The sequence below is a fragment of the Cyclobacteriaceae bacterium genome, assembly GCA_030584025.1.
In the GTDB taxonomy this organism is placed as follows: Bacteria; Bacteroidota; Bacteroidia; order Cytophagales; family Cyclobacteriaceae; genus UBA2336.
Genome location: CP129487.1, coordinates 2,249,185 through 2,364,527, shown reverse-complemented (window position 1 = coordinate 2,364,527; position 115,343 = coordinate 2,249,185). Strand labels below are relative to the sequence as shown.

Genomic DNA, 115,343 nt, shown 5'->3' with positions numbered 1-115,343 from the left:
TTTTGATGAGCTTATAATTTTGGAGATAATCTTGATGCTAATAATCATACCTTAAAGCATAAGTTGATTTATTTACCGCAAAGGCGCCAAGACGCAAAGTATTTCTGATTCTTTGCGCCTCCGCGTCTCAGCGGTTAGGAAATCAACTAACTTATTTTCTTAAACTTGATAAATTTTCAAAATTTAGTAATGGTTCGTTGCTCAATTCTCTTCTCATAATTCTTCCCTTCAAAAATCCGTTGCACGTAAATGCCCGGGGTGTGAATCTGGTTGGGATCAAGTTCTCCGAGGGGCACAAGTTCTTCCACTTCTGCGATGGTAATTTTTCCGGCTGCAGCCATCATGGGGTTGAAATTTCGTGATGTGCCACGAAACACCAGGTTGCCTGCTGTATCGCCCTTCCAGGCTTTTACCAATGAAAAATCAGCGCGAAGCCAATGCTCCATTAAATACATCTTACCATGGAACTCGCGTACCTCTTTTCCTTCAGCCACTTCGGTTCCATAACCTGCCGGGGTGAAGAAGGCCGGAATGCCTGCACCACCTGCACGAATACGCTCAGCCAGAGTGCCTTGCGGAATGAGATCAACTTCCAACTCTCCCGAGAGCAACTGTCGCTCGAACTCCGCATTTTCACCCACATACGATGAAATCATTTTTTTTACCTGCCGCGTTTTAAGCAGCAAGCCAATTCCGAAATCGTCAACACCGGCATTGTTCGAAATGCAGGTAAGACCTTTCACGCCTTTTCGTAACAACGCCTGGATGCAATTTTCGGGAATGCCTGAAAGTCCGAAGCCACCCAGCATCAGGGTTACATTATCGGTAATGTCATGAAGGGCTTCATCCGCATCGGCTACAACTTTATTGATCATAGTTGGTTTGTTTTCAGTAAATCTCTGTAATCAGCTTTCAATTCACAACACTTCTTTCAGCTGTTTCAAAGCTTCTTCTTTATCGCGATGAAGTTGTTCTTTGAGTTCATCCAGGTCGTTGAATTTCATATCGCTGCGAATCATGTTGATGAATTTTATGGTAAGTGTTTCACCATAAATATCTTTATCGAAATCAAAAATATTCACTTCTATGGATTTGTGCGCACCACCAACGGTGGGTCTGTACCCGATATAAAGCATGCCTTTATAGGTTTGCCCTTCGTGCGATGCTGTTACTGAATATATTCCGTCAACAGGAATTAACTTGTAATGTGTGTCAATGTCAATGTTGGCCGTGGGGAATCCGATTAACCGACCTAACCGGTCTCCCTTGATTACGCGTCCGCTGATGCTGTAGGGCTTGCCAAGCAAATGATTGGCTGTTTCGATATCACCGCTTTCAAGCGCTTTGCGAATTTTTGTGGAGCTCACCGTAATGTTATCAACATCTTGCGGAGGAATTTCTTCTACATCAAATCCATAGCGTGGTCCGTTGACTTTTAACTCTTCAAAGCTGCCTTCACGGTTGTGGCCAAAGCGATGATCGTAGCCAATCACCAATTTTTTTGTACCGATGGTCTCAACCAGAATTCGGGTAATGAATTCTTCTGATGAAAGATTTGAAAATTCTTTGGTGAACGGGATTCTGATTAAATGCCGAATGCCCTCTTGTTTGAGTAGTTCAGCTTTTTCCTCAAAGGTGTTGAGTAATTTCAGACTGGTATCTTCCGGATATAACACTAACCGCGGATGAGGCCAGAAGGTTATCACTACCGTTTCGCCCCTTGATTTCTCGGCCACTTCTTTTAACCGCGCCAGAATTTTTTGATGGCCTACATGAACGCCATCAAATGTGCCGCTGGTTACAACAGCGTTGGTGAGTTTTACAAAATCATCCGGTGTGTGATAGATTTTCATGGTTCCACTTCTTCCAACGTCAGGCTGTCCTCCAGTTTATATGAACCTATACGGGTGCGGCAAAGTTGTGAAAGATAGGCGCCAACGCCAAGTTTTTCACCCAGGTCGCGTACGAGGCTGCGTATGTAAGTGCCTTTCGAACAAACAATCCGGAATTCAACAACCGGCTTTTCATACGATACGATTTCAAAGACGCTTACTTCCACTTCGCGAGGTTTAAGTTCCGGGTCTTTTCCTTTACGCGCCATGGCATAAGCTCGTTTCCCGCCAATTTTTATAGCCGAATGAGCCGGTGGTATTTGCTGAATTTTACCGGTTAACTCGCGGGCAACAGCGCGTATGGTATCCAGGGTGATGTGGTTTACATCAACCGGGTCCGATACTGCAGTTTCCAAATCATGCGATGGAGTTGTTTGCCCGATCACGATTTTTCCGGTGTACTCTTTTTCCAGCCCCATAAATTCTTCAATGCGCTTGGTCATTTTGCCGGTGCAGATGATGAGCAAACCTGTGGCGAGTGGATCCAGTGTTCCTGCATGACCGATCTTTTTCATTTTCAGTTTGTAGCGTAGCTTGTTCACCACATCAAAGGAAGTCCATTGAAGCGGTTTGTTAATGAGCAACACACGATCAACCGAAGGATTTTCCATTACACAACAGCGAGATCAACACCCAGGTAGTACAGGGTTAACAAAACCAAGCCGAGCACAATCCGGTAATACCCAAAAACTTTAAACCCATGCCTGGTGAGGAAACTGATGAACGATTTAATCGCTATCAAGGCCACGATAAATGCTACTATATTTCCGATAATCAGCAGGTTTACCTCCTGAGCAGAAAAACCGGGACCATCTTTATAAAAAACCAGCATCTTATAAGCTGTGGCGGCAAACATGGTGGGCACGGCCAGAAAGAAAGAAAATTCGGCAGCCGTTTTCTTGTTTAATTTTTGCGTGAGTCCGCCAATAATGGTGGCAGCGGAACGGGAAACGCCAGGGATCATGGCTATGCATTGAAAGATGCCAATCTTTAACGCAACCGGATAGGTGATGCGTTGATCCAGATTTTTTTCGTTGGCTTCGAATACTTTATCGATAAACAAAAAGATTACTCCGCCAATGATCAACATAAAGCCAACTACTTCAATGCGTTCAAGCAAGGCATCAATGTAGTCGTTGAGTAAAAGACCAACCACGGCTGCGGGTATAAACGCGACTCCCAACTTGAAATAGAACTCAAACGACTGAAGAAATTTTTTCCAGTATAAAACGATTACAGAAAGAATGGCGCCAAATTGAATGGCCACGGTAAATACTTTGGTAAATGAATCGTCAGCAATGCCCATTACAGACGAGCCGATAATGATATGACCGGTAGAAGAAACGGGAAGAAATTCAGTCAGGCCTTCTATAATGGCCAGTATAATCGATTCGAGTACCGACATGAAGTATGGTTACGGTGTTATTTCTTTTGATCAGGACGGTAGAGCACGGCCACGACTTCAATTACAAAGCCGGTTAATACAATAAGCGGGCCCAAGGTCAATCCAAGAAATCCAAAACCATAATCTTCTTTATCGAGCGACATCACGATGAAGCCAATCACTAGCGTAACCAGCCCAAGTACCATGATCTGATAATTCTTTTTTGTAAACGGGAGTTTATTTTCCATAATACTAGTAGAGTTCGTCAAGCGACATTTTTAAATAGCGGCCAATGGAGAAAAACGTGCTGATTGCCGCGACCAACATGCCAAGAATTACAAGTGCACAAGCCAGCATCAATACATGGTCTTTATTCATAAGCAGCACAAGGTCTTCAATTTCTCCGTGCGCATAATTAACCAACGCAGCAATACCAGCCGAAGCGAGCAACGCGGCTATCAATCCGTATAACAGTGACCGAACAATAAACGGTCGTTGAATAAACCAATGCTTGGCACCCACCAATTGCATGCTTCGGATGAGGAACCGTTGCGAAAATAACGCAAGCCTGATCGTATTATTGATTAACAGCACAACGGTTATGAGCAGTAAGGTGGCTAACCCAAGTAAAATGAGTGATATGCTGGTGATATTTTTATTAACCGATTCAATCAGGCCTTCTTTTGGTACCACCTGAAAGATTCCATTCATGCCTTCAATCTCTTTCTTTATTTTTTGCATCTCCTCGGCCTGATGAAAGTTGGGATCAATGCTGACCAGGTAGGCATCATGCAGCGGGTTTTCTCCCAATAATTCAGTAAAATCTTCTCCGGTTTTCTCCACAAATTCTTTGGCAGCTTGTTCTTTGGAAACAAACTGAAGGGCAGGGCCCAGGGTTTCTTTACTGATGTAGGGTAGCGCCTCCAGTTTTTTCTCAATCTGATCGCGTTGGGTTTCGGTTAGGTTGGTATTCAGGTACACTTCCATGCGAATGTTGTCACGAACCAGTTTTTCTAGCTGATTGGAGTAGATGAGGGCAATTCCGAAAAGTCCGATAACGATCAGGGCTAGCGTAATGCTGATGATAACCCCAACAGATGGGTAACTGCCCAGTTTTTTCTTGCTGTAGGACTTTTGCATAGCGGCCAAATTTAGGAAATAAAAAAGCCTCTGGAAATTTACCAGAGGCTTTTTATTGGCTCCCCCTCAATCAGTCTACACGATGCTCTTTTAACTTTTGGATCAGCTTGGGATCACGAATGGCCACCAGTTCTGTGGGTGTGTCTTTTTTTACATCCAACAGGTAATAGCTGGATTTATAATACAGGAAGACCGTGCGCTTATCCTGCGAAATGAATTCGAGTATTTCATACAGGTTCTCTTCAAACGAACCGTATAGAATCAGTTTGCCATTTCTGAATAGGTAGTGGAAATTATACTTTCTGTTGTTGGCATCTGTTTCCACTTCAATGCTTGAGGTTACAAAAGCCTCGGAAATGATGGCGAGTTGTTCGCGTTCATGCTGAAGTATGGGATCATTCGCCACTTCTTCTTCCGGAGTAAACAAATCAAGCTTTGGTTTTTGATCAGCTGAAGGAGCAACTTTCTTTTCTGATGCTTTCTTTTCTATAACCTGAGGTTCATCGGGCTCATCAACAACTGAATTTTCTTCCGGTGCATTTTCCGGTTCTGGTATGGCTACTGTTTCAGGAGTTTCTGATGGCTCACTTTGTTCTGCAATAGTAGTCGTTTCGGGGGTTTCTGCCTTATCAAAATAAAAGTAAACAGCGGTTGATATAATGCCTACCACAACCACCGATGAGATCACCTTTGTAAATAATGCCGTTTGCCCACCGGAGATGGAAGCAACCGGAATATTATTCAGCATTGTTTTTAACTCTGCAACGCGTGCCTGACGAATGCTCTCTACCAACGATTGCTGTAGCTGCATTTCTTTTTTTAATTCCGGATCAGCCTCAAGCTTTTGCTCAAAAGCCTGCCTGTCCTGCTCATTCAAGCGGTTCGACAGGTAGTCGTCCAGTAATTCTAAATCCTTTTCTAAGGCCATGTTCTTAATCTAAAAAGTCCCGCTCAGAGTACTGAGCCTTCACCAATTCATCTAATTTCTTTTTACACTTATATTTCTTTGTCTTTGCAGTATCCGTATTGGCAAATCCCAATTTTTCGGCAATGTCCTGCATCGACATTTCTTCAAAGTAGTAATACATCAAAACCTTCTTGCAGGTTTCGCCCAGTTGTTCAATACATTGGGCGATAATTCTGTTCCGCTCCTCGGTTTCAGTGTCCAATGTTACCGCAACATCCTTTTCTTCATTGGAAAGGCGCTTTTTGCGGTCCAATTCCTTTCTCCACAAATTCTGGCATATACTGTAGATATATGTGCTGATTTTGGAGGTCATTACCAGCTTTCCGGAGGTTGCTTTTTGCCAGAAAACCACCAGGGCATCCTGATAAATGTCGCGGGCCTCTTCTTCCGTTCCACTGTTGGTGATAACCAATTTGGTCATCATCCTGTAATATTTCTTGTATAGGAACTCCAGAGCCTTCTCATCGCCTCGACAGATGCGGTCAAAGATCTCCTTTTCTTCCATTACTGAGCTCGACTTGTATACCATTGGGTATGTGCGATGTAACCCGTGTACGGGATTTCTTTTAGATTTATCGATTACCTGTTTTTTTCAGTGGTTAAGATACTCTTTTCCACGTTTGGGTGCGCCATACAGGCCCCCAATACCCGCGAACTTTAAGGTCTTTGCCTTCGAGCCAGATTTTACATCGGTAAACTTTTCCAGCCTCGGGATCCAGAATATCTCCTTCAGCGTATTCATCTCCATCTTTTTTTAGCTTCCGGATGATCTCCATGCCGAGAATCTTTTTTTGAAACCGTTCATCATCCTTCGGACATTTTTCACATACGGGGTCCGTGTCCTTGCCGGGCTTGGGGAATATTTTGATCACTTTTCCGTAGATCAGCCCACCGCGCTCAAAAATCTCAACAATGGATTTGGTCTCGCCTGTATTGTCATCAATGGATTTCCATTGACCCAAAACGGAAGTTTGGCTAAAGGCGCTTAACGAAAAAAACAGAAAAATCAGGGACAAGGTGTTACGCATAGAGTTGGTCGTTTTGGTACAAAAATAAAAACCCTGACGGTTAGGTCAGGGTTTTCAAAGATTCAAAAAATATTATTTTACCTCTGCCTCATCAGCAGGGGTGGTGCTTACTACTTCAATAGTCGGTTTGGTCTGTTCTACATTTGCTTCCATTTGTGAAGATGGAGCCAAAAGCGGAGCAATAACCAAGGCCACTACCGACATCAGTTTTAACAAGATGTTCAGGGAAGGACCGGAAGTATCCTTGAACGGATCACCTACCGTGTCGCCCACAACTGCTGCTTTGTGTGGTTCAGATTTCTTATAGTACTTCTGGCCGTTGATTTCAACACCTTCTTCAAAGCTTTTCTTGGCATTATCCCAGGCGCCACCGGCATTCGATTGGAAAATAGCCATCAATACACCCGATACGGTAACACCGGCCAACATACCACCCAATGCTTCCACACCGAAGCCCGGCAGGAAAGCAATTAGTACCGGAGCAATAACGGCCATAAGGCCAGGTAACACCATTTGACGAATGGCAGCCTGTGTAGAAATCTCCACACACTTACCGTATTCGGCCTTGCCATCTGCTTCATGGAATATTTTCTTGTCTTCATCCGACCATTCTTCAATAGCCTTGTCGCCATTGCGTTTCATGGCATCCAATGCAGCTTTCAATTGCGGGATGGAAGTAAACTGGCGTCTCACTTCTTCAATCATCGACATCGCGGCACGACCAACAGCGCCCATCGCCATAGCTGAGAATACGAAAGGCAACATACCTCCGATGAATAAACCAGCCATTACGTTGGCTTTTGATACATCAATAGAGCCAAGCTTGGCGGTTGTCATGAACGCACCAAACAGAGCAAGGGCGGTAAGCGCAGCAGAAGCAATAGCAAAACCTTTACCGATAGCCGCTGTGGTATTTCCAACCGCATCCAACTTATCAGTGCGGGTACGTACATCCTTCGGTAACTCCGACATTTCAGCAATACCACCGGCATTGTCAGAAATAGGACCGTAAGCATCCACAGCTAATTGAATACCCAGGTTTGAAAGCATACCTACTGCAGCAATCGCGATACCGTACAATCCACCGAAGTAGAACGCGCCAATGATTGAAAATGCAATGATGATGATCGGAAGGGCGGTTGACATCATACCCACGCCCAGGCCCGCAATGATGTTAGTTGCCGCACCTGTTGAAGACTGACGAACAATAGAAACCACTGGCTTCTTGCCCATACCGGTATAGTATTCTGTAATCAGACCAACCATCAAACCGGCAATCAAACCGATTACGGTTGCCCAGAATACGCCCATAGCGGTCATGGTGCGAACAAATGGAGTTCCGTCATCATTGGTGTACAATGGATCAGTGAACGTCCACTGCTCAGGGAGCATATTGGTAATAATGAAATAAGAAGCGGCAATCATTAAACCTGATGAAATGAATTCACCCATGTTCAAAGCTCTTTGCGGATCACCGCCTTCTTTTACGCGAACAAAGAATGTTCCGAGGAACGACATTACAATTCCTACTCCAGCTAAAACAAGCGGAAGTAATACCGCAGAAAGTCCGTTGAAATTATCTACAAAACCAGGCACCATAAACGCGGCACCCAATACCATGGTACCAACAATGGAACCTACGTATGATTCGAATAAGTCGGCACCCATACCGGCAACGTCACCTACGTTGTCACCAACGTTATCTGCGATCGTTGCAGGGTTCAAAGGGTGATCTTCAGGAATACCGGCTTCAACTTTACCTACCAGGTCAGCGCCTACGTCAGCAGCTTTGGTATAAATACCACCACCAACACGAGCAAAAAGTGCAATAGAAGAAGCACCAAATGAAAATCCAGTGATGATAGTAATTACCTGGGTCAGGTTTGCCTGGTTATCAATACCAAACATGTTAGAGTAAATGATGAACAAGGTGCTTAACCCTAACACACCAAGACCAACAACGCCCATACCCATAACTGAACCACCGGCAAAAGCAACCTCAAGGGCGCGGCCTAAGCTGGTACGTGCAGCCTGAGTAGTGCGCACGTTTGCTTTGGTTGCCACCTTCATACCGATAAAACCGGCTAACGCTGAACAGAAGGCACCCAAAATGAATGAGACAGCCACCAGCGGTGAAGAGGTTTCAGCATTTGCCGTTACACCAAGCAATATGGCAACGCATAAAACGAAAATTGCCAATATTTTATACTCGGCTTTCAGGAAGGCCATGGCGCCTTCGGCAATGTGGCCGGCAATTTTTTTCATTTTGTCTGAGCCTGCATCCTGCTTGTTTACCCAGGCGCTTTTCCATAAGACGAAAATGATTCCCAATACACCGAATATCGGGAGATAATAGAGTAAGTTTTCCATGATAGTTATTAAGGTTATCGATTCAGTTAGTGTTTCTTAAGGTCGTCCGCTGCCAACAGGTTTAAGCCTTGAATTAGGCTGAAATTTTAACGCATTCGACAATAGGCCTTAAAAAGCAGCGCAAAGATAGAATAACTCGTAAATCCTGCAAAAATCATCGGAATTTGCAGGTTGAGGTATTTTTATGATCCCAAAAAGGTCGTTTTGAGAACACCCCAAAGCTGTTTTTTCTTTTGATCATCCAGGGCCGAAAGATTGTCGGCCAATACCACCCGGATTCCTTCCCAGGTGATGGACGTATAGGAAGTGGTCGCTTGCTTCAGGGTAACGCCAAATGACAGAATGGAAACGGGATTGAATATTCGGAGCGTTTCCAGGTCAGCTTCTGTTTTAACCAGAAGTTGAATGCCTTCAAACCTGAGTTTAACCGAATTGAGAATTTTGATGAGCAGTTCCTGTTCGTCCGGTTTATAGGTCGACCAGTCTTGCGGGACTAAAACAATAGTGTTGCCACGAATTGCGTAGAGTTCTTCCTGAAAGGTTTGTTCCACAAGATCGCGCGGCAGCGTCATTCCTCCAGGTTAAAAATGGATTTCAGTTCATGCGCATCGTGTGGCTTCATACGACCAGCAAGTATCAGGCGAAGTTGTCTTCTGCGTAAAGCACCGTTGTAAAATTCCTTGTCTTCATCCGTTTCCGGTTCAATTTCCGGTACATCAATCGGCCGACCGCTTTGGTCAACAGCCACGAAGGTGAAGAAGGCACTGTTGCTTTCCATTTTCTTTCCGGATGGGATGTCTTCGGCATCCACATCAATGCGTACTTCCATGGAGGAGTTGAATGCACGCGTAACCTTGGCTTTCAGGGTTACTACGTTGCCTAACAGTATCGGGTGCTTAAAAGAAATATTATCAACAGATGCCGTTACTACGATGCGATTGGAATGTTTCTGTGCGGCAATGGCTGAAACAATATCCATCCAATGCATCAACCGGCCACCCATTAGGTTGTTGAGTGTATTGGTATCATTGGGCAGCACAAGTTCAGTCATGCTAACAAATGATTCGCGCGGAAATTTTTTCTTTCTTGGCATTCTGTTTTTTGATTATGGCTATTTACCCCAACCTTGTTCGCCCAATAGCGGCACAAAGCTAAAATAATCGAATTCTTCTTTAGTCAGCTTTCCGTTCTTTTTGGTGATCTTCAGCATCACCTGTTTGTTTCGGTCCCCAACGGGTATAACCAATATACCTCCCTCAGCAAGTTGATCAATCAATGCATCCGGAACGATGGGTGCACCTGCAGTTACAATGATTTTGTTGTAGGGAGCTTTTGCTGGAATTCCCTTTGATCCATCACCAAAAAAGAAAAATGGTTTGTACCCGAGTTTAGGAAGAAAGGCTTTCGCGGTTTCGTAGAGTTTCTTGTTGTATTCGATGGTGAACACCTTGGCGCCCATTTCCAACAGCACGCAAGCCTGGTACCCTGACCCTGTGCCGATTTCCAGCACTTTGTCGCCCGGCTTTACTTCCAGTTTTTCGGTTTGAAAGGCCACCGTATAGGGTTGGGAGATGGTTTGCCCTTCGCCAATGGGAAAAGCCTTATCCTGATAGGCGTGCTCCAGGAAGGCATTTTCAAAGAAAACATGGCGCGGAACCTTGCCAATAGCGGCCAGTACACGCTCATCTTTTATGCCCTTATTTTGCAGCACTTTAACCAGCTTATTTCGGAGCCCCCGCTGCCTGTAATTATCCTCTAACATTTCAATTTGGCGCAAAAAAGGGCATTTTTTCGCCATGAACAAAGTTTCTGAAAATCTTTAGGAAAATTGAAACCAACCCGCGTACTTTAGGGTTCTCTCATGCACAGTGAATAAGCTTTTTGCCATAGCGTTCACGTGTATTTACCTGCTCCTGACAGTAGGCGTGGTGAAAACCACACACTACTGCATGGGGCGGGCAAAATCCGCGGAATTCTTCACTTTTGAGGCGAAAAAATGCGCCTGTGGTCAATTTATCCCCGAAAATAGCGGTTGTTGCCACGATGAGCTCGAAATCATTAAAATCGTTGATGATCAGTCGTCTACCTCATTTTCGTTAGTTACTGTACCCGTTTTAGTAGAATTAGGGGAAATTTTCGTTTTAGAAACTGATAAAATCGGATTAACGAGTTCAACTTATTTAAATAATCGTAATACCGATTATTTAATCCCTCCAAAACCCATCTTTAAGCTCAATTGTAGCTATGTGCTTTACGATGATCAGGCTTGATTGACATGGCCCGGATTACCGGTGCAGATTTAGTTTTAATCAATTAAGCATTTTTAAACTGTATCATTTAAGCATTATGAAAACCAATTCATTTTTAATTCTCCTACTGATTTTAGCTCTGCCTGTTTTTGTTCAGGCTCAGGATAAAGTTGTGACTGCCAACATCAAGGTTTATGGAAATTGTGGCATGTGTAAAAGCCGAATAGAAAAAGCCCTTGATCACAAGGGTATAAAAAAGGCAACCTGGAATACGAAGACGAAAAACCTTGAAGTGATTTATGTTTCTACACGAATCACTGAGAAGCAAATTCATGAACTGGTTGCTTCTGTTGGGCATGATACGGATCAGGTAAAGGCGAAGGACACCGTGTATGGCAAACTGCCTTACTGCTGCCTCTATCGCGATCATGATCACTCCGGTATCACCGATAACTAATTCACTCTATGTTGAAGTTAATTCGTGTGTTGCTGTGCGCAACAACACTCACCATAACTATGGGAGTTGTGCACGCGCAGAAAATAATGGGACTGGTGGTGGAGAAAAATGCGAAAGGTGTTGAGGAACCACTGGCTGGTGCCAATGTGGTGTGGCTGGGTACAACTCAAGGCACCTCAACAGAAGCAAATGGTGTGTTTATGATTGACCCATTGGAAGGCGCAACCCATCTGGTGATTAGTTATGTCGGGTACCAAAGTGATACGATAAAATATAACCCGCAAACCCGGATTAAAGTTATACTCGTTCCCGATGAGCTGTTGGATGAAGTAACGGTTGTCGGTTGGAAGCCGTCTTCCGGAATTGATCATACCCGCGGTATCAATACCACAGTGATGACGGAGAAAGAATTATTCAAGGCAGCATGCTGCAATTTGTCTGAGAGTTTTGAGACTAATCCATCGGTTGATGTGGCCTTCACCGATGCTATTACCGGCACGCGCCAGATTCAAATGTTGGGGTTGGCCGGTCCGAATACCATGATCTCAATTGAAAATATGCCTGGTGTTCGTGGATTAGCTTCCAGTCAAGGGATACAGTTTATACCGGGTACCTGGATAAACTCCATTCAGGTAACAAAGGGAACGGGCTCGGTGATCAATGGCTATGAAAGCATAGCCGGACAAATTAACGTAGAGTTGAAAAAACCTGAAGAGAGTGAGCGCCTGTATGTGAATGGCTATGTGAACAATGCCGCCCGTTCAGAGCTCAATCTCAACTATACTGCACATGTTGGCGAAAAATGGGCTACTACCTTTTTGCTTCATGGCAGTACCCGCCCGTTTGAAATGGATAGTAACGATGATTCCTTTCTGGATTTCCCAACAGGAAGTCAGTTTAATGCCATTAACCGTTGGGTGTATAACAATGGTAAAGGTTTGCTTACGCAATTTGGAGTGAAACTATTGAGCGATGTAAAGCAAGGTGGTCAAACCGATTTTGGCGCAGAAGATAGATTCACGACTAACCGGTATGGTTTTGAAATTGATACGAAACGTTATGAAGCTTGGGGAAAAGTAGGGTATCAATTTAACGGAAAGCCCTACAAGAGCATCGGCTTTCAGTGGTCAGTGATGCAACATGACCATACCAGTTTTTATGGGTTCAATGAACACGATGCGAATGAAAAATCAGTTTATGCGAACCTGATCTATCAATCGATTATCGGTTCTACCAATCATAAATTTAAAGCTGGTGCCAGCTTTTTGTATGATCGGGTAGATGAGACTTTCGCCAATCAGGAATTGGATATCATTTACAGAGATACTCCTGTGAATTCAATTCTTTTTGATCGAAGAGAATTTGTTCCCGGTGTTTTCATGGAGTACAACTATGATGCAGGCGGCAAGTTCTCTGCAATTGCAGGTTTACGCCTAGACCATCATAATTTATTTGGGCCACTTTATACACCTCGATTACACCTGCGTTACAACGCTACTGAAACCACAACATTTCGGGTATCGGGTGGAAGGGGAATACGATTGGCTAATCTCCTTACTGAAAGTACAGGTGTGTTGGCATCAGCCAGGCAGTTTGTATTCACTGGTTTGCAAACGAATTATGCGTACGGTTATAAACCCGATATGGCCTGGAATTATGGGGTAAACCTGTCGCAGGATTTTACACTGGATTACCGCCCGGGTTCCATCACGGTTGATTACTTCTATACGGATTTTGAAAACCAGGTGGTGCTGGATATGGATTACAGCACTCGGGAAGCACGATTTTTTGGACTGACCGGTAGGTCATTTTCACAAAGCTTTCAATTTCAGGTCGATTATGAGTTGATGCGCAGATTTGATTTGCGCATGGCCTATCGTTGGCTTGATGTGCAAACCGATTACACGAATGGTCGTTTAACCCGACCATTGATTCCGCAACATCGGGCTTTTGTAAACCTGGCGTATGAAACCAAAAACCGTTGGAAGTTCGACTACACGGTTCAGGTGTTAGGTAAGCAACGTATTCCTAATACGTCAGCGAATTTGCCGCAGTATCAGCGTGAAACCTATTCCACTTCGTATATGCTCATGAATGCACAGGTTACCAAGGATATTAAGGATAAATGGAGTGTTTACCTGGGTGTTGAAAACATCAACAACTTCACCTTAGACAATCCGATTGTAGCTGCTGACGATCCGTTTGGTGGGCACAATAATTTTGATTCTTCATTGGTGTGGGGGCCCATCTTTGGTAGGATGGTGTATGCCGGTTTCCGGTTTAGAATGAATTGATGCAGCAGTGTTGATGCAGATAGAAGCGAAGAATGAGTCGGTAAATACGACTCAATTCTTTTTTAGTATTAGTCCTGGTCTATTAGGTTTTGTCAGGTTAGAAAGGTTTCACGCAAAACCCGCAAAGCTAGATTCACGCAAAGTCCGCCAAGTAGAACCTGTTAACTTTATTGCTATGCACAATTTCTGGGAACTCAGAAACCAATCAGAATAAAAGGTGCCCAATAATAGGGTGCTGCAAACTTTGAGTTGATCATATTGAGTTTAGCAGCGCGCAAATTTTCACTGTAATTAATGGCGGGCTTCTCCAATAATAATTTGTAGAAATCTGTCATCAGTACAGCGGTTGACTCATCAGCTACACTCCAGAAGGACACCATAATGTTTTTAGCGCCAGCATACACCAAAGCACGCGAGAGCCCAATCACCCCTTCACCTTTAGAAATTTTTCCAAGCCCGGTTTGGCAGGCGGAGAGCGTAACCAGATCGGCATTGAGGTGGAGGTTATAGATTTCGCCTGAGAACAAATTTCCATCTTCTGCTTCCGAATCCGTTTGAAGAAAGATGCGTGATAGCTCCGGGTTATTTTCATCAACAATACCATGCGTAGCCAGGTGGATTAAAGTATGGCTTTTAAGTTTATCCGACTTGATGGCTGTTTCGTTGGCTTTTCCCTGAAGCAATACCTCAGTTGAAATGTTTTTACTGGCGAGTAGATTTTGAATGGTATTTATTTCTTGTTCTGTTCCGGGCAAAGCATTCAGGTTGTCGCGCGATGGAAAGTTTACCGGTGCACACAACAGGGCAGAGGCGATGGAAGATGAGCCGGTGTCCTTCTTTTGCAGCAATAATCCCGCGGAGAACTCATACCGTACGGCATACTTCTTTAAAAGATACGGAAGCGAGGGGTAGGGTGTTGCGAAATCTTTAACCGGTTTGGTGAGTAGGGCTTCGAACGGAATAACACTCATTCGGCCGGTGGGTAAAACCACCAGGTCTTTTATTGACCTGGAAATTTTCGGTATCAATAAATTGTGAAGCTTAACGGCTGAAGCAATGTAGGCATCTTCGCCCATGTAGAATAGCCCGTTACGCAAACCGGTGATGCTCCGATCATAATCGTCCGGTAATTTTTGATCTGTGATTTTGAAAGACTTATGCGTGATGATGTAGGTGTATAATCGGGTGGGGGAATCTCGTTTACTGTCATCAATGAAGTAACTGATTACCGCGGTTTTAGAATTCAAACGCTTTTGAATATCTGCAATTGAGGGAGAGGCAACATTGTACTTTAAGTTAAAGTACTCCGGGTATTGCTTTTCCAGGTTTTGAATGAAGCTTTGATAGCTTTGATTAAGATGAAAGGCTGTTTCTCTTAAATACTTCTCTTCTTCTTCCGTAGGCTTTTGCGCAAGTTTTTGCGCCACTAATGCAAGGGCAGCCTTTAAGCTATTTTCTTCCTGCAACAGATCTTCAGGCACACCGGCAAATGATTTCGCGTTGGTATCCGAAATAGCCCCCAGCAGCACAGCCGATTTACTTTTTTCTGCAAAATAGAAGCATTGCTCCCGATAATATTTTCGGTTTTTGAATGCCACATCGCTCAGTAAAAAGGCAATCCGAACACCATCAGCGTACACTTCATTGGCGATTGAGCCAAGCGTAATTTTATCGGCTTCGTTTGTGGCTTGTTGCCTGAGGCGGTCAATGAGTGCATCACAGTCCTTTAGAAATTTCAAGCCAAGGTCAAGATCACTTTGTTTTAGTGTTTTTCCAAGATGCCGAGCTTCCACTACCTGGGCCTTGTACATCATGGAGTAAAGCAATTGATTGCCGTTGTAGAAGTTTGTGCCTGCTGGATTGGTTTCAATATTTTCTGAATTGAAATCGTTTACATTGGCAATCAATGCCGCCTGATAACTTTTTAACGCCTCATCATAGTTATCGCTGCTTTGATGAATATTTCCGATTCGGTTGTGAAGCGCGGCAATATCCGGATGTTTTTTTCCGTACGAGGCCTCGTACATAGCCATGGCTTTGTTGTAAAACTCAAGTGCCGTTTTGTTGTCGTTTAACCGGGTGTAGGTGTAGCCTAAACTGGAGAGCACAAATGCTTTGGAAGGTGTGGGCTGCGGATTTACTTTTTCCCAAATCGCTAATGCGGTTTCGTAATAGTTGATGGCATCGCCATATAATTCAATTTGTGCGTACGCAAAACCCAGGTTGGTGTTGGCGATGGCCATTTTAGAATGATCTTTACCATACAGCTTTTCATAAATAGCGGTAGCTTTTTCAAAATATTCAATCGCTTTATCTGGATCTATCGCATTGTTCACAAAACCAAGGTTGTTGTATGAGTTGGCGATTAGTTCGTGTGTATCGGGTAATTCACTTTGCCGCAGACTTAAGGCCATTTGAAACTGTTCCTCGGCTTGCAGGTATTTGCCCGTACTGTTATAGGTAGAGCCAAGATTGGTTAATGCTTGCGCTGTTTCCAAAGGACTGCCACGTTCTTGTAGCGTTGCTGATGCAACAGTAAGCTGCTCCAGCGCCTGGTCAAATTTTCCCTGGTTAAGATAAAGATAGCCTAGCGATGATTGCGTAATCGCCTGAAGTACCTTGTTGTTTTTTGAATCTTTACATTTGGTTATTGCCTCTTGCAGTAGTTTATCGGCATCTTCATACTTACCTAAACCGATTAGTGCTTCTGCCTTTTTATTCATCAGGCGAATCTGCGTATCAACGTTGCCATTCGTTTGTTGATCAATTTTTTGAATGGCCTCTGTGTATCTGGAGTCAAAAAGTAATGCGTCAATCTGGCTGATAATATCGTTCTTAACCTGGCCTGCTACTAACAGGCTTATAAGCATTAGCGAAAAGGAAAGAAAAGATCTTTTCATAATCAGAACCGGTAAAAGTAGCTGACAGTCATTACATCGTTTCGGGTTAATCCATCCGGATTAACATCGCGTTGGGTTATTTTTTTACCCACCAGCAATCGAACACCCGACTTTACATTGAAACTGTATCCGGCTGTAACAATACCCGAAAGTGCCATGCCAAGTGTTCCGTCAAGCTTAACACGTTCATTAAGGTTGGTGTTAAATATCTCGTCTTTTGTAATTCTCCAGATGGGGAGTAATCCTACTGAAAAATTAAATCGTGCATACCGGAAATTCCGTTCAGCCCTGAACATAATATCTGTTCCGCGCTTCAACTCGTAGCAGAGATGGTTTTTTCGAACGTAATCCGGTCCGCCTTCATAAACAGGTATCCATTCACCCCACCGAAACTGATTGCCATTCGCATTGAACGGATGTTGAATGCCTGTAGCAAAGAGCCACTTTCGATTCACCAAAGAGATGCCTGCGATGGCATCATACGTTCCCAGACTGGTTTGGTAATACATCGGTAAGGAAAGACCAAATTCATCATCCTTAAGATTGGAGTCGTTAGTAGGGATTTTTCCGCCAACCGTTAGGCCGATATCGAACTTTTCAGATGAATACAGGTTTCGGGTGATGCAAAACGATATATCGCTTAAGCCGCTGGTGTTCCCGAAGTTACCATTAACCGCCTGGTACGGCAGTTTTACTTGCACAAAAGTTTTATTATCGATTACGTTAAAACTCATATCGAGTGTAGCAACATAGATAACCGGAGATATGGTTGAGCTTCCACGGTAAAAACTCAACTCCATTGACCTCAGTTTGATCGGTACTTTTTTGTTAAAGGGCTGATCGGGTTTCATCGCCCCCATGGTGCAGAAGCCTGCATCGCTGCAGCCTTGTGCAATAACTAAATTAGCAGCTGAAAGCAGCAGAAGTGAAAGAAGAATTGATTTATTCATCTTCATATTGTTATTTTTCTCTTTGTCCACCAATGGCCACGGCATCAATTTCATTCCATCCGCGAACGGCAGGACTGTTAAGTGCCAATCGGATGGCATCTACAAGGAAGGTTGTTTCCTGAAAATAGATAGCGAATATTCGGGACTCGGGAGGCAAGTCTGTTCGCGCTGGTTTTGAATAGACTTTCCGCCATTGTCCGGTTGCTTCATTCCGAATAAATACGGTATCGATAGCTCCCGGATTGTAGGTTTCAAAGATTTCAATGGTGTGTATGGTTTGTGGAGTTTCAAAACCCAATACAATGAATTCGCGCTGTTCATCCGTTGTGTAGGAAGCCCATGCATTTGTGTTATCTCCATAACCAGGATAAACATTCTCCTCTCCGAGAGCTTTGTTTGCCGCCCAACTATTTGATGAGTATTGTGAACTAAAATCAATTACAGTATTGGCATATTGCCGGCTAGGCACCCCATTGATAAATTCAACTTCGGAGCAGGTGGAGAATAATAATGCGATGAAAAAAAAGAGTATAATCCTTTTCATCCGGGTGAGGGTTTTTGGAATGAATGGTGAAGGTACATAACCGGCTAGAAAAATCCTATAAAGCAAAAAGCCCGAATTATGCTTCGGGCTTTCTTAAATAGAATCTTTATATGAGGCTTACATTCCCAACGATTGGTTTTCAATAGAAGCAAGTTCAATAACCTTTTCGTACTCGGCCGGAGAAAGATCGTTATAGAAATAGTGTACAGGGTTAATCATTACGCCATTCAGCAGTACTTCATAGTGCAGGTGGGGGGCGGTCGATAATCCGGTGTTTCCAACGTAACCTATCAAGTCGCCACGCTTTACTTTCTGTCCCTGACGCACGGCAAATTCATGCATGTGTGCGTAGCGGGTTTTATATCCAAAGCCATGATCAATAATGATCATCTTTCCGTATCCACTAAAACGAACACTTACATCTTCAATGGTACCATCTGCGGTAGCATATATAGGAGTACCGATGGGTGCAGCGAAGTCAATACCCGAGTGCATTTTCTTTACCTTGTAAACGGGATGTACGCGCATACCAAAACCTGATGCCAGCGCAATCAGTTGCTTATTGGCTATCGGTTGAATGGCCGGAATGGCTGCAAAAAGTTTTTCTTTGTTTTCAGCAAGCTGCACGACTTCATCCTGCGACTTGGATTCAATGTAGATTTTGCGCTTTAGCTTATCAATTTTTTCGTGGAGTTCGACAATGGCATCTCTGTGTAGAAAGTTCTTTTCCTTAATATCCGCATAGCGTTCTGCACCACCCACACCGGCATTCCGAACAGATTTGTCGATTGGCTCAGCGCCCAACACCACACGATAAATATTATCATCGCGGTGTTCGAGGTTATTCATGGCCTGATTTAGCTGGGTAACTTCTTCATTGAGTTGCTCATAATAATACTCGAGTTCCTTTACCTCATTTTTAAGTACCAACTCTTTCGGAGATTCAAAGTAGGTACTGAACATCAGGTAAATTCCAGCCGCCATTGCAAGGGTTAAAAAGAATAACCCCAATGCATTTAGAATAATGTCGCTGGTGCGCGTTCTTACGCGTTCGTACTTACAGGTTTCGGTGTCGTAGTAGTACTTGATTTTCATAAAAACTTGCAATTATAGTGAATGCGGCCTGAATGGTTTCATGACTGTTTCATTGCATTCGATGAACGGTCCTTCCAGCAGATCAATGCAATATGGAATCGCTGGGAAAATAGCATTCAAGCACTGCCGGATGGCCTTAGGCTTCCCCGGAAGGTTCAAAATTAAGCATTTTCCCCGAATTCCGGCTGTCTGCCTCGAAAGGATGGCCGTAGGCACGTATTTCAGGCTTTCTTGCCGCATAAGCTCGCCAAAGCCGGGCATCATTTTGTCGCATACGGCTTCGGTGGCTTCTGGAGTTACATCGCGTTTGGCAGGCCCCGTTCCGCCACTGGTAACGATCAGGCTACAGCCTTTTTCATCGGCCATTTCAATAAGCGTTTGTTCGATCAGTGATTGCTCATCGGGGATTACTGCATATTCTTTTTCCCACGGACTTTTTATGTATTCATTCAGCACGGTTACAATCTCCTTTCCGGGTATGTCTTCATAAATACCCTGACTGGCGCGATCACTCACGTTTATAATTCCAATACGAATGATCTGATCGCTCATCAGGCAGATACGGTTTTGACTTTCAAGCCCAGTTTTTCGGAGCGGCCTTTTTTGAATACCTGGCGACCTTTGTTAATTCCTTTGCGTATTGCTTTCTGTTCCTCTTCGGGTAGCATCATAATGTCAGCACAATCCGTTGAGCAACAGCCGTTGTATTTTTCTGCGCACGCTTTGCATTGGATGAAAAGCAAGTGGCAACCATCGTTTTTACAATTGGTGTGGTCATCGCAAGGAGCTCCGCATTGATGACAGGTGCTGATGATGTCATCAGAGATTCGCTCACCCAGTCGCTCATCAAACACAAAGTTCTTTCCGAGGAATTTATTCTCAAGCCCTTGTTCATTTACCTGGCGTGCATATTCGATAATCCCACCATTCAATTGAAATACATTTTTGAATCCACGGTGCTTCATCCATGCGCTTGCTTTTTCGCAACGAATGCCGCCTGTGCAGTACATGATCACGTTCTTGTCTTTTTTGTCCTCCAGCATTTTTTCCACTACAGGCAATGCTTCACGAAACGTGTCTACATCAGGACAAATGGCATGCTTAAAATGCCCAACTTCACTTTCGTAGTGATTGCGCATATCGACTACGATGGTATCAGGGTCTTCGGTAAGTTTATTAAACTCGGGCGCATTCAAATGAACGCCACTATTGGTTACATCAAAGGTGCTGTCATCCAATCCATCGGCTACGATTTTGTTGCGCACCAAAATCTTCAGTTTGAAGAATGATTTACCGTTATCTTCTACCGCTATATTCAAACGTATTCCCTTTAGCCAATCTATGGCATACAGAATATCTTTAAACTCATTGAATTTTTGCGTGGGTACACTGATTTGTCCGTTAATGCCTTCATGCGCCACATAAATTCTTCCCCATACGTCAACGGAAGCAAAATCTAGGTACAGCTTATCACGGAAACCTTTAGGATCAGCAATCTGGTGGTATTTGTAAAAAGAGAGCGTGGTGCGCTCAGGATTGGGAGTCAGGTAAAGTCGCTCCTTGAGCAACTTGCCCTCAATTCGATTAAATAATTGCATGGTTATTACCGTCTTTCGCAGGAAAACGTAATATGACCGCAAATATACGGCTTTTTAAGTATACGTAGAAGGTGCGTTGGTTACTGCCGGGGTTTGAGTTCTCCGCGAATCAACTGGTTGTATTGTTCGCAGGTGAGCAGTCCGTGCTTGTCGCAGTAATTGCAGGTTTTGTATTCGTTTCCAAAGGCACCCTTTTTCACGATTACGGTTGTGCCTTTACAAACCGGACACATCACTTTTCCGGTGGGGCCGCAGTCGATGTCGTAGTTTTGTGATAACACTTCCTGCGCTTTGGCAGCCTCGCGGGCGCGTTCGTTTAGTACTTCAACTTCTGCTTTCTTCAACAGGTTAACGGCTTCTGCATAATGCTGCCCGGTGGTTCCTTTCAGTTGAATATACTTATTCAACCAATCAACACTTTGTTTGAATTTATTCAGGTAGAAAGAATTTTTACCGAAGTAAAAGGTAAGATCAGAAGGTACACCGCGAATGTTGTTCAGTACGTAAACAAATTTCTCATCCGCATCTGCATAGAGACCCTCATTCATTTGACTAACCGCTTCATCCATCGTGCGCAGCAACGCAGCACGTTTGGCTTGTTCCTGCTCGGCACGCAATTGTTGTGCTGCTGCGCGATCATCTTGCGCAATTGCAGATACAGTGATTGTATACAAAAGGAAAAAGAGAAATTGTTTCATACGTTACTTAAATCGATCCTCGGATACTCCTAACCATTCGAGCGGGGCTTTATAAAAAATATCTTCTTTAACGGAAGTTTCCAGATTCATGTCTACAATAAACTTGCCAATTTCCAAATCTCCAAGTGGAAAAGGATAATCGGAGCCCAGCACCACTTTTTTTGAACCAATCATTTTAAGTACATATTCCAACATGATCGGGTCATGGGTTATGCTATCAACCCAAAACTTACCCAAATAGTTACGGGGATTTACGGGGTTATCCATGGCCACCAGGTCGGGCCGGCAATTAAAACCATGCTCAATGCGACCAAGTGTGGCCAGAAACGATCCGCCCGCATGCGAAAACATGACCCGAATGTTGGGAAGCTTTTCAAAGATGCCACTGAAGATCATGGAACAAATGGCACGGGTAGTTTCGGCAGGCATGCCTACCAACCAGGGCAACCAATAGCGTTGCATATTTTTTTGTCCCATCATATTCCACGGGTGCACCATTACCGCCATGCCCAATTTTTCGCACGCTTCAAAAATGGGGAAGAAGCGGTCTTCATTCAGGTTCAGGTCGTTGATGTTTGAGCCAATTTGAATGCCTTGCAACCCGATTTTTTTACAGCGTTCAAGTTCCTGCACGGCCAACTCGGTATCCTGCATGGGCAATGTGCCCAATCCCAGGTAGTGTTTGGGATGTTTTTCAATCAGTTCGGCAATGTGATCGTTTAGAAACTGGGAAAGATCTAGGCAATCCAACGGTTTGGCCCAGTAAGAAAACATAACGGGTATGGTGCATACCACCTGAACCTGCGTGTTGAAGTGTGCGTATTCGTCAATTCGGAGTTTCGGATTCCATGCGTTTTCCTTGATTTCGCGAAAGAATTGATTGCCCCGCATCATTTTGGCTGAGCCTTTCTTGTGATGCTGTAAATAAATAAAATCGCCATACCCGAATTTCTCGCTCCAGTTGGGCAGCTTTTTCGGAATGATGTGCGTATGGGTATCTATTTTAAGCATGGATTGTTTTTGCAATCCTGCAATATCGGAGTTTTTGGAAAGAGTTCAACAAGGTGGTAATATTCATGGATGTTTAAAGAATACTTTAAAAGTAATTTTCCCTAGTACTGTCTTGGTTACGAATATTTAATTTCTATACATCAGCGGAACTTAAAATTCAGCACCTTATGCCACGTTAGGTTAAACTTCAAATACAAATTATTGAGATTTCCTTAAAACAATTTGCTCTGATTGTTTTGCAACTACCCTAGAAAAAAATTCGCGTAATGCGGGGTATTCAGGCACATTGTAGATTACTTTATTAAATTTCAACCTACTAGTAACAAAAATATTGTCAGCTAGATTAGTAGTGGATATAGTAAATGTTGCTGTTTTGTTTGGAAGCTCAATAATGCCAGAAGCGGGCAGTTCATCCACTTCATATCCTTTTGGCATAGTGAGTACAGTTGTTATAACTCTTTCAATTCTTGCGCCTAAATCGACTGGATAATTTCTGCGTTCTAGTTTGAAGGGATTGTTTTCCTCTTTTATTCCTAAGTATGGATTAATATAAATTAGACTATCGGTTACAATTGAATGGTTAGGAATGAATAACTCATACTTTGCTACTAAGCTAAGATTTTTGTCAGCTACGTTTTGCAGTGTTTGATTCTTCACCGTCCACACTTTATCACCTAACTCTTCTTTTAGAAACCTATCTTGTCCTAGCTCTTCAATCTTTTTTCGTGCTAAGGTTGCTTCATATCCTGAGAGGTCAACGATAATAGTTCCGTCTAAATTTCCTTTTGGATCAATTTTAAAATTTGATTGAACAGCCATTCGGGTGTCCATTTTTGCGCTGTCACGCGTTATCCCATGTTTTAGCAGATAATCTTTAGTGTATTCTTCTGAAAACCCTTGTTTGAATCTAGGGGGAAATATAATTGACGACCTGTATAGCTTTGGGTTAGGCATAAAGGGTTCTTCCTTGAAGGCCGGTACATTAGTTAAAGTATATTTTCTAAGCTTTCCTTCTTGCTTTACCGAAACATCTAAATCATAAAGGCCATTTATGATTGCTGCTACACCAAATATGCTGCCTGGAAAGAAAACTTCATACTCGCTCTGTTGTACAGGTATTGAGTGCTGAAAGTGCCATTCGAAAATTGCATAGCTACTTGTTTTAATAGTGTATGTAAACTCAATAATTGAGCCTTCTTTTATGTTTGGGAAAAATATCTTTGTGTCTAAGTTTCCTTTACGTTTTTCATTGAATACGTCCTTTAAATTGAGGCGTGTTTTAGTAATATTTCGGTTTTGATCAAGATTGTATACGGTACCGGAAAAGTCTAACAATTTTGAGTCCTCTGCTTTTATTGTATAGTTGCCCCAATCGTCAAAAGCTTCTTTTTTAAAAATTTTTATTCGTCTTTGAACTGTTAATGTTGTTCCCCAATATGGGTCAGCTGTGCATTTTCCATAATCAAATAGAATTACCGCCAGGGCTGTGGAGTCTGCCTCAAAGTTTTTCATCGTCAACCATGTGGTATCTATGATCCCAATATTGCTGGGCCGAAGTAATTTTTGAGCGGTTAATGCGCTGGAGTAAAGACCGAGTAAAAGAATACCATATAGTCGCAGAACTGACATCTTGTTATAGCGGCTTTAAGTCTAGATTGATTCCTAATAACTTTCTCAACCACCATTTACTCTTCATCCCATCTTACACTTTCTCTCAAAGTTTTTTCATCATAACTCACCCCATACTGCTCCAACACTTCTTGCGGCACACCATCCCACTGATTTGGTTTATTACCGGCATAACCAAGATCTTTTAATCCGATTTCGCTTGTGAAGAAGCCGGTTGCGGTTAAATCGCGAAGTAAGTTGAAAAAGGTAACGCCCTGTTTCATTTCGGGTTTTGCTTTTTCGGGATAAGCGATTTCATCCACAAGGGCAACTTGTTGTTCCGATGAACAATTAACAAACGTTTTGTTATGTCGTTTCAGGCATTGAACATCCAGCCATTTGAGTCCACCACGTAAAGGGAGTTGATGCCGTGGCATATCTTTTACAATAAATTCGATAAAATCGTGTACACCCGCATCGGTTGCGCTTCCACTGGTTTCATCTTTCGGAATAATAATGTCAATCAATACTTTGATGGTATTCATTTCATGCTCATCAAAGAATTTTTCCGACAATAATTTCTCATCGCGAACTTGTTCGAATGGGTGCCGGTCGATGCCCGAAGTTTTTACCGGTGTTGCTGCGACTTCCTTTTTGTCCGTTTCGCACGACTGCAACAGAATGCCTGATGATACGGCAGTTAAGGCTATTGCTTTTATTGAATCCCTTCTCTTCATACATTCTGTTGTTTAAACTGTTCAATAATATAATCCGATGCTCTCCATGATAAGGCAAGAATTGTCCATGTAGGATTTTTATCTGCCTGTGAAACAAATGGCCCGCCATCTACCACAAAAAGATTTTTGCAATCGTGGGCTTGGTTGAATTTGTTTACTACTGAACGCTTAGGGTCATTACCCATGCGCGTTGTTCCTACTTCGTGAATAATTCTTCCGGGAGCCTCCAGTCCGTAGTTGGTTTCCGGTCCGGCAATTCCCCAGGTAATTACAGCGCCCATGTTGTGCATCATCTCCTGAAAGGTTTCCTGCATGTGTTTGGCTTGTTGAACTTCATGGTCGCTCCACTTATAGTTGAAACGCAGGACTGGGATACCAAACTTATCCACCGTACCGTTCGGGTCAATTTCACAATAGTTGGTTTCCAAAGCAATAGCTTCACCACGACCGGCCATGCCCACATTGGCGCCCCAATAATATCGGTAGTCATCTTTAAGCGCTGCCCCATAACCACCACCGGTTTTCTGATTTCCATTGCGATCAGGAAAGCGACCATTCAATCCCTGAATTCCAAAGCCAAATCCATAGCCGGGCATACCCATGCCGCCCCAATATTCTATGTGATAGCCTCGAGGGAAATTGAGTTTCTTGTTGTCCAACCACCAAGGCGTGTACACATGCATGCCGCCCACACCATCTTCATTGTAGCGCTTACGACCAAAAAGTTTTGGAAGTACCCCGCCAATGGCCGCACCGGTGGAGTCGTGTAAATATTTTCCCACCACGTTGCTGGAGTTTGCCAACCCATTCGGGTGCGTTTTTGATTTCGAGTTCAATAACAACCGGGCCGACTCGCATGCACTGGCCGCCAATACAACTACTTTGGCTTTTATCTGGTACTCCTGCATGTCGTCCTTGGCCACGTATGATACTCCTGTTGCTTTTCCGCTTTCATCGGTGAGCACTTCGCGTACCATGGCATTCACGATCACATCAAGGTTGTTGGTTTTTGTGGCCGGTTTAATCAAGCAAGATGAAGAAGAGAAATCGCCATACACAGTGCATCCGCGATTACATTGAGCGCAGTAAAAACAAGCCCCCCTGTCTTCATTTATTTTTTTTGTTAGAATAGATAGACGAGACGGAATAACCGGAATGTTTTGTTTTCCAGCAGCTTCTTTAATGATGAGTTCATGAAGCCTCGGTTTTGGCGGAGGAAGGAATTTTCCATCCGGTTCGTTAGGTATGCCTTCTTTGCTACCGAATACACCGATCAGGTCATCTACTTTATCATAGTAAGGTGCAACATCATCATAACCAATGGGCCAATCATCACCTAAACCATCATGACTTTTGCCTTTAAAATCTTTTGGACCAAAGCGAAGCGAAATCCGTCCCCAGTGGTTTGTCCTTCCACCCAACATGCGTGAGCGAAACCAATCGAATTGTGTTCCGGGTACGCGTGTATACGGCTCGCCTTCCATTTCCCATCCACCATAGGCTGCATCAAAATCGCCAAAGGGTCTGAGGGTTGTGCCAGCACCCCTGCGTAACGATTCATAGGGCCACTTGAGTTGGGTTACATTCTTGGCAGGATCGTACCAGGGGCCAGCCTCCAGTACAACCACTTTTAAACCAGCTTGCGTAAGTACGTAAGCAGCCATACCGCCACCGGCACCTGATCCTACAATACACACATCATATTGATTACTGTTCTCTTTGATTTGAAAAGGCATGAAGCAATGAGATTAAGTTCGTTAAATGTAAAATTTTCTTTTAAGTTTAAAAACGAAATATCGTGTACATGATCAGGTATTTTTCTTTAGTGGTTGTATTCATTCTTCTGGCAAACTGTTCTGATAAGAAACTTTCGCCTTTTGGTGCCACTCCTTCTGAAAGTCAGTTGCAGTGGCATGAGCTTGAATACTACATGTTCATTCATTTTGGTCCTAATACATTTACCAATGTGGAGTGGGGAGAAGGGAATGAGGATCCGAAAGTTTTTAATCCGATACAACTGGATTGCAGGCAATGGGCAGCTACTGCGAAGCAAGCAGGTATGAAGGGTATAATCATTACTGCAAAGCATCACGATGGTTTTTGTTTGTGGCCAAGTAGATTCAGTACGCATACGGTTCGCGAAAGCGCATGGAAAGATGGAGAGGGCGATGTGCTGCGTGAACTTTCAGATGCTTGTCGCGAGTACGGTTTGAAGTTTGGGGTATATCTTTCTCCGTGGGATCGCAATCATCCCGATTACGGAACGCCTGAATACAACCTGGTCTTTGTAAACATGTTGGGCGAAGTACTTACCAATTATGGTGATGTATTTGAACAATGGTTTGATGGCGCAAATGGGGAAGGACCGAATGGCAAGAAGCAGGAGTATGATTGGCCGTTGTTTAACAGTACTGTTTATAAACATCAACCAGAGGCAATTATTTTCAGTGATGCAGGCCCGGGTTGTCGCTGGGTGGGAAATGAAAAAGGTTTTGCCGGATTAACCAATTGGAACACGCTTAATGTTGAAAAGGTATATCCGGGTTATCCCGATTACCATGAACTTACACCTGGTCATGAAGATGGAACCCATTGGGTGCCTGCCGAGTGTGATGTGTCAATCCGACCCGGTTGGTTTTACAGTCCGGATACGGATGATCAAGTAAAATCATTGGATGAACTGGTTGAAATTTATTATGGATCAGTAGGGCGCGGTTCGAATTTACTGCTGAACGTGCCGGTTGATCGAAGAGGGTTAATTCCGTACGCGGATTCGGTTAGGTTGATGGAACTGGCAGAGGTTACCCGAAATTCCTTTGACGAGAATTTGGCTGTGATGGCTGAAATCAGCGCGTCATCATCTCGTAATAATTTTAAACCAGAAAATCTTGTTGATGATAATGCCCGCACCTATTGGGCTTCAGCTGATTCATTAGCTGAAATTGAACTGACATTTAAGGAACCTGTGACGTTTAACCGGATTGTATTGCAGGAGGGAATTGAATTCGGCCAGCGGGTAAAAGCATTTGCGGTTGATGTTTGGAAGAATGGTCGTTATGAAGAACTGGATCAGCAGACCACTATCGGATATAAACGAATCCTTAGCTTCAACGAAGTAACCACAACGAAAGTCAGGGTTCGCATCCTTGAAGCTAAGGCACCACCGGTGTTAGGTGAGATAAAACTATTTCGTGTTGAGGAGTAATTAATTTCCCCTTCTGCGATTCACCCGCCTGTCTGTTCGCTTTTGTTTTCTGTCAATTCGGTTCCCCCGTCTTTCCACGCGATCATCAACCCGTCCGATACCATTCGGGTTTCGCTTGTCGATTCTTTCCTGTCGGTTGGAGTTTACATTTTCACGTGTTTGTAAACGCTTCTGACGGATGTTCTGGTTGTCTTGTGCCTGTACGGATACTGTAGTAACTAAAAACAGCGCTATAGCGCCTATCAAAATTCTTGTTTTCATTTTTAAATTTTGGTTTTATGTAGCTTGGATTGATTATCCGGGAGAAGGTTTAATCAGTCTTCTGATTTTTTTTTGGAACCGGGTCATACCCGCTGGTTCCCCACGGATGGCAGCGTGCTATTCGCTTCATGCCCAGCCATGTACCCTTGAGCGCACCCCATTCCTGTATGGCCTCAATCGTATATTGGGAACATGAAGGTGTATGCCGGCAATGTGCCCCCAGCAACGGGGAAATACTGAGTTGGTAAAAGCGGATGGGGAGGATGAGGATTTTCTTAAGCATCTTTTTTAGTTGCTAGCTACGAACTGCGAGTTTCGAGTTTCACTGTGGTTAACCAAAAAGTTCACAGCTCGCAGCTTGAAACTCAAAGCTATTCGATAGTATACGATATCTCCCCATCTTTCCCGTCCATCAACTGCACACCCAACGCCTTCAAGTCATCTCGAATCTTGTCGGAGAGGGCATAGTTCCTGTCGGTGCGGGCTTTTTTGCGGAGATCGATCATAACCCGGATAACACCATCCAGTACATCATGGTTCTGACTGCCTTCTTCCTGGAGGCCCAATACATCTTCCATGAAGGTAATGTAAGCTGATTTGAATTTGTTGAACCTTTCCGCATCAAGATCAGCCAGTTTAACGTTTCCGGATTTCATGTCATTAATCCGGGCCGACATCTCAAACAATACAGCCAGTGTTTTTGCTGTATTGAAATCATCGCTCATGTTGCGGTAGGCTTCATCAACCAGTTTTAATAATTCCTGATCCTGTTTTCCCTGACCACCCGGATGCTCCAGTTTCTTCACAGCACTCAACGCGTTGATTAGTTTCTTGTATCCTTTCTCAGCAGCCTGCAACGCTTCGTTTGAAAAATCAAGTGTGCTGGAATAATGCGATTGCAGCATGAAGAAGCGTACGGCCATCGGACTGTAAGCTTTTGCCAGCAACGGATGTGTGCCCATGAAAAGTTCTCGTGGTAAAAATGAGTTGCCTTTCGACTTACTCATTTTTTCACCGTTTACGGTAAGCATGTTGGCGTGCATCCAATAGCGTACCGGTGCTTTGCCGTAAGCACCAACGCTTTGTGCAATTTCACATTCGTGGTGTGGAAATTTTAAGTCCATACCGCCACCGTGAATATCAAATTGCTCACCGAGATACTTTGTTCCCATCGCTGAACACTCCAAATGCCAGCCGGGTATGCCTTCGCCCCAGGGTGATGGCCAGCGTTGAATGTGGTTAGGTGAAACAGCTTTCCAAATAGCAAAGTCAACGGAGTGGCGCTTTTCATCCTGACGATCCAACTCGCGTGTACCCTCCAGCAGTTCGTCAATGTTGCGTCCGCTTAACTCGCCATATTTATATTTCTCCATGAACTTCCGAACATCGAAATACACAGAGCCGTTTACTTCATAGGCATACCCATTGGCCAGAATTTTCTTCACCATTTCAATCTGCTCTACAATGTGGCCGGTTGCTGTGGGTTCAATAGTAGGAGGAAGGATGTTGAAAATCCGGCATACTTCATGGAAACTGAAAGTATACTTCTGCACAATTTCCATCGGCTCCAGTTGTTCCAATCGGGCGCTTTCTTCAATGCGGTCGACACCTTCACCGGCATCGTTGGTCAGGTGGCCGGCATCGGTAATGTTGCGGACATAACGAACTTTGTAACCAAGATGAGTCAGATAGCGATAGACAACATCAAAAGCGGTGAACGTTCTGAGATTACCCAGATGCACCTCATTATATACCGTAGGTCCGCAGGAGTACAGCCCTACGAAAGGTGATTTCAACGGTGTGAATAGTTCTTTTTTGCCCGAAAGGGAATTGGTAATGGAAACCGGGTATTTTTCAAATAAACTCATAATGCAAAAGTCGGGAGCGAAACTACTAAAAAGTCGATAGTCGGCAGCCTGAGGGCCGGTAGTTTTTGCTATTCAACAAACTGAGGCACATGTATGTTCGTTCCCAGTTGCGCATTGATTTTCGGGATGAGGTACCGGCAGAGCTCAGGAGAATGCAACTCTTCGTGCTGATGCATAAAAAAGTACATGGTTTCAATTCCCTGATCGGCCCAGCTTTTCATTCGTTGAATCCAATCTTCGCACCGGGAATAATCAGTTGGATGTAAGCCGTTACCGACAAAGCGAATGAAAGCAGAGGGCGTTGTCAGGCGCATGTGCACACAATCTCTTCGGCCGGAAGCATCTGTAATAATGGAACCTGAATGGTTTCGTTCCAACATGGCGAAGACCGCCTCGAATGCTTCCGGATTGGCGAACCAGTCTTTTTGTCTTAATTCGGTATAGAGTTCAATGTCTTTGGGAAGCGATTGAATAAAAGCTTCCAGCGTCTCCAGCGTTTTAGGGCCCATACCCGGATGAGGCATAAGAAATACGGGCCCGAGATTTTTTTCGAAACCGGAAATGCCTTCCAAAAAGCGATCAGTGAGTTCATCAACTTCTTTGAGCCGTTTGATGTGGGTAATCTGGTCGACAAACTTCGGACAGAACTTGAAATCATCACCTACTTTACTTTTCCAACCGCTGGTTTGCTTGCGTGTTGGCATGCGGTAGAACGTAGCATTCAGTTCTATGCAGTTGAATTGTCGCGCGTAGTGTTCCAGAAAATCTCCGGCTTTGGTTTTTTTTGGATAGATTTTTCCCACCCAATCGGGGCGGCCCCATTTGGCACACCCTACAAAAATTTTTGTGTCAACTTTTTTCTTATGCTTTTTCAATAACGCAGTAGTTCCCGGATGATCGGGGGGGAGGGTGAAATCGATTTGATTTAAATCTTCCGGACTTACTTTGCCAAACTCCATTATTGATTCAATGATTCGTTGATGTGCTAATTTGCTAATAATTCATCAACGAATCATCAAATCAGTGAATTAAGTCATTGTCTTTTCATCTTCTCCATTTCCTCTTTGATTTTACGTTCCTCCCAGTCATCACTGAAAATGATGTTTTGTTTGTAGAGTCCAATGCCATGGAAAAAGATACCAATGCCCCAACCGATCCATACCCATTGTACCCACCACCGGCCCGGACTGCTAAACCAATTGATAAAAGTCAGAAAAGATGCAATGGCCAGATACGTGAGCACATGGCTGTAGAATTTCCGCTTACGCCTTACGCGCTTGCGCGCCTCTTTATATAATTTCTCTTCTTCGGGTGTCATACTGTGTTGATTTTAGTTATTGAGTTTGTAGGAAATGAAGTTAATCCAATTTTGTCAACTTCATATCGATGAATGGATACCACATGTTTCCATCCGGGGAGTATTCGCCTTTCTCAATCCAGGATTTATCAGCCGGATTCAGTTTGATGTCATAGCGGATTTTGGCATTGTTGGCCACTTCAAATCCCCATTCAAAATGATTTTCTTCCAGAACTTTGAAATAGGCATCGGTTTGATTTCCATTCATTACGTGCGATTTTAATTTGAATTCCTTTTTCTGTTGATCGAACGAAACAATAGCATACGCATTGAATGAAACTTTTCCATCCTGTGGGTTACGACCGGTGCCTTCAATAACCAGAATGGTACCATCCAATTTGAACTGAATATCTTCCTCCTGGTTTACCTGTATCATGGATCCGTTTTGCTGACGCATGGAGGCTTCGCCTTTCCACTTGCCAGCCATGTACGCCAGTTTTTGCATTTCCTGTTTTAAACTTTCGGGTGCGGTTCCTTGTGCTTGCGCAAACACTAATCCTAGAAAAGTGATGGCGGTGATGAGTATGGATTTCATAATGATTGGGTTTGAGTTATTTGACATGTTGATCAAGAAATTTGTCCATGTTTTGGAAAAACCACTCAGGGTCATCATACATGATGAAGTGTTTCGCGGTATCCGTCAGGTGGATGCTCACATTTTTTACATGTTGATACTGATCAGAGAAATTTTTTAGTGTGCTTTCATGGGTTACACCGTAATTTTTGTACGCGATCCACGCACCCAATACCGTTACCGGAACTTTTATGGTGGCCAGCTCCTGACGCAAGTCGGTGGTTTGCATTTCGTACATGGCTTGTGCCACTGTAGGTGAGTGCGATTCAATTCCCCATTTGCCAATGATTTCAAGTTTATCGGGTGCAGTGGCCATCGTACTCAGGTAATACTGCTGACTTTGTTTTACCTGTTCGGGCGTAGCGTCCTTCATCATGTTGCGCATGGAGATAGCCATCGGCTTCATGCTCTCCACGGTGGCTGATGGATCTTGAATGGCCGGAAAGAAGGGGAGGGCATCGACTATAAAATTCGGACCAACCAAATCGGGTTCAACAGCACTGATCCATAAGCTTAAAAAGCCACCTAAACTATGCCCAACTAAAATGGGCTTCTTTAGTTTGTTGTTTTTGATGTACGCGATCAGTTCATCGCGCATGGTTTTCAGGTATTCATTTGTTTCAATGGCCGGTGTTCCTGCAAAACCCGGTAACGAAATCACGTGCAATGTGTATTTGTTTTGATAGCGCGCCACCGTTTCAGTCCACACTTCTCCAGGACAGGTAAGGCCAGGAATTAGAATCATATGCTGCTTTCCTTTTCCAATTTTATCAACTTTAAAAGAAGGAGTAGCATTAACTTTTTCAGTCATCGCCAACAGCGCTGCGAAGCAAACAATCAGGCCGATGATCAGGTGGATTTTTTTGTTTGATGTTAACATGTTATAAACTGGTTTATATTGTAAACTAAACGAATAAAAAATTTTAGGGTTTGATGTATTGTTTCAATGCATTCACATATTCTTCAAATGCCTTGATTCCTTTTTTGGTGATCTTACAGGTAGTAAGCGGTTTTTTTCCTTTAAATGATTTTTCAATGTGGATGTATCCTGCTTCTGAAAGCTTATCCAATTGCACGCTTAAGTTTCCAGCGGTGGAGTTTGTTTTCTCTTTCAGAAACGTAAACTCAGCCGACTCCACACTCATGAGTATCGACATAATACCCAGCCGAAGTTGTGAATGCAACAAGGGATCAAGTTCCGCGAGCATCTGTTACTGATTTGATTTCTTCAACAAATATCCCGGAACCAGGTAGCCGAACACCATCGCAATTGCACCTACCAGATATTGCTCAATAGGACCAACGATATAACACAGTGTACCGGCAATCCAGAATGTAATTCCTCCAAGTATGAGCGGACGAAAGCGAATGATAATGCCTGAAAGAAAAGTTGCCATGCCTATCGGCATCAGAACGATGGCATTTACCATCCAATTGATCTTTTCTCCGAAAATCCATGACGGAAAAATGGTGATGGCCATTCCGATCCACAACCACATCGAAATCCGGTCGAGGTGCGTAACCACACCGGCTTTCTTTTCTTGCCGACTTGCATAGATCATGGTAATAATCCATGCAGGAATACAAAGTGTCCACACTAACGGAGCCTGACGTTGATATTCCGTGTACTTAAAGAAATAATACATGCCTACATTGCAGAAGGTGATCACCCATCCCCAAAGCAAAAAGTAGAAGCTGCTGCTCCGGATGTTACCCTTCACCTGGTTAATCATGGTAGATATGATTTCCAGGCTTTGTTCCGGGTTCAGATTATCGTGTTTGGTTTCCATATACTGGCTTTAACGGTACAAATATAAATTAGTTTATAAAATAAACCAAAAATTTTATGCTGAAACGAGCTAATTTCGGGCATGTTCACCGGCATAATCGAATCCTTAGGAAAAATTGATCGGATTGTAACCGACCAGACCAACAAGCATTTCTGTATCAACAGCCCTATTTCACATGAGTTAAAAGTCGATCAAAGCGTTTCGTACAATGGTGTGTGCCTTACTGTAACAAAAGTAGAAGGGGATAAGCACTGGGTAACGGCTGTTGATGAAACCCTTAAAAAGACAACCTTGGGAAATTGGAGCGATGGCAGCCTGGTGAATCTGGAGCGATGCATGATCGCCAATGGCCGGTTTGACGGACATATCGTTCAGGGACATGTTGATCAGGTCGGTATTTGTAAAAATGTGCAGGAAGTGGGGGGTAGCTGGTTGTTTGATTTTGAATATGACTCCGCTTCAGGGAATGTAACCGTAGAAAAAGGATCAATTTGCATTGATGGGGTAAGCCTTACGTGCTTCAATTCTTCTGATCGGGGTTTTCGGGTAACCATTATACCCTACACCTTTGAGCATACCAATTTTAAAAACCTCAAATCTGGCGATTCTGTAAATCTTGAGTTCGACATCATCGGAAAGTATGTAAAGCGATTACTCGGGAAATAGAACAAAATTCTTTCCCTTTCATGCAACGTTTTGCCAGCATGCCGCGTCTGTGGACTAAATACGTTATTATGAAAAACGCTCTATTAATATCCCTTATATTATTGGCATTTGGTTCATTTGCTCAAGAAGCGCAAAAAGCTGTAGACTCATTTACCCGAATTGATGTTTTTGGACCATTTGAAGTGGAATTGGTTAAGGCTGAAGCGTATTCCATTGAAATTGATTACCGTGGTATTGATACAGATGATGTGTTGATGGATGTGACTGGGGATGAATTAAAACTGAAACTTCGCAATAAGCACTACATGGATGAGTGGCGCTCGAACGATTACCCACGTTCGCGCTACATTAAAGTGAAGGTTTATTATACAGAACTCAATGATCTGCGTGCGCAGGCAGGAGCAGATATTTTTTCAGAGGAATCATTGAAATCGAAGAATCTCGCTTTAGAAGCCTCCATGGGTGCAGAAATACGTTTGCCCGTTATCTCAAAAAATTTGTATACCCGATTAAACATGGGTGCAGTGGTTGAATTACAGGGCCAGACAGAGAAACATGAAATAAAAGCAAACATGGGTGCTGTGCTCAAGGCATCGCGATTGGAAAGTAAAACTACCTATGTAAATGCCAGTATGGGTGCAGAGGTTAAGGTGAATGTGGTTGAGGAGATTGAAGTGAATGCCGGGTTTGGTGCGGCAGTAGACTACGTAGGTTCACCGAATGTTCGGAACACATCAACCAATTTTGGTGCTGAGGTGCGGGGAAATTAATCAACTTGTACTAGTTCGGTTGACTAACCGCATCTGAATATATTCGTTGAGCTTGAAGCAGAGCCATCCGCATAGTAGCCCAATTGACAAGCCCACAATAATATCACCTGGATAATGTACGCCCAGGTAAATGCGGGTATAGGTTACAGCCCCCGACCATAAAAACATAAAACCAACAAACCGGTAATGTTTTCTTAGCAACAGAAAGATAAACATCGCTACACCAAAGGTATTGGCAGCATGTCCTGAGGCAAATCCAAACTTACCGCCTTTGTAACCATTCACCGTATGCACCTTTTCAGCAATTAGCGGTTCGTGGGTGGGGCGCAAACGCGCAAAGCCCGGTTTCATAATGCCGCTCGTAATCCGGTCGGTAAGGGCAATACAAATACCGATGCACAGCAGTGGTATCCATATTTTTTTTCCAAACGTTTTGGCCAGTAAGTAAATCAAAAAAATAAAAAGAGGAATGGAGGTTAACGTGTTCGATAAATAAAACATGATCTGATCGAGCCAGGGTGCATGCAACCCATTAAGAAAGAAAAAAACCTCAGTATCCAGTTGTCCGATATAGTCCATAATTTCAGAAGTCGCGCAAAAATAACTAATTATGCTGTGAATAATGAGTATGGCTACGCAGGCACCTTCCAGTATTTTCATGGTTCGTCCGGCAGCATTTGGTTTTAATACCCAAACAGCTGAATCAAATGCTTTTCAGGTGGATGACACAGATGACTCGACATCAGTTCAACAAAAGGCTTTGCAGGAATTTGATCGCATGGTGGATCTGTTGCGTTCGCATGATATTGATGTTCACGTTGTTGATGATACGCCTGTTCCGGTTAAACCGGATGCTGTATTTCCGAACAATTGGGTTTCATTTCATGAAGATGGCCGGGTGATATTGTATCCCATGCTTGCCGAAAACAGACGCCTTGAGCGCAGGGCCACCGTTGTGGAAACGTTGACTGAATCATTTGAAGTTTCAGAAGTCGTGGATTGGTCTGGAGAAGAGCTAAACAACCATTTTTTGGAAGGCACCGGAAGTGTGGTGTTTGATTATGTGAATAAGATAGTTTATGCAAATCGTTCACCACGCACAAACGAAAATCTCGTTATCAGGCTTTGTGATTTGTTTGGTTTTAAACCGATAGTTTTTGATGCCTTGGATGCCGCGGGAAGACCAATCTATCACACCAATGTGTTGATGTGCATCGGATCAAAGTTTGCTGTGATTTGCCTGGATGCCATTCCAGGCGATGACGATCAGGAAAAAATTCTATCAGCTTTTGCGCAGACTCAACATAAAGTAGTAGCGATCAGTTATGCACAAATGAATGCATTTGCCGGTAACATGATTGAAGTAGCCAGTAAAAATGGGGAGTCTTTCGTGTTACTTTCGGAACAAGCATTTCATTCCCTTCTTCCCGGTCAGGTGGATGCGATTTCTCGTTTTGCCGAGATGATTCCGATTTCCATACCTACAATTGAAAAATTTGGTGGTGGCAGCGTTCGCTGTATGGTAGCGGGAATTTTCAATCCTAAGCGTTAGGCATCTGGTGCTTCATGAATATGTTCTTCAATCCAGGCTTCTGCTTCTTTGGTAGACGTACAGAATTGAACCTTGCTCCCCGCTCTTTCAATGGCTGCCTGAATGCGTTCCAGATAATCAAGGTTGTGTTGTATGGGATCGTACACCACAACAATGCGTATTAATCCATGGCGCACGGCATCGGGTATTATGCTGGTTACCATCCAGATTTGATCATCCGGTGAAATATTTCCCTGTTTGCGTAAATCGGAAATCCAATACGGTGTATTGTATATGCGCAATACATCCATACACTTGCCAAACAAATCGCGATACGCCTCGCTGGTAACTTGTTTTTTCCAGCTGATACCGGCTGTGTTTGAACGTGCGTTGTAATAAATCTGACCATAGTCACTCTCAAAGCAGATCTGACCATCAACCGCATCTGTTTGTTTAAAAAATAAGGTAAACCGTGTGCCCCCATTGAGTTCACTGGTTACGCCTATCGTTCCTCCCAATGTTTCTACCTGTGATTTTACCAGGTACAAGCCTAGCCCTTTTCCATCAGTATGGGTGTGAAACCTTTTGTACATGCCAAAAAGATCTTTCCCGAACTGATCGAGGTTCATACCCAGTCCGTTATCAGCAAATGTTAAGATGATTCCCTCATCTGTTCTTTTGGTTGCAACTGAAATAATCAGTGTGCGGTTGTGTGAACGGTACTTGATGGCATTGCTCAATAAGTTAAACAAAATACTATTCAACAACGGCCGAATGGTGTACATGAATGGGGCTTCCGTGAAATCGATCAGAAACTCCGCACTCTCTGGAAGCTGATGTTCCAGGTTTTGATGTACCCGGTCAAATTCCTGTTGAAAAATTACTTTTTCCTTAATCCGGTAGATATCATTTCTAATATCAATGATTTTATTCAGGTCCCGAATGATAGCATCCAGTTCGTGTGCCGATTGTTTAAGCAGGCCCATCAATTGTAGCTGATTTTCGGAAAGGCCCTCAGTCTCCATAGAGAGTAAATTCTCTAACCCGATAAGCCTGGCCACAGGTGCGCGCAGGTTATGTGAAATGGTGTGGGAGAATTGACGTAATTCACTGTTGTATTTGGAAAGCTCTTCGTTGGCGTCAATCAGAGCCTTATTCTTTTGTGCTACCAGATCTTCCAGGTGTTCATTGTGTACATGAAGTTGTTCTTTTTGCTTTTGTATCACTTCGTATGCATCGCCCAGTTTTTCCTGGTTGGCCCGTAATTCCTCTGCTTGCGAAATCATCTCTTCGTTTTGCATTTCTTTTTCCTGGTTCACAAGTGCCAGCTGGTAATTTTGTTGTATGAGTTCGCGGTTGGTTGTTTCAAGAGTTTTAAACAGTTCAAGGTTTTTGTTGTCAGATTGATCAACCATTCTTTTCAGCATAAAGGCAGCCGACACCAAGGCCATAAACTCAATAAAGAATACCAGGTTGTAATAAATGAACGTATTTCTGTTTTGGTAGAAATCCACCTCTCTTCCAAATAGGGCCAGAATAAAATCATAACCAACAATACAAACAAAGCAGACAAAAAGGGTGAGAAAGATCCAGCGCTTTTCCCGAAAGGTATCGAATACAATTACAGGAATGATGCAGGTTGCCATGGTGAGTATGCGCGGTGGAAAATAAGAAGCGCTGTAGATGAGTGGAGAGGAGCTTTGAGTGCCCACGGCAATTAACCAAATGATTAAAACGGGAATAACAACTGATATAAGCGTTCGGCTAAAAAGATTATATCCATAATAATTTAGGATCGGAACTAAAGCATAGAAGATTAAACCAGTTGAAGCGCGCATAATTCCCGGTGTTACACTGGTAAGTATCACCAGAACCCCCAAAAGAATAATAGTCAGAAAGAAAATTATTGCGGCAATTCGGTTTGATAGGATGATACTTCTGAATAAGTAGGGCTGCGTACTATCTGAAATACCAAGTGTTGAATACCGCTGCCAAATTTCCATGCACAGAGTTTTAACGCAGTTAATATAAGTCCTTTTCTTTAATAGATTATGTGTATTTTCACCCTTATTTGTCTGTAGTATGGAAAAGTATGATCTTGTTGTAATTGGTGCCGGTCCATCCGGATATGCAGCCGCCATGCGGGCTATTGATTTCAAAAAAAAGGTTTTGTTGATTGAAAAAAATAAGGTAGGGGGAGCAGGTGTTACGAACGGTGCGCTGTCTTCCAAAACCTGGTGGGAGCTTTCCCGAGAAACGGCTTCCTTCCGAAAAAATTTGAAGCGATATAATATAAAGGCGCCCAGTGTCGACTATAAAGAAATTCAGGCAGAGGTACAACGTGCCGTTGTGGAAAGAAAAACCATGTTGCTGGAGCATATGGAGTTGCTCAAAAATTCCGGATACTTTACCTTTTATCGTGGAACAGCAAAATTGCTAAGTCAGCACGAAGTTGAGATTACAGGAGAATTTGGTAAGACAACCGTAGCCGCAGATTACATCATACTGGCCACAGGAAGCCGCCCACGCTATTTGCCTGAACTACCCATTGACGAGAAGGTAGTGATGACCAGCGAAGGCATTGAAGGGATGCAAGATTTTCCGGAGAGCATGGTGATTGTTGGGGCAGGGGTTATCGGGTGTGAATATGCCACTATTTTTTCCGGTTTCGGTAAAACAAAAGTGCACCTGATTGATAAGGGTGATCGCATATTACCCTTTGAAGATGAGGATGTGGTACGCGTGATTGAGCGTAACATGGAGAACAACGGTGTTCTCATTCATAGAAAGTCGCAGTTGGTGCGCATGGAAATCAAAAATGGCAGGGTGGAGTATGAATTGGAATATACCGATGGGAGCAAGGAAGTTTTTAACGTAGAGAAGGCATTGGTTTCGGTTGGGCGAGTGCCCAATTATGAATCGCTATGGGATCCTGATGAAGTGGATATTCATATATCCAAACGGGGTATCGAAGACAACGACACGCAAACCAACGTATCGAATATTTATGCGGTAGGTGATATTACGGCAGATATCTCGTTGGTTAATGTAGGTGAGTTGGAAGGCCGCTATGCGGTTGAAAAGATTTTTGGTCATCCACAACGCAAGTTGGTATACGAAAACATCAGCACGATTATGTTTCTGAGTCCGGAAGTAGCCGGAGTAGGATTAAATGAAACACAGGCTCGGGAGAAAGGTATTGATTATCGGGTGGTGACGCTTGATTATAGTTGCATTCCTCGCGCCATTGCCAAACGCAATACACAAGGTTTTATTAAATTATTGGTCACAAACGATGACCAAATGAAAATTCTCGGCATGAAAGTGGTAGGGCTTCATGCATCTAGTGCCATACAGGCAGTGGCATTGTTAATTAGTATGGATAAAGGAATTGATGAGCTGGCCGAGTGTGTGCACCCGCATCCTTCTATTACGGAGGGTATTCAGGAGTGCGTGCGCATGTTGTTGGGTAAGTCCATGTTTAAACCTAGCGTACTTCGTTCCAGACTTTCATGTCGAACGTGTACAAAGGGTGCGTATCAGGATATGATTTTTTAGTAATGATTACAAGACTAATACTTATTGTTGTTTTGTTTGCCACAACCTCATGTTTATACATGATGAAGCCGGTAAAACCTGTTGCACCTAAAAAGTCAGTGTATGAGGAAGTTGATCTGGAGGGCATGATCAGGCGGTATATCGCCAAGACGCATGGCGATGAGCCATCAATAGAAGGTATTTACACTGTTTCTGGCGAAGTGATTCGAAAAGGTAAAACGTTGCTCTCGTCTGTTGAGCGTGAAAGGACCATTGAGCGTAAGGATAATTATGCCCGTATAGCCATTTTAAAAGACTGGCCGGAATCAAATACGGAGTATGTGGAAATTTCATTGGAAGAAAAAAATGCGCCCCGGTATCCAATTGTTGCCGAGTTGAATGAGTTGGCTGAGGGTGGAGGTTTCATTTACAAGCATTTTGAACCAAAAGGAAAGGTGCTCACGTTTACGTTTCTCTACGACAAAAACAAACCCGATATTCTGGAAGGTGTGTATACAGAAACTAAAAATGACGTTGTGATTAAGTACAAACTTACTTACGTTAAAGTCTATCCGAAGAATAATAATTATAGATAGATTAGTTTATCGAACTAATAATAAACAGCAACATCCTGAAGCGCCTTTCGCTCCAGTTTCGGAACAAATGTTTCTGTAGCAGGATAGCCCACCGGGATCAACAAAAAGGGTCGCTCATTTTCCGGGCGGTTTAAAATTTTGGTTAAGAAATTCATCGGACTGGGGGTATGCGTAAGGGCAACCAAACCCGCAAGATGTATGGCGGCCAATAAAAATCCACAGGCCAATCCGACTGATTCATTTACGTAATAATTTGTTCCTTTTGTTCCGTCTTCTTTTAGATCATAGGCTTTTTTAAAGACCACAATCAGGTAAGGTGCAATTTCCAGAAAGGGTTTGTGCCAATCGGTTTGCAAGGCTTTAATGTCATCCAGCCACTCTTCACTCATGCGGCCGGTGTAGCTTTCATATTCTTCCTGTTCGGCTGCTTCTCTTATTTTTCTTTTCATTTCAGGATTTTCAACTACACAAAATGTCCACGGCTGCTTGTGTGCCCCGCTGGGTGCGCTGGAGGCTGTTAGGATAAGATTGTCAATCACCTCTTTTGGAATAGGTTTATTAGAAAAATCGCGAACCGTTCTGCGTTGGTTCATCCACTGGTAGAAGGACTTACTTCGGTTAATGACTTCTTGTTCGGAAAAGGTTTCAGTCACATGGCGAACAAACGGAAAGCCATTGATGGTTTTGGTTTCGGATGAATTCATGCTGAAAGATAGAATTCTGCCTCTAAACTTCGAAGCGCATCAATGTAAGCCGGTTGACAAAAGCATTGATAAATGAATTTTGTGGGACCTTTGCGAACTTCGCGCCTTTGCGTGATATTATTGATGACGCTTTTTCAATACCCCCTCCACATCCGAAAGGGTCTTATTCTTAGCCGCGAGCAGCACCAGGAAGTGATACATCAGATCAGCTGCTTCCCCCAGAAACAATTCATCATTTTGATCTTTTGATTCAATCACCAACTCTACCGCCTCTTCGCCCACTTTTTGCGCTACTTTGTTAATGCCCGCCTGTAATAGTGAGGTTGTGTACGATCCTTCTTTTGGATTTGCTTTTCGTGATTGAATGGTAGTTTCGAGTTCTTTTAGTCCGAATGATTGATTGGATTCATTAAAACACGTGTCGGCACCGGTGTGGCAAACCGGACCAGTTGGTTTAGCTTTTATTAACAAGGTATCTGCATCACAATCCGCAATAATGTCAATAACCTCGAGGAAGTTTCCGGAAGTTTCACCTTTTGTCCACAATCTTCCTTTCGTGCGACTAAAAAACGTTACCCGTTTTTCGGATTGTGTTTTAGCCAACGCCTCTTCGTTCATGTATCCCAGCATCAAAACCTTTTGCGTGGTATTATCCTGAATGATGCATGGAATCAATCCGTTGTTTTTATTGAAATCAGGTTTCATAGTCGTACGGGTATCTTGTGGTTTTGTAAAAATGATTTGAGTTCCGGTATGCGAATCTCACCAAAGTGAAACACGCTGGCAGCCAACGCGGCATCGGCTTTAGCAAGCGCAAATACATCAGCAAAATGCCCCATACTACCGGCACCGCCAGAGGCAATGACAGGGATGGTTAGTAATTCATGCAGTTTGGAAAGTGGATCAATCGCAAACCCATTTTTGGTTCCGTCATGATCCATGCTGGTAAACAGAATTTCTCCAGCTCCACGATCTTGCCCTTCTTTAGCCCAGGTAAAAAGTTTTTTATCGGTTGGATTCTTTCCGCCATGCGTATGCACAATCCAGGCATTGTCGATTTTTCGGGCATCAATGGCCAACACAATGCACTGCGCACCAAATGCTTTTGAAAGTTCGCTGATCAGTTGAGGATTTCTGACAGCCGATGAATTCACGCTTACTTTATCAGCACCTGCTTCCAGCAAAGGCGCTACATCTGCTACTGAACTGATGCCACCACCAACCGTAAACGGAATATTAATGTGACGCGCAATTTCTTTTACCAATGAAGCAAATGTTTTGCGCTGCTCCTGTGTTGCTGAGATGTCGAGAAACACAAGTTCATCTGCACCTTGCGTTGCGTACGCGGATGCCAGCTCAACCGGATCACCTGCATCACGTAAGTCGACAAAGTTTACGCCTTTTACGGTGCGACCGTCTTTAATATCCAAACATGGAATAATTCGTTTCGTTAACATGGTTAAGGATTGATGCTTTGAAGTTCGGTCAGGCTAACCCTTCCTTCGTAAATGGCTTTTCCAACAATGGCGCCATACAATCCGGTAGCCTTTAATTGCTTGAGGTCATTGAGGTTACTCACACCACCACTGGCAATCAGTTTTAGCGAAGGAAACTGTGTAAGCAGCTTTGCATATAAATCCACATTAGGTCCGCCAAGCATACCATCTTTGCTGATATCAGTACAGGTAACGTAGGTGATGCCAATCTTTTGGTAATTGGAAATAAAATCCTGAATGGAGAGGGAAGAGGTTTCCGTCCATCCGCTGATGGCAATGCGTTCTTCACGCACATCGGCACTGAGAATAATTTTATCTGCACCAAATTCATCAACCCATATCGAAACTTTCTCAGGCTCCTTCACTGCCACGCTGCCCAGGTTAACTTGCTTCACACCAAGTTCTAAAAGTTGTCGTATTTCCGATTTGGTTTTGATGCCTCCTCCAAAATCTACTTTTAAGGACGTACTCGTACAGATGGATTCCACCACTTTCCAGTTTGTTACCTTGCCCTGCTTTGCGCCATCCAGGTCTACGAGGTGCAAGTACTCCAATCCCGCTTCTTCGAACGTGCGGGCCACGGCAACCGGATCGGTTTCGTAAACTTTCTTTTGTGCATAATCGCCTTGCGCCAGGCGTACACACTGTCCGTCAATAATATCAATGGCGGGTATAATCTTCATATATCCAGAAAGCTTTTTAAAATTTTTTCCCCTGCCTGTGCCGATTTTTCCGGGTGAAACTGCACGGCATAGAAATTATCTTTTTTCATGGCTGCACTGAACGGTACAATGTAATCACTGACAGCCGTTGTAAATTCATTGACCGGCACATAATAACTGTGTACAAAGTACACACTGCTATTCTCTACTGATTTTTCCGGCCAACTGTTGGTCAAGGTCAGGTTGTTCCAACCCATGTGCGGCACTTTAAATTCTTTTGTAGCCTCGAACTTCTTTACCACTTCATCAAAAATGCCCAGGCATGGCGTATTGTTTTCTTCTGAGTGTTTGCACATCAACTGCATACCTAAACAAATTCCTAGCACAGGTTGTTTCAGCCCGCGTATTACCTGGTCGAGCTTCTTATTTTTTAAATACGCCATTGTGGTACTGGCTTCACCCACTCCTGGAAATATAACCTTATCAGCGGACAGAATTTTTTCAACATCATCGGTTATTTCAAAGTCAACCGTTAATCGTTCTAATGCGTACGACACAGATTGAATATTGCCAGCGTTGTATTTTAGGATTACAGTTTTCATTTTAATCTGTGTTAAGTATTGCAAATCTGAGCCCTGAGGCTCTCGAAGGGCGGTTTACCTTACAACATTCCCTTCGTACTCGGTAACTCACTTCCATCTTTTTTTACCGCCATCTTAATTGCTTTTGCGAACGCTTTAAAAATGGCTTCTATTTTATGATGTTCGTTCGTGCCTTCTGCTTTGATGTTCAGGTTGCATTTGGCCGTATCGGAAAATGATTTAAAGAAATGCAAAAACATTTCCGTTGGCATCTCGCCAATTTTTTCCCGCTTGAATTCGGCTTCCCAAACCAACCACGGCCTGCCGCCAAAGTCGAGGGCAACTTGTGCCAGGCAATCATCCATGGGTAACGCAAATCCGTATCGTTCAATGCCCCGTTTGTTACCCAAGGCTTTCAGAAATGCTTCACCAAGTGCCAGCGCTGTATCTTCAATGGTGTGGTGTTCGTCAATGTGCAGATCGCCTTTGGTGTGAACAGTTAAATCAATATTTCCATGTCGTGCGAGTTGATCAAGCATGTGATCAAAAAAAGCTAGCTCTGTGCTGATGGATGACTTTCCATTGCCATCAAGATTGACCGTAATGGAAATATCGGTCTCTTTTGTTTTACGGTTTACTGTTCCGATCCGTGGGGTTTTCGATAGGAACTCGTAGATGGTTTTCCATTCTGTAGTGATCAGGCTGTTTGATTCTGCGTAGGCGGATGCATTCAGTTTTTCTTTAAGTGATCCGTTGTTGATCAGAATTGCTTTACAACCCAGATTTTTGGCCAGTTCAACATCGGTCAGCCTGTCGCCAATAACATAGGAGTTGGCTAAATCATAATTCCCCGAAAGAAATTCTGTAAGCATACCGATACCCGGTTTGCGTGTAGGTTTATTTTCGTGCGGAAACGACTTATCAATGCATATTTTGGAAAACCGAATGCCTTCGCCTTCAAGCGTCTTCAGCATCTTTTCTTGTGCCGGCCAGAAGGTTTCTTCCGGAAATTTCTCCGTGCCCAATCCATCCTGGTTGGTCACCATCACCAATTCGTAATCGGTTTCTGCTGTAAGCTGACTAAGCCAACGAATTACACCGGGGTAGAACTCCAGTTTTTCCAGGCTATCGATTTGCTCATCCGGAGGTTCGATAATTAAAGTGCCGTCACGGTCTATGAATAAAACACGTTTCATAAGGTCTTCAGGGTTTCAATGAGTTTTAAATTTTCTTCCGGTGTGCCAACCGTAATGCGTAAACAATCTGCACACAATACCACTGTTGAGCGGTCACGGACAATGATGCTGCGCTCAATCAATTGATCATAAATATGACGTGCGTCTTTCATTTTAACCAATACAAAGTTAGCATCGGTAGGGTAGACGCGCTGCACCATGAGTAAAGATTGTAATTGTTTAGTGAGTACTGACCGCTGGTGCAGAATCGTATCAACCTGTTTGTTTTTTTCTTCAACAGTTGAAAGTTTTTCAAGGGCAACCTGTTGGGTGAGGATGTTGATGTTGTACGGATACTTGATTTTGTTCAGCACCGAAATAATTTCTTCTGAAGCAAACGCCATCCCCAGTCGCAAGCCGGCCAAACCCCACGCTTTGGAGAAGGTTTGCAAGACAATCAGGTTCGGATACTTTTCTAGGACGGGAAGAAATCCTTCGTCATCAGCGAAATCAATATACGCTTCATCCACCACAACGATGCTGTTAATACGTGCAATCAGTTCAATTATTTTTTCTTTGGAAAGCAGGTTGCCTGAAGGATTATTGGGTGAACACAGAAAAACAACTTTTACTGATCCATCCAGCGCTTGTTTAACAGCTTCCAGGTCTAAATCGAAATTTTGATCAAGGGTAGCCCGCTTAACGGATACGTTATTTATCCCTGCACAAACGGCATACATGCCATACGTAGGCTCAGTTATTAATATAGAGTCCTTACCAGGTTCACAAAATGCGCGGATAATCAAATCGATGGGTTCATCGCTTCCGTTGCCAAGAAATATTTTCCCCGCCTCAATGCCTTTCAACTCACTGATGCGTTGCTTTACTTTTTTCTGCAGCGGATCAGGGTAACGGTTATAGGCCGATGGAAATGGATTTTCATTCGCATCCAGGTACACGTCTGCCGTTCCCTTGAATTCATCCCGCGCAGTGGAGTAGGGCTTGAGGTTTTTTATGTTTTCTCGTAAGAGTGATTGAATGTTCATGAGCGGATTTGATGTTATACGTTGTTAAGTCGAATGCTGATGGCGTTTTTGTGTGCGATTAATTCTTCAGCTTCAGCCATGACCTCCACTACCGGTCCGAGTTTTTTAATTCCTTCCTCTGAGATTTTCTGGAAGGTGATGTATTTCAAAAAGCTTTCAACGGAAACGCCTGCATAGGCTGTGGCATAACCATTGGTTGGCAAGGTGTGGTTTGTTCCAGACGCATAGTCACCCGCAGCTTCGGGCGTGTAGTTGCCGATGAACACCGAACCAGCATTGATGATTTTTTCGGCAAGCGCATCAGCATTTTTCGTATTGATGATCAGGTGCTCAGCCGCATAGAGGTTGACAAAGTTTAGTGCTTCGGTTTCATTGTCAATTATCAGTGCACGACTGTTTCTTAACGCCTGTTCTGCAATTTCTTTTCTAAGCAGTGTTGCCAACTGTTTTTGAACTTCCTCCTGAATTTTTTCTGCAAGTTCTGCACTGTTTACTACCAACATCACCTGGCTGTCGGTACCATGCTCAGCTTGCGACAACAAATCGGCAGCAACAAATGCAGGTGTTGCAGATTCATCAGCCCACACCAACACCTCGCTGGGGCCCGCTGGCATGTCAATGGCCACGCCTTGCTGATTAACCAGTTGCTTGGCTTTGGTAACGTATTGATTTCCCGGTCCGAAAATCTTATTCACTTTCGGAATGCTCTCTGTACCATAAGCCAATGCAGCAACAGCCTGTGCACCTCCTGCTTTAAAAATTTTGGTTACTCCTGTGAGGTTTGCTGCGAATAAAATAGCCGAGTGGATATGGCCTTGCTTGTCGGGCGGAGAAACCAAAACGATTTCGCGGCAACCCGCCAGCTTAGCCGGGATGGCCAGCATGAGCACGGTAGAAAACAAAGGTGCAGTTCCTCCGGGAATATAAATGCCCACCTTTTCAATTGGTACACCTTTGCGCCAGCATGAAACACCAGCCATGGTTTCCACGTTCACCACTTCGCGAAGTTGCGCCTGGTGAAATTTTTCAATATTCGCAGCCGCGACTTGTATGGCTTCTTTCAGTTTTCCATTAAGCCTATCAACAGCGCGTTGAATTTCTGTCTGGCTTACAGCAAGTTCATGTAATTCAACTTTATCAAATTGCTTCGTAAATTCTTTCAGTGTGTAATCGCCACCTTGCCTCACCCGTGCCAGAATATTCTTCACCGAACTTTCCAGAAACTCCAATTGAAGTTGCGGCCTTTCACAGAGTTGTTCCCAGGTGTTTCGTGATGGATTGTTGAATACTTTCATCGTATATGTTGATCGATTTCTTAATTAGGTTGCTTCTTTAGTCTTTCAGCTTACTACTTGTGTCTATAAAATCATCTTCTCAATCGGTATCACCAAAATGCCTTCTGCCCCCAGCTTCTTCAACTGATCAATCTTTTCCCAGAAATCATTCTCATCTACAACCGAGTGCAACGAACTCCAACCGGGTTTGCTTAGCGGCAGTATGGTCGGACTTTTCATCCCCGGAATTACATTCGTGATGGGCTCAATAGCCTCATTCGGGCAATTCAATAGAATGTATTTGTTGTTGCTTGCTTGCTGAACGGCTTCCATGCGGAAGACCAGTTTGTTGAGGATTTGTTTTTTGCTTGCATTGAGCTTTCCTGCAACCAGTACCGCTTCCGATTTCATGACCAGTTCCACTTCCTTCAATCCGTTACTGAGTAGGGTGCTGCCGGTGCTCACAATGTCGCAGATGGCATCGGCCAGACCAATACCCGGTGCAATTTCTACCGAGCCACTGATTTCGTGAATGCCGGCTTTGATGTTGTTGCGTTTCAGAAAATCGCTGACAATGTTAGGGTAGGAGGTGGCGATGTTCTTACCCTCAAACCAACTTATACCGGTGTATTGTTCCGTGCGTGGTACGGCCAATGCCAATCGGCATTTGGCAAAGTTGAGCCGCTTGATGATTTCTCCTGCTTTCTGCTTTTCTGCAAAAATGTTTTCACCAATAATGCCTGCATCGGCTACACCATCTTCAATGTATTGAGGAATGTCATCATCGCGTAGAAAAAGTACTTCCACCGGAAAATTGGAAGCCTGTGTTTTCAATTGATCCTTTCCGTTGCTGATGCTGAGTCCGCAGTCTTTTAATAACTTCAACGACCCTTCCTGCAGCCGCCCTGATTTCTGAATGGCAATTCGTAATACTTCGTTCATTTCAATTTAATTTATCTTTTGCTCTAACCCGAAGCCTGAGCCTGTCGAAGGCTGAGGTCAAAAAAAAAGGCCTGCCGTAATCGCGGCAAGCCTTTCTTCAAAGTCTTTATAGTTTAGTTAAAACATAAACCTGCCACGCATCGTGCTGTTAACATGATGATGGTGGTGATTGTTTATGTTGTTTGTGTAAATCATTTTACGGGCGTAAAGAACGCATCCGGTGGCGACTTCTCAAAATTTCTTTTCACTTTTCTTGCGGCAACACCCAAACCGATGCTCAAAATCAGGAAGAAACCACCTACTCCGCCAAAGATTACGCTGATCAGGTACCGGTCGTTAAACGAGTCGATAATGGCTTCGTTGGGGTTTTCAGGGTTGAGCAGCAAGGGTACTTGTTGGCCCACTTCGTAGTCGGGCGGACTGGAATAAAAGCTGCTTTGGTATTGGCGCAGTGTATCCTGATACGTGTACTCCACCAAAGGAGCCAATGACCCGGTTTCATTTTCAGTCAGGTTAATGACTGTGCCTTCTATTGGAATACCCTCATTGGCAAAGCGGTTTTCATAGAGGTACATGCCAATAGCCACACCGGCAAACATCAGCGTAACAAGAATGAAAAATATCATGAATCCGTTGAGCACCAGCGACAGGCAGCCCCCTGAACCGCCAATGGCGCGCCCCATCTGCTTCCCCATTTGCGGCACAATTACATTGGCCATGGGGTTTTCCCGTTCGATGGTCAAAATGAGTTGGTCCGCTTGTTCATCCGTTACCTGAAACTTTTCTTTTAACAAAGCTTTTGCTTCGGTACGTTGACCGCTTCGGATGAGGGCTGTAACTTGTTGCCGGATTTCCTGTTGTATGCTCATGAAGATTGATCAAACGAAGATAATTAAAATTTTAAGCCTGCTGTTATTTCTCTCCTCGCTGGCCTGTTCTGATAGTATTGAAACACGCAAGCAACGCTTTCTTTTAAAGGGAAATGAGTTGTTGATGAAGCAAAACTTTCCGTTGGCTGTAAAAAATTACAATGAGGCTTTGAAGTTGGACTCCTGTTATGCTGATGCACACAACAACCTGGGCACCGCCTACTTTCGGCAGAAACAATTTGCGGAAGCCTTGCAGCATTACCAAACCGCCATCGGCTGCAAGCCCGGTTTTTTGAATGCCATTTTTAATCGCGCCAACACGTATTACGAATTGGAAAAACTAGACGAAGCCCTTGCGGATATAAAAACCATTCGCGCCACTAAACCCGATACACTGCCCGTTCATTTCCTGGAAGGATTGGTGTACACCAAACAGCGTAATTATCCGGCAGCGCTTGAAGCATTTAATCGCGGGTTGAAACTTGATTCGATCAATGCCGAACTGTGGGTGAACATCGGCACCGTGCATTACTATGCACACGCTTACGCGGATGCGAAACGTGCATTGGAGCGTGCCGTTGTGTTAAACGACAAAGAAGCCAATGCCTGGAATACTCTGGCGATGGTGCTTGCAGCAGAAGGCAACTTACCAGAAGCGCATGCACAACTTAAAAAAGCACTCGACCTGAAACCACGCGATGCCTACTACCTGAACAACCGCGGCTATTTGTTTTTGCTGGAAGGTGATTTTGAAAAAGCGTTGGAAGATATCAACCAAAGCATAGCCCTCGATCCGTATAACGGTTGGGCATATCGCAACAAAGGCATCTATTATATAAAGAATGCAGATTACACTTCGGCCATTCGCCTGCTTACACAAGCCGTTTCGTTAGATCCATTTATCGAAGAAGTGTATTACTACCTGGCACAAGCTTACATCAGCAGTGGTGATGCCGTAAAAGGCTGCGAGGCCTGGGCCGAATCGGTGAAGCGCAAAGAACGTACAGACGCATCGTTTCCTATGTGTAAATAATCATAGATCCTTTAAACTCTGTGGCTCTCTGCGCATCCTCTGTGATCTCTGCGGTTAAAAAAATTAAACCGCAGAGTGCGCTGAGAAATCGCAGAGGCTTAGCGCAGAGAATACACCTTATCCATTTTCCAAACGTGTAATCAATTCCTTTTTTATCAGGTCAAAATATTTCGTAATATTGATATAATCTTAAAACAATTCGGTTATGTCAAAATCAATGGATCGTAAAAAGGAGACCAAAAAAGCTCCCAAGAAAAGTTTGAAAGAAAAGCGCGCTGAAAAACGCGCCAAGAAAGGTTAACAGTAAGCCCATCTTTCAGGTGGGCTTTTTTAATATCATCCGTTATTGCGAGACTGCCTGCGGTAGGCAGGCTGAAGTTCTGAGGGTGGGTGGGGCGAAGCAATCACACACTATATAGTTTGGACTAAACGTAATGTGCGGGATTGCTTCACGCCAGCGCTTACGCCAACCCTTCCGTTCGCAATGACGAAAAAATCCCGTCATTGCGAGGAACGCTGACCAGGCTTTTTCACTTGTATAAATCGTTCGCGTGACGAAGCAATCCCATACTATATCATTTAGACTAAACGAACTTTTGGGATTGCCTGCCTGTTCGGCAGACAGCCTTCACGCCAACCCTTCCGTTCCTGCCTGCAGCAGGCAGGCGCTATGACGAATTCTTAAAAATTCCTCGTATCTTCATCCACTCAAATCTCTATAAATGAAAAACATCTCCCTATTCATCATCCTCCTCGCAACACTTGCATCCTGTACCACCAAAAAAGAAACCGCCACCGAAGAAACGTGGATACAACTCTTCAACGGCAAAGACCTTACCGGGTGGACGCCAAAAATCTCCGGTTACGAAGCGGGCGTTAACTTCAACAACACCTTCCGGGTGGAAGATGGCATTTTAAAAGTTTCGTACAGCGAATACGATTCCTTCCGCGGGGAGTTTGGGCATTTGTTTTATAAAGATGAATTTACCCACTACCGTCTGCGCATTGAATACCGCTTTGCGGGCGCGCGTGCACCGGGCGCGGCCGACTGGGCTTTTATGAACAGTGGCGTAATGGTGCATGGCCAACGCGTGGAGACGATGGGTGTAGACCAGGATTTTCCCGTTTCGCTCGAAGCGCAGTTTTTGGGCGGTACTCCCGAGCGCCAACGGTCTACCGGTAATTTGTGCACACCCGGCATGCATATATACCTGGCCGACACGCTTAATACCGTGCATTGCATCAGCGCGCCAACCAAAACGTTTATGGAAGGCGAGTGGGTAACCGCAGAAGTAATTGCCTATGGCGACAGCCTCCTGCACCACGTAATCATGGGCGACACCGTGCTCACCTACACGAAACCAGTCATTGGTGGCGACTACCTACCCGAAAACTATGCGATACACGCAGGCACACCGGTTAAAGGCGGCACTATTTCACTGCAAAGCGAGAGTGCGCCCATTGAGTTCAGAAAGGTGGAGTTGATGGTGTTGAAGCAATAGCCCATTTTAATGTTTGTTGTTGATAAATTTTCAATTGACTGTTCTGAGAATATTACTGATGATATTTTTATTCGAATATATCTAGATACAGAAGGGGATACATATACATCAGCCTTGAACAGGTATTTCAGAAATGAACTAACAATTAAAAAGCCTTGGATTGGGTGGTTGATACGAATCATAAACAATTTGAACTCCGTAGAACAAGGTTAGGAATATTAAAAGATGGTATTTCTATGTTTGAAATCCATGGGAAGTTAAATGAAAGTAGTAGGGAGCTTCATATTGAAATAAAACCGAAAAGGTATGGCTTACTTGGATTCTTATGGTTAATAGCGTTTTTGTTTATTCCAGTGTTTACTTTTTTTAATGACTTATACGGATGGGTGATTTTTAGCTGTGTAATAATTCTTGAGATTCTTCTTGTGATTCTGGATTTTAGGAAAACTGAGGAGAGTTTTAAGGACTACCTTATGCAGGTAATGAATGTGCATTCAAAATAGTTATACTTTAAAACTTTTACTACTTTGTTGGAGAAGAACTCCAACAAAGCGATAAGAATCTTTTATTTTATGACAAGAGCATTATTTTACCTGATAATCGGACTTCTAATTTCATGTTCTCAACCAAATAAAAATACCGAGACAGCAGATACCTTAAGAACAACAGAGAAAGCAGACACCATAATACCAACGGTGACAGCAAAAGAGGAGAAAGATATAGCGACAAACACAAGTTCTGATTCAGACGAAGAAGACTGTATATTTAACAACGACTACAAGGGACTGACAACTAACTGGCTAGCGGAACTTAACATAAAGGACTTCATATGGAGAAATGACCTTAAAAAAGCACTCGTTTCAATTGGACAAGACACAGTTTTCTTTTCAAAAGGTGGTTGTACTCACTCAGGGCTTTTAGTTGAGTTGAAATTGACCGATGACAGTTATCCTATCACAGACTCGACATACTGGATAAATAAAGTGCTAGAACTTTCCATAGACTATAAAATGGATCACTACAGTAAAATGATCAGAGAAGGAAAAATAAGAAGAGCACACAGCGGACAGAAAAGCGTTTGGTACGAAATTGAGGATGATGACCCGGAAGACAATCTGATTTATAATGGAATTGAAATAGTACATGACGGACGTAACAAAAGAATAAGTATTAGCCAATATTTCAATTGAATGGAGATAAAGCTACCGAATTCATTAAAAAAATACAGAAATGATGACGATCATAAATAATGTTTGGCTGATTATCGGTGTTGTTAATTTCATCCTAATAATAGTTGCGGTTATTGTAATTGTTTACAACAAAAAGATGACAACAACTGGGAGAGTGTTGAGAATATTGGAGATTATCATTCTACCATTACTGGGACCAGTATTTACCTTGATTGAAGTTTTACATTGGAGAATGAAAGATGAAAAGAACAAAAGCAAAAATGGAGTGTAAGAACGTTCTAGCCGTTGTTGGTCTTCTTGACCAATAACGTATTAGGAGTGCATGTTTGTTTGAAAAGAACTCAAACGATGGCTAACTTGTATCTAATACAAGTAGAATAGGGATATGAGGTATATCGTTCAGGTAATAGTACTTTTCGTCACCGCCTCATTTTGTTCAGGCCAAAACCTTCATAGCTATACCAGCGATGGACTTACGCTTTACTATGAGCAACACGGCAGCGGTCCAGCGTTGTATATTTTGTCGGGCGGGCCGGGCGAGTATCCGGGGCAAAGCTACCGCCAGCTGGCCGATAGCCTGAAGAATTGGTACACCTGTGTTATCGTACATCAGCGCGGCTCGGGTAAATCGCGCAACATACTTATTAATGAAAATACCATTTCCATAGCCCGGTACACCGATGATCTTGAACGCTTGCGTCAGCACCGTGGCGATAAGCAAATTGCCCTGCTGGGTGTTTCGTGGGGCGGACTGTTGGCCATGAATTATACGGCACAGTATTCCAAATTTGTTTCGCACATCATCCTGGTGTGTTCTGCGCCACCATCCTATAAACTCTGGAATGTGTTGTATGACAATCAGTTTGCAAGACGTTCCGCAGTTGAATTGGATTCACTTAACAGGCTGCAGCAAATCTTTTCTGGTAAAACTGAACGCGAGCTTGATTCATTGAAACGGGCTGACTCGTTGAACAAAATAGTATTGGCCTACAAGGAATTTATTCTCATTCACGTTCGGGCTATGTATCACGACAGGAGTAAAATCTCCCGGAAGATGTACGAGGGGTTATTTTACGAGTTTAATTTTCAGCCTATCCCTATCATCGATAAAGAAGTACTGGAAACAAAATTCGACATCACCGATAAGCTAAAGAAATTAAAAACTCCGGCCTTGATTGTCTATGGCCGCCAGGATGATCAGGGTGAGTCGACATTTTACATGCAGCAGGAATGTTTTCGAAACAGTGAAATGCATGTTATTGAACAGTGCGGCCATGAAATTATGGAAGAACAGCAGGAGGCGTTTTATCGGATACTATTGGGGTATGTGAAAAAGATGAATTCAAAAGGAAATTAATTATACGTTTTTAAAATAATGATGGAAACTATTTTATGAAGAAAATTATATTCATCATCACTTATTTCACAGCACTTCAGCTGAATGCTCAAGTCATAACTTTAAATACAGGATTATCCGCATCCAAATTTAGTTGGAATGCAACGCCATTAGGTTATACACCACAAGATGAAGTCGCAAGAAACAGCTCAGTTTTTCTTGGCGTAACTTATTATAATAAGAGACATTTCAGTTTCTCCAGTAATATTGGATATGTGTCAAAAAAGCATAGTGGACTAGTCTATTTTCCCTGCGGAGCAAACGCTGCCTGTCAGGGTAGGTCTGTTACGGTTCTCAATTATGTGTCAATAAATACAACAATCGATTTGAAGTATCCAACCCGTTCAGGCATTGTCCCATTTATTGCAGCTGGTCCGCGAGTGGATATTTTGGTTGCAAACAAAAGCAACGCTTTTAGTTATTTCCAAACCCAGTTTGATGTAAATCAGATACAATATGGTTGCACATTGGGATTTGGTATTAGGTATGAAATATCAAATGTTCAAATTGGTTTGCGGACTGATTTTCTTTTAAACTTCAACAACACCTCTGAACTGAAATTTGAAACCATGGATGAAACTTTTATATTCTCCGAGCGTACACAGTTTTTTGGACTTACTCTTGGTTATAAACTTAAATAGAATCAGTATCATGAATATCCAGTAGATCGTTTATGAAAATAACGTTCGATAAAATCACAATGGAGAAACTTCATGAAGTTAAAGCCATCTACGACTGGTACATAAGAAACGCTACCGCCACATTTCACACCGAACCCATTACACTTGAGCAATTGCAAGAATTTATTTTCATCAATCATCCGCTGTACAAATCTTATCTGATCTATGGTGATGATAGACTTGCCGGCTACTGTTTCTTAACCTATCACAAAAAGCGACCAGTCTATGATCGCACTGCTGAAATCAGCATTTACCTCAAGCCGGAGTTCTCTGGCAAGGGAATCGGGAAAGCAGCATTGAGATACCTGGAAGACGTTGCAAAAGAAGTAGGCTTAAAAAACCTGGTAGGCGTAATTACCGGTGACAACCTTTCCAGTATCGCGTTATTTGAAAAAGCAGGTTTTGTAAAGTGTGCGCATTTTAAAAATGTAGGGGAGAAGTTTGGAAAGGTGCTGGATGTAGTGGCGTATCAGAAGGAGATTGGTCTTTGATTTTATGTAGATAGTAATGCGCGTGGTGATTCCCCCTTCGGGCCCGCATGACCTTACGGGCAGGGTTAGGGGGCGTGCGTGGGTGATGGTATTATCAAAAAACCTCGTATTTTTAATCTTCACTTAATCCCATTCAAAAATGACCATCGGAATTATTATTGCCATTGTGGCTGTCGTGCTGGTTTTCTATGTAATCGGCATCTACAACAACCTGGTAAAACTCAGAAACAGAAGAGAAAACGCGTTTGCGGATATTGATGTACAACTGAAACAGCGCCACGACCTCATTCCTCAACTGGTAAACACAGTTAAGGGTTACATGAAGCATGAAGAAGGCGTACTCACCAAAGTAACGGAAGCCCGTAGCAAAGCCATGAGCGCCAGCAGTATTGACGGTAAAATTGCAGCAGAACAGCAATTGTCAAGTGCGTTGGCTGGCTTGCGCATTCAATTGGAAGCCTATCCGGATTTAAAAGCCAATACCAACTTCATGCACCTGCAAAGTGAAATATCTGATGTGGAAAATAAATTGGCTGCCGTGCGCAGGTTCTTTAATTCGGCAACCAAAGAACTGAACACCGCCATACAGGTTTTTCCCAATGTATTGTTTGCCGGTATGTTTGGTTTCAGCACCGCGGCTATGTTCGATTTAGGTGAAGAGCGCGCAGCCGCCACTAAAGCTCCTGATATTAATTTCAATTAACCGATGGCCGGTTATGTTGGGATTCATACCCAGATAAGCCGGAACAACCGGATGTCTGTGTTATACCTGCTGGCCTTTCCGGCATTGGTGCTGGGAGGTGTTTATGCTTTCTTGTATTTCACTTCGGGAAGCGAAAATTATCCAACCGATATTAGCCGGGTAAACGAACTGTTTTTGGTTGTGGCTCCGTGGGTGGCAGGAGTTGTTGTCATCTGGTTTCTGATCGCCTTTACGCTTCACAGCAAGATGATTGATGCGGCCACCGGGGCTAAAACCCTGGAGCGCAAGGAAAACATGCGTGTGTATAACCTGGTAGAAAACCTGTGCATGACAGAAGGAATGACTATGCCCAGAATTCACATCATTGAAGATCCCGGATTGAATGCTTTCGCCAGTGGCTTGACTGAGAAAAATTTTACTGTGACCCTGACCCGTGGTATTATCGATAAACTCACCGATGATGAACTGGAAGGCGTGATTGCGCATGAGTTGATGCACATTCGTAACCGTGATGTGCGGTTGTTGGTGATCACTATCATTTTTGTAGGAATTTTTTCGTTTGTGGTGCAGATTCTGTTTCGTAGTGTATTGTACGGTCGCGGCCGGAGCAGTAACAACAAAAAGGATGGCAGGCTGATTATTATCGCGTTGATCATTGCCGCAGTCGCTTACTTTCTTGCCTTGATGTTTAAGTTTGGCTTATCGCGTAAGCGCGAGTACATGGCCGATGCGGGTGCAGCCGACATGACCAAGAATCCGCAGGCATTGGCTTCTGCCTTGCGGAAAGTTTCAGGTAATCATGAAATCAGCACTGTAAAAAATGATGAAGTAAAGGAGATGTTCATTGAAAACCGCCCGGATAAATCGTCCGGGTTCATGACTGCGCTGGAAGGATTATTTGCCACACATCCGCCCATTGAAAAGCGCATTAAGATTTTGGAGGAGTTCTGAGATGTACAGTTTTTCAGCAAAGTATTTTCTGATTTTATTTCTTGTCGTCAGTTGTGCGAAAACCTCACAGGAAGAGTCAGAGGTTTACGTTACCGGTGCCATGCGCAACGTGATGTGGAAGGGCGAGTTGCAGGGCACGATTGATCTGGATTCGCTTCGGGATAAAGAAAATCTTTATGGACTTGGACCGATTGAATTTCTGGTGGGTGAAATTTTAATACTGGATGGCAAGTCGTTTGTTTCGCGCGTGTTAACAGACAGTACCATGTCGGTTACAGAAACCTTTCAGGTGAAAGCACCTTTTTTTGTTCATGTGCAAGTGCCGCAATGGGAATCATTCGGTTTACCTGATAGCGTTACTGAACTAAAGTCGTTGGAAGGATTTATTGATAGCATAATGACAAACCAAAAACATCCTTTTGCTTTTCGGTTAACCGGAAAAATCAGCAAGGCTACTATTCATGTTGTAAACCTTCCACCGGGCTCTACAGTATCTTCACCGGATGAAGCGCACCAGGGTCAGGTTAACTATAAAGTAGTTGGTGAGGAAGTTGAAATTCTTGCCTTTTTTAGCAGGCGCCACAAAGGCATCTTCACCCACCACGATTCCAACATGCACCTGCATTTAATTACACGTGATAATTCCATGATGGGCCATGTTGATAAGTTGGAATTTGATCGTGGTGCCATGAAGTTATGGCTCTCATCACAAGAATAGTAAATCTCAAATCCGAAATCTTGAATCTTAAATCAAATTACCCCACAACCAAAAATTTAACCCCAGCCGACAGCAACACCACAAATAAAAAGGTGGTAATCAGTTTGGTGTTGAATTTCCCTGAACCCAAATGAGCTCCGGCATAGCCGCCAATGATCACAACGGGAATAAAGTATAGAATTTCTTTTGACAGATTGGGTAGGGAGGTGTAATGCCCGGCCAATCCCAGCAGCGAGTTGCACAAAATAAACAGAGCCGCAATGCCCGAGGCTGTGCGCAGGGTAGTTAATCCCATTAAAATCAAAATGGGTGAAAGAAAAATGCCACCGCCAACGCCTAACAATCCCGAAAGGAAACCAATCAGTGCACCGATACCCAGAGCCAGTACAAGGGAAATGGATTTTTTCTGATCCGTTGGTTTCAGGTATTGTCGTGCCAGCAACATGGCGGCTGATCCGATGAGAAAAAGTCCGGCCAGTTTTTTAAACCAAAACGGATCAAGCTGCAGGTATCCGCCCACAAAAGCCAATGGTATGGAGGTTAGCGCAAAAATCAAAAAGAGTTTTTTATCGAAGTATCCGGCACGAATGAATTTGTATGATGCAATGAGGGAGACTACAATATTGAGCGTGAGCGAAACCGGTTTCATGGATTCCACCGGAAAGGAGAGGAGCGCCATCACCGCCAGGTATCCGGAGGCTCCCGCATGTCCCACTGAAGAATACAGGAATGAGATCAGCAGAAACAGAAGACTGCAATATATAATCATATCTGACTCCATGAGGGCAAGATAATATTTAGATTAGTAATTAAAGTTGCTAGAATGTTGTACAGTTACTATAATTTTAGAATCGAAGCATTGTCCCCCGCTGGCGGGGGTAGGGGGTGGAAAAAATGAATGCTAACAAGAAAAATTTTTACGCATATAATAGGAATCTTCAACCGTTTGCCAACCGGCTGCGTAAGGAGATGACTAAAGCAGAAGCTTGCCTTTGGAAGTATGCCCTTCGAGCCGGCATGCGCAAGGGATATGGATTTAGAAGACAACGACCGGTACTGGAGTTCATTGCTGATTTTATGTGCTTGGAATTAAAATTGGTGATTGAGGTAGATGGCATTACACACACATCGGAGGAAACGGTGGAGAGGGATAAACGAAAGGAGGATCGGCTAAGAGAAGCCGGTTTTCATATACTCAGGTTTGACGATGATGAGATACTGAATAATATCAACTGGGTGGTTGAGGCGATTGATTTGAAGATTGAAGAGATTGAACGGAATGAGGCCTTACCTCTAAAAAAGAGGAGGCAGAGGGTGAAGACCACCCCCTTACCCCCGCCAGCGGGGGATAATCTCACCGATGAAACTTGAAGCGAAATTTCTAATACATATTTCGATGAAGACAACTAGTTATAGAAACATTAATTGTTTGAAGATTTAATCACTTTATAAAAAATAGCATGTCAATGGAACAACGCCTAACATTAATCACACTTGGAGTTGCCGATGTGAATCGGGCCACCGAATTTTATGAACAAAAGTTTGGCTGGAAGAAAGCAGCATCGAGCAATGATGACATTACCTTCTTCATGCTGAACGGAATGATGCTTTCACTTTTCAACCGTGATTCGTTGGCAGAAGATGCTGCGGTAAGTCCGGCAGGAACCGGTTTCAAAGGCTTTACATTAGCGTGGAATGCCAGAAGCGAGGCGGAAGTTGATGCTATTGTGAGTGATTTGAAAAGCAATGGCGTTACTGTGGTTAAAGAGCCGCAGCACGTTTTTTGGGGCGGGTATAGTGGTTATGTGGCGGATGTGGATGGTAATCTGTGGGAAATTGCGTTTAATCCCTTCTTGCCGATGGATGAACATGGCAATGTTGTGCCTGAGTAAGGTCTCAAATTAAACGATGCTGTTACGTTTAATTCTCATCATTTAGCCGTACCTTTGCAACGCAATTCTTCTGCGGGCGATTTGATTTTAGCCATCCTTTCATCTGCATTTGAGAAACCGGAATTCGACTATCACTAAAACACCTTTAACGTAAACTATGGCGAGATCACAGGAAACATTCAGCAAAAAAGAAGCAGAGAAAAGAAAACTTCAGAAACGCAAAGAAAAAGAACAACGCAAAGAAGAACGCAAGGCCAACGCCAAAGAAGGCAAGAGCCTGGAAGAAATGTTTGCCTATGTAGATGAAAACGGGAACCTGTCCAGCACGCCTCCCGATCCGTCAAAAAAGAAAGAAATCAAGGAAGAAAATATTTTACTGGGTGCACGAAAAGAGGAGCCTGTTAATCCTGCCGATCTGATCCGCACCGGAAAAGTAACCTTCTTCAACCAGGGAAAAGGTTTTGGTTTTATTCGCGATTTAAAAAGTCAGGAAAGTGTGTTTGTTCATGTTAATGGTTTACAAACACCAATCGCTGAAAATGATATGGTAACCTTTGAAGTGGAGCGTGGATTGAAAGGACTCAACGCGGTAAAGGTTAAGAAGAAGGCATAGCAGCTGGTGCTGTAGCAGTAAAATAAAAAAAGTCACGGTTGCCCGTGACTTTTTTGTTTTTGTAAACTGATTAAAGCTAGTTTATTACCTTTACGTTTACTGCGTTCATGCCTTTTTTACCACGTTCGGCATCGTATTCAACCTGATCGTTCTCGCGGATCTCATCAATAAGACCTGAAGAATGAACGAAGATGTCTTCACTTGAATCACTGGGTTTAATGAATCCAAAACCTTTGGTTTCATTGAAAAATTTTACTGTTCCTTGCATTGTTAAAAATTGTTAAAAAATTAATTGTTTACGTGTACGAAGCACCTAGTCTAAATAATTGCAGTACCGCTTCTGATAATTTATTCCGGAGTGGAATGAATGGGAAGGATGTTGAAACTAAAAAGGTAAACCAACAATTTCTGTTGGGTTCTAAATGTTAATACAGATCAAAGGTAGGTATTGCGCGTGCTGAAACCTATTTATTTTAGCTCATACGGGTGTTTTATTTTTATCTGCGCACAAAACATCGTTTTCAGGGTTATTACTGTGTTTATTTTTGTACTTTTATAGCTCGCTTTGCGGATATCGCTTCATTCTTTACGTTAATTTATGGAAACCGGAATTTTCTTCAGCTCAATGATTCACAACGCTTACACACCCATTTGGAATAAATACAGACCTGCACTGCTTAATTTAATGAAGGCTGCAGCCGATGGACCGCAGGAATACAAGTTCTCCAGCCATGAACTAAAAGGCATCAATCCAAAGAGCAAAACATCGTGCGCATTTGAACTCCAGGTTTACCAGGGAAAAGCAATTAACCCGATCAAAAACTCTGAAATTGCACAAGGCTTATTGAGTATGTTGCAGCAATCACGTACCGCTACGGAGTTGTTTGAAAGTGCTACCTATAGTTTTCAACTCGATAAAAATTACATGCTTCACATCGAGCGGCAAGAAGCACCAACGGAGTCTAACTAAACTGCTGTCCGCAGCGTTCAGTTTCGGGCGCTCAAAAATTCATTACAACTTTTTTACCGTTTACTACATCGGATAGGCGAGTGGTGGCATCTTGATTTTGCTTCACGGCAACAGGTTCTACCTTGCTCTTCAAACCCCTTGTAGTATGCTCAAGAATTACCTGAAAATTGCTTTTCGTGCATTGTGGCGCAGTAAGGCACACACCTTTATTAATGTAGCTGGGCTTAGCCTGGGTATCGCCTGCTGTATGCTTATTGTGTTGTTTGTAAAAGATGAATGGACATTCGATGCCTTTCATCAGAAAGCTGATCGTATCTACAGGGCTTTTGTAAAAGAAGACTATGGAAAGGATCAGCAGTTTTTCAATACCGTTACCCCATTTCCGTTAGGACCAACGTTGTTGGAAAATGTGCCTGAAGTGGAAGCACAGGTTCGCATTAATCGCATTGGCTCACAAGTAAAAGTGAACGATGACCAGTTCTCGGAACAGGTTACCATAGCAGGACAGGATTTTTTTGAGGTTTTTGATTTTGAATTGATTGAAGGTGATAAAGATGTTTTACGCCAGGCCAATCATGTGGTACTTACTGAACGTTACGTTGAAAAATATTTTGGAAAGGAAGATCCGCTAAATAAAATCATCACCATAGAATTAAACGAAACCGCGGAAGCCTTTACCGTAAAAGCAGTAGTAGAAGATATCCCAACCAACTCGAGCATTACGTTCGATCTGCTGATTTCTGATTTAAACTTTACCCGACTTTATAACGAGCGTGTGCTCACCTCCGCCTGGTTCAACGTTACACCGGAAACATACATTCTACTGAAGGAAGGAGCCGATAAAACAAATGTTGAAAATAAGTTTCCGCCAATCTTTCGAAGTGCATTGGGTGAAGAAGCGTTTAACGAGAGTAAGTATACAGTTGGCCTTCAGCCCATCACCTCCATCCACCTCGATACCAGTTTTCCCGCTGGCCTTGCTCCCGTAAGTAACCCACGCTATGCGTATATTCTTAGCGGTGTTGCCTTGCTGATTTTGTTGGTGGCGTGTATCAATTTTGTAACACTCTCTATTGGTCGTTCACTCAAGCGCGCCAAGGAAGTAGGCATTCGAAAAGTGGCTGGTGCCATGCGTAGTCAGTTGATCACCCAATTTATTGGAGAAGCGGTAATCGTAACCATCTTTTCATTGGCGTTCGGATTTCTGTTGGCTTTGTTGTTTTTGCCAACCTTCAATCAAATGGCAGCCAAGTCGCTGAGCATTGGCTTCAATGCATTTACGTTACTGGTAGCTGGAAGTCTGGTGTTAATTATTGGATTGATTGCCGGTAGTTATCCGGCTTTTGTGTTATCTAATTTTAAACCGATCACTATTTTGAAAGGCAGCGTACAGGGTGTAAGCAGCAAACAAGGGTTACGCAAAGTATTGGTTGGCGTTCAACTTGTTTTATCTGTTTTTCTTATTTCCAGTACACTCATCATGCGCAATCAGCTTGAATTTTTGCAGAACAAAAACCTGGGATACAACCGTGAACAATTGGCGGTTGTGCCGTTAAATGTTACGCGCGGTGGAGGAATGATTGAGCGGATAAAGACCGGCTTTGAAAAAGTGAATGTGTTTAAGCAGGAGTTGAGCAGAATTCCGGATATCGCGGGCATTTGTGGTTCATCGCACGATTTTGGTAATGGGGCGTGGGTCAATATCGGGTATACCGATGATAACGGATCATATCGGACATTTAATCTTAATACGGTTGAACCGGATTATTTTCCTGTGCTGAAGATGGAGTTTGTCGCTGGAAGGAGCTTTGATAAGAATAATGCTTCCGATGTACGCAGAGCTGTTGTCGTAAATGAAGCCTTTGTAAAGGAAATGGGTTGGAGCGATCCGATCGGGCAGCGTTTTCCGGGTAAAAACTTTCCCGATCATGAAGTAATCGGAGTGGTGAAGGATTTCAACTATGAATCATTATACACCCGCGTAAACCCGTTAGTGATTGTACTTGATCCAACCATTCTGGCTCAGGGTATTGAAAATATCATGGTGGATAATAGCCCGATGCCCAAACTTTTTCTAAGGCTTAAGCCTGGAAATATGATGGCTACGATTGATGAGGTAAAATCAGTATGGGATAAGTTAACGGGAGGTGAAGAGTTTGTGTTCACTTTCGTGGATGAACAACTTGCACAGCAATATGCGCGGGAGCAAAATCTGGGTAAGATCATTCGCATCGCTACGCTACTTGCTATTATTATTGGAAGTTTGGGGTTATACGGACTGGCTTCATTAGCCATGCAAGGCAGAACCAAAGAAATCGGCATTCGAAAAGTATTGGGCGCAACTGAAAAATCCTTGCTACTTTTATTAACAAAGGATTATGTATTTCTGGTATTGGCTTCTATGCTGATATCCATTCCCATTACCTGGCTAGTCATGCGCGATTGGCTTGCGGGATTTGAGTACCGGGTCGACATAGGGGTAGGGGTGTTTCTTCTTTCCGGATGTGTTGCGTTGGGTATAGCCCTGTTAACCATCAGCTACCAGGCCTTGCGCACTGCATGGACACAACCTGCCGAAACGTTGAAGTACGAGTAGCTAAGTTGACAGTTGTCAATAGCTCATTTGCCAACTGTCAATTTTTTTAACGATTTCTTTAACAAAATGTAGACTAATCACGTATATTAGATTTACAAAATATATACAAATGAGCAAGGAATACCTCGGAGAGTTTGAAGAACTGGTACTGACCATGGTGGGGATTTTAGGCGAAGAAGCTTATGGAAACGCCATTGTTCAGGAAATTAAGGAACGTTTAGGGCGCGAAGCCAACCTGAGTGCCGTGCATGTTACCCTATACCGGTTGGAGGACAAGGGACATGTAAAGTCGCGAATGGGAGGGGCCTCAAACACACGTGGGGGTCGGAGAAAGCGTATCTTCACCATTACCAATGCCGGTGTGGCCATGCTGAAAGCCATGAAAGAAGCACGCACTGATTTGTGGAAACTGGTGCCACAACTAAAAGCCGTATCGGTTTAATCATGAACAACCAACTCCATCCGCCTAAGCGAGCGCTTCGATTTTTGCAGTGGTTTTGCCCACCTGCCTTGTATGAAGGCATTGAAGGCGACCTGCTTGAAGCGTTTGAAGATGATGTAAAGGAGGTTGGTGTAAAAAAAGCACGCCAACGATTAATATGGGGTGTGCTCCGTTTCTTTCGACCCGAAATTATTTTACGAAACCGATTTTCAATTCAACTATTCAACACCATTATGTTGGGAAATTATTTTAAAGTTGCCGCGCGCAACATGGCCAAGCGTAAGCTGTATTCATTCATCAATGCCATTGGATTAAGTATTGGCATTGCCTTTTGTGTACTCATTTACCTATACATCGAAGATGAGCGAAGCTTTGATCAGTTTCACGAAAACAAAGATTACATCTATCGCTTAAACGAAGCCAGTTACGACACCTGGGCCGCACAGAGAGGTGAAAACGTAATGCGTAAAACAGCTTACCTGCCGTTACCATTAGGTACAGCAATGAAAGATGAAATTCCGGAAATAAAGTACCTGACACGTTTCAATGCTGGGGGGCAGGCCATATTCCGGTATGGAGAGAAAGTGTTTACAGAAGACATTGCCTACGTTGAGGCTGATTTTTTTAAGATGTTTACCTTTCCGGTTATAGCAGGTTCATCCGATCAGTTTTTTAAGGATAAGCACGAAGTGGTGCTTACACCGGAAATCGTTACCAAATATTTTGGCAAGGATGATCCGATTGGTAAAGGGATTACACTTGATATTCAGGGGGAAAAGGAGTTTACGGTTACAGGAGTAGTGGAAGCACCTCCATCTAATTCAAGCCTTGAGTTTAAAATACTTGTACCTCTTGAAAACAAACCGTGGTACGAGCGAAATCGAGAGCAATGGGGTAGTTACTCCTATCCAACCTTTATTCAACTACACGAGAAAGCCACTTTGGCTCAACTTCAACAAAAGTCCGATACGCTGGTTCAGCAAAAAATGGGTAAGCAACTTGAAGAATGGAGAAAAGATGCCAATATACCCGCGGAGTATCCGGTGTTTCAATTAACGTTTACCAATCTATCCGACATTCACCTGGATACCGAAGTAAGCTGGCATCGTGTGAGCGATCCGAAATACTCCTGGATTTTGGGTGGCATTGCCATGCTGATTATTCTGATCGCCTCCATCAATTACATTTCGCTTGCCCTTACTACTTCCGCCTCACGGAAAATTGAAGTGGGCATTCGCAAAGTGGTAGGGGCGCATAAGAGGCAATTGATTTCTCAATTCGGATTAGAGTCGCTGGTGCTGGCGTTTGTTTCCCTGGTATTTGGTTTAGGGTTGGCCACCTTGTTTCTTCCAGCGTTCAACGAATTTACCGGAAAGGGAATAAGTTTAGTCAATGCCAATCTCTTTCAATTGATAGGCGTTACAGTTGGTCTAACCGCAGTAGTGGGTTTGGTGGCAGGAAGCTATCCGGCTTTATTCTTATCCGGATTTTTACCGGCAACTGTTTTAAAGGGTGGATTTACCTCTAAACTGAAAGCAGGTTTCACCAGGCCATTGGTTGTTTTTCAATTTTTTCTTTCAGCATCTATGATCATCTGTTCGGTTATCATGTATCGGCAGATGGAGTTTATTGCTACCCGGGATCTTGGCTTTGACAAGGAGCAGGTATTGGTGGTGCCAACGCAAGCAGGCTGGAATGAAGAAGCAGATAAAGTAGTGGAGCAGTTCAGAATACGAGCAGAAACAGAACCAGGTATAACGCATGTAGCAGGTACAAGTTCATCTTTTAACCAGGGATGGTCTCAGTATGGCTATAAAATCAAGGATGAGAATAAAGCGGCTTTTGTTTACCGGGTTGATCCGGCCTATGCGGATTTATTAAACCTTGAATTTGTAGCCGGAAGAAATTTTGATGAACGCATAGCCTCCGATAGCACCGCGGTTGTGATCAATGAAGCCCTGGCCCGCGATATGGGCTGGGAGAATCCACTGGAAGAGCACCTGAATTGGCGAGAGGATTCTGTAGGCCTTGGCGCAAAGGTAATAGGCGTACTCAAAGACTATCATTTTCTTTCATTGGAACGAACCATAGATCCGATGTTTCTGTCCATGGATAAGAAGCACACCGGTTACCTGACTACCATGTTGGTGAAACTTTCACCGGGCGATACGCCTGAAAAACTTGATCGGGTTAAACAGGTGTGGACGGAACTGTACCCTGACAAACCTTTTGACTACACCTTTATGGATCAGGATGTTGAAAATCAATATCAAGCCTATGCGCGTTGGATGAAAATCACAGCCTTATCAACAGGCTTTGCGATTTTTATTGCGTGTCTCGGCTTGTTTGGGCTGGCCGGTATAAATGCGGTTAACCGTACAAAGGAGATCGGCATTCGTAAAGTTATGGGTGCAGAGCTTAGCAATATTTTTATGATGCTCAACAAGCAGTATGTTTGGCTGGCCATTATTGCATTTTCATTGGCTGCACCGGTTTCCTGGTATGTGATGACCAAATGGTTGGGAAGTTTTAAATACGCCATCACGATGAGTTGGGAGTTATTTGCGGTAAGTATGTTTGCCGGTCTGATATTGGCATTGTTTACCGTAAGCTATCATGCCATTAAAGCCGCACTGATCAATCCTGCAGAGACGTTGAAATACGAGTAAATAAATTGACAGTTGACAAAAGGCAATTGACAGGTCTGTTCATTGTCAATTGGGACGTTGTCAACTGTCAACTATTTTTTGCCTGTTAGCGTTTTCCTACTTTTACGTTATGAAAGCATTCGAGCAAACCGTTACGGTGCAGCAGCAGGATATTGATGACCTCAACCATGTAAACAACGTTGTGTATGTTCAATGGGTGCAGGATATTGCGTCAGCGCATTGGAATGTTTTGGCTACGCCTGATATTAAAAACAAATATTCCTGGGTGGTCCTCAAGCATGAGATCGAATACTTTTCTCCCGCTGTATTGCATGATGTATTAACGGTAAAGACCTGGGTTGAAAAATCGGAAGGTGTTCGTTCGGAACGTCACGTTGAATTTTACCAGCAAGCAAACCAAAAGCTGGTGGTGCGCGCGAAAACCACCTGGTGTTTACTGGATGCAGCTACCATGCGCCCCCGGAGAATCGAATCAGATATTCTGAATCTTTTTCACTAAGCGTTTAGCAGCGCGATCATTTTTTTGCGGTAATCTGCATCCGGCAATTTGCCAAATCCTGCCATGGCATTATCAGCCATGTGGTGTGGCTTTGAAGTGCCAGGTATTACACACGTAACGGCAGGGTGTGAGAGAATGAATTTCAAAAAGAATTGTCCCCAACTGGCGCAATCAAATTCGTTAGCCCATGCGGGTAAATTCTTTCCGCGCACCCGGTTGAAGAGTGCGCCTTCTTCAAACGGTCGGTTAATCAAAACCGATATTTTCTTTTCCTGCGCCAGGGGTAACAGGCGTTCTTCTGCCTTTCGACTGAGCAGTGAATAGTTGATCTGAAGAAAATCGATCGGTTCACGCCTCATGATCTGCTCTACCTGATCATAAGCGCTTTCAGTGTAATGCGTAATGCCGATGTAGCGAATCTTTTCTTTCGCTTTCCAATCCCGCAAGGTAGCCAGGTGTGTTCGCCAATCCACCAAGTTGTGAATCTGCATCAAGTCGAGTTGCTTACGGCCCAGCAACTGAAACGATTCATTCATTTGCTTGATGCCCTGATCTTTACCGGTGGTCCAGACTTTTGTGGCAACAAAAAGTTTATCGTTGATTTTTAATTCGGTGGAAAGATCACCAACCATTTTCTCTGAACGACCATACATGGGTGAGCTATCCACCACATTGCCGCCCTTTTTAAGTAATGTCGTTAATACTTCTTTAAGCGGATTAGTTGCTGTTGGGCTGTCACCTACGTCAAAGGTTTGCCAGGTGCCCAATCCAACTACAGGAATTTGTTCACCGGTGGATGTGTTGCGTTTGATCATGACAGAATTTTGAAGAAATGAAAAATGAGGTAGTATGGGAAGCGCAGCCAAAGCTGATAATTGTTGCAAAAGCTTTCTTCTCGTAATCTTCACGTAACGAAGATACCGCATTCTGTTATGAATTAGGAATTACTTTTGGGGCGGATAATCTCTTAATACTTTTCCAATTCCCCTACGAATGTTTTTAGGTGATAAATCAGGTGGGCTCTCCATGTATCCTTCTGCCTGACTTTGCCACACCACCTCACTGCGTTGACGGTCGACCATGTGAATAAGCAATGAACCCTTGGTTAGCGTGATGGATTCGGGTTGGAGGAATGGCGTGCGGTAGTAAGTCGGCTCATCTTCAATGCCGTGGTAGTAAATCACTTTTTCGTTTTCTATCGTGATGTGAAAATCAATTAGTAAATCCGGTGTATTGTTATTGTAATCCAACCCTTTCAACTTCATTTCAGCAATGATGGCCCCTTTAACGGTTTCCTGAACCAGGCTGTCATCCAGGTAGGCTGGTCCGGTAAATGTAAACTCACAACCTTGTAACCAGCAGAAGGTTTTATACTGCGTGAAATCGGCTTTTGGATCGTATTCAGTTTTAATGGGATCGCAACTGGCGAGCGCCATTAAGAAGATCAAAAAGAGTATCTTTTTCATGGAAGTAAGTTACCCTCAAAAAACAAAAATGGCTACGGAATTTAATCACGTAGCCATCTGATTTATGTCAGGTATGACTTACGCCAATTCGCGCAAATCAACTGGTACCACTTTCGATACACCCTTTTCCACCATGGTAATACCATAGATCACATCCGTGGAAGTCATGGTGCGCTTGTTGTGTGTTACAATCACAAACTGCGAATCCTTGCTGAAGCTTCGGATGATGTTGTTGAATTTATCGATGTTGGCATCATCCAATGGAGCATCCACTTCATCAAAAATACAGAATGGTGCAGGCTTCAACAGGTACATGGAGAAGAGCAAGGCAGTAGCGGTAAGCGTTTTCTCCCCACCCGAAAGCTGGTTGATCGTCAAAGGGCGTTTGCCCTTCGGCTTGGCAATGATGTCGATTTCTGATTCAAGTGGATTGCTTGGGTCAACCAGTTTAAGATCGCAATCATCTTCTTCATTAAACAATGAACGGAATACGCGTTTGAAGTGATCACGAATTTGATTGAATGCTTCCATGAAAGTTACGCTGGCCGCACCCTCAATTTCACTGATGGTATTCAGCAGCGATTCTTTCGCTTTTGCCAGATCTTCCTTCTGTGCGTTAATGAAGTCGTTACGCTCTTTGATTTCCGTGTACGCTTCCATCGCCATCGGGTTAATCGGCCCCATGTTGTCTAACCGTTCGCGGATGCGGGTAACTTCATTGCGTAACTTTTCCTCACTGAGTTCAGCAAGCTGCTGCATCTCTTCCGGTGTTGCCTGTTGGGTAACGGAATCCAGATCCACCTGAAACTCAACGGATAGACGTTCCTTTACTGAGTTGAGGTGTAACTTACTTTCATTTAACTGGCTTTGTAATTCCATCAACAGGTTGTCGATCGTGTTTCTGGAATGTTGAACTTCGCGCAATTCTTTTTCTACCTGATCAATGTTGCCTCTGGCTTCGTAATATTCTTTCTCGGCTTCATTTACACCACGCTCCATGTCTTCTTTCTCGGCATACATGGCAATCAGGTCAGTATCATTCGCCTGTGTGGTTTCGATGATCAGCTTTACTTCGTCTTCATTCTTCTTCAGCTCTTCAGCATTCAACTCAATACGTTGCCCGCTTTGCTGCATGGATTCCTGCTTGAAGCGAACCTCCTGTTCAATGCTCTTTACGCGGTTTTCCTGCTGATGGTAGGCAATATTCTGTTCATTAAACGCTGCCGACTTCTGACTTAATAATTCATTTTGTGTAGTCAGCTTTTCAGTGAGTTCACCCAGGCGTTCTTCCTGTTGCTGAACTTCCAGGTTTAATTGTGTTGCTTTTGGCTTGAGTTCATCAAGTTCTTTCAGCAGGGTATCAATTTTTTCTAGAATATCTTCTCTGCGCAAATCAGAATTGCTCAACATTTGAGAAAACTGCTCGCGTTTGGTGCGGAAGGAAACGTATTCTTCATTTACCTGGCGGATGCTGTCCAGCATTTCTTCAATCTGCACGCGTATTTTGTTGTTACGCAGTTTTTCCAGGTCGGTCTGGCGCTGTACCAGGCTTTCGCGCGTTTCGTTGAGTTTACCCGTAAGTTCCTTAATTTCTTTCTCCAGTTTCTCCAGGTTTTTAGCGCGACCGATTTTCTTTCCTTCAAACAACCCAACCGATCCACCAGAAAGACTGAACCTGCGCTTGGTCAGTTTACCACTCTTGGTGATGAAGGTGTTGTCATCATCTGCCGGTATGTTACGCGGGTCGCCTTCGTAAATGTAAACACGATCCAGAATGTGCGACATCAACTTGCGGTACTTCGGATCGAACTCGATGATCTGCGTAGCAGGGAAGGCATTGTCATAAATGCGGGTAGGCGTAGGCTCAAACTTCTCGAATGAATCGAGTATAAAGAAGTTTGCTTTACCTTTTGAAGCATCACTTAGTATGTTGATGGCCTCATACGCTTCCGATTCATGTTCAACAATATAATAGTTGAGGTAGCTCTCCAGGTAATTTTCAATCGGTACACGGTATTCTTCAGGGCAAGTTAAAATATCGGAAAGGAGCGGGGCGTTCTTCGCGATTTTCTTTTTGAGGAATTTGATGGCTTCAGGGAAACCTTCCAGATTCTCAACCAATGATTTGGTCAGGTTATACTCGTTTTGCCGTGCATCTAACTTTCGACTGATGGACGTCATCTCCTCCCGAATCATCTCAATGGTTTTTTCCATGGATGAAATCCGCGAAAGCGTATCTTCTTCTTCTTTTTTCAGTTCTTCCAGTGAGCCATTCCGCTTATTGATTTCTTCCTGTAACTCAACCAGTTTCTTTTCAAACTCTACCAGGCTTGCACTTTGTTTGCTGGTATCGGTGGCTGTACGGTCAAGTTCCTGCTTGAACGAAGAAACCTGTATCTCCCGGATTTCTACTGCCTTGTTGATTTGAAAACTTGCCTCCTGCTTTTCGCGTTGGGCCTGACGGAACGAATCTGCCTCGGCCTGCAATGAGGCGGTGGTTTTCTTTTGCTCTTCGTATTCTGCCTTTAATGAATCAAGCTTTTGACTTATTTCTGAAAGAATCTGAAGCGCAGCTTCTTTCTCCGTTTCTAAACTTTGAATACTGAATCGTGCGCGCTCGTTACTCTTCTTGTCTTGCTCAATTTGATCACGCAAGTTGTTAGTACGATCATTCAGATACTTCAGTCGCTCATTCTTGATTTGCTTTTCACTTTCGTACTGACGGATTTTTGCTACAAACTCATTGATGGATTTCTGTCGGGAAGAAAGCGTTTTCTCTTTTGTTAATAAATCAACCTTGGCTTGTTCAATGGAAGCTTCTTTTTCAGCGGTATCCGATGTTAGTACAATCTTTCGATCGTTTTCTTCCTGAATTTTTTGATTGATGCTGTCGAACTTCTGCTTTTGCTGGCTCACCACCACTTTTGCCAGGGTAATGCTTTTTTCTTTGTACTCGTCTTTAATGCGGTAGTAGTTCTCGGTTTGCTTGGCTTGCTTCTCCAGGCTCTTCATGTTCTTCTCAATCTCGAACAATAAGTCCTCTACACGTTCCAGATCGGCATCTGTATCTTCAAGCTTCTTGAGTGTTTCCTTTTTGCGCTTTTTGAATTTTGAGATTCCAGCTGCTTCTTCGAACAGCATCCTGCGGGAGTGATCCTTATCATTAAGCAAATCATCCACCATGCCCAACTCAATAATGGCATAACTGTTCGAAGCGATACCTGTATCCATAAACAGGTTGGTGATGTCTTTTAAGCGGCAGGTAACTCCGTTTAATAAGTACTCACTTTCACCCGAGCGGTATAACCTGCGGGTAATCGTTACCTGCGAATATTCGGTAGGTAGAATGTTTTTGGTATTGTTAATGGTAAGGGAAACCTCCGCCATTTGTAGTGGCGAGCGTCCGCTGGTTCCGTTGAAGATCACGTTCTCCATTTTTTCGGAGCGGAGTGCACTGGTTTTCTGTTCACCCAGCACCCAACGGATGGAGTCTACAACGTTGGACTTACCACAGCCATTAGGCCCTACAATACCGGTAATTCCTTCGTCAAAATTGATTACAATCTTATCGGCAAAACTTTTAAAGCCTTTGATTTCAAGCTTGGCTAATTGCATGAATAAATGTCGCTAAATAGTGGTTGTTAAAAAATGAAGGCAGCAAAGATAAACTGAAAAGTACACATGCCAAATGCACAGCAGGCAGTTATGGCGCAAAGGATTTAAACACGCTGAAAAGCGTTATTTTTCGAAAGAATTCAGTATTTTTAGATACTTTTGCTTGCTATGGACAGTCTTCAATTTTGGCTCTACGTAATTATCGGGGTGATTTACCTGATCAGTCAGGTAAGAAAGAAATCCCGTGAGGCCAAACCAGAATCACGACCTGCAGAAAAGCCGGTCGTTAAAACCGAGACTCCATCCACCCGTTGGAAGACTGAACCCACTGCTTCTCAGCCTTCAACCACACAAAAGCCCATGACTTTTGAGGAATTGCTGCGCGAGATCACGGAAGGCAAAACTGCCAAAGAGCCTACGTATGAACCCTACAAGCAACCGGAATATGTGGATTATGATGATGAGGTTGTAGATGAGGAAGAGGTATTGCAGGAAGAGGCTCAAGAGGAGGTTTTGGTAGATTATCGCAAGACGGATTCTATCTATAAGCAATTTGAAGACGCCAAGAACTACGATTATGCTGCCAATGCGCTGGAGAATACCTGGAAACTGGAAAATGTGGACATGAAGTTCGGTAAGTTCAAGGAGTTCGAGGGTGAGCGTCAGCGCAATTTATTGGATGAATATACGCGTGATTTACGCGACCCGGATGGCTTTAAAAAGGCCGTAATCCTTTCAGAAATCCTGAACAGGAGGCATTTTTAACGCCAGAAAATTGATTTTTTAACTAAAATATTACACAGCTTGGAGATGGGTTTCATTCGTGCTGTGAACTTTTTGTAGGGGAGATGAATAAACCTGATCTTTACATGAGCTGTAAAGGCATTTTTTTAGGGTTACAATAATTTTTTGGAAGCGATATATACTATCTTAATTTTTTTTATTTTCACTTGAGATGACAAAGATCAAACCCTTATTAATCAGTATTTTAATTTGTTTTTTGCTGGGATCAGGAACAGTAACAGCCCAAGTAAGTGGTTGTGATGAGATTCTTGTTGAAACAAAAGTTACTGAACCTTCAAATGGACGAAATGATGGTAAAGTTGAATTTAAGTTCAAGGATGACTCCAAGTCTTATAAGATATTCATTACCAACCTTGATCCTAAAAATTCTAAAAAGCCATTAACCAACAATACCGCAACTGGCCTCGGTTTAGGGTTTTATGATTTTTTAATAATTGATCAAAGAGGATGTTTTAAGGAAGTCACCATTTCTTTCAAAGGCAACAAAAAATGATTTTGGGATGAGTACTCTTAGAAATATAGCTTTTTTGTTGTTGACACTATCATCCTTGGCTTCATACAGCCAAGCAGTAGTAGTTATTGATCAGGTTAAGAATTCATGTGGAGGTTCATTCAATGGTTCTTTTCGATTAACAGTTACCAGTGGTGTTGAGGAACTTCAATATTTTATTTTTGGGATAGGTTTCGGTGATATTCAAACAGGATTTTTGGATGTTGGAGTTCCGGTTACCATTACAGGACTTCGACAAGATAATTATTTGCTTTCAATCCCAGATGGCGACATCTCTAATCCAAACTTTAACACTTTCGTACTTATTGGGAATTCGCCCGTAATAACTGGATCAATTGATCCGGGATACCCCGTTAACAATAGTAGCTGCAGTGCACCAGACGGTCAAATAAATGTATCATTGAGTGGTGGAACAGGAAGTTACATATATGCATGGACGGGTCCAAGTGGCTTCACAGCCAACACGGAAGATATCAGCGGCTTGGCAGGAGGAAACTATTCGCTAACCGTAACAGACGATGGCTCAAATTGTACATTCGCATTAGGTCCGATTTCAGTAACCGATCCACAACCGGCTTTACAAAATGTAAGCAATTCAGGTACTCAGCTTGTTTGTGTAGGGGGGGATGCTGTTGTTAATTTGTCGGGCTCAGAATCCGGAGTAACATATGAAGTTCTTGTAAACGGTGCCTCAGTTGGTATACCAACTGTGATCGGTACAGGCGGACCAATCAGTATTCCGGTTCCATCTGGCAATTTTACTGACGGTGATATTCTGGCCGTTGAGGCTCGTTTGGGTGTGTGTACTCCGCGTATTATGAATGGGGCCATCACAACTGATATTGTTGCGTTGGTATTAAGTGCCAACATCTCGAATAACTCGAGTTGTGTTACATTCAATGGTGCAATTGACCTTTCTGTATCGGGTAGCGCAGGGACTTTCCTTTATGACTGGTCAGGACCCAATGGTTTTTCTGCATCTACCCAAGACATTTCGGGACTTGAGGATGGAACGTATACCGTTGAAGTAACAGATCAGCCAAGTGGTTGTATTGTGACGTCTAACTTCGTGGTAGGAGATGATACACCAACACTTTCAGCGACAGCAGTAATTACCGATAACTCCCGTTGTATTGCGCCCTTTAATGGTGCTATCGATTTAACCGTAGCGGGTTCCCCCGGTCCATTCACATTTGACTGGACAGGTCCCAATGGATTTCTCGCCAGCACAGAAGACATTACCGCACTTGAAACAGGTGCTTACCAGGTCACGATTACGGATGACAATAGCGACTGTTTTATTGTTGAGAACTTCAATGTTGGTGATGCTACACCAACGCTAACGTTAACCAGTGTTGTTACGGATAATACCCGTTGCATCGCTCCGTTTAATGGGGCCATTGATTTAACCGTTGCCGGCTCTGCCGGACCTTTTACATTTTTGTGGAATGGTCCAAGTGGATTCACGGCAAGTACGGAGGATATTACCACTTTGGTGGATGGAGATTATGACGTATTGGTTACAGATACCGGTACGGGGTGTACTGCTGTTGCCACTATAACCGTTAACAATGCTGCACCAACGTTAGTGTTAAGTACAGTTGTTACCGACAACAGCCGTTGTGTAGCACCTTTTAATGGCGCCATTGATTTGACGGTTGCTGGTTCTGCAGGGCCCTTTACGTTTGACTGGTCTGGGCCAGGTGGTCCGTATTCAACGGAAGACCTTGCTAATCTTGATGATGGCGTATACACGGTGATTGTCACCGATGATAACAGTGGTTGTACTGCAACAACCAATGTTACCATTAACAATGTTGCTCCAACGCTCAACCTATCCACGGTTGTAACAGATAACAGCCGATGCGTTGCGCCTTTCAATGGCGCAATTGATTTAACGGTTGCGGGTTCTGCCGGTCCGTTTACCTTCGATTGGTCAGGCCCCGGAGGTCCCTATACAACTGAGGACTTGGCAAATCTTCAGCCTGGCAATTATTCCGTAATTGTTACGGATGTGCCAAGCGGTTGTACAGCAACGACAAATGTTACTGTAAATGATGCAACACCTGTGATTGTATTGAGCTCAACTTCGGTAGATAACAGCCGATGTGTAGCACCTTTTAATGGATCTATTGATCTTTCAGTAGCTGGTTCAGCAGGACCTTTTACGTTTGCATGGTCTGGCCCGGGTGGCCCTTACGCCACAGAGGATCTAACGGATTTACAGAACGGCATTTATTCTGTTACGGTAACGGATGTGCCAAGCGGTTGTACTGCAAACACAAACGTAACCATCAACAACATTTCACCAACCATTACGCTGAGTTCAGTAACGACTGATAATAGCCGTTGTGTGGCGCCTTTTAATGGTGCCATTGACCTGACGGTTGCCGGTTCTGCCGGTCCGTTTACATTTGCATGGACTGGTCCGGGTGGTCCTTATGCTACAGAAGATTTATCCAATCTGCAGGATGGGGTGTACAGCGTTCTGGTTACCGATGATAACAGCGGCTGCACAGCTTCTGCGAACATCACCATCAATAATACAGCACCAACATTAAGCCTGAGTTCAGTGGTTACGGATAACAGCCGTTGTATTGCACCATTCAATGGAGCGATTGATTTAACTGTTGCCGGTTCAGCAGGACCGTTTACATTTGACTGGTCTGGACCTAATGGCCCCTTTAATACGGAAGACTTAACAGCGCTTCAGGATGGAAACTATTCAGTACTGGTAACTGACAATACCAGCGGCTGTACTGCAACACTTAATGTTTCTGTTGGAAATACCGCTCCTGTGCTATCACTTTCTCAGGTTGTCGTTCCCAATTCGCAGTGCGGTACACCAAATGGCTCCATCGATTTAACAGTTGCCGGCTCGGCCGGGCCGTTTACGTTTAGCTGGACAGGCCCTTCCGGATTTAGCGCAAGCACGGAAGATATTTCAGGGTTGATCGGAGGGAATTACGATGTAACTGTTACCGACAATACAAGCGGCTGCCAGGTATTGGCGACCATCAACGTTCCGGATGCCACCGCTACGCTTACAATCACTTCTGTTGTAACAGATAACGATCGTTGTGTTGTGCCATTTAATGGTGCGATTGATATTACCGTAGCCGGTTCAGCCGGACCTTTTACTTTTTTGTGGAGTGGCCCGAATGGGTTTTCGGCAATAACCGAAGACATAACCGCATTGGAAAACGGTGATTACGATGTTACGGTCACCGAGACATCATCAGGTTGTGCGGTAAGCACTACCATAACGGTAGGGGATATTCGTCCAGTATTTACTTTGGCAACAACTTCCATTGATAATATTCAGTGTGCGGCTCCTTTTGATGGTTCAATTGATTTGACGGTGAATGGTTCAGCCGGACCATTCACTTTTGATTGGTCAGGCCCAAATGGTTTTATTGCCAGTACGGAAGACATCTCAGCATTGGAACCTGGTACCTATGATGTTACCGTAACCCATACGGCATCGGGTTGTGTTCAAACTACAAGCGTGATTATTCTGGATAATGCACCAACGCTTTCCCTTACATCGGTTGTAACGGATAATAGTGCTTGCGTTGCTCCATTTACAGGTGCAATTGACATTGCCGTAGCTGGCTCAGCCGGACCATTTACGTTTAGCTGGACGGGCCCGAGTAGTTTCTCAGCTTCAACGGAAGATATTTCTGGTATTCAGGATGGGACGTATACCATTGTCGTTACTGATGTTCCTTCCGGTTGTTCAATCAGCACCGATATTGTTGTAGGGAGTACAGCTACATTACCAACCATTAGTGCATCAACTGTTGTGGATAACGATCGTTGCAGTGCACCGTTCAATGGAGCAATTCTGATTACGGTATCACCTGCAGGTGTTTATTCGTACCAGTGGAATGGGCCAAACGGATTTACATCAACAGCCGAGGATATCTCTGCGCTTGAATCCGGTGCCTATAGTGTAACCGTAACAAATACTACTACTGGTTGTGCGGTTGTAGGAAACTTTAATGTAGGCAACAATGCTCCTGTTATTACAGTAACTGCTGATGCTATTAACGATAATTCATCCTGTACCGCACCTTTCAATGGGGCGATATTGATAACAGCTTCACCAGCCGGAACCTATACCTATTCATGGACAGGCCCGAATGGTTTTACATCCAGCAGTGAAGACATCACCGCAATTGAACATGGTGATTATATGGTAACCGCTACCAATACCGGTTTAGGCTGTTCGGTGAATGCCGTGTTTACTGTTGGCGATAATACACCAACCATTACCATTACTTCGCAAACCATTGTTGATAATTCAAACTGCCTGGCACCGTTTAACGGTTCTATAGACATTACCGCTGGAGGAACCCCCGGCCCGTATACGTTTGATTGGACAGGTCCTTTCGGATACATCGGGACAGGCTCAACCATAACCGATCTTCGCTCAGGTGATTATACCGTAATCATAGAAGATCAGACCAATGGCTGTACGGACTCTTATGTATTAACGGTTGGAGACAACACGCCTCCGATCACGGTTACATTAGATTCATCTGTTCCGAATACCACTTGCATTGCTCCGTTTACCGGTGCATTGAACATTACAGTTTCCGGAACTCCGGGGCCGTTCACGTTCGATTGGGATGGACCGAATGGTTTTGACTCTGCTGATGAGGATATTACAGCGCTTGTTCATGGTGATTATGACGTAACCGTTACCGATACCGGTTTGGGGTGCCAGACTACTGTAACATTTACTGTGGGTGATAACACACCAGTTGTGACGATAAGTGTTGACAATGTAACCAGTAACTCAACGTGCATCGCGCCATTCAATGGAGCCATTACAGTCAGTGGTGGTGGAACAGCCGGGCCGTTTGATTTTTCGTGGACAGGCCCGAATGGCTTTATAGGAACTGGAGCAACCATTACCGATTTGGAACCCGGTGATTATGAAGTTACGGCTGAGGATCAGATTTTAGGTTGTCAGTCGGTTCAAATTATTACTGTTCCGAATGCTGCTCCTGTAATTTCCATTACGCAAAACATTACGCCTAATTCAAATTGTCTTGCGCCATTTAACGGTGCGATTGAAATAACATCAGTAAGTGGAACGGCCGGCCCTTATGATTTTGATTGGACAGGCCCGAGTGGGTTTGTCTCTACTTCTGAAGATATTTCGGGTCTTGAACCCGGTGATTATACACTTGTGGTAGAAGATACGAACATTGGTTGTTCCAACAGTTTTGTGTTAACCGTTCCGCAAAATGCCACCACGGTTACGATTAACTTAGTTAGCGCAACCGCAAACGACAGGTGCACGGCACCCTTCAACGGTGCATTGGATGTAACCATAGGAGGAACTCCTGGGCCTTACAACATTACCTGGTCTGGTCCATCTGGATTTACAGCAGCAACAGAAGATATTAGTGCCGTGGTGCATGGCAGCTACACCATTATTGTGGAAGATGTTTTATTAGGCTGTACCAACACAGCCACGTTTACCGTGCCAAATGCAACCGTAGGATGTGGAGGATTGAATTGTTTTGCCTATACGATTACAGTTGTTGATGCACAAACACAGCGTCCATCTTGCAGCAACCAGAATGATGGTGTCATTACACTGGATATTGTTGGCTTAACAGCCGGTAATTATATTATTCAACTTATCGGAACCGCTGGCACACTTACACAGGTTGGACCATCAGGCGTATATACGTTCACCGGGTTATCGCCTGATACCTATGAGTACCGTATTGAAGATGTTGTAGGTAATGTTTGTCAACAGCCTTATGTCTTGGATGTTCAAACTACTGTTCAAGCTACCGCTTCTGATTTTGTAGATGCCTTGTGTTTTGGTCAGCCAACTGGTCAGGCCATATTTACAGTTACTGCTGGCGGCAACTCGCCTTTTGAATATTCATTGGATGGTACCAACTGGATTACTTTCCTGTCGGGTCAAACCATCACTACGCTTCCGCCTAACGGAACGTATCCCGTGCTGATTCGCGATGATGCATCGGATCAATGTCCTGCTACGGTAACGGTAACGATCAATGATACCAATCCGCAGATTACGGCTGATCTTACTGCATCACCAGCCACCTGTAACAATAATGATGGGTCCATAACGATCAACACCTTACCTGCCGGTGGCGATGGTGGACCGTACACCTTCCTGTTTGGTCCTGTTGGTTCAGAGGTTCCGGTTGGCCTTCCTGCCGGAAATGTGTTCAGTAATCTGGCAGCGGGTAACTACAACTTTGTTGTAACCGATAATGCTGGTTGTCAACAATCTTTCCCGCGTACTGTTTCATTCCCTGGTTTTGTGAATACGGCACCACCGGTAATCAATAACCCAGATTGTACCTCAGGCGGCACAAACGGAAGTATAGTCATTACCTTGTTGGATGTAGGCACGTATGAGTTTGCAGTTACAACAGATCCATTGTTTGTACCCACATCGGGTGACTTTACAGCAGCCGGTGGGTTAACCGTAGTTGTTCCAAACTTATCCAATGGTGATTATTTTGTATGGTTGCGCTCATTAGGTGCGCAATGTCCTACGAAAATAGGACCATTAACCATAAGTGGAGTGTTTGAAGTAAGCTTTGCAGGTGCGGCAAATAACGAAATCTGTTTTGGTGAAGGTGGCGGCATTGTACTGAGCAACATCACAGGTGCTCCCGCTGTAGACTATACGTACGAACTTGTTTCAAATGGTATTCCGCTTACCGGTAACATTACTTTCCTGGAAGCATTGGATGCATACACGATCGGTAGCCTGGTGGATGGCAGCTATCAATTGCGCATTATACAGGATCAAACAGCATTGAATGGTTGTGTGGTATCCACCGATTTCCAGTCCTTTACTATTTCAGGTCCTGCCTCAGCACTGGGTATTTCTGATTTTGAAAATATAATGGAATCCTATCCGGATCTTCCTACGGGATCTATGCGCGTAATTTTGCAAGAGAGTGGTGAAGAGGATTATGAGATTAAGGTAGAGCTGACTGAACCCATATTCGGTAATCAGTTTTTCTTCCAGGATTTCACGGTGGTAAATCGTGATCCGTCATCACTGCGTATGGAGGCTCAATTAAATAGTCTTTATGCGGGTAAGTATGAAGTCACTGTGAGGGATGCGTTAGGTTGTGAAGTGGTGGTTGAAATTGATATACCGCTCGATACGGATATATTTATTCCGAACATCTTTACACCAAACGGTGATGGGCATAACGATACATTTACCATCCGCAATTTACCGGGTACAGGTGCCAGACTAATCATCTCCAACCGTTGGGGTAAGCAGGTGTTTTCATCGAACAACTATACCAACGATAACGCGTGGAATGGTGGCGATGAATCGGATGGTGTGTACTACTACCGCCTGCAAGCTGATGGACAGGTGTTTACAGGTTGGGTTGAAATTCTGCGAGGTGTGAAACCTTAGCGAATAGAAGTAAGAAAAGTCATTGTATCAACTCCGTCAGCATAATCCCATAAGGCAGGATGCTGCGCCTGCCCAAATGGAATGGTAGCCGGAGGTGCATGACCAACAACGCACTGAATTTTTTCTTCCATAACCTTTAGCTGGTTAGTTATCTCCTCGAGGGAAGTGTATCGTTGGTAGTACAACACGGCAATGGGGGATACCAGCCTTTCTGATTCTTGCAGTAATACGAATCCATTATCGAGAAATGTTTCCTTGTTAACGAGTAGAATTGATTTCTGGTAATCGTAATTGTTGACGTACTTATGATGATGAATGATCGGCTCAAAATCATTCCAGGGCTGAAACAGGTTGGTTACATCATAACTATCGGGTACGAAAAGTTTGGAAACATTACGGCAGCCCAATCCAAAGTATGAGAAAATATCTTCACCCAGCCTTTGGAGTTCTACCTGCGATTCTTTTCCGGTAAGGATGGCGCATGAGGTTCTGTTTCTGCGGACAATGTTGGGAACGTTTCTAAAGTAATATTCAAAGTGTCTTGCGGTGTTATCACTTCCTGTGGCAATAACAGCATCAAAACCTGCAAGCGCTTGCTGTTGAATGGTAACAGATGCCCGAAGATCGGGTTCAATAATAAAAAGTTTTTCCAGTAGAAATTTGATCAGCTTCGAATCTTTGGAGCTTAGTTTAACTATCGCTCTATGGCCGCTGATGAGTACAGCGAGCAGATCATGAAACCCAACCAATGGAATGTTGCCGGCCATGACAAGGCCTATTGTTTTGGAAGATACCTGACTAAAATCATATTGCGAAGTCCATTGATTCAGATTTTCTTTGGTAAGATTTTGTTGGATGCCTGAAAGGGCTAACCGGACATTGGCTTCTGTAAACCAAGGGTTTTCGTTGGCAGCTTCTCTCGACAGTTGCGTCAGGGTTTCATGATCAAGGTTACGAATGAAATCCCCTAATTGAACAAAAGCAGAAAGTTGTTTTTCCTGGGTCATGTTATAAACTTTTGAATGGCCGGTTGTGTTTGATGATTAACATTTTGAAGATTACTTTTACCACCGGATTTTTAACGCGCGAAATTACTCAATCATGGCTATTAAAATTACAGACGAGTGTATCAATTGTGGAGCATGCGAACCTGAATGCCCCAATACAGCAATATATGAAGGCGGCCGCGAGTGGAACTGGGCTGGCGGCACCAAATTAACCGAGGTAAAACTGGAAGATGGCTCGGTTATCGATGCCAAGACAGCACAACAGCCGGTTTCAGATGAGTTCTATTATATTGTTTCCGGCAAGTGTACCGAGTGTACAGGCTTCCATGAAGAGCCCCAATGTGCAGCTGTTTGCCCTGTAGATTGCTGTGTGCCCGATCCGGATCATGTGGAGTCAAAAGAAGTGCTGGCTGCCCGCAAGGCATACTTGCATGCTGAAGCCTGATCTCAACGCATTTTAGCCCGCTTGATCAGGTAGGTTTGGAGGATGGTATTGACATCATCCCGTACATCGGCTTTTACAAAATCAATTTTATACTGGTGGCAGCGCATTTTGAGTTGCTCATAAAACCGGTTTGCTTCCTGTTGGTACGTTTCGCGCACATCAGCCGGGTTTAGCTTTAATTTCTGATTGCTTTCCAGGTCAATAAATTCGATTGGCCTGTCGTCAAAGGTAAATGCCAGTTCGGTTTCGTAATCCAATACATGAAATACAATTACTTCATGCTTGTTGTGTTTCAGATGCTGGAGTGCCTTGAAGATTTCTTCCGTACTGTTCTGATCGCCATCAAACATGTCGCTAAATAAGATCACCAGCGAACGCTTGTGAATCTTCTCAGCGGCTTCGTGTAGCACCTGCGCCACGTTGGTGGATTGCTTGCCCGGTTTTCTGCCAAGAAGGCCACTTAACTGGATGAGCAGTTTATCGAGGTGTGAAGGAGTAGATTTTATCGGGGTGAGCGTTTCAATGGTATCTGAAAACAGGCACAACCCCACCGCATCGCGCTGCATGTTGAGCATATACGCGAGGGCAGATGCGGCTACTATACTAAACCGAATTTTTGCATACGAATCAGCTGGGTAGAACATAGAGGGGGAAGTGTCGATGGCAATCAGGCATCTCAGGTTCGTTTCTTCTTCATACTGCTTGGTATACAACCTGTCGGTTCGGGCGTAGGCTTTCCAATCGATATGGCGGGTACTTTCCCCTTCATTATACAGGCGGTGTTCGGCAAACTCGACTGAAAATCCGTGGTAAGGCGATTTGTGCAAACCGGTAATAAAGCCTTCTACCAACTGGCGCGCCAGCAGTTCAAGATTGCCGGAGGGGCGTATTTCATTCAGATTCAATTTCATTTCAGTGTTGGGGCAAATTTGTAAGGTTAAAAAAACTGGCCATTTGGCTTATATAAATGGATTTAAGCGGACTCAGAAATTTTCAGGTGGTTGGCTTAGTTTGCAATAACCATCCAAAATACTATATTAACACGATAAAAATCACCTAAACCAACCTTTAAACCTGCAGGATTGTGGAAGAGAACAAGACTAATGGCAGAGATGAGATTTACTCTGCGAAAGTAAAAGCCGGTAAAAGAACCTATTTTTTTGATGTGAAGTCGACCCGCTCAAACGATTTCTACCTCACCATCACCGAAAGTAAAAAACGGTTTAAGGAAGATGGGTTTACCTACGAAAAGCATAAGATTTTTCTGTACAAGGAGGACTTTAACAAGTTCATGGAAGCCCTGACAAACACCGTAAATCACGTTAAAAAGGAGTTGCTCCCGGATGTAGATTTCGATCAGTTTGATCATGTTCACGAACACCATGAAGGTGAGGAAGCAGTAGCGCCATCCGCCAAAACATCGCAAGATGGTGAACTTAAATGGGATTAAACAACCTATAACCTATACGACAAAGCCCTTCGATACCGGAGGGCTTTTTTTATAGTTCCGGTGTCCCGTTAGAGCCTTCCTGCTATATTTGCGGCTTAATTTTTTAAACCGCTTACTATGGGCTTGCAATGTGGAATCGTAGGATTGCCGAATGTCGGAAAATCAACCTTGTTTAATGCGCTCTCCAATAACAAGGCCGAGGCTGCAAACTTCCCCTTTTGTACCATAGAGCCAAACGTGGGGGTAATCTCCGTTCCTGATCCGCGCTTAAAGGTGCTTGAAGGATTGGTTAATCCCCAAAAAGTTATCCCGACAACCATTGAGTTTGTTGACATTGCAGGACTTGTAAAAGGAGCGAGCAAAGGGGAGGGGTTGGGTAATCAGTTTCTGGCCAACATCCGCGAAGTAGATGCCATCGTTCACGTGGTGCGCTGCTTCGATAATGACAACATTGTGCACGTTGATGGAAGGGTTAATCCCGTTGCCGATAAAGAGATCATTGACACTGAGTTACAGCTTAAGGATTTAGAATCAGTTGAAAAGAAGATTAACCGGCTTGAGAAGATTGCCAAAAGTGGCGATGCAAAAGCAAAGAAAGAATTAGGTACCCTCAGTCTGTATAAAGAGGCGTTGTTGGCAGGTAAAAATGCCCGTGCCGTTGAGGTAAGTGAAGAAGACAAAAAGGCTATCGAGGACCTTCAACTGCTTACCGCAAAGCCGGTGGTTTACGTAGCCAACGTGGATGAGGGCTCGGTGCTCACCGGAAACAAACACGTAGATGCCCTTCGTGAATTGGTTAAAACCGAAGGCGCTGATGTGGTTATTATTTCAGCCGCCATTGAAGCCCAGATTGCTGAGTTGGAAAGCGAAGAAGACCGCCAAACCTTTCTGAAAGAATATGGACTTGATGAGTCCGGTTTGGCTAAACTGATCCGTGCATCGTATAGTCTGCTCAGCCTGATCACCTATTTCACAGCTGGGGAGAAAGAGGTTCGGGCCTGGACGATAAAACGGGGGTGGAAGGCACCTCAGGCGGCCGGGGTAATTCATACCGATTTCGAAAAGGGGTTCATTAAGGCAGAAGTTATCAAATTGGCTGATTATCAGCAGTATAAAACTGAAGCGGGTTGTCGCGAAGCCGGAAAAATGGCCATTGAAGGCAAGGAATACGTGGTTGCCGATGGCGATATCATGCATTTTCGCTTCAATGTGTAAATATTCCTTACATCATTCTTTCCTGATTTTTTACTTTTTCGTAGCTTTATAATCCGCTCATTATCAGGTTGAAGCGGGGTTTGAGGTTTTGTATTTTTTAACCCCATTTATTTTTTGACGCTTGAGAACCAGGATTATTTTTTCGCTTAAGAACAGGGGGGCATACGTGCCGTTTCACCACCAATATTTATTGGCTCAGTTTATTAAAGGGCTGCTGATGTTTGGTCCGGATAAGTCCTACCAGACATATACACAATTCAACTTTTCCGGACTCAAAGGCCAAACGAAAATCAGCCGTAAAGGACTTCATTTCTATTCCTCAAAAGTTACCCTCGTGTTTGCCTGTGGCGACCGCGAGTTTATGAGCTACTTCACAGCCCAGTTGTTTGAGCAAAAGGACATCATGATTGGCAGCCTGCACCTGGTGCCGGACTCTATTGAAGAAGAGTTGCCAGTGACCATTCAAACTGAAGCCAAGTTTTTGTGTATATCACCCATTGTGCCCATTATGACGTCCTTCAATAATGAGCAGGGCAAGAAGTTCATCTCCCCGGAAAGTGATGAGTTCTCCGACCTGTTATACGATTCTACTATTGCACGCATGGAGCAAACCGGTAAGTTTACACCAGAGCAGCTTGCTTCATTTTATAAATTCCAATTGGTACCCGACCCTGGGTATTTACAACGCCTGCAGGCAGCCGGTAAAAAGTTCGCCCGCATTTATCCGTTGTATGACAACGATGTAAAATTTGAAGTGCGTGGGTATACATTCCCATTCACCCTGTATGCCGCGCCTGAGGTGCAACGCTTCGTGTATGAAAATGGCCTCGGCTATTTCTGCCACAAAGGTTTTGGCATGCTCGACATTGCCGGGGGAGATTCCTCCCTGAAGCAAAACTCGCAGCATGATGCGGTGTATGCGTAGCGAAAACAATAATTTGAATTTCCAATATCATTATGAGTTTTGTGACTACAGTTATTCTGGTTTTTTCAGGCTCGGAAGATGAAGAGGAAAGAATTAGGGAAGTAAACTCATTTAGCTATAGGAATTTGTCCTTGGACATTCGTTCTGTGGAGAGTGTCAATGTTGAACCTTTTACAGCATGGTATGGTGGAACTAAAAGTATTATCGGTCCTATTTATATAGGTTCCTACAATCATTTCGATGTTGCGTCCTTTCTAGCACATTTAGGAACTGTAAAATGGGATGATCCAAAGTATGTTCAAGTGTTAATTCGTAATGAAAATGAATGGAATTATAGCTTATATGGAGATGCAGGGCGCGAGCTAATTTATAAGGCAATTGAGCAGTAAATGTCCCTGTAGCCGGAGAGATAGGACGAATGGTCCGAATAAATAATTGAAGACTAAAATGAATAGAGAGGCTCTAATAAGAGTTATTAATTTTTTCTTATTACTCCTAGTTCCTATTTCAGTAGTGACCTTAATGGCACTAGTTGTTGTGATCGTCCAAGGCAATCAGATAAATCTTGATAGAATACTATATTTCTCATCATTTGTTTTAGCTACCGCTTCACTGAAATTCCTAAAATACAGAATATTGAAAAAATGAATAATACCCCATCAGAGTCACTCGAAGAGGACTCTGATGTTAAGAAGATGAATGAGTGTGTATTGTTCGCCTGATTTAAAGGCGTGCATCCGTGTTGTAAGCAATGGCGCATTTCATGGGTAGGTCGCAGTCGACACGTTAATGTTAATTTTCTTTTCTATTATGATGTCGCTCCTACCGAGCTTTGTATCTATAGCCGTATTGATGCTGTTGATTAAATTCTGTTTAGGTTAAGAGCCCTGTAAGGGCGACATCTCGATAGCCACGACCGTGAGGTCGGGGCTAATGATTATTAATTTATCCCGCACCAAAGATGATGCGTGATTGAAATGCAAGACTGTTCATGGCGCGGAAGACTCTCCTGTTAATCTGTAGATGTGCATCCGTGTTACAAACCATTGAGTCCTAAATTAGATGCCAAACCTAGAGAACTTTATGGCTTTTTAACTGGTAAATTGTACTATTTCATCCAGTAGCTTTATACTAGACCAAATTTTGAATTGAAATCGTTATGGTGACAATTAGCTGTGAATCTGATAATTATAAGGTGTACAAAACGTTGTATTTCGACACTATAATTTTTTTGAGAAGAGTGAAATCTATCTTGTTTTTTTTTCTTTATGTTTAGATGAGAATGCAAACACTTGACTTTAAACACTACGAACTCACCAACCACCTGGGCAACGTGCTGAGCGTGGTAACCGACAACATCAACATCTCGCCTGACAGCGCCTTTGCCAAAATTGTAGCCGCTACCGACTACTATGCCTTTGGCAGCGAAATGCCCGGCCGCACATACAGCGGGGGAGGTGAGGAGGGGGCCGGGGCCTACCGCTACGGCTTTAACGGCAAAGAAAAAGACACCGAAAACACCTGGGGCGATACCAGCTATGACTACGGCTTTAGAATTTATAACCCGCGCTATGGTAAGTTTTTAAGTGTGGATCCGCTCACGAAAAGTTACCCGATGCTAACGCCTTATCAATTTGCTTCTAACCGACCGATTGACGGAATTGATTTGGATGGATTGGAGTACGTAAGACGTGTACATATTGTAGCAGGAAATGGAGCTATAATCCACACCGAAGACTATGTGTATTATAAAATGAGTGAGAATGAATTGGCTGCTCATGGAGGAACTCCTGCAGGTAGATACAACGCAGGTGGGCATGGTCCACGAGGTGAAGGAGTCCTACATCAATTTATAAATGCTAGCGGTGAGTTACTCAAAGAAAGGTGGGACCTGGAAAGAAATAGCGCAGTTGCATCTGCTCAGACCCATGGGCTATATTCAGGAGGTGGCTCCATTACCCAACAAGGAAATGGATTCGACTATGATTTTAGTTGGCAACCTATTGATATTGCTGACGCGATTGCTAAGGCTCATGATATTGAATATTCTGAAGCTGTCAAAATTGGAGGTCCATCTCAAGGTTATGTTGAAGATGTTAGAACGTTACAAGCTGATATTAAAATGGTAGAACGAGTAAATAGAGCTTTAAAGGGAGAAACGGCAGAAAAACTAGGAATAGAAACTCCATGGAGAACAGGTAAGATGTCTGGTGAAACAATTGCAGCATTGCAAGGTCAAAAAACATTCATAGGGATGTTAGCATTATGGAAAAATTGGAAATCAAATCAGCAGAACCAAGGGAGTAACATTACGATATTTAATGATGGGGATACTCAAAAGTTTATCAATGATGTTTCAGGTAATAAACTGCAACGTGAGGCTGAGAAAATTTATAGAAAAGGAGTAGTTGCAATATTACGTGAAGCCGAGAGAGCAAGAACTAAGCAAGGAGAATAAGTAATGTTATTGAGCATGAGAGTTTTTAAAATAATTTTATCGATTATCTTATTAGTAGCTTTTGTTATTACAATTTGGTCAGAGTATGAACTGAGATCAGTTGAGGCAACGAAGCACTTTGATGGACAGTCAGGAATAGGAGTAATGATTATGGTTGGTTCACAGCTAGTATCAATGGTCATTAGTATTCTAATTTTGGTCATCACTATAATAATTGTTATTGTAAAGAACAAAATTGAATCGATGGATTATCAAAATATCATTTTTGCTTTGACGTGCATTGGATTATCAGCTCTTCTGCTAAAACTCTAAAGCCCCATCAGAGTTACTCAAGACTTACCTATCTGCCTAACGTCAGGCAGGCGGGGTAGAGGACTCTAAGGTGTAAATGAGTGTTAAGGTAAGTCGAATGAAAGTTTTGAAAGTTTATAAAATGAAAGGATGAATTGAGTGTATAACACCTCATCAGAGTCACTCGCAGACTTGCCTGCCGCAGGCAGGGGACTCTGATGTTAAAGAGAACGAAAAGAAGAAATGTTTATAAATGAAAGGAACGAATTAGAGTGTATGATAAAAGATAAATTAAGAATTGTTTGCAGTTTGTTGTTGGTTAGTGCCATTACACTAACCATCTCCTGCTCGGAAGAGGGCGACCCCGATGTTGAACTCACGGAAGCACCCGAGATTGCCTCAGCTACTGCCGTAACCGGCACCTCCTTTACCGCCAACTGGCAAGCTGTAACCGGTGCAAAGTTTTACGTGCTGGAGGTAAGTGAAAACGTAGAGTTTACTGTGCCGTTAGCGGGCTATGCCGCCAAACAGGTAACCGGTACTTCGCATGATGTTACCGGGCTCAACGCAGATAAAAAGTATTTCTACCGCGTGCGGGCCGGCAATAGCCTGGGCGAAACAGCCAACTCGCGCATTGCTCCGGTACGGCCCATCAACAAAACACTGTTGTACAACACCCTGTGGTTGGGAGACGAAGTAAAGTCGGATGTGGGCAGCATTATTTTATTTGACCTGTACTTCAACAGTAACGGTAACTATAATGCTTTCCTGTTTGGATCAGAATTTACCAATGGAACCTGGCAATGGCAGGGCGATACCAATGTAATGAACATACAGTCAGGCACCGGCAACTTTTCCTTTACCTGGGTTGATGTGGGTGATACCTATTGCCGCGCGTATGCCTCTGCCATTACTGAAAACCTTATTTTTTATGATGAGTAGTTCAATTCAATATCAAAATCGTCATGCGAGCCTGCCTGCGGTAGGCAGGCGGACGGGTAGGGTGAGTGATGGAGCGAAATCTGCCTGCTTGGTTTTAGTATTGTCGGTATTCCTTTTTAGTTGCAACACCGAAAAAGTGCAACCCGAGCCCGAGCCGGTAATTGAAATTGAAGACCAGGCCTCAGCCAAACCTGCAGATGACAACAAAGCCACGGGGGTTTACAAAGGAACCTTCGTAGGCTCAACCGGTACCTTCAAACTCATTGTTCAGTTGGATATGATTGTTGGCTACCTCACCGTAGATGGTATGAACTACGTACTGCGAAGCACGGATATTTCCGCAGCTGATTTAAGCGGAGCCATCACCAACGCCTTATTTACTGATCACTTCAATTACGCCAAACTCTGGTTTTCAGTTGAAGCCGATGGGAGCAATCCAACTGCCACGCTTGAGTTGGAGGGACATACCAACGTACAGGTGGTGGTGTTAAAAGAATCTTCTGCCTCGCAGGTGCGCGTGTATGAAGGTTACCGGTACAAATCAATTCCCGCTTTAGGCATTGTTGAGAAAGGGTTATTTAATATTACCCTTGATGCCGACAGTATTTTAGGGGCAGCGTTCAAAACAGTTGAGTTCATCCCGCTTAATAATGGCAACAGCGGTGAGGTGGAATTACAGGCATGGATAAATGTAGGGCGTTGGTATTACTACAATCCCGAAAACGTAAATGAAATTGTAATGGATGCATTCGGCCATAACCTGTTACACGGTTCGGTGTTTACCATTACCGATGCGGAAATTCACGCCAGTTTTCCATTCACCTTTCAGGAAAATAATTATGCCGACAGCGTGCGGCTAAAGCGAAAATTATAAAAGAGACGAATGACGATGTTCAGAAGAATAGACATGATCAACTATGTACGCTATGTGCCTATGTGGTTTATAAAGCATGCGTTAATACACCTCATGTTATTTGTATTTATCGCACCATCCCTAAACGCACAGGACAAACACACCCGGGTTGACCTGAAGCCTTACGAGGAAGTGGTTGAAACCCTTCACTTTACATCAGGTTTTGTGCTTAAAACCGATAGGCCAAGGGTTGTTGGCAAGCAACCAAAGAAACTTATCCGGTATAATCAAAGCGGGGAACAAGTATGGTCAATCGAAATAAAACCACTTTACGATAAGCTTGATATAGACAAATTGATGGCTACACCAAATGGCGAGTATATCTATACCTTGGAAATGGGTACGCTTAGTGGATTTGGCAAATATGAACCTCAAATTACCCAGATTGATCTGAAGGGTACTGTCCGAAAATTTAAGTCTGATAAACCACAACAACTTGGTAAGTCATTGCTATCAATCTTTTGTGATGATCAATACCTGTATTACCTCACATCCCAAAATGGCGATGAAAGGCATCCTAAAAAGAAAGCAGAGGAAAAATTGTTGTTGACACGTTTCAGTCATACTGATTTTTCATCCAAAACCATTACCCTTAATGTGCCCGCTGTTTTGGCGGATGAAAATACCTCCTTCTGGTTTTACATGGGCAGCGTACGGGAGGAGCATTACCTGGCTTCCAAAACCACGTACCCTGATTTTGGCAAAAACGATTTTCAGGTAGTAACCTTTAATGCCGAGGGCGAAATAAAACGCACCATGAAGTTTGGTATTACCCTGAAGAACAAGTTCACACGGATGAGTTATGTGTACTGGCCGCAATCAGCGTCATTTGAAGACATTGTTAACTATGACAGAACATTTGCATCCGTTACATCAACCACTCCGGGTGCCGGGCCTGGCGGAGCAGGCGGTATGACTTCTACTACAACCCGTAATAACCTAACCGATGTGGCATTTGCAAATCTGTTGCTTGATGAAAAAACAAAAAGCTTTTACGCCTTTGGTTTATTAGGGCCCAAGCCTTTTAAAAATGTAGCATCCGAATACGAAGGCTTCTACATACACAAGTTTGACCTGAACGGAAACCCCGTTTGGCAATTGCAGGAATCGGAACGCACAGAACTCACCGATGATAAATTTTTCAGGGTACACGCATTGCCATACGATCGGGACATTGCCTTTCGCCCGGGTGAGGATAAGCATGAATTGGTTATTGGCTTAAAGTCGACCAATGTAACCTACACGATTGATGATGCAGGTGTTTTGACCGGTAAGCCCAAAATTCATGAAGATGTTCCGGGCATTTCCCCCTTTAGAACCGTAAGAGTGGGGAAGTCATACGCCTTCATGGAGAAAAAGGCTAAAGAGAAACTGGAGAAGCAAGTGTCGTTTGAACAGTTTCTTTTTCCTGAAAGTGAAATCGTAGTAATTCCATCCTTCAAAAAGGCGGGATTTGATTTGTATTATTTTAAAAAGTGATTAATCACCTTGTTCCGTGGGCGTGCGTATGTGTCGCAAGCAATTGTGCATTTCATGGGTAGGTCGTAGTCGACACAAATACAATTTATTTTGTTGTTCTAATGAAATGCCGCTCCTACGGAGCTTTGTTGTTGTCAATTCTGTTTTTAATGTCATGAGCCCTGTAAGGGCGACATCTCGATAGCCACGACCGTGAGGTCGGGGTAATTGATTTTAATTTACACCGCGCCAAAGATTAAGGAGTGATTGAAATGCAGCCCGCGCATGGCGCGGAATATTCGACCGTTGATCAACGGGTTATTAAAAAAAATACCTCACCTCCCATTCTCACTAAACACCTGGTACCCGATCAACAGATCTGCCAAAGGTTGAAACGACCGGTAGTAAACAAATACCTCGTATAAATTTTCGGTTTGGAAATGCGTTCCTTCAAAATGCCAGGGGGGTAATGTTTTTGATTTGACTACGTACTGGTAATCGTACCAGCCTTGTTTCAATAGGGCAGATGTAGTGTACTCGCGTTTAGCCGAGTCGTATTGCATTTTATTTTCGCGGCCTTGATTCCATTGCGTAAAGGCACCGGTAACAAACACCTCCCCATCAACCGGGGGAGAAGAAAGGGTAAAGGCTACGTTTACATAATTCGCTGCATTCACTCTCCGGTAGTCGTAGTTATCGATTAAATAATTTCCATTGTAATCCGGGTATTGCGAGTAAGCTTCATCGGAACGATTCTTATCTTTTTCAATGTAAGCCACCCAAGGTGATCGGTTCTTGTCCATATACGCCACGTTTCTTCCTGGATAAATGAGTGATCGTAAATCGAAAAAGCGAAATTCATTGCCACCTTTAAACATATTTTTCTCATCGAAGAACCGGTACTCCAGTTCCTGCACATTCTCCCGTACAAAGGCTGGCTTAACTTCCTGTACCAGGTTATCCCACCGTTGATTTTGTCGAACGGTAACATTAACCGTTTCTATGGGATTGATAAGTTCAATATTCTTATAGTTCAACGTAAAATTGATTTGCTGATTACGCACCGCTGAAACACCTGAACTCATGATTCCTCCATCACGAAGAAACACCACACGCGGATCGTAGACCATAAAGCGCTTGCTTAGGATAATGTCTTCTTTATCAGAACCACGATACACGACCACCACATAATTGCCCGGAAGTTTTACTAATGGCATTTGTGCCCAGTAGTGCACATAGGGTATCCACGTATCCAATGAAAATTCAAAATTATTGATGGGGAATTCGTTGTAGTCGGTTAAAAAGTCCAGATCCATCAGCGATGACTTCGTCCAGTTTTGGTTGCAGTGAATAATCCGGAAGTAGTAATTATCCCGTTCCGTATGCAGGTCGTCAAACTCCAAAATGAGGTTGGTTTGCCCGATTCGGGCCACAGCCGGAAATTGTTGGCTAAAAGGATCATTTTCTGCCCGGAAAAGCCGAACCGTTTTAATGTTTGCCTCGTACACGTAATCGGTTAAAAGCAGGTTTTTGGTTGTGTTTGAGCCTGTACTGCCATAAGGAATTGGGGTACAAGCACTAAACAGGAGCAGGATAAAAGCGTATTTCTTCATTTGCTTTAAAACTAAAATAATAATCTTTACCCCCTCCAACTTTTTACTGCGAGTGGGTGTCTAATCATGCAAAACGGCCGTTATATCGGGAGCATGCTCAATGAAAAGGAGCTTATTGAAGGTTGCCGCAAAGGGAGCAGGGCTGCTCAGCGGGCTTTGTACGACCGTTTTTGCAAGAAACTGATGGTGGTTTGTCTTCGGTATTCGAAATCAACAGCGGAGGCTGAAGACATATTACAAGAGGGCTTTGTTAAGGTTTTTCAGGGTTTAGATGGTTTTAGGCAAGACGCTAAACTTGAAACGTGGATGACGAGAATTATGGTGAACACGGCCCTCAACCACCATCGTAAAAAGCTTTACCTGTATCCGATGGTGGATATTGAAAAAACCGATCACCAGGAAGCACCCGAGAGTCTGTCCGGCTTGCACTTTACCGAGTTGCTCGCCATGATTCAATCCCTGCCACAGGGTTGCCAGATTGTATTCAACCTATTTGCTATTGAAGGATACAGCCATAAAGAAATTGCAGAGATGCTGGGAATCTCTGAAGGAACTTCCAAGTCGCAGTTTGCCCGTGCAAGAGCCCTCTTACAGGAAAAACTAAAAGCAGAATCAAAACAGTACAAAGCATATGGAGAAGGGAGATTTTGAGAAGAAGTGGAGCGATGCCTTTGAGGGGGCGGAGGTAAGTCCGTCTGATGCCGTTTGGACGAACGTTGAACTTGACCTTGAGCGTGCTGCCGGGGGCAAGATGAAGAAACGCATGTTGTTTTACCAGATGCTTGCGGCCGCATCACTGATCTTTGCAATGGGTGTAGCCGGGGTTTATTACCTGCAGGTAGCGCCCGAGCGCAACAACGAGATCGCTCAAAACGAGTCTGTCCAACAAGAGCAGGATATTGTTCCGGGTTCGAACGAAAATCCCGGTGCGGCCAATACGGATGGCGTACCATCAGAAACACCGGCCACCTCTTCAGTCGCTTCCAACTCCTCAACACCTGATGCATCGCTGTCAAGTAATCAGATGCTGGAAGCAACAAATAATCAAACAGAAGTAACCGGAGTTCAAAAGTCGGGCACTAACATAAAAACTAACATTAAAACCGATCAGCAAATTGATATTTCCGGAAGTAGTCAGAATAATTCAAGTGCCCTTGACGAGAAACTGTTGGCCGAAAATGATGCCTATGAAAATAAGCGTGATGAAGAGATCAAAAAATCGTCCGAAGTATTAGTCGCTCAGAATAACGATAAAATTCTGAATAGCAGAAAATTACCACCACTCATCGTAGTAAATAATCCGGAGTTGGTCATTGCCAAAAAGGAAAGTGAATCAACCGCTGATCCAGGTATGGTATTGTTGGCCAAATTAAAAGATGAGGAGAAAAAGTATGCGGAGGAAGACAAAAAGAAATCCAGACAAGAAGAGTTATGGACCTCCGTGGCGTTTGGTGCGGGAACATTCAATCCAAATTCCGGCAACGGTACCATGATTCAATCGAATAGTTTAGGCGGTTCAACGAGCAGCATGGACAGCAACCCTTCTACAGGAAGCAGTTTTTCGTTTGGGGTGCAGGTGGGCGGTAAAATCACCAATCGGTTGGTGTTGCAAGGCGGTATCAGCTACCTGACACAAAACGCTTCTTACATGTCCAACATTGCTTCGATGGAATCGGCTTCATTAAAAGCTTCATTGAATGATTTTGCTAACGGGCCTGCCAACTATGCCATTACCACCAGCCCGTATAGCGTAAACAGTAATTTGCAATACATCAGCGTGCCAACACAGCTTGGTTATGTATTGGTCGACCGGAAATTTGCCATACAGGTTAACGGGGGTGTGGCTACTGACATTTTTATTGTAAACACCCTGACACCCGACAGCGACAATGTCTCCAAGGTTTCGCAAGGGTCGGGTGAAGATTCACCTTACCGCCCCGTGTTGTTTAGCGGGTTGGTTGGCACAGAATTCAGCTACCGTTTCTCCGACCGGTATAGGATTGCCGTTAACCCGGGGTTTCGTTATGCGCTGAATTCCATGTATAAGGCAGAAGTATCAGCTGAAGCATCACCCATCACCTACGATGTGGCGTTGCGGTTCCGATATATTTTTAAATAGACCTTCCAACCATTGGTTGTGGCACAGGGTCTAACCTAACAAAACCCAAAACCTATGACAACAGTTGTTCGAACCAATCGTCTGCTGGCCTTACTTATTCTCTCCGCCTTACTTGGCTTGAGTATATTGCTTGAAGGTTGCAATGACCGATGTACAGAATCTTTTTCGTACACCTATTTCGAACCGGTTTATACCCCATTAGCCACTATACGTGCAGGTGTTAAACAGGAGTCACCCCGTGAGCTTCAGGGCTTGGGTAAAATTTATTTTAAAGATGGTTATTTGTTTGTGAATCAGCCGGGTGAAGGGATTCATGTAATCGATAATCGTGATCCTGAAAATCCGGTAACCAAAAGCTTTATTACCATTCCGGGTAATTATGACCTGGCTATCCGCAATACCACCCTTTATGCCGATAGTTACATTGACCTGGTTGCATTGGATATCTCCAATCTGGAGCAGGTAAAAGAAATCGCCCGCATGGAAAATATATTCATCAGCTATAACAGCTTGGGCTTTTATGCAAGTACAGAAATGGGTGTGGTTACCGATTGGGTAGAGAAGCAGGTGACAACTGAGGAATCGTCTTGTGATTATCCCGTAATGTTTGAGACCTGGGGTGGTTTCCGTTGGGGAGGTGGTGTGTTCATGGCAAATGCAGCTTCCTTCGATTCAAAAGCGGCCATTGCACCAGGCAATACTACCGGTGTTGGTGGTTCTATGGCGCGGTTTACCATCAGCAACGATTATTTATACATGCTGGATGGTGGTAATATTCATGTTACTGACATCAGCATTGCATCTGCACCCGAGAAGAAATCATCACAGTACGTGATGTGGGATATTGAGACCATTTTTCCGTATGACAATAAGCTCTTCATTGGTGCGCGCAGTGGCATGCATATCTATGATTTGGCAACGCCTGAAAATCCAGAAAAAATATCTACCTATTCACATATCAACAGCTGCGATCCGGTTGTGGTAAGCGGTGACTATGCGTATGTAACGTTGCGGTCAGGTACGCAATGCCAGGGATTTGCCAATCAGTTGGAAGTACTGGATATTTCCAATCTGGCTTCACCTTCCTTGGTAAAGGTATATCCTATGCACAATCCGCATGGTTTGGGTGTGGATGATCCGGTTTTGTTCATTTGCGATGGCGATGATGGTTTGAAAATCTATGATGCTACCGATAAGTTGAAGATTGATCAGAACCTGATCAAGCATTATAAAAACATTCATGCCTATGATGCGATACCTTTAGGTGGCGTCCTAATGCTTATTGGTGAAGATGGAATTTTTCAATACGATTATAGCGATTTGAATAATATTTCCCTGCTAAGCCATATCCAGGTTCAGGATGAATAATCGTGTACGCTGGTATAGCTTGTTAATAAGCATTCTGACTTTAAGCAAATTCTGTTTTGCGCAAACGGATTCATTGATCGTAAGCGATAAACGCTACTTCAATCAATTTACAACTGGTGCACTCATTGGTTGCGGATATTGTCCGCGAGGAAAGGATTTTACGTTGAGCATGCTGACCATGCATGGCGCCAGACTGACCCCTACCGTGAAAGTTGGGTTAGGCGTTGGAATGGATGTGTACAACGATTGGCGTTTATTCCCTTTAATGGCAGGAATTATTTTCGATAGGGAGCAGCGCAGTAATGCGTTCTTTCTTCAAATCAATGCGGGTTATGCCTGGGGCCGTTTTCTAGCTCCTGAGCCGTGGTGGGCTTCTGATTTTAAAGAGCGTGGCGGCTTCACTTTTAATCCCATGTTGGGTTACCGAATTGGTAAGGATAAACTGCGCATTCAGGTACAAGCCGGTTACAAGTACCAGGCTGCACGAACGACATTAGAAAACATTGGTGCCTGGGGTGGCAATACCACCAAACGTGAGTACGATTTAAACCGCTTTATTTTTCAGCTCGGCTTTGGGCTTCGGTAGTTTGGTTTGCATAAGAATACTTAATGGTATTCATTTTAAATATAAATGAAAACTAATGACATGGGTTTGGCAATTTTGCGCGAATTAAACCCATGTATAGATGACACGAATAACAGTTGCCAAAGGCGATGGTATCGGACCGGAAATTATGGATGCCACACTCGCCATCATTCAAGCTGCCGGGGCAAAAATTGAAATTGATGAAATTGAAGTTGGTGAAAAAGTGTACCTGGCAGGTAACACCTCGGGTATCGCCAAAGAATCCTGGGACATTATCCGCAGGAACAAGATTTTCCTGAAAGCCCCCATCACCACACCACAGGGTGGCGGATACAAAAGCCTCAACGTAACCACGCGCAAATTTCTGGGCTTGTATGCCAATATCCGGCCATGCATCAGCCTTCATCCCTTTGTGCAAACCAAACATCCCATTATGGATGTGGTGATTGTTCGTGAAAACGAAGAAGACCTGTATGCAGGTATTGAGCATCAGCAAACCGATGAGGTCGTGCAATGCCTTAAGCTGATCAGCCGCCCGGGTTGTGAGAAGATTGTTCGTTATGCGTTTGAATATGCGAAGCAGTATGGTCGCAAAAAAGTAACCTGCTTCACCAAGGATAACATCATGAAACAAACCGATGGACTCTTCCATCAGGTGTTTGATGAAATTGCAAAGGAGTACCCGGAAATCGAAAATGAACATTGGATCATCGACATCGGGGCGGCAAAAATGGCCGATACGCCTGAAGCATTTGATGTGATTGTCATGCCCAATCTTTATGGAGATGTATTATCCGATGTAGCGGCACAAATTGCGGGCTCTGTTGGATTGGCTGGTTCGGCCAACATTGGCGAACAGTGTGCGATGTTTGAAGCCATTCATGGTTCTGCGCCACGAAGAGCCGGACAAAACATGGCGAATCCTTCTGGGTTGTTGCAAGGTGCCATCATGATGCTGAATCACATTGGCCAGACTGAGGTTGCAGAGAAGGTACAAAATGCCTGGTTGAAAACCATTGAGGATGGCATTCATACATATGATATTTATAAAGAAGATACGAGCAAACAGAAAGTGGGAACACGTGAGTTTGCAGAGGCAGTGATTGCAAACTTGGGTAAGAAGCCATCACAACTTAAACCCGTTACGTATGCCAAATCAACTACCCTGAATCTTAAAAAGTATAGCCGCAAAGCACCTGCAAAAAAGGAGCTTGTGGGTGTTGATTTGTTTGTGCAATGGAATGAAAATTCTGCGGACAAGCTGGCGGAACTTTTAAAGCCGGTACAACTAAGTGATGTATCACTTTCTATGATCACCAACCGAGGGATAAAAGTTTGGCCTGAAGGTTTTGAAGAGACATTCTGCACCGACCATTGGCGCTGTCGCTTTAAGCCTTCCAATAACCGCCTGTTGACCAAAGAAGAAATCATTCAACTTTTACAACGGGCAACCGACAATCAGATTGATGTGATTAAAACCGAAAACCTTTATCATTTTGACGGTAAACCTGCTTACTCGCTGGGTCAAGGTCAGTAATGCATGATTTCTGAATTTCAGGAGGAAGTAACTGAGCATGGCAAGGATCGCCCAGAGCGGTCCTTGTTATGCAAAGTGTATAGTGCTTCAATCTTTAGGTGGATTGCGATTTCTCGTCAATCTCAATGGCAAGCTGCTCCCATTTCTGATTAGCTTCCTGTAGTTGTGCCATTATCTTATCAAAAGCTTGTTGCACTTCCTGCAGTTTTTCGTAGTTGCTGAAAACTTCAGGCAAGGTCATTTGCGCTTCCAATTTATTTTTTTCAGTGGTAAGCGTTTCAATTTTTTGCTCAGTCTTTTCAAGCTCGCGTTGTAGCGGCTTCAACGATTGCGACTGCCCATTGGAGGGAGCAGGTTTTTCTTTAGGTGGAGCAGGTGTTTTGGCCACCGGTTTTTCCTGTGATTGTTTCGTTTCGCCTTCTTTCTTCTTTTTCCAATAGTCGTACTCTTCGTAGCTTCCCGGGTACTCCTTGATCTGATGATCTTCAATGTACCAGATTTTGTTTGCTACCTGACTGATGAAATGTCGGTTGTGTGAAACCACCACAAAACTTCCCTGGTATTGCTGCAAGGCCTGAATTAAAATGTTTTCTGAAATAAAATCCAGGTGGTTGGTAGGTTCATCCAGCAATAGAAAGTTGGCTTCGGAGATCAATGTTTTGGCCAACGCTACACGTGATTTTTCTCCACCGGAGAGTACCTTGATTTTTTTGAACACATCTTCATCCGAAAAGAGGAAACAGCCCAACACATTCCTAAGTTGTTGTTCGGTTTTGCCTGAACCGGCCTGCTTCAATTCATCCAGAATTTCGTTATCCACATGAAGGGATTCAAGTTGGTGTTGAGCAAAAAATCCTTGGATCACATTGTAGCCTAGTGTGCGTTTGCCTTCAATAGGTTCAGTGCCAGAGATGATGCGCAACAGGGTAGACTTACCTTTTCCGTTGGCACCGATCAATGCAATTTTGTCGCCCCGTTCAATGGTGGCGGAAGTATGTTTTAAAATCTGAAGATCACCATACGCTTTGGAAACATCTTGCAACGTAACAATGTATCGGCCCGGTTGCTGGTTGAAGGTGAATTTGAAATTTACGGCAGCGTTATCTTGAACCACTTCTTCAATCCGTTCCATGCGGTCAAGCGCCTTTACACGCGACTGCACCTGGCGTGCTTTTGTAGCTTTTGCCCTAAACCGTTCAATAAAGCGTTCCGTTTGCCGGATTTTCTGTTGCTGATTTTCAAACGCGTTTTGTTGTATTTCTTCGCGTAATTCTTTTTCCTCCAGGTAAAAGGAGTAGTTGCCCTCGTATGAGATCAGTTGTTGCTGGGTAACGTCCACAATTTTCGTCACCACATTGTCCAGAAAAGTTCTGTCATGCGAAACAATGATCACCGCGCCATCATAATTTCTCAGGTAATTCTCCACCCACTCAATGGAGGGAAGATCAAGGTGGTTTGTTGGTTCATCCAGCATAAGTAAGGAAGGCTTTTCCAACAACAGTTTGGCGAGCATTACGCGCATGCGCCACCCTCCTGAAAATTCTTTTAGTGGCCGGTGTAAGTCGGCTGTCACAAAACCAATACCCTCCAGTACTTCTTCTGCTTTGGCCTGCAATCCATAACCGCCCAGATGATCGTATTTTTCTTGCAAACGCGTGAGTTTTTCAACCCACTCTTCGCGGTATTCTTTTTCCAGTTTATGAATCAGGGTTTCGATTTCCCGTTCCATGTCAACCACATCTTTAAAGGCCTGCATAGCCACGGTAAGGATGGAGTCATCGGTTTGGTAGGAGAGCAGATCCTGGTTTAGAAAGCCGAGTGTACACTCGTTACTTTTACTAATGCTTCCTGAATCGGGGGTAAGTTCTCCATTGATTAATTTCAGCAAGGTTGATTTACCGCGACCGTTTAAGCCAATCAAACCAATCTTATCCTTGGGTTTAATGAACATGTTGGCGTTTTCATACAAAGCCCGGCCGCCAATAAAATACGAAAGATTGGTAATGGAGATCATTTGGCCGCAAAGATAATGGATGCGCTATCCGAACCCAATAAACAAACGGATCATTAAACCGTTACTGGAATTGAGGTTTTAATTAAACCCGATTTACTCTAATTTGCCCTTCTAAAATCGAGAAATTATGCGTGCATTTAAATTCGGAGCAATTGTATTGATGGCAGGCCTGCTGCAATGTAATAACGGTACCAAGCCTGAAGTTGAATTACCTGTAGGAGAGGATGGAAGCGTTGTGGCGTTAACGGAATATTCCAAAACGCTGCCGTTGGAAAAAATTAAGTTGCCGGCTGGATTCAAAATAGAAGTGTTTGCCGAAGTGGATAATGCGCGTTCGATGGTGATGAGTCCTTCAGGCGTTTTATACATCGGCAACCGGAATGGTGATAAGGTGTATGCCGTAAAAGATACCGATGGCGATTTTAAGGCCGATAAAAAATGGACGATAGCTTCGGGTCTTAATATGCCTAACGGAGTGGCCTTTAAAGATGGCGACCTTTATGTGGCTGAAGTGAACCGCATTTTGAAGTATAGCGGCATTGAATCCAAGCTGGCCAACCCACCCGCACCTGAAATTATTAACGATAAATATCCTACTGAAACCCATCACGGCTGGAAGTACATTGCCTTTGGGCCCGATGGGAAACTGTACGTTCCGGTTGGTGCGCCTTGCAACATTTGTGAATCGAAAGATGAAGTATATGCCAGCATAACCCGAATTAATCCGGATGGAAGTGGACGCGAAATTTTTGCCAGCGGTGTGCGCAATACCGTAGGCTTTACCTGGCACCCGGTAACCAAAGAGTTGTGGTTTACCGACAATGGTCGTGATATGTTGGGCGATGACATTCCTCCATGTGAATTAAACCGTGCCTCAAAAGCAGGTATGCATTTTGGATACCCGTATTGCCATGGAGGAACGATTAAAGATCCCCAGTTTGGCGATAAACGTCCGTGTAGCGATTTCACAGTGCCCGCGCAAAACTTAGGTCCGCATACGGCACCGCTGGGCATCAAATTTTATACAGGTAATATGTTTCCATCAGGGTATAAAAACCAGGCGTTTATTGCCGAACATGGCTCCTGGAATCGTTCAAAGAAAATCGGCTATCGGGTGAGCCTGGTAAAAGTTGAAAACAACACCAAGGCCACCAGTTATGAAACCTTTGCCAGTGGTTGGTTGGATGATGAAACGCAAAAAGTTTGGGGGCGCCCGGTAGATGTGCTGGTATTGAACGATGGCTCCATGCTGGTTTCAGATGATCAGGCAAATGTGGTGTACCGGATTTCGTATAAACCTTAAACTACACGTGCGTTTTCCTTATCATTTAACCAGTAACCCCTGCCCTTAGGAATTAGAAGGGCGTAGCTCGCATGCATCCTGTTCTCTTTAAACTCGGTAGCATAACCATTTACAGCTACGGCTTTTTGATAGCCATTGGTGTGGTATGTGGCGTGACTTATTTGGCCGTGCGGGGAAAGAAGGAAGTAGGGTTGACCTTTGATCAGGCTAACAATTTATTTCTCCTGATTTTCATCGCTGCTCTGGTGGGCGGTAAGGTCTTTTTATTTTTTGAAAACCCTTCAGCGTATCTGGCAAACCCCGGGCGATTGTTTACCGGAAGCGGATTCGTATTTTATGGATCGTTCCTGTTTGCCGTACCTACTATGCTGTGGTTCTTTAAAAAGAACAAGCTCCCGGTTTATCAGATGCTGGACATCATGGCTATTGTTACGTGCCTTGTGCACATGTTTGGCCGCGTTGGCTGTTTTATGGCCGGCTGTTGCCATGGTAAACCCACCACATCGTGGTTTAGTGTAATCTTCACCGACCCAGCATGCCAGGCAGAGCCGCTGAATACACCCTTATATCCAACTCAACTGATGGAGGCAGGTTTTATTTTGTTGGTTATGATGTTGCTGCTGTTCATCCGGCAACGCAAACAATTTCATGGACAACTGTTTGTATTGTACCTGCTTTTGTACGCCTTGGGTAGGTTTGTATTGGAGTATTTCAGGGGAGATGAGGTACGCGGATTTGTAATTGAAGGGTATGTTTCGCACTCACAATTTATCGCCCTGATCATTTTTGGTATTGGCCTTTGGGTATACCAAAACTGGTCTAAACGAAATAAGGTTATACCGGCAAAGAAAAAATAGCAGGATTTTAGAAGTCGTCTGCAATATCATCAATCTTCTTGCGCTTGTCTTCTTCCATCATTTTCCTGACGATAGCTGAAGAATAGTAAAGCTGCAATGTTTTCTTAGATGCCTTGCTGAATTTCAGCGTCAGGTTTTTGCCCATCCACGTATAGGTTTCATCGCGAACATCGTAGTTGGGACGGCCGAGAACCTTCTCCATGCCTTTCATTAAACGTGAGTCCTGATCGGTGATTACGGTGATCTCGTAAATCAGGTCTTTGTAGGTTTTTACTTCGATCTTGTTTACAGCTACTTCGCCAATGGTGGCGTTATCTGGATGAACCACTTCGTATAGCTTGGCGGGGTGGTGGCCTTTTTCTTTAATATCTTTTTTGAAAACCGCACCCGGCACGGAATCAATATGCATGGTCATTTTGATATTCTTAAAACCGTTTCGCTTATCCAATTCGGTCAGGTCATCTTGCGCGAGGAGAGCAACCGAGAAAAAGCAGGTTAAAAAAAATGGGATTACTGACTTCATAGCTTAGGTTCAATGAATTGAAAGGGAATTGAAATTTTAGTTCTGTCCCAAAGAAGCAAAAGATCGGCCACATTGTTGCGTTGATCGAGTGAAATTGTAAAAGCTTCGTAGGGTATTGGATTATCTGCCACGGGCACCTCAAACCGAATCAGATCAAGTTTGGGATTATAATTATAGGAGCCCCACAGCCCGTTTTCTTTATTAATGATGATCGTCCATTTTTCAGGATTGGGAATAGTAAACAAGGAATAAGTACCGGCAGGAATCAGGTTGCCACCAACATATGCTTCTTTGGTGAGTGTAAATTCTGTAGCCTCATTCGCACCTGTTCGCCATACTTCATTGTACGGCACCAGTTTTCCAAACACTTCGCGCCCGCGCTTATGCGGCTGACTGTACGTGAGCTTCAGGTAGGTGTCCTTATAACGAGCGGTGACAATTGCAGTTGGGCTGAGGCGTGGCTTTACAGCCTGCTGGGCTTCTGCCGCCATTGCCGAAGTGATAAGAAAATAGAGAATTAAAAAGCGATACGTTGTTTGAACCATTCTACACCATTAACTTGGCGAATATAACAGTGTTCGTACTGAATTTTAAATTATACCTCAAATCTACACATGTCACGCCCCGCTTTCGATGATATTTTTATGGAACTGGCCGTAAATCTTGCCAAGCGGTCGCATTGCATTAAGCGCCATGTGGGTGCGGTGCTTACCAAAGATACCCGCATCATTTCCATTGGTTATAATGGGCCGCCATCCGGCACGCATAACTGCGATGAAGAGTGGCCTGCTGCAGGGTGTCCGCGTGATTCAAAAGGAGGTTGCTCGCTGGCCATTCATGCGGAGCAGAACGCCATACTTTACGCAGTGAAGAACAAGACCGCTGTGGAGGGCTCAACCCTGTATGTTACGTTGTCGCCATGCCTGGCGTGTGCACGTATCATTTACTCCATGGGTATTACCCGTGTTATTTACCTGAACTCCTATGCCGAGCACAAGGGGCTTGCTTCCGATGAGGGGGTTGACTTTCTGCAGCGTTTTGGTGTTCACGCTGAAAAATATGCTGGTCAGCTGACCAACGTTACCCACATGATTTAGACGGTGGTTTGCTTCAGGGCTTTTTCCAGGTCGGTAATAAGTTTAGCCGGAACCGCCTTCGCATTTTTTGTTTTTAATGACTTAAACACGGCAAGGGCTTCTGAACCTTTTTGAATCAAGCCAATTGGATTTTTATCGTACCGGTAACTTCCCAGGCACCAGGCAATGTCGGCTTGAAGTTGAGGTTCTGCATTCAGGGATTGAAGTTTTTCAAGAACCTGCTCGCTGATTTTTTCAATTGATACAGCACTTGCTTTTGCTTTGCTACGTGGTGCCGCTGCTTTTTTTGCAGGTGCCGATTTTTTTTCAGTTGCTTTAGCCATGATGGTCGTTTTTGGTTTCAGAATCTGAATTTCTTCATCAAAATTACGACCTCATGAAAGGGTGTTGCAAGCTTGAAGGCTTATTAATTTCCGCAACCGTGTGAATGGGAAGCTACAACGGATGCAATTGATCGGTATAAAAAAACGAAAGGGAAGTAATTCTGAATTACTTCCCTCCGCAAAGTTTTTAGGGGTTACCTAATTACTTCTTCTTCTTGGCAGCTTTCTTAGCTGTTTTCTTCTTAGCTGCCTTTTTCGCTTTCTTTGCCATAGCGTTAAATGTTTAAAGGTTAAAAAGTTGTGAAAAGTTATAACAAAAAATTAATCTGCAAAAATTTTTAGCAAAAATTTTTTGGAGGTGTGAACTTTTTAACAGTCGATCATCACACCAACGCAATCATAATTGCATCATCAAATGATGTTCACTTCAGGTGTTAAGGTGATGTCAAATTTTTCCTGAACCGATGTGCGAACGTGCATGGCGAGTGATAAAATTTCTTCACCGGTTGCGTTGTTGTAGTTCACCATCACCAAGGGTTGATGTTGATGAACACCGGCATCACCCTCACGTTTTCCTTTCCATCCGCATTGTTCAATGAGCCAGGCAGCCGGAACTTTAACTGTTTGATTTACAGAAGCATAACCGGGCATCTCAGACCATGTTTGTTTAAGTGATTGGAAGTGTTGTTGCGTGATGGTTGGATTCTTGAAGAAGCTTCCTGCATTGCCGATTACAGTTGGATCAGGAAGTTTTGAACTGCGAATATGAATGACTGCTTCGCTGATGGATTGAATGGTAGGCGCAGTGACATGCATCGCGCGAAGTGTGTCTTGTATGGCACCGTAACCCGTACGCAAAAGATGATCTTTTTTGGTCAACGTTAAAGTAACACTTGAGATAAAAATTTTTTCTTTCAACTCCTGCTTAAAGATACTTTCGCGGTACCCGAACCGACAATCAGACTTACTGAAGACCCGGGTTGATCCGTTTGAAAGTTCAATACCTTCCACCTGATCGATCACCTCCTGTACCTCAACACCGTATGCACCGATGTTTTGCATGGGTGCGGCACCCATTGTACCGGGTATTAGCGAAAGATTTTCTACGCCACCCCAATTGTGCTGCACACAATGCATTACAAATGGGTGCCAGACTTCTCCTGAAGCGACTTTAAGCGTTATGGTTTCGTCTGTTTCGTGAGTTGATTGGATTCCTTTCAGGTTATTATGAATAACTAAGCCATTAAAATCGTGGGTTAGGAGTACATTACTGCCTCCACCAAGGATAAGCCGGGCTTCATGCTTGAACAGATCGGTTTGTTGAAGTTCAAACAGATCATCGGGCGATTGTAATGAAACAAAATGACGGGCATTCGCCCGGATACCAAATGTGTTGAAGGGTTTAAGCTGTACGTTTTCCTGAATGCGAATCATAACACGCGACTATCGCACGAAGGTGCATAAAAATTCTTAATGACGGGTACCAGTTAAAGTCAAATACGTTACTTGACTTTCTCCAGATCATCCGGATGAAGCTTGATCAGGCAGATACGGGGAAACCGCCCGGCAACATAGGTGGTGCCGCATACCGCCAAACCGCCATCTTCGGTGCTGATTACCTGCGCAATTTCAAACGGATTGGAGAACCCGAGGTATTTGCTGGTAATAAACGTTCCGGTGGCTTCATCATAAAAGTATAACCCGATTTGTTTTGATCGGGTGTTGCTTCCATAGACCAACACATTCTTGTTATTGATGGATGCACGAAGAATTTTTACACGCGCGTTAGGCTCCAACTCGGGGAATGTATTCCCAGCCAGGTCTACGCTGGAAGAAATTCCAGTAGGGTTAAGCGTAACATTGGGTAGTAAATAGTTGTCGCCAAAATTAAAGCGTGCAGCCGCAAATTTTGTAGCGGACAGGGGTTGTAGCGCACTCAATCCACCATCATCCTGAATGCCTTGAATGACCCCATTAGGATCATCCTGATTGAGGTTGGTGAATACTAATGAAAACGTGTAATTGTAAAAGCCATTGAAGTAATAAAGCCCACCTTGTATTCGACCGGCTTCAAATGGATACTGACGCCCTGTTCGTATAAAATGATTGATAATGGGTTCTTCCACCTCCTCACCAGCGCCAATGGTAAACGCGCGTGATTGCGTTACCGCACCTGTGGCATTTAACACGGCCAATACCGACTGTTTATCCAAATGATTGTAGGAGAGCAGCACAAATGAATTGCCATCAACCTGCGCAGCACACGGATAATATAGTGCTCCGTTTACGGGTGCAATGTTTACCGCTTCAAGGTTGGTATCTGTTTGTGCCAATTGAACCTGAAGGGTAAGTGGATCCATACAAAAGAACTGGTAGGTGTTATTGATGAAAGCTAATTGGGCAATTGGGTTAACAAAACTTTCATCAACCTCAATATCCGAAACAAAATTTCCCTCTTCATCGGCTTTCATCAGGTAAATACCGGTGAAGTTAGTGTCCTCGAGTCTGCGTCCGCCTAAAATCAGGTAACCACCATCTTCGGTTTGCACCATGTCGATGGGGAAGTAGTTGGTGGTAAACAGGTTGTTATCGTAAATCTTGGTAAACGATTTCTGATCAAATTCCGGGTTGGTTTCTTCCACGCAAGAAACCATCAGCATAGCGCTTAGAACTAAATAAAATAGCTGCTTCATCATCGTTGATCTAAGGTTTTAAATCCGCTGGCCAGGTAACGCATCGGGAACAAACAGCCGAAAGAAAATACCAGGTTGTTCAGTTTAATATCGTCCATGGCCTCCCCAATACCCGAAAGTCGGTCGCTGCCAAACCGATTTTCAGTTGAATTGATCAAGCTCATGCCTTTGCGGTATTGAATATCAAGATTCAAACGCACATTGCCCAGGTTGTAATTGGCACCGATCCCACCCAGAAGCCCCCAGTGATTTTTAGCAAACAAATCCTTGGCGCCTATGATCACCGGGTCGTTGGTAAATTCGTTTACTCCACCAGATGCATAATCCGTTCCCGAGATTTCTACGGCTTTGTTGGCGTTGATAAGAAAACCGTAAAAAATACCCACCTGAACGTAGGGGCGAAGCTTGTTACCGATTACATCATACTTGAAAATGAGTGGTATCTCGGCATGATCAACCTTTTGCTCGTTCTGGTAATTCAACTCAAGCCTGTTGTTCGCATTTTCCGGATCGGTCCACTCATAGTTGTTTGAATAAGTAAAAACAGAATGTCTGAAACCTGGCTGAAGACTGAAAGAGAAACCTTTATAATAAAACGTGACTTCCAATGTAGCCTGACTTCCAAGACTCGAAAAATCGTCATAAGCTTTGTCAGTAAGTGACGCATCGTAATTGCCGGGCGATAGTGCTGAGTAGCGTTTTTCTACCAACACCTGCGAAAGGTTTACACCTGCCTTAAAACCAAGCCACCATTGCTTGTCGAGAAAGGTTTCTTTTTGATTTGGCGCGGGATTGCTGAAGGATCCCTTTCGTTTTTTTTGCGCTTGCCCGAATGCTAGTCCTGTTACCAGCAACAAACAGGAGAGAAGGTAGAGTTTTTTCATTTACTGCGTTACGATAAGTTTCTTGGCTTGTTCAAATGATCCGATGTTGAGCTTATAAATATACAATCCTGCAGGGATTCCGGTAAGGTCAACCTGCACCTTGTGTTCGCCCGGTTCGTATGTTTGATTGATGAGTGTTTTAATCGCTTTGCCACTCTGATCATACAACACGATCCGAACTAAACCTTCAGCATTAATCATAAAGGAGAAGGCAGTTTGATTTTTGGCGGGGTTTGGATAACAGCCATCCAAACGGAAACGTTGGTTGATGAACGAATCGACACTGGAAATTACCTGCACAGCCAAAGGCAATGGCTCGTAATTGCCACCCTCTTCATTCGGGCCATCAATAAAATCACCAAAGAAGATGTCGTTGTTGATTTTTTCTTCATCTACCAGCATCCAGTCTTTCAGCAGGTTGGCGTAAATCTGCCGGTAATCGTATTGCATTTCTATGTTATCCTTTGTCATGTCGGGCACCTTACCCACCACGCCTGGGTTAACGCCACGCCCGAAAACGAAAATCGGTCCGCCTGTGCCGTGGTCGGTACCGTAACTTCCGTTGGAATGTACCCTACGCCCGAACTCTGAAGTGGTTACGGTCAGCACCCGATCTTCCAATCCGCGTACTTTCAGATCGTCCTGGAAAGCTTTCATCGCGGTGGAGATGTGATACATCAAGGCGGCATGAATGCCCATGGTAGGGTCGTAGCTTTCTACCTGCGAAGCATGGGTGTCAAAACCACCAATCTTTACCATGAATACTTTGGTTTTACAACCACCCGCCAACAGACGGGCGATAAGCCTTAACTGTGGAGAGAGGTGATTTCGCTTGCTGCCAGTAGGCGCGTTGAAGGGGTAAATCTCCGGATAGGTTACTGATGTATCTCCGCCCGCCTGATACACTTCAAAAAGTCGTTGTGCATAGTCGTCCGATTTCTTTTCAAGACCAAGTATCCAATTCATTTCCTTTCCGTATGGAGAGTTATTGAGAAAATCGGGTACCTTTCCGCGCGGGTCAATGTCTTTATCCTGAAAGCCTTCCAGTTCTTCAACGAGATTGGCAAAGGCAACCGGATCATTCAGCGAAAGCGAGGTTGGAATGTTTCCTTCCTGGTGAAAGATCAACGAAACATCACTGCCCATTTCAATACCAAGCGGGTCAAGCATGTCAATGTCTTCGTTTGGAAAATCTTCGGGGTATTGAAGTGGAGCATACTCTTGTTGCAGGTAGCGACCAACCCAACCGGATGAAAAATAATCATCGGAACCACCGCCCATAAACCAGATGTCGCGACCACGGAAGTGCGACCCGTTATTGTTCTTGTACGAAACGCCTTGAACAAATGCCATCTTCCCCTGATCATACATGGCTTTCATCGCTTGCATGTCGGGGTGAAGGCCAACTTGTGCATCTGCTGGTAACGTACTGTCTAGCGGAATATACCTGCGCAAGGAATTGCTTTTGGGTATGGCAATGTTAGCCCTGCGGCTATAATACTGATCGTAGGCATCAACCGGTATCAGGGTATTCAACCCATCGTTACCACCGTGAAGTTGCAGAATGATCAACACGCGGTCGCTGTCGCCTTGCTGAGCTAAGCGTGAAAGCGGGTTGCTGGCCATTACCTTTAGCGGAATACCGTTGATAGCAAAAGGAAGGCTTAGTGCCAGTGGTATTTTTTTGAGAAAGTTTCTGCGCTTCATGTTTAGTGGAGTTGGTATTCGGGTGTTTGCAACAGGGCATTAAAAAGATTTTCAAGCTGGCGCCTTACGGTTTCCGGATCGAAGCCGTTTGTCCAGCGAATGTTCCAGGCACCTTCGGGGTCGTCATCAATTTTTGGATTTTCCAGAAAGGCTACGAGGAAATAGTTCAATCGTTCTGCGGTGATGGTTGCGGTATCGTCAGCATCCGGATCGAATGTGAGGTTGTTACTTACCGGCAATAGGTTTCGCGCCAATTCAATGATGAGGTTACGTGCATTGGGGGCAACGGCAGCAAAATTTGTCTGTACAAAATTCACCACATCCACTTTCAACATGCCGTCTTCCATTTCCGTTACCAGCCTGCGAATGAATTCATATCGTCTCGTCAGGTAGTTCACGGTAATCCAACTACGCTGGTATACCGGAAACTGGTGGTACGCATCGTACCCCGCCACATCAAAGGGTTGGTAAAACGACATGCCCTGGTTGTCTGCCAGGTTGATGATCTCTTCCGTAATCTCATAGAAGCCTGCAGGGTCAACTGCCATGTCGGGAACCGGGTAATTGAAAAAGCGAAGGGTTCCGATAATAAGATCAAGAGGAGATTTGATGATCCCCCCAAACTGATCATCATCTACGCCCGGAGCAGCCTCATAAAAATGCTGACTACGCAGTAAATTCTCAACTACTGGTTGCAGTTTGAATCCATTCAGCCGGAAGGTGTTGGCCATTTCGGCTATGATTGTATTGTGCAGCGCTTCCGGAATTTCGTGGTACACATAGTACCGGTAAATTCTTCTGCAAATGTGCAGCAGGGTTTCTTCCTGTTCGTAGATCATATCGATCAGTTGACTGATCTCATCCAATGCACTCTCTAGCGTTGGGTTAGCCCCATTTAACAAAAGCGGATCAGGTTGAATGACATACGGAGCTCCGGTATTGATGTCGATAAAACTATCACTAAATATTTTTGGATCATTATCGTGACTGGAAGCATTCAAGTTGCCTCCGCGAACACGCCCTCGGGGAAGGCCGGTATCCGGATCGGTGTTGGAAAACGTATCATCAAAATCAAAGCCTGAGAGTACGCGTGCGGCAGATTGTACATCTTGTTCTTTAAAAAGTACATAATCACCCGGACCTGGTGTTGGTGGCAGAGAACCTTCCAATCCTCGACCAATGGAATACAGTTCAAATAACTCCCGTGCATAGTTTTCATTCGGGCTGCCTTTCACGTTTTGGTTTCCATCGAGCAAGCGAAGCATAGCGTTATCCACACTTACTTTCTTCGTTAGCTCTCTGAAATTCACTTCAGGCAATGCATCTTCATCCAACGCAAACAGGCGGTATAATTGGTTCTGGAAGTAGAGCGCCCTGCTGCTGTTTATTTTTTCCTGGATGGCGGTGAAATGTGTGTGCAGGAACAACACCAGCTTTTCGCGAACGGAGTAGGCCAGGCTAAGGTTGGGATCAACACCCGCACTAAGCATTTGCCCCACAAACCAGCGTTTGAAATACTCCTGGTAATCCGAATCCATTTTTTCAGGGTCGGTAATTCCCGAGACAGCCCATTCCTGGTTGGTATCCGGATCAACGGGCAAAACCGGGTCGGGTAATACCTGATTGAAGAGTAGGGTGGTGGCCTGCTGCGGGGTCAGTGCTGCGAAACTTTCAATTTGCTGTTTGGTGGCTCCGAAGGATGCGCGCCTTAATAAATGGGCAGCGCGGTTAAAACCAAGGGTGCCGGAGTACTCGGGTAGTGGCATAAGTAAGAAAAATCAAACCGGACTGTATACTTCTAAACCACTAAAATAATCCTGATTAGCAGACAAAGTGCACAATTACCCGTCTATTGAAGGTTTTTTTGCTACAATTTTCATTTACCGGTTTGATGTCTAGAGAACTTACCAACGTGGGGGTGCCACAAAGTCACTGGTTTTGTACGTGATTACTTTGTGGCGAACCTCCATAAGATCAGTCATTAATGACATCCAGGATTTTAATCCTTTTCAGTCCTCCCGGCATGGCCCACTGTATGGTCATTCCTTTTTTGAAGCCAATTAGTGCAATGCCCAATGGGGAGAAGACAGAGATTTTCTGTTCCTTAATATTGGCTTGAGCAGGTAGGGTCAAGGTTAATTTCCATGTTTTATTGATGGCCAGATCCTCTGCCTCGAAGCACGAATTGAGCCTGACTACATCAGGGTCAAGTTCATTATCGGCTACAATGTCAGCTCTTCTAAGCTCAGCTATTAGCTGCCCCACTTCTTTTGATTTCAGTTGGGGAGGGTAGTTGGCAATTAACGACTTTAACGTGTTATAATCTGTATTACTGATAACGGGTTTCATTTGCTGAATAAATTTTAGTTGGCTGCAAACATTGTTTCACAAGCACAGCGCATGGCTGCGTGTAAAAAATGTTCTTCTACCAGGTAAATAAATATGAATTGAAGGAACAGGGTTTATCCCTCCGCTTTAACAAACCTGCCAATAAACGGAGGGTTTAAACGGAGGGTTAACTGATAAAGGCTCGATTATGCTGTAAGGTCAGAAACAGCCGATTACTGCAAATGAATTTTGCAGATGCTGAAAATAATATGGGTTGAGACTGTTTCATAATTTACAAAAGCAAAGGTAACACTTTTTTACGTGATTTGCCTGTTTTCTGTATGTGTACTTATGTGTACTTGAGTTTGTGAAGTAACCAGATTAAGGATATTTTGAGAAGTCAAATTGACTCTTAAACGGATTAATAGAAATTAGTTTGGAACTCACTGAAGACAACTACAATACGATTAAAAAATGAAGATTATAGAATGTCCGCGTGATGCGATGCAGGGGTTAACAGAATTTATCCCTACTGAAAGAAAGATCGCCTACATCAATCAACTCCTCGAAGTTGGTTTTGATACGATCGATTTCGGGAGTTTTGTTTCGTCCAAGGCAATACCGCAAATGCGGGATACAGGTGAAGTATTGCAGGCACTGAACTGGCGCACCAGTAAGTCAAAGTTATTGGCCATTGTTGCGAATACACGTGGCGCTGAAACGGCCTGTGAACAGGAAGGTGTTCATTACCTGGGCTTTCCACTTTCAATATCAGAGACCTTTCAGCAACGCAACACCAACAAATCAATTACTGAAGCCTTAAATACGGTTTCTGAAATTCAGGATTTGTGTACACAATCGAACAAGGTTTTGGTGTGTTACATCAGCATGGGGTTTGGTAATCCATACAACGATCCCTACGATGTGAAAGTGGTAGAGCAGTTTGTGGATATTCTGAACACGCTGGGTGTACAAGTCATCTCTTTGGCCGACACCATTGGCGTGTCCACACCCGAAAATATAACGTACCTCTTTACGCGGTTAACCGGGCGTTTTCCATCGCTTGAACTTGGTGTTCACCTGCATTCCACTCCTCAAACAGCTATTGAAAAAATTGAGGCAGCTTATAAAGCGGGTTGCAAACGTTTTGATGGGGCTATTAAAGGATTTGGCGGTTGTCCGATGGCTAAAGATGATTTGGTTGGAAACCTGGCCACGGAAACCATTTTGGGATATTTGTCATCACAAAACGCTTTACCCGCAATTAATGAAGAGG

112 protein-coding genes (1 of these 112 running past the window's edge) are annotated in these 115,343 nt (G+C 43.8%); 49 read left to right on the top strand and 63 right to left on the bottom strand.

What is annotated here, in order from left to right; translation table 11 throughout:
* Positions 1-176: 176 nt before the first annotated feature.
* The 13 genes from QY309_10560 to QY309_10500 all read right to left on the bottom strand — a co-directional run bounded on the left by QY309_10560 (position 177) and on the right by QY309_10500 (position 10,549).
* The gene (locus QY309_10560; protein WKZ58311.1) at positions 177-875 is read right to left on the bottom strand and encodes a CoA transferase subunit A; all 699 of its coding nucleotides are present in this window, start codon (positions 873-875) and stop codon (positions 177-179) included.
* 42 nt (positions 876-917) lie between these two features.
* Complete coding sequence (locus QY309_10555) at positions 918-1,853, bottom strand: bifunctional riboflavin kinase/FAD synthetase (GenBank protein ID WKZ58310.1); 936 nt, start codon at positions 1,851-1,853, stop codon at positions 918-920.
* Positions 1,850-2,503: a tRNA pseudouridine(55) synthase TruB gene (gene truB, locus QY309_10550; GenBank protein ID WKZ58309.1), complete on the bottom strand. Its 654-nt coding sequence runs from the start codon at positions 2,501-2,503 to the stop codon at positions 1,850-1,852. Before truB ends, QY309_10555 begins: the two co-directional genes overlap by 4 nt.
* A complete protein-coding gene (locus tag QY309_10545) occupies positions 2,503-3,297 on the bottom strand; it encodes an undecaprenyl-diphosphate phosphatase (protein WKZ58308.1) in 795 nt (264 codons plus the stop codon). The genes truB and QY309_10545 overlap by 1 nt, the downstream gene beginning before the upstream one ends.
* Before the next feature lie 17 nt (positions 3,298-3,314).
* On the bottom strand, positions 3,315-3,524 hold the full coding sequence (locus QY309_10540; protein WKZ58307.1) for a DUF3098 domain-containing protein: 210 nt from the start codon (positions 3,522-3,524) through the stop codon (positions 3,315-3,317).
* A gap of 4 nt (positions 3,525-3,528) precedes the next feature.
* The gene (locus tag QY309_10535) at positions 3,529-4,416 is read right to left on the bottom strand and encodes a permease-like cell division protein FtsX (GenBank protein WKZ58306.1); all 888 of its coding nucleotides are present in this window, start codon (positions 4,414-4,416) and stop codon (positions 3,529-3,531) included.
* A gap of 70 nt (positions 4,417-4,486) precedes the next feature.
* Positions 4,487-5,344 carry a hypothetical protein gene (locus QY309_10530; protein ID WKZ58305.1) on the bottom strand — a complete coding sequence of 286 codons (858 nt, stop codon included), beginning with the start codon at positions 5,342-5,344 and terminating at the stop codon, positions 4,487-4,489.
* Positions 5,345-5,348: 4 nt separating this feature from the next.
* A complete protein-coding gene (locus QY309_10525) occupies positions 5,349-5,888 on the bottom strand; it encodes a sigma-70 family RNA polymerase sigma factor (protein WKZ58304.1) in 540 nt (179 codons plus the stop codon).
* 94 nt (positions 5,889-5,982) lie between these two features.
* Positions 5,983-6,411, bottom strand: coding sequence for a DUF2147 domain-containing protein (locus tag QY309_10520; protein ID WKZ58303.1), 429 nt, complete (start codon positions 6,409-6,411; stop codon positions 5,983-5,985).
* Between the two features lie 72 nt (positions 6,412-6,483).
* Positions 6,484-8,781: a sodium-translocating pyrophosphatase gene (locus tag QY309_10515; GenBank protein WKZ58302.1), complete on the bottom strand. Its 2,298-nt coding sequence runs from the start codon at positions 8,779-8,781 to the stop codon at positions 6,484-6,486.
* Positions 8,782-8,963: 182 nt separating this feature from the next.
* Entirely contained in the window at positions 8,964-9,353 is a 390-nt protein-coding gene (locus QY309_10510; protein ID WKZ58301.1) for a hypothetical protein, read from the bottom strand.
* Entirely contained in the window at positions 9,350-9,874 is a 525-nt protein-coding gene (locus QY309_10505; protein WKZ58300.1) for an acyl-CoA thioesterase, read from the bottom strand. Before QY309_10505 ends, QY309_10510 begins: the two co-directional genes overlap by 4 nt.
* 18 nt (positions 9,875-9,892) lie before the next feature.
* Positions 9,893-10,549, bottom strand: coding sequence for a protein-L-isoaspartate(D-aspartate) O-methyltransferase (locus QY309_10500; GenBank protein ID WKZ61696.1), 657 nt, complete (start codon positions 10,547-10,549; stop codon positions 9,893-9,895).
* A gap of 181 nt (positions 10,550-10,730) precedes the next feature.
* On the opposite strand from QY309_10500, the gene QY309_10495 reads away from it, so the two are divergent.
* The 3 genes from QY309_10495 (at position 10,731) to QY309_10485 (ending at position 13,781) form a co-directional block, all read left to right on the top strand.
* Complete coding sequence (locus QY309_10495; protein ID WKZ58299.1) at positions 10,731-11,051, top strand: hypothetical protein; 321 nt, start codon at positions 10,731-10,733, stop codon at positions 11,049-11,051.
* A 76-nt stretch (positions 11,052-11,127) separates the two neighbouring features.
* Entirely contained in the window at positions 11,128-11,487 is a 360-nt protein-coding gene (locus tag QY309_10490) for a heavy-metal-associated domain-containing protein (GenBank protein WKZ58298.1), read from the top strand.
* 8 nt (positions 11,488-11,495) lie between these two features.
* Entirely contained in the window at positions 11,496-13,781 is a 2,286-nt protein-coding gene (locus QY309_10485) for a TonB-dependent receptor (GenBank protein WKZ58297.1), read from the top strand.
* 194 nt (positions 13,782-13,975) lie between these two features.
* Here QY309_10485 and QY309_10480 read toward each other — a convergent pair whose 3' ends face one another.
* The 11 genes from QY309_10480 to QY309_10430 all read right to left on the bottom strand — a co-directional run bounded on the left by QY309_10480 (position 13,976) and on the right by QY309_10430 (position 26,658).
* Positions 13,976-16,681 (bottom strand): CHAT domain-containing protein, encoded by a 2,706-nt coding sequence (locus QY309_10480; GenBank protein WKZ58296.1) that lies wholly within the window; start codon positions 16,679-16,681, stop codon positions 13,976-13,978.
* A gap of 2 nt (positions 16,682-16,683) precedes the next feature.
* Entirely contained in the window at positions 16,684-17,631 is a 948-nt protein-coding gene (locus tag QY309_10475; protein WKZ58295.1) for a hypothetical protein, read from the bottom strand.
* A 10-nt stretch (positions 17,632-17,641) separates the two neighbouring features.
* Positions 17,642-18,175, bottom strand: a complete 534-nt coding sequence (locus QY309_10470) for a hypothetical protein (protein WKZ58294.1) — start codon at positions 18,173-18,175, stop codon at positions 17,642-17,644.
* A gap of 117 nt (positions 18,176-18,292) precedes the next feature.
* Complete coding sequence (locus QY309_10465) at positions 18,293-19,270, bottom strand: M23 family metallopeptidase (GenBank protein ID WKZ58293.1); 978 nt, start codon at positions 19,268-19,270, stop codon at positions 18,293-18,295.
* 12 nt (positions 19,271-19,282) lie between these two features.
* Positions 19,283-19,822: a molybdopterin adenylyltransferase gene (mog, locus tag QY309_10460; GenBank protein WKZ58292.1), complete on the bottom strand. Its 540-nt coding sequence runs from the start codon at positions 19,820-19,822 to the stop codon at positions 19,283-19,285.
* On the bottom strand, positions 19,822-20,868 hold the full coding sequence (locus tag QY309_10455) for a rhodanese-related sulfurtransferase (protein ID WKZ58291.1): 1,047 nt from the start codon (positions 20,866-20,868) through the stop codon (positions 19,822-19,824). The genes mog and QY309_10455 overlap by 1 nt, the downstream gene beginning before the upstream one ends.
* Positions 20,869-20,948: 80 nt before the next feature.
* Positions 20,949-21,566, bottom strand: coding sequence for a hypothetical protein (locus QY309_10450; GenBank protein ID WKZ58290.1), 618 nt, complete (start codon positions 21,564-21,566; stop codon positions 20,949-20,951).
* Positions 21,567-21,569: 3 nt separating this feature from the next.
* Positions 21,570-22,577, bottom strand: coding sequence for an amidohydrolase family protein (locus QY309_10445; GenBank protein ID WKZ58289.1), 1,008 nt, complete (start codon positions 22,575-22,577; stop codon positions 21,570-21,572).
* A gap of 198 nt (positions 22,578-22,775) precedes the next feature.
* Complete coding sequence (locus QY309_10440; protein WKZ58288.1) at positions 22,776-24,206, bottom strand: DUF3857 domain-containing protein; 1,431 nt, start codon at positions 24,204-24,206, stop codon at positions 22,776-22,778.
* A 56-nt stretch (positions 24,207-24,262) separates the two neighbouring features.
* Positions 24,263-24,922 carry a gluconate 2-dehydrogenase subunit 3 family protein gene (locus QY309_10435; protein ID WKZ58287.1) on the bottom strand — a complete coding sequence of 220 codons (660 nt, stop codon included), beginning with the start codon at positions 24,920-24,922 and terminating at the stop codon, positions 24,263-24,265.
* Positions 24,919-26,658 (bottom strand): GMC family oxidoreductase, encoded by a 1,740-nt coding sequence (locus QY309_10430; protein WKZ58286.1) that lies wholly within the window; start codon positions 26,656-26,658, stop codon positions 24,919-24,921. Before QY309_10430 ends, QY309_10435 begins: the two co-directional genes overlap by 4 nt.
* A 68-nt stretch (positions 26,659-26,726) precedes the next feature.
* On the opposite strand from QY309_10430, the gene QY309_10425 reads away from it, so the two are divergent.
* Positions 26,727-28,127, top strand: a complete 1,401-nt coding sequence (locus tag QY309_10425; protein WKZ58285.1) for an alpha-L-fucosidase — start codon at positions 26,727-26,729, stop codon at positions 28,125-28,127.
* On the opposite strand, the gene QY309_10420 is transcribed toward QY309_10425, so the two are convergent.
* The 9 genes from QY309_10420 to QY309_10380 form a co-directional block, all read right to left on the bottom strand.
* On the bottom strand, positions 28,128-28,388 hold the full coding sequence (locus QY309_10420) for a hypothetical protein (GenBank protein ID WKZ58284.1): 261 nt from the start codon (positions 28,386-28,388) through the stop codon (positions 28,128-28,130).
* Between the two features lie 49 nt (positions 28,389-28,437).
* Positions 28,438-28,671: a membrane protein insertion efficiency factor YidD gene (gene yidD, locus QY309_10415; GenBank protein WKZ58283.1), complete on the bottom strand. Its 234-nt coding sequence runs from the start codon at positions 28,669-28,671 to the stop codon at positions 28,438-28,440.
* Positions 28,672-28,759: 88 nt separating this feature from the next.
* Positions 28,760-30,256 carry a cysteine--tRNA ligase gene (cysS, locus tag QY309_10410; GenBank protein ID WKZ58282.1) on the bottom strand — a complete coding sequence of 499 codons (1,497 nt, stop codon included), beginning with the start codon at positions 30,254-30,256 and terminating at the stop codon, positions 28,760-28,762.
* Positions 30,257-30,324: 68 nt separating this feature from the next.
* A complete protein-coding gene (locus QY309_10405; protein ID WKZ58281.1) occupies positions 30,325-31,215 on the bottom strand; it encodes a DUF72 domain-containing protein in 891 nt (296 codons plus the stop codon).
* 74 nt (positions 31,216-31,289) lie between these two features.
* Positions 31,290-31,574, bottom strand: a complete 285-nt coding sequence (locus QY309_10400; GenBank protein WKZ58280.1) for a 2TM domain-containing protein — start codon at positions 31,572-31,574, stop codon at positions 31,290-31,292.
* A 40-nt stretch (positions 31,575-31,614) separates the two neighbouring features.
* Positions 31,615-32,148, bottom strand: a complete 534-nt coding sequence (locus QY309_10395; GenBank protein WKZ58279.1) for a hypothetical protein — start codon at positions 32,146-32,148, stop codon at positions 31,615-31,617.
* Positions 32,149-32,164: 16 nt separating this feature from the next.
* Positions 32,165-33,067, bottom strand: a complete 903-nt coding sequence (locus tag QY309_10390) for an alpha/beta hydrolase (GenBank protein WKZ58278.1) — start codon at positions 33,065-33,067, stop codon at positions 32,165-32,167.
* Positions 33,068-33,110: 43 nt separating this feature from the next.
* Positions 33,111-33,395 (bottom strand): transcriptional regulator, encoded by a 285-nt coding sequence (locus QY309_10385; GenBank protein WKZ58277.1) that lies wholly within the window; start codon positions 33,393-33,395, stop codon positions 33,111-33,113.
* A gap of 3 nt (positions 33,396-33,398) precedes the next feature.
* The gene (locus QY309_10380; GenBank protein ID WKZ58276.1) at positions 33,399-33,977 is read right to left on the bottom strand and encodes a hypothetical protein; all 579 of its coding nucleotides are present in this window, start codon (positions 33,975-33,977) and stop codon (positions 33,399-33,401) included.
* A gap of 81 nt (positions 33,978-34,058) precedes the next feature.
* Here QY309_10380 and QY309_10375 point away from each other — a divergent pair, with 81 nt between their 5' ends.
* On the top strand, positions 34,059-34,643 hold the full coding sequence (locus QY309_10375; GenBank protein ID WKZ58275.1) for a riboflavin synthase: 585 nt from the start codon (positions 34,059-34,061) through the stop codon (positions 34,641-34,643).
* A gap of 68 nt (positions 34,644-34,711) precedes the next feature.
* The gene (locus tag QY309_10370) at positions 34,712-35,413 is read left to right on the top strand and encodes a head GIN domain-containing protein (protein ID WKZ58274.1); all 702 of its coding nucleotides are present in this window, start codon (positions 34,712-34,714) and stop codon (positions 35,411-35,413) included.
* Here QY309_10370 and QY309_10365 read toward each other — a convergent pair whose 3' ends face one another.
* Entirely contained in the window at positions 35,414-36,073 is a 660-nt protein-coding gene (locus QY309_10365) for a phosphatase PAP2 family protein (protein ID WKZ58273.1), read from the bottom strand.
* Here QY309_10365 and QY309_10360 point away from each other — a divergent pair.
* Positions 36,042-36,965, top strand: coding sequence for an arginine deiminase-related protein (locus QY309_10360; GenBank protein ID WKZ58272.1), 924 nt, complete (start codon positions 36,042-36,044; stop codon positions 36,963-36,965). The genes QY309_10365 and QY309_10360 overlap by 32 nt on opposite strands.
* Here QY309_10360 and QY309_10355 read toward each other — a convergent pair.
* Positions 36,962-38,947, bottom strand: a complete 1,986-nt coding sequence (locus QY309_10355; GenBank protein WKZ58271.1) for an ATP-binding protein — start codon at positions 38,945-38,947, stop codon at positions 36,962-36,964. The two genes, QY309_10360 and QY309_10355, sit on opposite strands and share 4 nt — an antisense overlap.
* A 79-nt stretch (positions 38,948-39,026) precedes the next feature.
* Here QY309_10355 and QY309_10350 point away from each other — a divergent pair, with 79 nt between their 5' ends.
* Together QY309_10350 and QY309_10345 are read left to right on the top strand one after the other, a co-directional pair.
* Positions 39,027-40,502: an NAD(P)/FAD-dependent oxidoreductase gene (locus QY309_10350; protein ID WKZ58270.1), complete on the top strand. Its 1,476-nt coding sequence runs from the start codon at positions 39,027-39,029 to the stop codon at positions 40,500-40,502.
* A 59-nt stretch (positions 40,503-40,561) separates the two neighbouring features.
* Positions 40,562-41,077, top strand: coding sequence for a hypothetical protein (locus tag QY309_10345; GenBank protein ID WKZ58269.1), 516 nt, complete (start codon positions 40,562-40,564; stop codon positions 41,075-41,077).
* A 14-nt stretch (positions 41,078-41,091) separates the two neighbouring features.
* On the opposite strand, the gene QY309_10340 is transcribed toward QY309_10345, so the two are convergent.
* The 10 genes from QY309_10340 to QY309_10295 all read right to left on the bottom strand — a co-directional run bounded on the left by QY309_10340 (position 41,092) and on the right by QY309_10295 (position 49,826).
* Positions 41,092-41,781: a nitroreductase family protein gene (locus QY309_10340; protein ID WKZ58268.1), complete on the bottom strand. Its 690-nt coding sequence runs from the start codon at positions 41,779-41,781 to the stop codon at positions 41,092-41,094.
* Positions 41,782-41,898: 117 nt separating this feature from the next.
* A complete protein-coding gene (gene hisIE, locus QY309_10335) occupies positions 41,899-42,486 on the bottom strand; it encodes a bifunctional phosphoribosyl-AMP cyclohydrolase/phosphoribosyl-ATP diphosphatase HisIE (protein ID WKZ58267.1) in 588 nt (195 codons plus the stop codon).
* The gene (hisF, locus tag QY309_10330) at positions 42,483-43,238 is read right to left on the bottom strand and encodes an imidazole glycerol phosphate synthase subunit HisF (protein WKZ58266.1); all 756 of its coding nucleotides are present in this window, start codon (positions 43,236-43,238) and stop codon (positions 42,483-42,485) included. Before hisF ends, hisIE begins: the two co-directional genes overlap by 4 nt.
* A gap of 2 nt (positions 43,239-43,240) precedes the next feature.
* Positions 43,241-43,960 (bottom strand): 1-(5-phosphoribosyl)-5-[(5-phosphoribosylamino)methylideneamino]imidazole-4-carboxamide isomerase, encoded by a 720-nt coding sequence (gene hisA / locus QY309_10325; GenBank protein WKZ58265.1) that lies wholly within the window; start codon positions 43,958-43,960, stop codon positions 43,241-43,243.
* Positions 43,957-44,541: an imidazole glycerol phosphate synthase subunit HisH gene (gene hisH / locus QY309_10320; protein ID WKZ58264.1), complete on the bottom strand. Its 585-nt coding sequence runs from the start codon at positions 44,539-44,541 to the stop codon at positions 43,957-43,959. The genes hisA and hisH overlap by 4 nt, the downstream gene beginning before the upstream one ends.
* Positions 44,542-44,600: 59 nt before the next feature.
* The gene (gene hisB, locus QY309_10315) at positions 44,601-45,716 is read right to left on the bottom strand and encodes a bifunctional histidinol-phosphatase/imidazoleglycerol-phosphate dehydratase HisB (GenBank protein WKZ58263.1); all 1,116 of its coding nucleotides are present in this window, start codon (positions 45,714-45,716) and stop codon (positions 44,601-44,603) included.
* The gene (gene hisC, locus QY309_10310) at positions 45,713-46,741 is read right to left on the bottom strand and encodes a histidinol-phosphate transaminase (protein WKZ58262.1); all 1,029 of its coding nucleotides are present in this window, start codon (positions 46,739-46,741) and stop codon (positions 45,713-45,715) included. Before hisC ends, hisB begins: the two co-directional genes overlap by 4 nt.
* 14 nt (positions 46,742-46,755) lie before the next feature.
* On the bottom strand, positions 46,756-48,036 hold the full coding sequence (hisD, locus tag QY309_10305; GenBank protein WKZ58261.1) for a histidinol dehydrogenase: 1,281 nt from the start codon (positions 48,034-48,036) through the stop codon (positions 46,756-46,758).
* A 63-nt stretch (positions 48,037-48,099) separates the two neighbouring features.
* Complete coding sequence (hisG, locus tag QY309_10300; GenBank protein WKZ58260.1) at positions 48,100-48,957, bottom strand: ATP phosphoribosyltransferase; 858 nt, start codon at positions 48,955-48,957, stop codon at positions 48,100-48,102.
* Between the two features lie 191 nt (positions 48,958-49,148).
* Complete coding sequence (locus QY309_10295; protein ID WKZ58259.1) at positions 49,149-49,826, bottom strand: DUF3592 domain-containing protein; 678 nt, start codon at positions 49,824-49,826, stop codon at positions 49,149-49,151.
* Here QY309_10295 and QY309_10290 point away from each other — a divergent pair.
* The 10 genes from QY309_10290 to QY309_10245 all read left to right on the top strand — a co-directional run bounded on the left by QY309_10290 (position 49,819) and on the right by QY309_10245 (position 58,490).
* Complete coding sequence (locus QY309_10290; GenBank protein ID WKZ58258.1) at positions 49,819-50,859, top strand: tetratricopeptide repeat protein; 1,041 nt, start codon at positions 49,819-49,821, stop codon at positions 50,857-50,859. The genes QY309_10295 and QY309_10290 overlap by 8 nt on opposite strands.
* 722 nt (positions 50,860-51,581) lie before the next feature.
* A complete protein-coding gene (locus tag QY309_10285; GenBank protein WKZ58257.1) occupies positions 51,582-52,361 on the top strand; it encodes a DUF1080 domain-containing protein in 780 nt (259 codons plus the stop codon).
* 572 nt (positions 52,362-52,933) lie between these two features.
* Positions 52,934-53,551, top strand: a complete 618-nt coding sequence (locus QY309_10280) for a hypothetical protein (protein WKZ58256.1) — start codon at positions 52,934-52,936, stop codon at positions 53,549-53,551.
* Between the two features lie 40 nt (positions 53,552-53,591).
* Complete coding sequence (locus tag QY309_10275) at positions 53,592-53,822, top strand: hypothetical protein (GenBank protein ID WKZ58255.1); 231 nt, start codon at positions 53,592-53,594, stop codon at positions 53,820-53,822.
* A 114-nt stretch (positions 53,823-53,936) separates the two neighbouring features.
* Positions 53,937-54,908: an alpha/beta hydrolase gene (locus QY309_10270; protein WKZ58254.1), complete on the top strand. Its 972-nt coding sequence runs from the start codon at positions 53,937-53,939 to the stop codon at positions 54,906-54,908.
* A 35-nt stretch (positions 54,909-54,943) separates the two neighbouring features.
* Positions 54,944-55,588, top strand: a complete 645-nt coding sequence (locus QY309_10265) for an outer membrane beta-barrel protein (protein ID WKZ58253.1) — start codon at positions 54,944-54,946, stop codon at positions 55,586-55,588.
* A gap of 32 nt (positions 55,589-55,620) precedes the next feature.
* Positions 55,621-56,118: an N-acetyltransferase family protein gene (locus QY309_10260; GenBank protein ID WKZ58252.1), complete on the top strand. Its 498-nt coding sequence runs from the start codon at positions 55,621-55,623 to the stop codon at positions 56,116-56,118.
* Positions 56,119-56,257: 139 nt separating this feature from the next.
* Positions 56,258-56,821: a LemA family protein gene (locus QY309_10255; GenBank protein WKZ58251.1), complete on the top strand. Its 564-nt coding sequence runs from the start codon at positions 56,258-56,260 to the stop codon at positions 56,819-56,821.
* 3 nt (positions 56,822-56,824) lie between these two features.
* Entirely contained in the window at positions 56,825-57,772 is a 948-nt protein-coding gene (locus tag QY309_10250; protein ID WKZ58250.1) for a M48 family metallopeptidase, read from the top strand.
* Between the two features lies 1 nt (position 57,773).
* A complete protein-coding gene (locus tag QY309_10245) occupies positions 57,774-58,490 on the top strand; it encodes an acetolactate decarboxylase (protein ID WKZ58249.1) in 717 nt (238 codons plus the stop codon).
* A gap of 37 nt (positions 58,491-58,527) precedes the next feature.
* Here the strand turns inward: QY309_10245 and QY309_10240 are convergent, their stop codons facing one another.
* Positions 58,528-59,271, bottom strand: a complete 744-nt coding sequence (locus tag QY309_10240) for a sulfite exporter TauE/SafE family protein (protein WKZ58248.1) — start codon at positions 59,269-59,271, stop codon at positions 58,528-58,530.
* A gap of 113 nt (positions 59,272-59,384) precedes the next feature.
* On the opposite strand from QY309_10240, the gene QY309_10235 reads away from it, so the two are divergent.
* The 3 genes from QY309_10235 to QY309_10225 all read left to right on the top strand — a co-directional run bounded on the left by QY309_10235 (position 59,385) and on the right by QY309_10225 (position 60,995).
* The gene (locus QY309_10235; GenBank protein WKZ58247.1) at positions 59,385-59,861 is read left to right on the top strand and encodes an endonuclease domain-containing protein; all 477 of its coding nucleotides are present in this window, start codon (positions 59,385-59,387) and stop codon (positions 59,859-59,861) included.
* Between the two features lie 95 nt (positions 59,862-59,956).
* Positions 59,957-60,382: a VOC family protein gene (locus tag QY309_10230; GenBank protein WKZ58246.1), complete on the top strand. Its 426-nt coding sequence runs from the start codon at positions 59,957-59,959 to the stop codon at positions 60,380-60,382.
* Positions 60,383-60,539: 157 nt separating this feature from the next.
* The gene (locus QY309_10225) at positions 60,540-60,995 is read left to right on the top strand and encodes a cold shock domain-containing protein (GenBank protein WKZ58245.1); all 456 of its coding nucleotides are present in this window, start codon (positions 60,540-60,542) and stop codon (positions 60,993-60,995) included.
* Positions 60,996-61,071: 76 nt separating this feature from the next.
* On the opposite strand, the gene QY309_10220 is transcribed toward QY309_10225, so the two are convergent.
* On the bottom strand, positions 61,072-61,263 hold the full coding sequence (locus tag QY309_10220) for a cold shock domain-containing protein (protein ID WKZ58244.1): 192 nt from the start codon (positions 61,261-61,263) through the stop codon (positions 61,072-61,074).
* A 330-nt stretch (positions 61,264-61,593) separates the two neighbouring features.
* Between QY309_10220 and QY309_10215 the strand changes: the two genes are divergently transcribed.
* The 5 genes from QY309_10215 (at position 61,594) to QY309_10195 (ending at position 68,171) form a co-directional block, all read left to right on the top strand.
* Entirely contained in the window at positions 61,594-61,965 is a 372-nt protein-coding gene (locus QY309_10215) for a hypothetical protein (GenBank protein WKZ58243.1), read from the top strand.
* 145 nt (positions 61,966-62,110) lie between these two features.
* Positions 62,111-64,561: an ABC transporter permease gene (locus tag QY309_10210; protein ID WKZ58242.1), complete on the top strand. Its 2,451-nt coding sequence runs from the start codon at positions 62,111-62,113 to the stop codon at positions 64,559-64,561.
* Positions 64,562-64,670: 109 nt separating this feature from the next.
* Positions 64,671-65,003 (top strand): helix-turn-helix transcriptional regulator, encoded by a 333-nt coding sequence (locus tag QY309_10205; GenBank protein WKZ58241.1) that lies wholly within the window; start codon positions 64,671-64,673, stop codon positions 65,001-65,003.
* A 2-nt stretch (positions 65,004-65,005) separates the two neighbouring features.
* Positions 65,006-67,672 (top strand): ABC transporter permease, encoded by a 2,667-nt coding sequence (locus QY309_10200; GenBank protein ID WKZ58240.1) that lies wholly within the window; start codon positions 65,006-65,008, stop codon positions 67,670-67,672.
* Between the two features lie 109 nt (positions 67,673-67,781).
* The gene (locus QY309_10195) at positions 67,782-68,171 is read left to right on the top strand and encodes a thioesterase family protein (GenBank protein ID WKZ58239.1); all 390 of its coding nucleotides are present in this window, start codon (positions 67,782-67,784) and stop codon (positions 68,169-68,171) included.
* On the opposite strand, the gene QY309_10190 is transcribed toward QY309_10195, so the two are convergent.
* The 3 genes from QY309_10190 to smc form a co-directional block, all read right to left on the bottom strand.
* A complete protein-coding gene (locus tag QY309_10190) occupies positions 68,168-69,097 on the bottom strand; it encodes an aldo/keto reductase (protein ID WKZ58238.1) in 930 nt (309 codons plus the stop codon). The genes QY309_10195 and QY309_10190 overlap by 4 nt on opposite strands.
* Positions 69,098-69,115: 18 nt before the next feature.
* The gene (locus tag QY309_10185; protein WKZ58237.1) at positions 69,116-69,637 is read right to left on the bottom strand and encodes a DUF4136 domain-containing protein; all 522 of its coding nucleotides are present in this window, start codon (positions 69,635-69,637) and stop codon (positions 69,116-69,118) included.
* A 78-nt stretch (positions 69,638-69,715) separates the two neighbouring features.
* Positions 69,716-73,252, bottom strand: a complete 3,537-nt coding sequence (smc, locus tag QY309_10180; protein WKZ58236.1) for a chromosome segregation protein SMC — start codon at positions 73,250-73,252, stop codon at positions 69,716-69,718.
* Between the two features lie 168 nt (positions 73,253-73,420).
* Here smc and QY309_10175 point away from each other — a divergent pair, with 168 nt between their 5' ends.
* The 3 genes from QY309_10175 (at position 73,421) to QY309_10165 (ending at position 82,011) form a co-directional block, all read left to right on the top strand.
* Positions 73,421-74,017 carry a hypothetical protein gene (locus QY309_10175; GenBank protein WKZ58235.1) on the top strand — a complete coding sequence of 199 codons (597 nt, stop codon included), beginning with the start codon at positions 73,421-73,423 and terminating at the stop codon, positions 74,015-74,017.
* Between the two features lie 190 nt (positions 74,018-74,207).
* A complete protein-coding gene (locus tag QY309_10170; protein WKZ58234.1) occupies positions 74,208-74,549 on the top strand; it encodes a hypothetical protein in 342 nt (113 codons plus the stop codon).
* Between the two features lie 7 nt (positions 74,550-74,556).
* A complete protein-coding gene (locus tag QY309_10165) occupies positions 74,557-82,011 on the top strand; it encodes a gliding motility-associated C-terminal domain-containing protein (protein ID WKZ58233.1) in 7,455 nt (2,484 codons plus the stop codon).
* Here QY309_10165 and QY309_10160 read toward each other — a convergent pair.
* A complete protein-coding gene (locus tag QY309_10160; protein ID WKZ58232.1) occupies positions 82,008-83,018 on the bottom strand; it encodes an acyl-CoA reductase in 1,011 nt (336 codons plus the stop codon). The genes QY309_10165 and QY309_10160 overlap by 4 nt on opposite strands.
* 94 nt (positions 83,019-83,112) lie before the next feature.
* On the opposite strand from QY309_10160, the gene QY309_10155 reads away from it, so the two are divergent.
* A complete protein-coding gene (locus QY309_10155; GenBank protein WKZ58231.1) occupies positions 83,113-83,463 on the top strand; it encodes a 4Fe-4S dicluster domain-containing protein in 351 nt (116 codons plus the stop codon).
* 2 nt (positions 83,464-83,465) lie between these two features.
* On the opposite strand, the gene QY309_10150 is transcribed toward QY309_10155, so the two are convergent.
* Positions 83,466-84,374: a DUF58 domain-containing protein gene (locus QY309_10150; GenBank protein WKZ58230.1), complete on the bottom strand. Its 909-nt coding sequence runs from the start codon at positions 84,372-84,374 to the stop codon at positions 83,466-83,468.
* Between the two features lie 173 nt (positions 84,375-84,547).
* Between QY309_10150 and QY309_10145 the strand changes: the two genes are divergently transcribed.
* From QY309_10145 to QY309_10105, 9 genes are all read left to right on the top strand, one after another.
* On the top strand, positions 84,548-84,913 hold the full coding sequence (locus QY309_10145) for a DUF3276 family protein (protein WKZ58229.1): 366 nt from the start codon (positions 84,548-84,550) through the stop codon (positions 84,911-84,913).
* Between the two features lie 117 nt (positions 84,914-85,030).
* Entirely contained in the window at positions 85,031-86,128 is a 1,098-nt protein-coding gene (gene ychF, locus QY309_10140; protein ID WKZ58228.1) for a redox-regulated ATPase YchF, read from the top strand.
* A 121-nt stretch (positions 86,129-86,249) separates the two neighbouring features.
* Entirely contained in the window at positions 86,250-87,053 is an 804-nt protein-coding gene (locus QY309_10135) for a CRISPR-associated endoribonuclease Cas6 (protein WKZ58227.1), read from the top strand.
* A 32-nt stretch (positions 87,054-87,085) separates the two neighbouring features.
* Entirely contained in the window at positions 87,086-87,442 is a 357-nt protein-coding gene (locus QY309_10130; protein ID WKZ58226.1) for a hypothetical protein, read from the top strand.
* 893 nt (positions 87,443-88,335) lie between these two features.
* Positions 88,336-89,511, top strand: coding sequence for an RHS repeat-associated core domain-containing protein (locus tag QY309_10125; GenBank protein WKZ58225.1), 1,176 nt, complete (start codon positions 88,336-88,338; stop codon positions 89,509-89,511).
* Between the two features lie 15 nt (positions 89,512-89,526).
* Positions 89,527-89,823 (top strand): hypothetical protein, encoded by a 297-nt coding sequence (locus tag QY309_10120; GenBank protein WKZ58224.1) that lies wholly within the window; start codon positions 89,527-89,529, stop codon positions 89,821-89,823.
* A gap of 255 nt (positions 89,824-90,078) precedes the next feature.
* Complete coding sequence (locus QY309_10115) at positions 90,079-90,744, top strand: fibronectin type III domain-containing protein (protein WKZ58223.1); 666 nt, start codon at positions 90,079-90,081, stop codon at positions 90,742-90,744.
* Entirely contained in the window at positions 90,734-91,618 is an 885-nt protein-coding gene (locus QY309_10110; protein ID WKZ58222.1) for a hypothetical protein, read from the top strand. Before QY309_10115 ends, QY309_10110 begins: the two co-directional genes overlap by 11 nt.
* 15 nt (positions 91,619-91,633) lie before the next feature.
* A complete protein-coding gene (locus QY309_10105) occupies positions 91,634-93,136 on the top strand; it encodes a hypothetical protein (GenBank protein ID WKZ58221.1) in 1,503 nt (500 codons plus the stop codon).
* Positions 93,137-93,450: 314 nt separating this feature from the next.
* Here QY309_10105 and QY309_10100 read toward each other — a convergent pair whose 3' ends face one another.
* The gene (locus tag QY309_10100; protein ID WKZ58220.1) at positions 93,451-94,728 is read right to left on the bottom strand and encodes a DUF5103 domain-containing protein; all 1,278 of its coding nucleotides are present in this window, start codon (positions 94,726-94,728) and stop codon (positions 93,451-93,453) included.
* Between the two features lie 66 nt (positions 94,729-94,794).
* Here QY309_10100 and QY309_10095 point away from each other — a divergent pair, with 66 nt between their 5' ends.
* The 5 genes from QY309_10095 to QY309_10075 all read left to right on the top strand — a co-directional run bounded on the left by QY309_10095 (position 94,795) and on the right by QY309_10075 (position 100,338).
* Positions 94,795-95,379 (top strand): sigma-70 family RNA polymerase sigma factor, encoded by a 585-nt coding sequence (locus QY309_10095; protein WKZ58219.1) that lies wholly within the window; start codon positions 94,795-94,797, stop codon positions 95,377-95,379.
* On the top strand, positions 95,360-96,847 hold the full coding sequence (locus QY309_10090; GenBank protein ID WKZ58218.1) for a hypothetical protein: 1,488 nt from the start codon (positions 95,360-95,362) through the stop codon (positions 96,845-96,847). Before QY309_10095 ends, QY309_10090 begins: the two co-directional genes overlap by 20 nt.
* Positions 96,848-96,901: 54 nt before the next feature.
* A complete protein-coding gene (locus QY309_10085; GenBank protein WKZ58217.1) occupies positions 96,902-98,215 on the top strand; it encodes a hypothetical protein in 1,314 nt (437 codons plus the stop codon).
* The gene (locus tag QY309_10080) at positions 98,208-98,801 is read left to right on the top strand and encodes a hypothetical protein (GenBank protein ID WKZ58216.1); all 594 of its coding nucleotides are present in this window, start codon (positions 98,208-98,210) and stop codon (positions 98,799-98,801) included. The genes QY309_10085 and QY309_10080 overlap by 8 nt, the downstream gene beginning before the upstream one ends.
* 100 nt (positions 98,802-98,901) lie before the next feature.
* Positions 98,902-100,338 (top strand): NADP-dependent isocitrate dehydrogenase, encoded by a 1,437-nt coding sequence (locus QY309_10075; GenBank protein WKZ58215.1) that lies wholly within the window; start codon positions 98,902-98,904, stop codon positions 100,336-100,338.
* A gap of 94 nt (positions 100,339-100,432) precedes the next feature.
* Here the strand turns inward: QY309_10075 and QY309_10070 are convergent, their stop codons facing one another.
* Entirely contained in the window at positions 100,433-102,352 is a 1,920-nt protein-coding gene (locus QY309_10070; GenBank protein WKZ58214.1) for an ABC-F family ATP-binding cassette domain-containing protein, read from the bottom strand.
* A 127-nt stretch (positions 102,353-102,479) separates the two neighbouring features.
* Between QY309_10070 and QY309_10065 the strand changes: the two genes are divergently transcribed.
* A complete protein-coding gene (locus QY309_10065; GenBank protein WKZ58213.1) occupies positions 102,480-103,655 on the top strand; it encodes a sorbosone dehydrogenase family protein in 1,176 nt (391 codons plus the stop codon).
* Positions 103,656-103,726: 71 nt separating this feature from the next.
* Entirely contained in the window at positions 103,727-104,512 is a 786-nt protein-coding gene (lgt, locus tag QY309_10060) for a prolipoprotein diacylglyceryl transferase (GenBank protein ID WKZ58212.1), read from the top strand.
* A 7-nt stretch (positions 104,513-104,519) separates the two neighbouring features.
* Here lgt and QY309_10055 read toward each other — a convergent pair whose 3' ends face one another.
* Positions 104,520-105,035 carry a hypothetical protein gene (locus QY309_10055; protein ID WKZ58211.1) on the bottom strand — a complete coding sequence of 172 codons (516 nt, stop codon included), beginning with the start codon at positions 105,033-105,035 and terminating at the stop codon, positions 104,520-104,522.
* The gene (locus tag QY309_10050; GenBank protein WKZ58210.1) at positions 105,032-105,580 is read right to left on the bottom strand and encodes a DUF2911 domain-containing protein; all 549 of its coding nucleotides are present in this window, start codon (positions 105,578-105,580) and stop codon (positions 105,032-105,034) included. The genes QY309_10055 and QY309_10050 overlap by 4 nt, the downstream gene beginning before the upstream one ends.
* A gap of 69 nt (positions 105,581-105,649) precedes the next feature.
* On the opposite strand from QY309_10050, the gene QY309_10045 reads away from it, so the two are divergent.
* The gene (locus QY309_10045; protein ID WKZ58209.1) at positions 105,650-106,132 is read left to right on the top strand and encodes a dCMP deaminase family protein; all 483 of its coding nucleotides are present in this window, start codon (positions 105,650-105,652) and stop codon (positions 106,130-106,132) included.
* On the opposite strand, the gene QY309_10040 is transcribed toward QY309_10045, so the two are convergent.
* From QY309_10040 to QY309_10010, 7 genes are all read right to left on the bottom strand, one after another.
* Positions 106,129-106,455, bottom strand: a complete 327-nt coding sequence (locus QY309_10040) for a hypothetical protein (protein ID WKZ58208.1) — start codon at positions 106,453-106,455, stop codon at positions 106,129-106,131. The genes QY309_10045 and QY309_10040 overlap by 4 nt on opposite strands.
* A gap of 411 nt (positions 106,456-106,866) precedes the next feature.
* Positions 106,867-107,889 (bottom strand): UDP-N-acetylmuramate dehydrogenase, encoded by a 1,023-nt coding sequence (gene murB / locus QY309_10035; protein WKZ58207.1) that lies wholly within the window; start codon positions 107,887-107,889, stop codon positions 106,867-106,869.
* 68 nt (positions 107,890-107,957) lie between these two features.
* On the bottom strand, positions 107,958-109,151 hold the full coding sequence (locus QY309_10030; GenBank protein WKZ58206.1) for a hypothetical protein: 1,194 nt from the start codon (positions 109,149-109,151) through the stop codon (positions 107,958-107,960).
* Entirely contained in the window at positions 109,148-110,032 is an 885-nt protein-coding gene (locus QY309_10025; GenBank protein ID WKZ58205.1) for an outer membrane beta-barrel protein, read from the bottom strand. Before QY309_10025 ends, QY309_10030 begins: the two co-directional genes overlap by 4 nt.
* Positions 110,033-111,739 (bottom strand): DUF1501 domain-containing protein, encoded by a 1,707-nt coding sequence (locus QY309_10020; protein WKZ58204.1) that lies wholly within the window; start codon positions 111,737-111,739, stop codon positions 110,033-110,035.
* 2 nt (positions 111,740-111,741) lie between these two features.
* Entirely contained in the window at positions 111,742-113,505 is a 1,764-nt protein-coding gene (locus QY309_10015; protein WKZ58203.1) for a DUF1800 family protein, read from the bottom strand.
* 208 nt (positions 113,506-113,713) lie between these two features.
* Positions 113,714-114,088: a GreA/GreB family elongation factor gene (locus QY309_10010; protein WKZ58202.1), complete on the bottom strand. Its 375-nt coding sequence runs from the start codon at positions 114,086-114,088 to the stop codon at positions 113,714-113,716.
* Positions 114,089-114,541: 453 nt separating this feature from the next.
* Here QY309_10010 and QY309_10005 point away from each other — a divergent pair, with 453 nt between their 5' ends.
* Positions 114,542-115,343 carry the 5' portion of a hydroxymethylglutaryl-CoA lyase gene (locus QY309_10005; GenBank protein ID WKZ58201.1) on the top strand. The gene runs 50 nt beyond the window's last position, so only the first 802 of its 852 coding nucleotides appear in the window; its start codon is at positions 114,542-114,544; the stop codon falls past the right edge of the window.

What these genes read in the sequence shown, in the direction of transcription:
- QY309_10225 (WKZ58245.1), top strand. Translation starts at nt 60,540, where the DNA reads ATGGCGAGATCACAGGAAACATTCAGCAAAAAAGAAGCAGAGAAAAGA.
- QY309_10440 (WKZ58288.1), bottom strand. Translation starts at nt 24,206, where the DNA reads ATGTCAGTTCTGCGACTATATGGTATTCTTTTACTCGGTCTTTACTCC.
- QY309_10125 (WKZ58225.1), top strand. Translation starts at nt 88,336, where the DNA reads ATGCAAACACTTGACTTTAAACACTACGAACTCACCAACCACCTGGGC.
- QY309_10370 (WKZ58274.1), top strand. Translation starts at nt 34,712, where the DNA reads ATGAAAAACGCTCTATTAATATCCCTTATATTATTGGCATTTGGTTCA.
- QY309_10385 (WKZ58277.1), bottom strand. Translation starts at nt 33,395, where the DNA reads ATGCTCGCGGAACTTGATCCCTTGTTGCATTCACAACTTCGGCTGGGT.
- hisIE (WKZ58267.1), bottom strand. Translation starts at nt 42,486, where the DNA reads ATGAAACCTGATTTCAATAAAAACAACGGATTGATTCCATGCATCATT.
- QY309_10560 (WKZ58311.1), bottom strand. Translation starts at nt 875, where the DNA reads ATGATCAATAAAGTTGTAGCCGATGCGGATGAAGCCCTTCATGACATT.
- QY309_10540 (WKZ58307.1), bottom strand. Translation starts at nt 3,524, where the DNA reads ATGGAAAATAAACTCCCGTTTACAAAAAAGAATTATCAGATCATGGTA.
- QY309_10435 (WKZ58287.1), bottom strand. Translation starts at nt 24,922, where the DNA reads ATGAAGAGAAGGGATTCAATAAAAGCAATAGCCTTAACTGCCGTATCA.
- QY309_10380 (WKZ58276.1), bottom strand. Translation starts at nt 33,977, where the DNA reads ATGGAAACCAAACACGATAATCTGAACCCGGAACAAAGCCTGGAAATC.
- hisG (WKZ58260.1), bottom strand. Translation starts at nt 48,957, where the DNA reads ATGAACGAAGTATTACGAATTGCCATTCAGAAATCAGGGCGGCTGCAG.
- QY309_10490 (WKZ58298.1), top strand. Translation starts at nt 11,128, where the DNA reads ATGAAAACCAATTCATTTTTAATTCTCCTACTGATTTTAGCTCTGCCT.
- murB (WKZ58207.1), bottom strand. Translation starts at nt 107,889, where the DNA reads ATGATTCGCATTCAGGAAAACGTACAGCTTAAACCCTTCAACACATTT.
- QY309_10390 (WKZ58278.1), bottom strand. Translation starts at nt 33,067, where the DNA reads ATGTTAACATCAAACAAAAAAATCCACCTGATCATCGGCCTGATTGTT.
- QY309_10295 (WKZ58259.1), bottom strand. Translation starts at nt 49,826, where the DNA reads ATGAGCATACAACAGGAAATCCGGCAACAAGTTACAGCCCTCATCCGA.
- QY309_10265 (WKZ58253.1), top strand. Translation starts at nt 54,944, where the DNA reads ATGAAGAAAATTATATTCATCATCACTTATTTCACAGCACTTCAGCTG.
- QY309_10010 (WKZ58202.1), bottom strand. Translation starts at nt 114,088, where the DNA reads ATGAAACCCGTTATCAGTAATACAGATTATAACACGTTAAAGTCGTTA.
- QY309_10255 (WKZ58251.1), top strand. Translation starts at nt 56,258, where the DNA reads ATGACCATCGGAATTATTATTGCCATTGTGGCTGTCGTGCTGGTTTTC.
- QY309_10110 (WKZ58222.1), top strand. Translation starts at nt 90,734, where the DNA reads ATGATGAGTAGTTCAATTCAATATCAAAATCGTCATGCGAGCCTGCCT.
- QY309_10250 (WKZ58250.1), top strand. Translation starts at nt 56,825, where the DNA reads ATGGCCGGTTATGTTGGGATTCATACCCAGATAAGCCGGAACAACCGG.
- QY309_10375 (WKZ58275.1), top strand. Translation starts at nt 34,059, where the DNA reads ATGTTCACCGGCATAATCGAATCCTTAGGAAAAATTGATCGGATTGTA.
- ychF (WKZ58228.1), top strand. Translation starts at nt 85,031, where the DNA reads ATGGGCTTGCAATGTGGAATCGTAGGATTGCCGAATGTCGGAAAATCA.
- QY309_10075 (WKZ58215.1), top strand. Translation starts at nt 98,902, where the DNA reads ATGACACGAATAACAGTTGCCAAAGGCGATGGTATCGGACCGGAAATT.
- QY309_10275 (WKZ58255.1), top strand. Translation starts at nt 53,592, where the DNA reads ATGATGACGATCATAAATAATGTTTGGCTGATTATCGGTGTTGTTAAT.
- QY309_10445 (WKZ58289.1), bottom strand. Translation starts at nt 22,577, where the DNA reads ATGCTTAAAATAGATACCCATACGCACATCATTCCGAAAAAGCTGCCC.
- QY309_10365 (WKZ58273.1), bottom strand. Translation starts at nt 36,073, where the DNA reads ATGAAAATACTGGAAGGTGCCTGCGTAGCCATACTCATTATTCACAGC.
- QY309_10190 (WKZ58238.1), bottom strand. Translation starts at nt 69,097, where the DNA reads ATGCGGTATCTTCGTTACGTGAAGATTACGAGAAGAAAGCTTTTGCAA.
- QY309_10525 (WKZ58304.1), bottom strand. Translation starts at nt 5,888, where the DNA reads ATGGAAGAAAAGGAGATCTTTGACCGCATCTGTCGAGGCGATGAGAAG.
- QY309_10015 (WKZ58203.1), bottom strand. Translation starts at nt 113,505, where the DNA reads ATGCCACTACCCGAGTACTCCGGCACCCTTGGTTTTAACCGCGCTGCC.
- QY309_10150 (WKZ58230.1), bottom strand. Translation starts at nt 84,374, where the DNA reads ATGAAATTGAATCTGAATGAAATACGCCCCTCCGGCAATCTTGAACTG.
- QY309_10345 (WKZ58269.1), top strand. Translation starts at nt 40,562, where the DNA reads ATGATGAAGCCGGTAAAACCTGTTGCACCTAAAAAGTCAGTGTATGAG.
- QY309_10165 (WKZ58233.1), top strand. Translation starts at nt 74,557, where the DNA reads ATGAGTACTCTTAGAAATATAGCTTTTTTGTTGTTGACACTATCATCC.
- QY309_10210 (WKZ58242.1), top strand. Translation starts at nt 62,111, where the DNA reads ATGCTCAAGAATTACCTGAAAATTGCTTTTCGTGCATTGTGGCGCAGT.
- QY309_10450 (WKZ58290.1), bottom strand. Translation starts at nt 21,566, where the DNA reads ATGAAACAATTTCTCTTTTTCCTTTTGTATACAATCACTGTATCTGCA.
- QY309_10400 (WKZ58280.1), bottom strand. Translation starts at nt 31,574, where the DNA reads ATGACACCCGAAGAAGAGAAATTATATAAAGAGGCGCGCAAGCGCGTA.
- QY309_10045 (WKZ58209.1), top strand. Translation starts at nt 105,650, where the DNA reads ATGTCACGCCCCGCTTTCGATGATATTTTTATGGAACTGGCCGTAAAT.
- QY309_10095 (WKZ58219.1), top strand. Translation starts at nt 94,795, where the DNA reads ATGCAAAACGGCCGTTATATCGGGAGCATGCTCAATGAAAAGGAGCTT.
- QY309_10195 (WKZ58239.1), top strand. Translation starts at nt 67,782, where the DNA reads ATGAAAGCATTCGAGCAAACCGTTACGGTGCAGCAGCAGGATATTGAT.
- mog (WKZ58292.1), bottom strand. Translation starts at nt 19,822, where the DNA reads ATGAGCGATCAGATCATTCGTATTGGAATTATAAACGTGAGTGATCGC.
- QY309_10495 (WKZ58299.1), top strand. Translation starts at nt 10,731, where the DNA reads ATGGGGCGGGCAAAATCCGCGGAATTCTTCACTTTTGAGGCGAAAAAA.
- QY309_10535 (WKZ58306.1), bottom strand. Translation starts at nt 4,416, where the DNA reads ATGCAAAAGTCCTACAGCAAGAAAAAACTGGGCAGTTACCCATCTGTT.
- QY309_10230 (WKZ58246.1), top strand. Translation starts at nt 59,957, where the DNA reads ATGGAACAACGCCTAACATTAATCACACTTGGAGTTGCCGATGTGAAT.
- QY309_10395 (WKZ58279.1), bottom strand. Translation starts at nt 32,148, where the DNA reads ATGAAATCCATACTCATCACCGCCATCACTTTTCTAGGATTAGTGTTT.
- QY309_10205 (WKZ58241.1), top strand. Translation starts at nt 64,671, where the DNA reads ATGAGCAAGGAATACCTCGGAGAGTTTGAAGAACTGGTACTGACCATG.
- QY309_10340 (WKZ58268.1), bottom strand. Translation starts at nt 41,781, where the DNA reads ATGAATTCATCCGAAACCAAAACCATCAATGGCTTTCCGTTTGTTCGC.
- QY309_10520 (WKZ58303.1), bottom strand. Translation starts at nt 6,411, where the DNA reads ATGCGTAACACCTTGTCCCTGATTTTTCTGTTTTTTTCGTTAAGCGCC.
- QY309_10070 (WKZ58214.1), bottom strand. Translation starts at nt 102,352, where the DNA reads ATGATCTCCATTACCAATCTTTCGTATTTTATTGGCGGCCGGGCTTTG.
- QY309_10160 (WKZ58232.1), bottom strand. Translation starts at nt 83,018, where the DNA reads ATGACCCAGGAAAAACAACTTTCTGCTTTTGTTCAATTAGGGGATTTC.
- QY309_10420 (WKZ58284.1), bottom strand. Translation starts at nt 28,388, where the DNA reads ATGAAAACAAGAATTTTGATAGGCGCTATAGCGCTGTTTTTAGTTACT.
- QY309_10515 (WKZ58302.1), bottom strand. Translation starts at nt 8,781, where the DNA reads ATGGAAAACTTACTCTATTATCTCCCGATATTCGGTGTATTGGGAATC.
- cysS (WKZ58282.1), bottom strand. Translation starts at nt 30,256, where the DNA reads ATGAGTTTATTTGAAAAATACCCGGTTTCCATTACCAATTCCCTTTCG.
- QY309_10130 (WKZ58226.1), top strand. Translation starts at nt 87,086, where the DNA reads ATGAGTTTTGTGACTACAGTTATTCTGGTTTTTTCAGGCTCGGAAGAT.
- QY309_10040 (WKZ58208.1), bottom strand. Translation starts at nt 106,455, where the DNA reads ATGGCTAAAGCAACTGAAAAAAAATCGGCACCTGCAAAAAAAGCAGCG.
- QY309_10405 (WKZ58281.1), bottom strand. Translation starts at nt 31,215, where the DNA reads ATGGAGTTTGGCAAAGTAAGTCCGGAAGATTTAAATCAAATCGATTTC.
- QY309_10510 (WKZ58301.1), bottom strand. Translation starts at nt 9,353, where the DNA reads ATGACGCTGCCGCGCGATCTTGTGGAACAAACCTTTCAGGAAGAACTC.
- hisB (WKZ58263.1), bottom strand. Translation starts at nt 45,716, where the DNA reads ATGAAACGTGTTTTATTCATAGACCGTGACGGCACTTTAATTATCGAA.
- QY309_10065 (WKZ58213.1), top strand. Translation starts at nt 102,480, where the DNA reads ATGCGTGCATTTAAATTCGGAGCAATTGTATTGATGGCAGGCCTGCTG.
- yidD (WKZ58283.1), bottom strand. Translation starts at nt 28,671, where the DNA reads ATGCTTAAGAAAATCCTCATCCTCCCCATCCGCTTTTACCAACTCAGT.
- QY309_10480 (WKZ58296.1), bottom strand. Translation starts at nt 16,681, where the DNA reads ATGAAAAGATCTTTTCTTTCCTTTTCGCTAATGCTTATAAGCCTGTTA.
- QY309_10465 (WKZ58293.1), bottom strand. Translation starts at nt 19,270, where the DNA reads ATGAAAATCAAGTACTACTACGACACCGAAACCTGTAAGTACGAACGC.
- QY309_10185 (WKZ58237.1), bottom strand. Translation starts at nt 69,637, where the DNA reads ATGAAAAAGATACTCTTTTTGATCTTCTTAATGGCGCTCGCCAGTTGC.
- QY309_10485 (WKZ58297.1), top strand. Translation starts at nt 11,496, where the DNA reads ATGTTGAAGTTAATTCGTGTGTTGCTGTGCGCAACAACACTCACCATA.
- QY309_10235 (WKZ58247.1), top strand. Translation starts at nt 59,385, where the DNA reads ATGAATGCTAACAAGAAAAATTTTTACGCATATAATAGGAATCTTCAA.
- hisH (WKZ58264.1), bottom strand. Translation starts at nt 44,541, where the DNA reads ATGAAAACTGTAATCCTAAAATACAACGCTGGCAATATTCAATCTGTG.
- QY309_10085 (WKZ58217.1), top strand. Translation starts at nt 96,902, where the DNA reads ATGACAACAGTTGTTCGAACCAATCGTCTGCTGGCCTTACTTATTCTC.
- QY309_10545 (WKZ58308.1), bottom strand. Translation starts at nt 3,297, where the DNA reads ATGTCGGTACTCGAATCGATTATACTGGCCATTATAGAAGGCCTGACT.
- QY309_10175 (WKZ58235.1), top strand. Translation starts at nt 73,421, where the DNA reads ATGGACAGTCTTCAATTTTGGCTCTACGTAATTATCGGGGTGATTTAC.
- QY309_10505 (WKZ58300.1), bottom strand. Translation starts at nt 9,874, where the DNA reads ATGCCAAGAAAGAAAAAATTTCCGCGCGAATCATTTGTTAGCATGACT.
- QY309_10105 (WKZ58221.1), top strand. Translation starts at nt 91,634, where the DNA reads ATGTTCAGAAGAATAGACATGATCAACTATGTACGCTATGTGCCTATG.
- QY309_10115 (WKZ58223.1), top strand. Translation starts at nt 90,079, where the DNA reads ATGATAAAAGATAAATTAAGAATTGTTTGCAGTTTGTTGTTGGTTAGT.
- QY309_10270 (WKZ58254.1), top strand. Translation starts at nt 53,937, where the DNA reads ATGAGGTATATCGTTCAGGTAATAGTACTTTTCGTCACCGCCTCATTT.
- QY309_10240 (WKZ58248.1), bottom strand. Translation starts at nt 59,271, where the DNA reads ATGGAGTCAGATATGATTATATATTGCAGTCTTCTGTTTCTGCTGATC.
- lgt (WKZ58212.1), top strand. Translation starts at nt 103,727, where the DNA reads ATGCATCCTGTTCTCTTTAAACTCGGTAGCATAACCATTTACAGCTAC.
- QY309_10055 (WKZ58211.1), bottom strand. Translation starts at nt 105,035, where the DNA reads ATGAAGTCAGTAATCCCATTTTTTTTAACCTGCTTTTTCTCGGTTGCT.
- QY309_10170 (WKZ58234.1), top strand. Translation starts at nt 74,208, where the DNA reads ATGACAAAGATCAAACCCTTATTAATCAGTATTTTAATTTGTTTTTTG.
- QY309_10215 (WKZ58243.1), top strand. Translation starts at nt 61,594, where the DNA reads ATGGAAACCGGAATTTTCTTCAGCTCAATGATTCACAACGCTTACACA.
- QY309_10280 (WKZ58256.1), top strand. Translation starts at nt 52,934, where the DNA reads ATGACAAGAGCATTATTTTACCTGATAATCGGACTTCTAATTTCATGT.
- QY309_10455 (WKZ58291.1), bottom strand. Translation starts at nt 20,868, where the DNA reads ATGCAATTATTTAATCGAATTGAGGGCAAGTTGCTCAAGGAGCGACTT.
- QY309_10530 (WKZ58305.1), bottom strand. Translation starts at nt 5,344, where the DNA reads ATGGCCTTAGAAAAGGATTTAGAATTACTGGACGACTACCTGTCGAAC.
- hisA (WKZ58265.1), bottom strand. Translation starts at nt 43,960, where the DNA reads ATGAAGATTATACCCGCCATTGATATTATTGACGGACAGTGTGTACGC.
- QY309_10080 (WKZ58216.1), top strand. Translation starts at nt 98,208, where the DNA reads ATGAATAATCGTGTACGCTGGTATAGCTTGTTAATAAGCATTCTGACT.
- QY309_10555 (WKZ58310.1), bottom strand. Translation starts at nt 1,853, where the DNA reads ATGAAAATCTATCACACACCGGATGATTTTGTAAAACTCACCAACGCT.
- QY309_10470 (WKZ58294.1), bottom strand. Translation starts at nt 18,175, where the DNA reads ATGAAAAGGATTATACTCTTTTTTTTCATCGCATTATTATTCTCCACC.
- QY309_10360 (WKZ58272.1), top strand. Translation starts at nt 36,042, where the DNA reads ATGGCTACGCAGGCACCTTCCAGTATTTTCATGGTTCGTCCGGCAGCA.
- QY309_10120 (WKZ58224.1), top strand. Translation starts at nt 89,527, where the DNA reads ATGAGAGTTTTTAAAATAATTTTATCGATTATCTTATTAGTAGCTTTT.
- QY309_10425 (WKZ58285.1), top strand. Translation starts at nt 26,727, where the DNA reads ATGATCAGGTATTTTTCTTTAGTGGTTGTATTCATTCTTCTGGCAAAC.
- hisC (WKZ58262.1), bottom strand. Translation starts at nt 46,741, where the DNA reads ATGAACATTCAATCACTCTTACGAGAAAACATAAAAAACCTCAAGCCC.
- QY309_10050 (WKZ58210.1), bottom strand. Translation starts at nt 105,580, where the DNA reads ATGGTTCAAACAACGTATCGCTTTTTAATTCTCTATTTTCTTATCACT.
- QY309_10285 (WKZ58257.1), top strand. Translation starts at nt 51,582, where the DNA reads ATGAAAAACATCTCCCTATTCATCATCCTCCTCGCAACACTTGCATCC.
- QY309_10200 (WKZ58240.1), top strand. Translation starts at nt 65,006, where the DNA reads ATGAACAACCAACTCCATCCGCCTAAGCGAGCGCTTCGATTTTTGCAG.
- QY309_10260 (WKZ58252.1), top strand. Translation starts at nt 55,621, where the DNA reads ATGAAAATAACGTTCGATAAAATCACAATGGAGAAACTTCATGAAGTT.
- QY309_10030 (WKZ58206.1), bottom strand. Translation starts at nt 109,151, where the DNA reads ATGATGAAGCAGCTATTTTATTTAGTTCTAAGCGCTATGCTGATGGTT.
- hisD (WKZ58261.1), bottom strand. Translation starts at nt 48,036, where the DNA reads ATGAAAGTATTCAACAATCCATCACGAAACACCTGGGAACAACTCTGT.
- hisF (WKZ58266.1), bottom strand. Translation starts at nt 43,238, where the DNA reads ATGTTAACGAAACGAATTATTCCATGTTTGGATATTAAAGACGGTCGC.
- QY309_10100 (WKZ58220.1), bottom strand. Translation starts at nt 94,728, where the DNA reads ATGAAGAAATACGCTTTTATCCTGCTCCTGTTTAGTGCTTGTACCCCA.
- QY309_10355 (WKZ58271.1), bottom strand. Translation starts at nt 38,947, where the DNA reads ATGGAAATTTGGCAGCGGTATTCAACACTTGGTATTTCAGATAGTACG.
- QY309_10475 (WKZ58295.1), bottom strand. Translation starts at nt 17,631, where the DNA reads ATGAATAAATCAATTCTTCTTTCACTTCTGCTGCTTTCAGCTGCTAAT.
- QY309_10245 (WKZ58249.1), top strand. Translation starts at nt 57,774, where the DNA reads ATGTACAGTTTTTCAGCAAAGTATTTTCTGATTTTATTTCTTGTCGTC.
- QY309_10090 (WKZ58218.1), top strand. Translation starts at nt 95,360, where the DNA reads ATGGAGAAGGGAGATTTTGAGAAGAAGTGGAGCGATGCCTTTGAGGGG.
- truB (WKZ58309.1), bottom strand. Translation starts at nt 2,503, where the DNA reads ATGGAAAATCCTTCGGTTGATCGTGTGTTGCTCATTAACAAACCGCTT.
- QY309_10020 (WKZ58204.1), bottom strand. Translation starts at nt 111,739, where the DNA reads ATGAAGCGCAGAAACTTTCTCAAAAAAATACCACTGGCACTAAGCCTT.
- smc (WKZ58236.1), bottom strand. Translation starts at nt 73,252, where the DNA reads ATGCAATTAGCCAAGCTTGAAATCAAAGGCTTTAAAAGTTTTGCCGAT.
- QY309_10155 (WKZ58231.1), top strand. Translation starts at nt 83,113, where the DNA reads ATGGCTATTAAAATTACAGACGAGTGTATCAATTGTGGAGCATGCGAA.
- QY309_10220 (WKZ58244.1), bottom strand. Translation starts at nt 61,263, where the DNA reads ATGCAAGGAACAGTAAAATTTTTCAATGAAACCAAAGGTTTTGGATTC.
- QY309_10430 (WKZ58286.1), bottom strand. Translation starts at nt 26,658, where the DNA reads ATGCCTTTTCAAATCAAAGAGAACAGTAATCAATATGATGTGTGTATT.
- QY309_10025 (WKZ58205.1), bottom strand. Translation starts at nt 110,032, where the DNA reads ATGAAAAAACTCTACCTTCTCTCCTGTTTGTTGCTGGTAACAGGACTA.
- QY309_10290 (WKZ58258.1), top strand. Translation starts at nt 49,819, where the DNA reads ATGCTCATGAAGATTGATCAAACGAAGATAATTAAAATTTTAAGCCTG.
- QY309_10350 (WKZ58270.1), top strand. Translation starts at nt 39,027, where the DNA reads ATGGAAAAGTATGATCTTGTTGTAATTGGTGCCGGTCCATCCGGATAT.